Here is a 115343-nt window from a genome sequence, read left to right on the forward strand (position 1 = left end):
CTCGCCACTACCCGACCCGAAACCCCCACCACCACCGTCATCGACATCCTCGGCCGCCCGCCCCGCACCCTCGACGCCTTCCTGCACGAACACCACGCCTACTTCCGCCGATAGGACGCCGCCTCAAGCCTGGGCACGAAACTGCGAACCGTCACGCCGCACAAGGCGGATGATCAGTCATCGGCTCGACGGTGGGCGAACCAGGTGAATGTCCGCCCGGCCAGGCACACGTGAAGCGCCGACACACAGCTGGTGATCACACGGTCACCACTGGTTGGGTTCCGCGGAGAACTGGTGACAGTTGAATCCGAGAGCCACCAGTCTCGACCCCGGATGCGTACAGGTGATCAACCCGCGGCGTGATGTGCCGATGCCTGCCGGGCGGCACGATGGTGATCGTCGCTGAAGCCGGACGAGCAGGCCGCTCGCCCACCGGTCCGTAGGTGCCTCCCATGAGACAAGGGCCGCGGCACGCCACATCGGGTCGGCTACCGCTGGGCCATCACCGGCGACCCGCCTGCCAGCAAGGATCTGCCGCGGTGCGTGAGTTCGACGCCGATCGAGACCGTGGAAGAAGGCGACTTCACGGTCGTCCCGCTGGTCGCCAGACGCTAACCGCACTCCCCCATCGCCGCACCTACGCCCGCCCCGCGTAGCTCACCCACCCCGCGCACCTCACCCACCTCGGGCGCCCTGCGCGGCGGCCACCGCTTCGCGCACGGATCGCGACACGCGGTGGCCGCTCTCAACCGTTTCCGACCAGGTGGCCGTGTCGCCCACCGGTCGGCGGATTCCATGGGGCCGCGTTGCCCGCCGGTCGGCGGCTACGTAGGGGCGCCCGAGGTGAAGCGCCGAAGCAGGGGCGACAGGACCAGTACCGACTTGGTCCGCTCCACGAAGGGCTCGCCCGCGATGCGTTCGAGCACCCCCTCGAAATGCCGCATATCGGAGGCGAAGACCTGCACGATGGCGTCCGCGTCACCGGTGATGGTCGAGGCGGACACCACCTCGGGGTAGCGCGAGAGGCCGCGGCGGATGTCCTTCGGGGAGGTGTTCCGCCGGCAGTACAACTCGACGAAGCCCTCCGTCTCCCAGCCCAGCGCCACCGGGTCCACGCGTACCGTAAAGCCGGTGATCGCGCCCTCGGCGCGCAGCCGATCCACGCGGCGCTTCACGGCGGGCGCGGACAGCCCGACCTCGGCGCCGATGTCGGCGTACGAGCGGCGGGCGTCCTCGGCAAGAGCGTGCACGATGCGTTCGTCGAGTGGGTTCAGTCGCACTGCGGATGGTTCTTTTCTGTGCGGTAGCCGGCCAAAAGCAGCCGGTGGACGGATCTACGGATCAGGGCCATCGTCACACGAAACGCCCGGAACGGCCGTTGATCTTCGTACGCACCGCTCCGTGAACGGTGCGCCTGCGGCCCCACGCCCACGGGCGAGTCGCCTACGGGCGGGGACTGCCAGCCGGGCGCGGGCGCTTGCCGGCCGGGCCTCAGTGGGCGCCTACCGGCGGGTGCCTACCGGCGGGGGTGCGTACCAGCGGGGCCGTATCGGCCGATATGCCGGCAGGTGCGTGCCGGCGGATGCCGCTGGACTGGCTCGCCTCGCGCCGGCGCGTGCGCGCCGTTGCACGAGCCCCCACCGACCGCACCCCACACGCCACAACCCACACGCCATGCGGCGCTCAGCCGCGCGGCGCCTCAGCCGCGCGGTGCCGGTACGGCCCGTACCCAGCTATGGTCATCCGTCACATACGCGTCCAACGCGAGTCCGGCCGCCCCGAGTTCCGCCTCGAACGCCGCGTCGGGCAGTACCCGCGAGACGAAGGAGTGCGTCCACTCGGCGCCCTCGTACGCGTACTCCATCCGCACCGCCACCCGGTCCGTGCCCTGGTGTTCCACCGACGCCAACCGGATGCGCTGGCCGCCGCGCTCCCACTCGCGGGGCACTGTCGCCTCCTCGTGCCAGCGGTCGTTCTCGCGCTGCACCAGTACGCAGCCGTCGGGCTCGACGTGTCGCGCGCACGACCGCAGCAGCGCCGAACACAGCGCCTCATCCGCGGTATTCACCAAAAACGAGCCGAGAAGTACCACGTCGAATCGTTCCTTCAGGTCCAGCGTCTCGATCGGCGAGCACACCGTACGGGCGCCTTGGACGTAAGCCAGCATCTCCGGCGACTCATCGACGGCAACCACGTCGAAGCCGCGCTCGACCAGCGGTCTGGTCACCCGGCCCGCGCCGGAGCCGAGTTCGAGCAGTCGGGACCCGGCCGGGACCGTGGAAGCCACGATCTCCGGTTCATCGCCCGCGGGTAGCCTGGCGTACATCTCCACGGCGCAGCCATCCGGCGTGATGGCTCCCGGCCCCGTTCCCTGGTGTCCCTCGCGTGCCTTGGCGTCCATCCAGCCATCACAGCACGCACCCCCGCGCCGGGGACAGACCTCGTCAGGCGCTCCCTTTAGTGCCCCAGTGGGCCCGGCGGGGAGCCGGCCGTGGACCGTCAGGTGGCCGGGGTGATGACGTTGCGCTCGTCCGTGCCAGCGCCGCTCGGGGCAGGAGCCAGAGAACGAACGAGGTCGAGCATCTCCGCGCGGTAGAGCACCGCCGGATCGTTGCACACCGCACGCAAGTGACCGTGAATTTCGAGGGTCACTAGGCCGTGTAGCCGGCCCCAGACGCGCAACGCTCGGGACGCTACAGCGGGCGAGAGGTCCGGAACTTCGGCGCGCACTGTGGCCAGGTAGCCGGCCGGGAAGTCCGACCAGTCGGCTTCGGCCGCGGCCTCGGGCGAGTACGGAAGGGGCGAACAGGCAGCTGCCACCAACCGGTTGAGCCCACCGCAGATGCGCAGGGCGGCCTCTTCCACCGGCCCCTGCTCGGGCTGTTGGTAGCCGGGGATCGGATCGCCGTAGACGAGTTGGAAGCCTTGGGGGTTGGCCATGGCCCACACCCGAAGGGCCTGACCCCAAGCCAGCAGGCGGTTCTCGGGGTGGGCAGCCGGCACGGCATCGCGCGCCCGCTCCAGCGCGTCGGCGAGCGAGGAGCTGATGTGCCGGATCAGCGCGGTGATCAGGTCGTCGCGGGTGGCGAAGTAGCTGTAGATGGCCCGCGGAGTCATGCCCATCTCCCGGGCGATGCCACGCAGCGAGATCGCCCCGGGCCCCTCGGAAGCCATCTGGTGGAGAGCGATCTCCAGAATCTGCCGAGTCGCCTCGACCCGCAGTCGCTCTCGTCGGCTCATCGCCTTGTCTGGTGCCTCGCCCACTGGCCCATCCCGCCTCGTCCTCGTTGCGCTATCTTCGGTGTTCCATAAGTATACGGCGTGTCATGTTTCTTCGCCGCATACCCACGGCGACCGGACCGAACGGAGCTCCACATGACCGCTTACGTGCTGGTGGAAGCAGAGGTATTGGACAAGGAACGGGCCGACCGCTACCGGGAGTTGGCGGAGCCATCGATCTTCCGCTACGGCGGCCGGTACCTGATCCAAGGCACCGTCCCGCAGGCCGCGGAAGGCACCTGGCCATCGGCGCGCGTAACGACCGTTGTGGAATTTCCGAATATGGACCGGCTCAAGGAGTGGTACGCCTCGGCCGAGTACGCGCAGGCCAAAGCGGCGCGCGAGGGCGCCATAGAGGTGCGCCTGCTGTTCGCCGAGGGCAAGGCCGCGTAACGAGGCAAAGCCGCATAGCGGGGCAAAGCCGCATAGCGAAGCCACCGGGACGGCCGCCGAGTAGCCGAGGGGGGTCCCTCACCCCTCGGCTCTACCCCTCGGCCCTACCGAGCGCGCGCTTGAGGTCGCTTCAGTGGGCGTGCTGAAGCGACTTTCGGCCTGTCGGGAGTTGGTTCGCGCCGAGTGAGCCGGTGGAGCATGACGTCGGCCACTGCCCAGCGGATCATTGTCTCGGAGTGGGCCAGGTTGCGTTCGTACTCGCACGCTAGGCGGCGACGCATCGTAATCCAGCTGACCGTGCGCTTTGCCGCCCAACGCTTCGGCCGGACCGGGGACTTGGAACTGCCCAGTCGCATCTCCTGCCACCGGGCCAGCAGGAGACGGTTCGCCTGCATCGTCGAAGGGTTCACCGACTGCCACGGTCCGCTCCGAACTTCGAGGTCAGCAATGCTCCGAGCCAGCGCCTTTGGCGAACCCGCCCTTGCCGCCGTCAGGGACGGCCGGCAGCTGCATTACGTAACGGCCGGTCACGGCGACCCCCTCGTGGTCTTCGAGGCGGGTGGTAACGGTTCTCGGACGACATGGGGGCTCATCCAGGGTGAGGTCGCCCGGACGACCGCCACCCTCTCCTACGATCGGGCGGGTTTCGGCCGCAGTGAACCGGACAGCGCTCCGCGCACCTTCGACCGGATCGTTGATGATCTGGAGGACCTCATCAGTGCCGTGTCCGATGGCCCGTGCGTCCTCGTTGGCCACAGCCTGGGCGGTCCGATCTGTCGTTCCTTCGCCCGCCGCCACCCGGACCGGGTGGCGGGGCTGGTCCTGGTGGACCAGGCCGCGGAGGATTGCGGCTTCTACTACAAGAAGTCCTTCCAGCGCCTCGGCGCCGTCTCGAACCGGCTGTTCACCACACCGATGGCCCGGATCGGCGTACTCGGCGCCCTCATCAGGCGTCGGATGTACGCCGATTTCCCCGCCGAAATGCTCGCGGAGATCCGGTCGGAAGAGTTCTCCCCGGCGGCGCTGCGTGCCCATCGAGCGAAGATCCGGCAGCTGGCACCGGGGCTCGCCGCGATGCGTTCAGTGCGCGACGCGGACTCCCTGCCCGACGTGGCCGTCACCCTCATCTCGGCACGCCGCGGCTCCGGCGGCATGTGGTCCGAACTGTCCGCGAGCCACCAGCGGCTGGCCCAGGCGCTGCCGCGCGGCGAACATGTCTGGGCCGAGCGCAGTGGGCACATGGTGCCGATGGAGGAGCCGTCGGCCGTGGTCTGTGCCGTGCTCAAGCTCCTCGGCTGACCCGCGTCGGGACTCTGTCGCGAACCGGCACCATGCGCGGCGCCCAGCCGGGCGCCGACCAGCACAACGGAGGCACCGTGTGCGGGAGCCAGGCTGGGGCGCGCCGCGCTGACTACCAGCTCGCGTGCAGCGGCTTGCCCTCCGCGTAACCGGCGGCACTTTGCACCCCGACCACCGCGCGCTGGTGGAACTCCTCCAACGAGCTGGCGCCCGCGTAGGTGCAGGAGCTGCGTAGGCCCGCGATGATCGAATCGATCAGGTCCTCGACGCCGGGCCGTGCCGGGTCGATGAACATCCGCGAGGTGGAAATGCCCTCCTCGAACAGGCCCTTACGCGCCCGGTCGTAGGCCGAATCCTCGCTCGTACGGTTACGCACGGCGCGCGCGGAGGCCATGCCGAAGCTCTCCTTGTACAGCCGCCCATCGGCGCTCTGCTGAAGATCGCCAGGCGACTCGTACGTACCGGCGAACCACGAGCCGATCATGACGTTGGACGCGCCCGCCGCAAGCGCCATCGCCACATCGCGTGGGTGCCGCACGCCGCCATCGGCCCATACGTGCTTGCCGAACTTCCGCGCCTCAGTGGCACATTCGAGCACCGCGGAGAACTGCGGGCGGCCGACGCCGGTCATCATCCGGGTCGTGCACATGGCACCGGGTCCGACACCGACCTTGATGATGTCGGCACCCGCCTCGATGAGGTCGCGTACGCCCTCGGCGGCGACGACGTTGCCCGCGACGATCGGCACCCGCGGACCGAGCGCGCGAACCGCCTGCAAGGTGCTGATCATCGACTCCTGGTGGCCATGGGCGGTGTCCACGACCAGGGTGTCCACACCGGCGTCGAGCAGGGACTTGGAGCGCCCGATCGCATCGCCGTTGACGCCCACGGCGGCGGCGATCCGCAGGCCGCCGGCGGAGTCCGTCGCCGGCGTGTAGAGGGTGGCGCGCAGCGCGGCCTTGCGGGTCAGGATGCCGACCAGCTTGCCGTCCCGGTCCACGGCCGGGGCGAGCTTGCGGTGCGCGGCGTCGAGCTGGTTGAAGGCAACCCGGGGGTCGATGTCCGCGTCGAGAACCATCAGCTCCTTGGACATGACCTCGGACAACTGGGTGAAGCGGTCCACACCGGTCAGGTCGGACTCGGTGACGATGCCGACGGGGCGGCCATCGCACACCACGACGCCCGCGCCGTGCGCCCGCTTGGGCAGCAGGGACAGCGCATCCGCGACGGTCTGGCTTGGGGCCAACACGATGGGTGTGTCGAGCACCAGATGCCGGGTCTTGGTCCAGCCGATGACCTCGGTGACGACATCGATCGGAATGTCCTGTGGGATGACGACGAGGCCACCGCGGCGGGCCACCGTCTCGGCCATCCGGCGCCCGGCGATAGCGGTCATATTGGCGACCACCAGCGGAATGGTGGTTCCGGTTCCATCGGGCGAGCTGAGGTCCACGCTCTGCCGGGAGCCGACCGCGGAGCGGCTCGGCACCATGAACACATCGTCGTACGTCAGGTCATGGGACGGTTGCACGTCGTTCAGGAATCGCATACTAACTCTCTCACCTGCGGTTTTACGGAAGGGCGGGTGGGGAGTCAGCACCGGTCCAACGCCGCTTGGCGATGCGAACCGGACTGCGGCTCCTACGCCATCATCACCGATCGGGCACAGAAGTAGCGAACCACCATTCGTATCTATGGACCTTCCGCCGAGTCGCACGCACCCACTGTTGTAGCTTCACCCAAACGTTCAGGCGGCGCGGCACGGGGCGCAGCCGCCTACGCCGCCGCCTTCTCCCGGACCTCGTCCACGACCGAAGCGTCCAGCGCGGCGCGTACCAGGCCAGCGGCCAGGGCAGCGGTGTCCTCGCGGGCAACCAGCGGGGCGAGGTCGCCAGGCCGGTCCGGCAGCCCCAGGCGCTCCGCACCCTTGAGGGCCTTCGCATCCAGATACGGGGCGAACTCGGGCCACGCGAGCTGGGCCTCACGCACGAAGATGTCGGCCCCGGTCGGGCCGAGCCCCGGCACCTCCTGGAGCAGCGCGCGCAGCTTCTTCACGTCGCCGTCCGCCGCGTCCCGCATCCGGCGCAGATCGCCGCCGTAGCGGTCGCGCACCAACGCGGCGCCCTCGCCGAGCTGAGTGGCGGTGCGCTCGTCATAGCGGCGATAGCCGCCTTCACCAAGGGCGTCCACGCGCTGCTGCCAACTCGCCTCCGCCATCCGCCGCGGGTCGCGCATGCCCGCGTCGGCCAGCGCCCGGGCGGCAGCCACCGCCACGGATGCCCTGATGCGCGCGCTCAGCAGGTCGGCCAGTACGAGAAGCTGGTACAGCGGCTGCGGTGTGTCACGCAGCCGAATGCCGGCTTCCGCAGCGTAGGTCTGGCCATGGGCATCGAGCAGAGCGTGCACGGTGTCCTGCCGTCCGGACGCCTTGCCGGACCCAGACGCCTTGTCTGAAGTCTTGCCTGAGGTCTTGGCTGCGGACTTGTCTGCGGACTTGGCTGCGGACTCGCCGGGCGGCTGAGACACCTTGCCGTGCGGCTTCCTTTCCGAGGTTTTGCCGCGCGTCTTCGTCATGCTCTCGCCTTCTCTCGTGTCCGCCTCTCTGCTGTCTTGGTTTCCTACGCGGCCTCATCCGCGCCTCTGCCTCGTGCGCCGCAAGCGGCCCCCCACGCATCCGCAGCCTTCGCGCGCGCCCCCGCGCGGCGTATCGAAGCGCACAGCACTTCGGCGGCGCGCGGGAGCGCGGGGCGAGCAGCCGTTCTAGCGGCGGACGGCCTTCGCCAGTTGGTCCTTGTTCATCGACGAGCGGCCCTCGACGCCCTTGCGCTTGGCCTCTTCGTACAGCTGGTCGCGGGTGGGGCCGCCCGAGCCGCTGCCGGAACGCTGGCCGCCGCGACGGCTGGAGGACATGTCCTGGGTGGAGGTGCGGCTCGCCGTCTTGGACTCGCCAGCACGGGCACGTTCCTTGTTGACGGTCCTGGCGGCGATCTCCTTCGCCCGCTTGTTGCCGGTGCCGCGCTCCTCCTGGCTCTCCTTGATCTTCTCGTACTGCCGCTCACGCTTGTTGTTCGAACCTTGGGGCATGGTCGTACGTCTCCTCGGTAGCGGTGGGTGAGCCCATGTCCGGACTTTCCGTCACACCACCTCACTCTGGGGCAAACCGGCCAGTGGCGCGACATGGCTGTTATGGCCTCAGTTATGGCTTCAGCCGTGGCCTAGTTATGGACTAGTTATGGCCTCTGGCCGGCGTTTGTCTCCCGCTCGCGGCTCATCAACTGGGCGACCTGGCGGGCCTTCCCGGGGCGCCTTTGCTCCGGAGAGTGCCTCGCGATGCCCATGCGTACCGGCGCCGCCGCAACCACGCGTACCAAGCCATGGCCACGCATGTCGTTGCGACGCCGACGACGAGCCGCACCGCCGGTGCTGGCCCGGTACCCCGCATCCGCCTCAGAAAACCGGTGAGGGGCGCGGGTCAGCGGATTCGGGGCAGGTCCGCAAAGAGCCCGGGTGAGGCCCGCAGGCGGCCTGGAGGCTGATCGACGAGCCCAGCGTTCGGGCCCGAATCGGCCCCCGTATGCCCAGAGGTTTCCGCGTGCTGCGAGCGGCTACCCGGCCAGCGCACATCGAGGACGCCACCAGCGCGCTGGGAAAACGTGCAGGGCGTCGAGGCCGTCGAGGGCGTCAAGGAGGCCACATGACGAGATACGGATATTTCCTTGCCTGCGAAGAGCACGGGCCGCGAGAACTGGTCGAGCAGGCGCGAATGGCCGAGCAGGCCGGGTTTTCCGCGCTGTGGATCTCCGACCACTTCCACCCCTGGAACAGCGAGCAGGGGCAGAGTCCCTTCGTATGGTCAGTGATCGGAGCGCTCTCCGAGGCCACGTCCTTGCCGGTGGAGACGGCCGTGACCTGCCCAACGGTGCGGTTGCACCCGGCGGTCACGGCACAGGCCGCCGCTACCAGCGCCGTCCAACTCGGTGGCCGCTTCCGGCTGGGCGTCGGCAGCGGCGAGGCGCTCAACGAGCACATTCACGGCGACCGTTGGCCGCCGGCTCCCATCCGGTTGGAGATGCTGGAAGAGGCCGTGCAGGTGATGCGGCTGCTCTTCTCGGGCGATGAAATCAGCCACCACGGCAAGCACTACACGGTCGAGAACGCGCAGCTCTACACCGTTCCGGACGAGCCCGTGCCCATCGATGTGTCCGGCTTTGGCCCCACCGCGACCGAACTTGCGGGGCGCATCGGCGACGGCTACATCACGATGGCCCCCAGCGCCGACTCGGTGGCACGCTTTCGGCGCGCGGGCGGAACCACCAAGCCGGTACAGGGCGGGCTCAAGGCGTGCTGGGGGCCGGACCGCGAGGAGGCCATCCGCACGGCGCATCGGCTGTGGGCGACCGAGCAACTGCCGGGCGAACTCAACCAGGTGCTGCCCAGCCCGAGCCATTTCGAACAGGCGACGACCCAGGTGCCGCTGGAGAAAGTCGCGGAGAACGTGCCGTGCGGCGACGACGTGGACACGCATCTCAAGGCGATCACCGCATATGTGGACGCCGGGTTCGACACCGTATACGTCAACCAGATCGGCCAGGACCAGCGCGGGTTCTTCGACTTCTACCGAGCCAAGGTCCTGCCCCAACTGCCCGATTGAGCCCCGGCGCCGCTGCACCAGAACCGCCCACGCGCCCCGGTTACGCGCCCCCTATCCGCCGCACCATCCACCACTGCGCCCGTCCACTGCGCCCACCCGCCTCCGCACGTTTAGCGCTACTCAATGCACGCTCCCGAGCCGCCACGGCGGCCGGGCCCGAGGGGAGAGCCATGTCCACGAAGGTGTCCGACTACCTCCTGCGCCGTCTTCGGGAGTGGGAGGTGCAGCACGTCTTCGGCTATCCGGGCGACGGCATCAACGGCCTGCTCGCCGCCTGGGAACGGGCAGCCAACCAGCCCACGTTCATTCAGGCTCGGCACGAGGAGATGTCCGCGTTCCAGGCAGTGGGCTACGCCAAGTTTTCCGGCCGCGTAGGGGTGTGCGCGGCGACCTCGGGTCCCGGCGCGATTCATCTGCTCAACGGCCTGTACGACGCGAAGCTCGATCATGTGCCGCTGGTTGCGATCGTCGGGCAGACCAATCGCAGCGCCATGGGCGGCTCCTACCAACAGGAGGTCGATCTGCTGAGCCTGTACAAGGATGTGGCGTCGGACTTCTGCGAGATGGTGACCGTTCCCGAACAGCTTCCGAACGTCCTTGATCGAGCCATCCGCACGGCGTACGCCAGGCAGACGGTGACCGCCATCATTATTCCGGCCGATGTGCAGGAGTTGGACTACTCGCCGCCGAGCCACGCGTTCAAGATGGTCCCCTCCAGCCTGGGCCTGGCGGCCGGCGCCCCGGTCCCGGCCGAAGCGGAGGTCACGCGGGCGGCCGAGTTGCTCAACGCCGGCGAAAAACCGGCCATCTTGATCGGGCAGGGCGCGCGGGGTGCCCGCGCTCTGGTCTCGGAGGTTGCCGAGACGCTCGGCGCTGGCGTCGCCAAGGCGCTGCTGGGCAAGGATGTGCTGTCGGACGATCTGCCGTATGTGACCGGTTCCATCGGGCTGCTCGGTAGCAGGCCCTCATACGAGATGATGCGCGACTGCGACACGCTCTTGGTGATCGGATCGAGCTTCCCGTACACCCAATTTCTGCCCGAATACGACCAGGCCCGTGCGGTGCAGATCGATATCGACGCACACATGATCGGAATGCGCTATCCGTTTGAGGTGAATTTGGCAGGTGACGCCAGCGAGACCCTGAAGCGGCTACTGCCCCTGTTGCGGCGGAAGAAGCACGGCTCGTGGCGGCGCAAGATCGAGAAGGACGTCGTCCGCTGGGCCCAGGTGATGGAGCGGCGAGCCGAGGTGGAAGCCGACCCCATCAACCCGGAGTACGTGGTGCACGCCCTGGACCCGCTGCTGCCCGACAACGCGGTGATCACGGCCGACTCCGGCTCGGCGGCCAACTGGTACGCCAGGCATCTGCGGATGCGCGGCTCCATGCGCGGGTCGCTCTCGGGCACGCTGGCCACCATGGGCCCGGGAGTTCCGTATGCGATCGGTGCCAAGTTCGCGCACCCGGATCGGCCCGCGATCGCCTTGGTGGGCGATGGGGCGATGCAGATGAACGGGCTCGCCGAGATGATCACCGCGGGGAAGTATTGGCGGGAGTGGCAGGACCCCCGCCTGGTGGTCGGCGTCCTCAACAACCGGGACCTGAATCAGGTCACCTGGGAGATGCGCGCGATGTCCGGCTCCCCGCAGTTCGTGGCCTCGCAGGCCATCCCGGACGTGCCGTACGGGGACTTCGCCCGTTCGATCGGCCTGGGTGGCGCCCGTGTGGAGCATCCGGACGGAGTCACGGCGGCCTGGCGCCAGGCGCTGGAGGCGGATCGGCCCTTCGTCATCGACTTCCGTACCGACCCCTCGGTGCCGCCGATCCCGCCGCACGCGACCTTCGAGCAGATCGAGGCCGCCGCGTCCGCACTGGTGCACGGCGATGTCGAACGTGGCCCGGTCATCAAGCAGGGCATCAAGGCGAAGGTGCAGGAAATGCTGCCCGGTGGCCGCTCACACAAGGGCGGAACGTGACGGACCAGTGAGCACCCGACCAGCCAGCGGCGTCCCCCGTCATGAACGGCAGCCATGAACGGCAGTCATGAACGGCAGCCAAGGCCCCGAGCCCGCCGGCGCCGACCGCACCGGGCCGCTGGTGGACGGCGCGTACGCCGAGGCGTTCACCGCGCCCACCGACGCACCCGAGGCGGACGCCACCGTGGCATGGGACGCCACGCCGCTGATCCTGGTGCGGGTGCGCGCGGGAGCGACCACGGGCATGGACTACACCTACGGCGCACCCGCGACGGTGGCGGTGGCGGTGGCGGTCATCAATGAGCAGTTCGCCGACGTGATCACGGGGCGCTGCGGTTGGGATGTACCGGCCGCCAACGAGGCGATGAGCCGAGCAGTACGCAACACGGGCCGCCCGGGGCTTGTCGCGGCGCCATTTCGGCCGTTGACATCGCCCTGTGGGACCTCAAGGCGCGGCTGCTTGGCCTGCCCTTGGTGCGCTTACTCGGGGCCTGTCATCAGGAGGTCCCGGTGTACGGCAGCGGTGGCTTCACCACGTACGACGAACGCCGCCAAGACCAGCAGTTGCGCACCTGGTGCCAGGAGCAGGGCATCCCCCGCGTCAAGATCAAGGTCGGGGAGTCGTGGGGCACGGCCGAGGCCAGGGACCTGGACCGGGTGGCGCGGGCGCGGCGCAGCATCGGGGATGCGGCCGAGCTGTACGTGGACGCCAACGGCGGCTATGACCGCAAACAGGCCGTCCGGCTTGGCCCCGCGCTGGCGGCGCAGGGGGTGAGCTGGTTCGAGGAGCCCGTCTCATCCGTGACCGCGCCGGGCTGGCGCAGATCCGGGCCGCGCTGCCGATGGACATCGCGGCGGGCGAGTACGGCTACGCACTCCCCCACTTCCGCGACCTGCTCGATGCGGGCGCCGTGGACTGCCTCCAGGCGGACGCGACCCGCTGCGGCGGCATCACGGTGTGGCTGCGGGCCGCGGCGCTGGCCGAAGCCGCCGGGGTGCGGATCTCCAGCCGCTGCGCGCCGCATGTGCATGCCCAGGTAGCGGCGGCCGTTCCTCGGCTTCGGCACCTGGAGTGGTTCCACGACCACGTACGGCTGGAGGGCCTGCTCTTTGCGGGCGTGCGCAGTGGGCAGCCCTCGGCACCGTCGGGTCAGTCCGTAGGGACGATCCGGTTCCGTTTCGCCCTGGCAGGGCACCCGAGTGAGCAGGCGCCCAACACCGTGATCGCAAGGAGGCATCATGCATCTTTCGCTTCTTCGTCCGATCCTCCCCCACGGCGGCCCCTGGGCCTCCGTCTATGTCGATGCCTCCCACTCCACGGAGGACGCGGCCAAACAGCAGGAGCTGACGGCGCGGGCCGCGTCGCAGGAGCTGGCCGGCCTCGGCGCGCCCGCCGCGACGCGTGACGCAATCTATGAAGCGCTGTTCCACACTCCGGAAGCCGGCCCGATCGGGAGGCCAAGGACGTCGGGCAAGCGCGCGGGGCGCGCCCTGTTCGCCACGGACGGCGAGGTCGTCATCGACGTACCGCTACCGGGGCCGCCGGCCGCCCCACTGACCACCACCTGGACCGCGCTGCCGAGGATCACGCCACTGCTGCGGGCCGTCGGCGATTCCCCGCCCTGCTTGGTGGCGTACGTGGACCGCACCGGAGCCGACTTCGAGGTGCGTAACGACGCCGGTCAGCAAGAGACGGCTCAGGTCAGCGGCACCGACTGGCCGGTGCACAAGACCGCGTCCGCGAGCTGGTCGGAACGGCACTTCCAAACGGCGGTCGAAAACACCTGGGAGCACAACGCGGCCGAGATCGCCGATGCCGCACAGGAGATGTGGCAGCGCTGCGGCGCCGAGGTGATGCTGCTGGTCGGTGACTCCAGGGAGCGTAAGGCGGTACGCGACAAGCTGCCCGAGCCGCTGCGATCGGTGACGGCGGAGAGCGAGCACGGCGGGCGGTCCACCGGCGCCGGCAGCCCGCAGATCGAGCGCGACATCGCCCAGGTACGCGCCGCGCGGGAGACCGAGCACGTCGCCGAGGTACTGGACCGCTACCACGCAGGGCAGGACGACGATGGCGGCGCAAACGCTGTCGCCGGAGTGCCGGCGCTGGTCGAGGCCGCGCGCGAGCATCAAATCGATACGCTGCTGGTCGGGCCGGACGGGCAGGACACCGGCCGGGAGGTATGGGTCGGCCCGGAGAGCGACCAACTCGCCGTACGGAGCACGGAGCTTCAATATCTGGGCGAGGTGCACCCCACCGCGGCGCGGGCGGACGATGCGCTGCTGCGCTCGGCCATCGCCAGCGGCGCCGAGGCCATTGCCGTCAGCGATCCCACCATCGCCCCGGTGGGCGGCCTTGGCGCGCTCCTGCGCTGGCCCGCCGGCCCGCACTGAGGGCCCGCGGCCCGCACTGAGCCGAACCGCCCTAGCTGTTCTGTGCTGTTCTGTCCGCGGAGGCCCGGCCTCCGCGGTCCGGGTCCGCCCGGATCGGGCGCCCCGCCTCGGCGGGCCTGCCCATCGGGCAACGGGCTGCCCGCGCGAACGACCCACGCGGACAACAAGCTCAGCCCGTGCCGTCCGGGTCCATCCGATCGAGCGCGGGGCGCGGGCCCGGGCCGGTTTCCAACAGGAGGTGGTCGGCTGCGGCCGTGTCCGTGACGAGGCTGGTCACCAGGCCGGAGCGGAGCACCGCGCCGATCGCGTCCGCCTTACGCAGCCCGCCGGCGATGGCCACCACTTCCGGGATACGGCGCAGCCGATTGGCCTCCACGGTGATGCAGCGCTCGCCGAGGTCGCGGCCGATGCGGCGGCCATCGGAGTCGAAGAGGTGTGCGGACATCTCGGCTGCGGCGCCGAGCGACGCGTAGTGTGCCCGCTCCTCCTGCGTCAACATGTCGTAGACGGTGGAGATGCCCGGCGCCCAGGAGCCGATGGAGACGGCGGCCACGGTGACCTTGTCGAAGTAGTCGAAGGCACGGGCGATGCCGGGCTGGCGGCGCAACGCGTCGGCGGTCGCAGGGTCGGGCAACAGCATGGGCGCATAGATGGGGTGGGCCTCGCCGCCGGAGACGGCGGCGGCCCTGCGCACTGCCTCGACCGAGCCGCGCTCGGCCGTGCCCGCGTCGTACACACCGGTGAGCTGGACGACGGTGCACGGCGGCAGCCGGTGCAAGGCCGCGGCCATGTGAATCGTGGACCGGCCCCAGGCGAGGCCCAGCACATCGCCCTCGGCGACCAGTTCGCCCAGGAGGTCGGCGGCGACCTCGCCCAGGTTCTCCGGGTCGGTGGGGGCGCCGCCCGTGGAAGCGCCGCCCGTGGAGGCCGTCCCTTCGTCCAGGGTGTCCGCAGGGGCGGTCGCGGATTCGACGACGACCGCGTGCCGCAGTCCGTAGCGGGCGCGCAACGCGTCCGAGCGTTCGGCGTCGAGTTCCGCGGGGACCCGGATCTCGATGCGTACGAGATCGCGGTCGAGCGCGGTCTCCAGCACGCGAGCCACCTTGAAGCGGCTGACGCCGAACTCCTCGGCGATCTGGATCTTGGACTTGCCCTCCAGGTAGAAGCGGCGCGCCATGGCCGCCGCCTGCACCAGCTCAGCGGGTCCCATCCGCGTGGCTGAACGGCCCGTCGCCACCGCGTTCTCCTCACTGTTCACGTTCTGGACTCAACCGTCATCCTGTCAGAAACAGCGGTCCTTGGTTCGCCCTTTACCTTTGCGTTCATCGAGCCGTGGCTCAGTGTCCGCACGCCCATGGGGCGGCGGCCGTGGCCTGCTGCGCTTGGGCCCGCAACCGGCGTACCGCGTCGGCCGGGTCACCCGCGCCGTAGACCGCGGAACCAGCGACGAAAACATCGGCTCCGGCCTCAGCACAGCGTTCAATGGTCGAAGACGAAACCCCTCCGTCCACTTGCAGCCACATCTGTAGCCCGTGCCGGGAGATCAACTCCCGGGTACGGCGAATCTTCGGCAGCATGATGTCGAGGAACGCCTGCCCACCGAAGCCGGGTTCGACCGTCATCACGAGCAACATGTCGAGTTCCGGCAGCAGATCCTCGTACGGCTCGATGGGCGTCGCAGGCTTCAGCGCCATGGCGGCGCGCGCGCCCTTGGCCCGGATCTCGCGCGCCAGCCGCACCGGTGCGCGTGCCGCTTCCACATGAAAGGTCACCGAAGCGGCTCCGGCCTCCACGTACTGCGGGGCCCAGCGATCCGGTTCCTCGATCATCAAATGGCAGTCAAGCGGAACGCCCGTGGCCTTGCCGAGCGACTCCACGACCGGCACACCCAACGTCAGGTTCGGCACGAAGTGGTTGTCCATCACATCAACGTGCAACCAGTCGGCGCCCTCGGGACCTGACACGGCTTTGGCCTCCTCCGCCAGGCGGGCGAAGTCGGAGGAAAGGATACTGGGACTGATTTGAACGGCCATGGCGCCAAGACTGCCACGCTCCACCACGACGGACAGACCCGGGACCGCCGCATTCTCCGCCCAGTTGGTCTAAAAACCCCCATGAAACCCGCACGATCAGTCACCATGATGCGTACGTATTCAGCCACTCGATTGCAAGGGCCAGCCCCCAACCGGCCCTGTTGAAGAACACTCAGCGCAGGGCCGGCCGCCGCGTCACATGGCTCGGCGTCCATCGCGGGCGGGCGCCCCGCACGTTGATCATCATGGGGTACGTTCCTGGCCATGGGCGACGACTGGAGAACGGACCGCATCGGCAGCGCCCTGCGGGGCGAGAACCCCACCGTGCTGCGGCGTCTGAAGGCGGGTTTCGCCGTCATCGGCGATGTGCAGTTCCTCCCCGGATACGCGGTGCTGCTCAGCGATGAGCCCCAGGTGCAGCGGCTGTCCGAACTGCCGAAGGCCAAGCGGCTGGCGTTCCTGTCCGACCTGGACCTGCTGGGCGAGGCCGTTGAGCAGGCCTGCCACCGGCTGGACCCGGCGTTGCGCAGAGTGAACCTGGAGATCCTCGGAAACACCGACGGATTTCTCCATGCCCATGTGTGGCCGCGGTACGAGTGGGAGCCGGCTGACCTGGTAAAAATGCCGGTCTGGCGCTATCCGCGGGACAACTGGAGCGACAGCCGCTTCGCACTCGGACCCGACCATGCCGCGCTACGGGCCGCGCTCCGCGACGAACTTGACCGGCTGCGCACCGCGGATTGAGGCCGGTACGAGGCCGCCTGGTGGCCGCCCCGTACCGCTGCTGCCGCGATGTTGTGCGCTCGCCGCGGCCGGTTGGGGGCGGGCCGGCAGCGCGGCGGGGGCGACTGACTGCCGCCGCCCTGTGCTCAGGCCGTGCGGCGTAGCAGTGCCAGGTACATCGCGTCGGTGCCGTGCAGGTGCGGCCACAGTTGCACGTCAGGGCCCTCGCCCAGGCTGGTGATGTCGGGCAGCAGGGGGCGGGCGTCGATCCACTCGGCGGTTCCGGCGGCCTTCATGACGTCATCGACCACGGCCCGGGTCTCGGCCAGGTGCGGTGAGCAGGTCACGTAGGCGACTACGCCACCGACGCGCGCCGCCGCCAGCGCCTCGCGCAACAGCCCGCGCTGGAGCGGAGCGAACCTCGCCAAATCTTCGGGCCTGCGCCGCCAGCGCGCCTCGGGCCTGCGACGCAGGGCGCCGAGCCCCGTGCACGGCACGTCCACCAAAACCCGGTCGAAGGAGCCGGGGCGCCAGACCGGGCGGGTGCCATCAGCGGTGATCACCTGGTAGGGGCCGGGGTTGCCGGCCAGTGCCCGCGCGACCAGGCGCGCCCGGTGTGGCTGCTTCTCCGAGGCGAGCAGCGTGGCGCCGCGCTGTGCTGCCAGGGCGGCGAGCAGTGCGGCCTTGCCGCCGGGGCCCGCGCAATTGTCCAACCAGCGCGCGTCGGCACCCTCCACCGGGGCGTTCGCCAGCGCCAGGGCCACCAGTTGGCTGCCCTCGTCCTGCACGCCGGCGTGCCCCTCGCGGACCGCGTCCAGCGCCCCCGGCTCACCGCCTTCGACGAGCCGCACGGCATACGGCGACCAGCGGCCGGGCAGCGCCCGGTCCGCGCCGACCGCTGCCGTCAGTTCCTCCACCGTGGCCCGGCCCGGGCGGGCGACCAGGGTGACCTCCGGGCGTTCGTTGTCCGCCGCGAGCAGGTCCTCGATGCCGGCCCGGCCGCCGCCGAGCGCGTCCCACAGCGCGGACACCACCCAGCGGGGGTGGGCGTTCATGACGCCCAAGTGCGCCTCGGGGTCGGCGTCATAGGGGGGTGCCACGCGACGCAGCCAACCGTCGAGGTCCTCCGCGGCGATCTTTCTGAGTACCGCGTTGACGAACTTGGCCCGCCCGTCCCCCAGCACCACCCGCGCCAGCTCCACGGTGGCGCTGACCGCGGCGTGCGTGGGAATCCTGGTGCCGAGGAGTTGATGCGCGCCCAGGCTCAGCACGTCGAGCACCGGCGGGTCCACCTCGCGCAGCGGCCGATCCACGCACGCGGCGATGATCGCGTCGTAGGTACCCTGCCAGCGCAGCGTGCCGTAGACCAGTTCGGTGGCCAGGGCCGCGTCCCGTGCGTCGAAGGTGTCGCTCTCCCTGGCCTTGCGCAGCAGCGGTGGCAGCACGAGGTTCGCGTAGGCGTCCCGCTCGTCAACGGCCCGCAACGCCTCGAAGGCCAGTACCCGTACGGGGTCCTTCTTCGGTCGGCGGTACGGCTTGGCAGAAGGGCGGCGATCGTTCACGAAAGGTGCTCCGGAGCTGGGATTATGAGGGTTCCCAGCCTACGTGCCCTGACAGGTGCCCCGCCTGCGGTGGGTCCCGCCGCAGGTCACAGCAGTACGGGCATGATCTCGTCGTGGATCAACCGCAACTGCTCGGCCACGCTGGCGACCCCGGGCAGCTCCCGCCCGGTGAACACCTTCACCAAGGTCTCGTCGGTGATCGCGCAAATCACATGGTTGACACCGGCAGGCACCAGCTCCGTACGGATCTTTTGTGCGCACTCCTGCGGCGTGCCCGCGATCGACAGCCGGTCGGCCACCTCCGGGCTGGTGAGCTCGATGCCGCGGGCCAGGTCCCCGGCGCCGATGGCATCGATGACGGGCCGCAGCTCCAGCGGGTCCACTCCGTTGCGTAGCAGTTGCTCCGCGGGCATGGACGATGCGTAGATGCCGACCATGCGGCGCGCCGCCTCCTTGGCGAGCGCGGAGTCGGGCCCGGTGGCGAAGACGACCCAGGCGCCGATGTCCAAGCTCCGCCAGTCCCGTCCGGCCCGCTCGGCGCCCACGCGCAGATGCCGTACCGCGTACTCGTGCGCCTCGCGCGTGTAGCTGAGCGCGTGATGGCAGCCGTCCGACAACTCCCCCGCCGCCTCGAACGACTTGGGCCCGCGCATCGCGCCCAGCTTGAGGGGCACTCGCTGCTGCACCGGACGGGCGAAGGTGAACAGCCCGTCGTAGCGGAAGAATTCGCCCTGCCGCGTGATGGTCCCCTCATCGAGGAAGGTACGCATCACACCGAGCGCCTCCTTCACCCGAGACAGCGGGCGCCCCTTCGTCCAGTCGATGCCGTACTGCGCCAAGAGCCCGAAGTTGCCGCTGGAGAGCACCGCTTCGGCCCGGCCGTTGGAGAGCTCGTCCAGCGTGGCGAGCGCCTGGGCGATTAGCGTCGGCTCGCGGAGGGTGACCGGGGAGGCGCTTGGCCCGAGTCGGATGGTGCTTGTCTGCCCCGCGGCCACCGCGAACAGCAGCCATAGGTCCTTGTGCCAGGTCTCGTCGGCGGCGTAACAGGCGTAGAAGCCCAACTCGTCGGCGAGCCGGATGGAGGCGAGGGACTCATGGAGCGGGTAGTCGGGAAGCATGGCGTAGCTGAACCGCATGTGCGCCGCCTTTCTCAACGGAGCGGGACGTACGGGGCGGGAGCGGAGCGTACGGGGCAGGGGCGGACGAAACGGCGGAGGCGGGCAGGTGTAAGCGGGCAGGTGCAGGCGGAGCGGTCAACGGGTCGCTGCGCTACCGGTGTTGCGCGTTCGCCCGGCACCGGCCCGATCCGTCAGGCCCGTAAAAGTCTTGGCCTCGCAAGGCCGCTTGTCCAGAGCGCACAGCACCGCTACGACACGCCCCGCGGCCCTACCCGCCGCCGGCCCCCACCCACCCCCGGCACCCCGCCGAACGCAACGGTGCCGCCGCTCCAACGAACGGCACCCCAGGCGCCGCCCCTCGCGCGGCTACGCCTCGAAGCTCTCCTGTGCCGCGATCCGCACACCACGTGCCCAGTCGGCACCGGGCATCGGCTTCTTCCCCTGCGGCTGCACCCACAGCAGTTCCACGGCATGGCTGCCCGTGCCCACGTACACGGCGTTCTTCGTCGCGGCCAGCTCCGCCGGGGCGAGATCGGTGCGCTCGGTGACCAGGCGCACGGACATCACCTTCAGCCGCTCGCCGCGAAAGACGGTCCAGGCGCCGGGCGCAGGGGCGCAGCCGCGTACCACCCGATCCACGCGCAGGCCAGGCGCCGTCCAGTCCAGCCGGGCGTCCTCGACCGCGATCTTCGGTGCGAGCGAGACATCATCGGCCGACTGCGGTACGGGCCGCAGCGTGCCGTCCTCGATGCCGTCCATCGTCGCGGCCAACAGCCCCGAGCCGGCGAACGCGAGCCGGGTCAGCAGATCACCGCTGGTGTCGGTGGGGCGCACCTGCTCGGTCAGCACCCCGTACACCGGTCCCGAGTCAAGGCCCTCCTCGATCAGGAAGGTGGAGGCCCCGGTCATCTCGTCACCGGCGAGCACCGCGTGCTGCACAGGCGCTGCGCCGCGCCAGGAGGGAAGCAGCGAAAAGTGCAGATTGACCCAACCGTGGACCGGAATGTCCAGTGCGACCTTGGGTAGCAGCGCCCCGTAAGCGACTACCGGGCAGCAGTCGGGCCCGATCTCCCGCAGCCGGGCCAGGAAGTCCGCGTCGCGCGGCTTGACCGGCTTGAGCACCTCGATGCCCGCCTCCTCGGCGCGCTGCGCCACGGGGCTCGCGACCAGCCGGCGACCGCGCCCGGCGGGCGCGTCGGGCCGGGTGACGACGGCCACGACCTCGTGCCGGTCTGACGCAATCAGTGCGTCCAGGGCGGGTACGGCGACCTCGGGGGTACCGGCGAAGACGAGCCTCATAGCTGGCGAACTACCTCTCACACGCTGCGGAACGGCGCCCCAGTCTAGGCCGCCGCGCGCACGGCGATCCGGCGCCTTCGCCCGCCCGGGTCCAACCCGATCAGGGGGCGTACGCGAGCGGCCCCGCGCGCCCCGGACCGTGACCACCAGGGCGGCTGTCGCGTTGGTCAAGTCAGATTGACCGAATCGGGCCGCTCCAGCGGCCCGATCCTTTTCCTGTCGATTTCAACGCCGGTTCGAGAGGCTTGTTCATGGCCGACCACGCAACCCACGACGCCCAGGCCCGGGCCAGCCTCCATCTGCTGGTCCGGGACATCGAGCGGGTCCGGCGGCAGGTGGACGCACTGCGTACCCTCACTGCCCAACTCGGCAACGTCTACCGCCCGCGCCGCACCGGCCCCTCGGCGGGCTTCGTCGTTTACGGGCGTGCGCCCGCGCCGACGGTACGGCTGGCGCAGGAGCTGCGGGACAGCATCGAGACGCTGGTGACGGCCGCGGTGGACTTCGATCGTTCGCTCGGCTTCTCGTGGGATGCGGTGGGGTCGGCGCTCGGCGTCACCAAACAGGCGGTGCACCGCCGCTACGGCAGCAGGCGGGCCAGCACCGGCGGCGCCGACGTCGAGCCGCTGCGTACGGTCGAACGACCGGCGGACGGGGCGAGCGTGCCGATCGTCCCGGCCGCCCGTTCGGTCCCGACCGTGCCCGGCCCACCACCGACTGCCCCCCTGCGGGAGGACGCCCGCTCCGGCGCCCTCCCGGGCCCGCGCAACGGCTGATACCCGCGCATCCGGCTGAGAGCCTGTCGGGTGGCTGATCATGTGCGGAGTGTGTTGGTAGTGATCCGCTGTGCGGGCATGGTGACGGCCCCGGAACGATCACGTGGTGTGTGCCAGTGCGACAACTCCGAGGCCGTCAGCGGTCCATGCTATCCGTCCAGCCTGACCGATGAGATGTGGGAGATCATCCAGCCCCTTCTTCCCGTGCGTGACCTGCGCAAAGGCGGCGGAGTGCGCGAGTATGGGGACCGGCTGGTGCTCGACTCGGTCTTCTACGTGCTGCGCTCGGGCTGTCAGTGGCGGATGCTCCCGCTCGATCTGATGCCCTGGGACGCGGCCCACCGCTGGTTCACCACGTGGCGCCGGGACGGCACCTGGGACCGCGTCCACGGCGAGCTCCGCAGCTGGGTGCGGATCGCGGCCGGCCGCGATCGTGAGCCGTCGGCTGCCGTGATCGACGCCCAGTCGATCAAGACCAGTGAGGGCGGCGAGGCACGCGGCTTCGACGCAGGCAAACGAACGACGGGGCGAAAGCGACACGTGATCGTCGACACGATGGGCCTGCTGTTGGTCGTCGCCGTTACTTCCGCGTCCGTGCAGGACCGGGCCGGAGGCCGGATCGTCCTGACCCGGCTCGCCGCCGGCTTCCGCACCGTTGCTTGGGTGTGGGCCGACGGCGGATACGCCAACTCCGTTGATTCCACACTGCTTTCATGGGCCCGTGACGCGCTGAACCTGGCCGTGGAGATCGTGAAGCGCACTGACGATGTCAAGGGTTTCAAGGTCCTGCCTCGCCGCTGGGTGGTGGAGCGAAGTTTCGGCTGGCTGGTCCGCAACCGTCGGCTGGCCCGTGACTACGAACGCCTGTCCGCGACCTCTGAAGCCATGATCAAGGTCGCGATGATCCGCCTCATGCTCGTCCGACTCGCCGGGCAGCCATCACGGTGGAGCCATGACTCCCAACGCAAGGCCGCCCGATCCACGACCGTCGAGGACCTAATCACTGCGTAGTCAACCGGCCACCCGACAGGCTCTGAGACTTGCGCATCCGGCGGACGCCAGCGCCCCGCCCGTACGCGCCCTCTGCCTCAGCCGATGTCGGGCGGGTCCACCCGCACCCACACTGGTTCGCCTTCGCGGCGGGTCAGCCGTGTCGCCTGGGCCATCTTGAGGGCGCCTGCGAGCGCGGCCCCCTGCCCCGGTCGCACCCGGATCAGGGCACGCTCCCACCCGCCGGGGTCATCGGCCGACCCAAGCCGAGGTGCGGACGGCGGGTCGCCGCCGGTGCGGGCCCGGCCGGGCGGCGGGGCCTCGACTGGCACCGGTCCAAGGACTTCTGCCGTGCGGGGCAGTTCCGCTAGATCGAGCAGACCCGCGACCGCATCGGGCGGTCCAGATACCGACGCCATCCGGGAGACGGGCGGAAAACCAAGCTCAGCCCGCTCCGCCAGTTCCCGAGCCGCGTGCCCGGCCGGGTCCCAGCGCACCAGGGCCTGCACGGGGCGCAGCGTCGGCTCGGCCACGATCGTCACCACGCCCCCCGCCTCCTGCCCGCGGACCAGCGAAGCCGCCCCCAACCAGCGCCGCAGCGCCTCCTCGTCCGCACGAAGGTCGGGGCGCGAGAGCAACGCCCAGCCATCGAGCAGCAGCGCCGCCGCATACCCGGGGCCCTCGGCGACGGGTTCGGCACCCGGTGTGGAGACCACGAGCGCGGGGCGGTCGGGGACGGTGTCGCGGATGTGGTCACGCCCCGAAGCCAGCACCGGCACCTCGGGAAAGGCGCGACCCAACTCCTCCGCGGTGCGCTGGGCACCGACGATCTGGGCGCGCGCCCGCTGTCCGCCGCATTCGGCGCAGTGCCAGTCGGGCGCCTGCGTTCCGCACCAGCCGCAGCACAGTGCGGCGCCGGCGGCCAGCGCCTGCAACGGCCCCTGGCAGTGCCGGCAGCGCGCGGGCTCGCGACAGCGCTCGCAGGCGAGCCGAGGTACGTAGCCCCCGCGTGGAACCTGCACCAGGACCGGGCCATGCCGCAGCCCCTCGCGCGCGGTCTGCCAGGCAAGGCTGGGCAGCCGCGCGGAACGGGCGGCTACGTCTCGTCCCAACTGCTCGTCCCCCACGGTACGTACCAATGGGGCGATCTGACGGGCCACTTCTCGGTCGGCGGCCAGCGGCAGCGCCCATCGAGTCTCCACGAGTTGCGCGGCCTCGACCGTACGGCTGACACCGCCGAGAAGGAACGCGGTCCCCTCGTGCGCGCTGCGCAACAGCAGCACCTCGCGAGCATGCGGCTGAGGGGAATGCCGCTCGCTGTGGCTGGAGTCGCCGTCGTCCCAGATGGCGACGAGCCCCAGTTCGCGCACGGGGGCGAACATCGCGGCCCGGGTTCCGACGACGGCCCGTAGAGAGCCGCGATTGATCGCCAACCAGCGGCGGTAGCGCTCTTCGGGACCGCTGTCGGCGGTGAGCAGTACGTGCCGGTCTGGCCCGAGCAGCGCGCCGAGTGCGGCGTCCACCCGGGCAGCGCTGCGCCCATCAGGCATGACGGCGAGCGCACCGCGTCCGGAGGCGAGCGTGGCGGCCATCGCCGCGGCCAACTCCTGTGGCCAGGTGGGCCCGGGCAGCGCTGTCCACACGGCGCGCGGAGCGTCTCCCCGGGCCAGGGCACGCAGAAAACTCGGCCCGTGCGGATAGCGCTCCCAGCTTCCGGGCGCGGGTTCGCCCGGCGGTGGCAGCGGCGCGGGGGACGCCTTGGCCTCCACCCGGGCATGGCGGTGGGGCACGGCGAGCTGGAGCACATCGGCGAGCGAGCCCGCATACCGGTCGGCGACCATGCGGCACACCGTGAGCAGCCCGGGGCCCAGGGCCAGCTCGGGCGACAGGACCTGCGCGATGGCGGCGAGCGGCCCCCGGTAATCGGATTCCGCCACCCGCTCCAGGATGTAGCCGTCGAGAAGTCCACCGCCTTCTCGCCGACCGCCGCGCACCTGGCCGGTGCCCGCCCCGAACCGCACCCGCACCCGCACCCCGGGCTGCGCCTCGGCGTCCATCTCCGCCGGTACCGCGTAGTCCCAGAGCTTGTCCAGATGGACCGGCCCCTTGTCTACGAGCACCCGAGCGACGGGCAGCTCCTTAGCCAGCGGCGCCCCGCGCCAGGTGCGCGGCTTCGCCTTGGGCACCTTGGTCTTTCGCACGGTCTCGCGTATCAGCGCAAGCTGCTCCCCGGCCCCCGAGTCGCCCGAGCCCCGCTCGCGCCTGTGCTCCGGCTCCTCCCCCACGCCTCGCGCACCCCCCGCGCGCCGCGCACCCCCCGCCCGCGAGGCATCACCGGCGCGCTCCACCCGCCCCGGCTCCTGCCCCGGCCACTCGTTCTCGCTGCTCACAGCATCAGTCTTAGCAGACACCTCCGACACCGCAGGGCTCCGCGAGGGGCGAGGGAGGGGCGCCGGCCGCCGAACTGTCGCCTAGCTAACTGCCGCGGCCCCAGGCCCAACGGGGACGCTGTTGGTTGATTCGGGTGGGTGTCGATGTCGTGCGGCCGAGGGAGCCGGTGGTGATCCCGGGGAAGACGGTGCGGGTGGCGCGGGTCGTGTTTTTGAGGGGGGAGTCTGGCGATCCGGGTTCGGAACGAGCTGGGGGCGCTGTTTCGCGACGAGGAGTTCGTGGATCTGGTCCCCTTGCGGGGGAAGCCTGCCTGGTCGCCGGGGCGGTTGGCGCTGGTTTTGGTGTGGCAGTTAGCAGAGGGACTCACCGACCACCAGGCGGCGGGAGCAGTCCGCGCGAGGATCGACTTCACGCACGCCCTGGGCCTGAACCTCGATGACCCCGGGTTCGACTGCAGGGTGCTCTCGAAATTGCGGGACCGCTTGGTGGAGGCAGGGGCCGGGCGGCGGGGTGTTGGTCGGCATATTGACCGTGGCCAGGGAAAAGGGCCTGCTCAAGACGGCGGGCCGGGCCCGCACCGACTCCCCGCATGTCCTGTCGTCGGCGCGTGAGCTGCGCTGGCTGGAGATGGTGGCCAAGACGCTGCGAGCGGCGCTCAACGCGCTCGCCCAGGCGGTCCCCGACTGGCTGGTGAGCGTCGCGGAGCCGGACTGGTTCAAGCACTACGCCACCCGGGCCGAGGATTCCCAGTTTCCCGCAGCCCGCACCTGACGCGAGAAGGTGGGCTACGCGTTGGCGCGAACGGGATGCGGCTGTTTGAGGCGGACTTCGACCCGTCGGCACCGCACGGCCTGAATTCGCTGCCCGAGGTGCAGGTGCTGTGGCAGATGTGGGCCGAGCACTTCCAACGGGCAGGGGGCGCGGTCAGGCGCCGGGACCCAAAAGACCGGCCGCCGGACGCGAGGCGCCTGCTCACCCTCTACAACACCGACGCACGTGGCAGCGTGAAACGCGACACTATGTGGCACGGCTAAAAGGTCCACTTCACCGAGACCTGCAAACCGGGCGTTCCGAACCTGATCACGAACGTTGCCACTGCGATGACGAACGTTGCCACGACGGTCGCCACCGGCTGGGACTGGTCGATGACCGAGGCGATCCATGACCAGCTCGTCTGCGCAGATCCCGCTACCGCGGCCTGACGAAGACCGGCCTCCAGGACCAGCTCATCAGCGCCGCCATCAATCTCGTCCGCACCGACGCCCACCTCACCGGCACACCACGAGCCTTCACCCGCCACTACGCAGCACTTCGCCCCGCCGACCAAGTCGACGAGGCGAAGCAACAGGGCCCGAATCAACCCACAGCGTCCCCAACGGGTCTGGGGCCGCCGCACGGCGTACCTGATGACGTGCGGTCTCGCGGCGCGACGCCGCGAGACCGCACGTCGAACGGTTACTTACAGGCCCGCGGCCTTGCGCAGTGCTTCTACTCGGTCCGTGCGCTCCCAGGTGAAGTCCGGCAGCGGGCGGCCGAAGTGGCCGTACGCCGCGGTCTGGGCGTAGATCGGGCGGAGCAGGTCGAGGTCGCGGATGATCGCGGCCGGGCGAAGGTCGAAGACCTGGCTGATGGCCTGCTCGATGCGCTCGGCATCGACGGTGGCCGTGCCGAAGGTCTCCACGAAGAGGCCGACCGGTTCGGCCTTGCCGATCGCGTACGCGACCTGGACCTCGCAACGCGAGGCGAGGCCGGCGGCGACCACGTTCTTGGCGACCCAGCGCATCGCGTACGCGGCCGAGCGGTCCACCTTGGACGGGTCCTTGCCGGAAAAGGCGCCGCCGCCGTGGCGGGCCATGCCGCCGTAGGTGTCGATGATGATCTTGCGCCCGGTGAGTCCGGCGTCACCCATCGGGCCGCCGATCTCAAAGCGCCCGGTCGGGTTGACCAGCAGCCGGTAGCCCTCGGTCTCCAGCTTGATGCCGTCGTCCACCAGGGCCCTCAGCTCAGGCTCCACGACGAACTCGCGGATGTCAGGAGCGAGCAGCGAGTCCAGGTCGATATCGGACGCGTGCTGCGAGGAGACGACCACGGTGTCCAGCCGGACAGCCTTGTCACCGTCGTACTCGATGGTGACCTGCGTCTTGCCGTCCGGGCGCAGGTACGGGATGGTCCCGTTCTTACGCGTGTCCGACAGCCGGCGAGAGAGTCGGTGCGCGAGGTGAATCGGCAGCGGCATCAGGTCGGGGGTCTCGTCGCAGGCGTAGCCGAACATCAGCCCCTGGTCGCCTGCGCCCTGCTTGTCGAGCTCGTCTTCCTTGTCCGCGGCCGAGCCCTCGATGCGGGTCTCGTACGCGGTGTCAACGCCCTGCGCAATGTCGGGCGACTGTGCCCCGATGGATACGGAAACGCCACAGGAGGCTCCGTCGAAGCCCTTCTTGGACGAGTCGTAGCCGATCTCAAGGATCTTGTTGCGCACGAGGGAGGCGATCGGCGCGTACGCCTTCGTCGTCACCTCACCCGCCACGTGCACCAGACCGGTAGTGATCAAGGTCTCGACGGCGACCCGAGAGTGCGGGTCTTCCTTCAAGAGGGCGTCGAGGATGGTGTCGCTGATCTGGTCAGCGATCTTGTCAGGGTGGCCCTCGGTAACAGATTCCGAGGTGAACAGGCGGCGGGACACATCGCTCCCTGGGGTTGCAGCGGCTGCTGGCTAAGCATGGGCGGAGACGCACGGGAGCTGCGCCCGACGCGAATCCGAGGTCAGTTTATCGGTCGTTCTCGCTGATTGGGCAGCGTGTCTCGCAACACGGGCACAGGGTGACTTGTCCCACACACTTGTCTGGGGTGAATCGTGTGTTCGGCGATGGACTGGGGGGTTATTTCCCGCCGAACTCCGGCCGATTAAGGGGCGGGCTCGGCATGCCTCGGACCGGCTCGGCTCTGGCCCGGGGGTGCCGGCGGAGCACCGCGTGCGCAGCGAGGGTCCGCGGTGCCCCGTATCGCCCGTTTCGCGGCTGGGCCGTGCGTCAGCCGTCCACCCGCGTCCGCCCGCAGCCTTCAGGTGTTGGTGGACTGATCGAGCACGCGGGAGATGAGGTCCCACACCGTCTCGGCCAGGGCTTCCTTCGGGCCGTACGGAATGGGCGTCTCGCTGCCGTCCGCGCCGAGCACAACGGCCTCGTTCTCCTCCGTACCGAATGTCTTGCGCTCCCCCACCTCATTGACAACCAGCAGGTCACAGCCCTTGCGGGCGAGTTTGGCCCGGCCGTTGGCCAGCACGTCGTCAGTCTCGGCCGCGAAGCCGACAACCACCTGGCCGAGCCGGGCACGGTCGGCCGACAACTCGGCAAGGATGTCCGGATTACGCACCAGAACTATGGGTTCCGGTTCCTGCCCGTCCCGCTTTTTGATCTTGCCTGACGCGTACACCGCAGGCCGGAAGTCCGCGACGGCCGCGGCCATCACCACCGCGTCCGCGTCCGCCGCGGCCTTCAGCATCGCCTCACGCAACTGCACGGCCGTACCCACGCGCACCACGTCGGCCCCGGCCGGATCGGGGAGCGCACTGTTCGCGGACACCAGGGTGACTTTGGCACCGCGCGCCACAGCGGCGCGGGCCAGCGCGTAGCCCTGCTTGCCCGAGGATCGGTTGCCGAGGAAGCGCACCGGGTCTAGCGGCTCCCTGGTGCCCCCGGCGCTGACCACCACATGACGGCCCGCGAGTTCATCCGGGGCGGCGCCGCCCCGGCCCGTGGCCAGTACGCGGCGGCACACCTCGAAGATCTCGCCAGGGTCCGGCAGCCGCCCCTTGCCGGTGTCCACGCCGGTCAACCGGCCGACCGCGGGCTCGATGACCAGCGCGCCGCGGCGCCGCAGGGTCGCCACGTTCTCCTGGGTGGCCGGGTGCTCCCACATCTCGGTATGCATGGCGGGCGCGAAGACGACCGGGCAGCGTGCGGTGAGCAACGTGTTGGTCAGCAGGTCATTGGCGAGCCCGTGCGCGGCCCTGGCCAGCGTGTCCGCGGTGGCGGGCGCAACCACGACCAGATCGGCCGTCTGTCCAATCCGTACATGCGGGACCTCGTGCACATCCGACCACACCTCGGTCGCGACGGTATTACCCGACAGCGCCGACCAGGTCGCCTCGCCGACGAAGTGCAGCGCGGACGCGGTCGGCACCACCCGTACGTCATGGCCCGACTCGGTCAGCCGCCGCAGCAGCTCACACGCCTTGTACGCGGCGATGCCACCGCTCACGCCCAGCACGACGGATGGCCTGCGGGGCGCGGACGACGCCTGCCCGGCCTGCGCTCGGGGCCCCGCCGTCGCGTGCGCGGCCGGCTCCCCTGCGCCAACCGCCCGCTCGATGTGGCGCCCGGTTCCGGCTGCCGTCTGGGGCTCCGTCTGGTCTGAAGGCTTGTCCATCGCTCGCTTCTCCCCACGCTCTCGCATTGGCCCATGACACACCACGGGCCCGGCAGCCGCTCTCCCGGCCAAATGGCCGAAAGGTACCCGCTGCCGGGCCCGTGGTGAACAACAACGTACCGATGTGCGCGACTACTGCGGCGGGCCCTCGATGGCCTCGGAGGTCAGCAGGCCCGCGTTGATCTCGCGGAGCGCGATGGACAGCGGCTTCTCGTGGACGTGAGTGTCCACCAGCGGGCCGACGTACTCCAGGAGGCCCTCACCGAGCTGCGAGTAGTACGCGTTGATCTGGCGGGCTCGCTTGGCGGCGTAGATCACCAGGCTGTACTTCGAGTCGGTGGCCTCAAGCAGCTCATCAATCGGCGGGTTGATGATGCCCTCGGGCGCGGTGATGGAAGAGGACACTTCTGCCTTCCGATCGGGTTCAGCGATATCGAAGACGCTATCCGTGACAGCGTCGGTGGCTGTAATACCAGTGGTTACCAGCAGTTACGAGTAGTTACCGGTAGCCGTTTTATCAAGTCAGCGACTGTCAATCACTGTCATTGGCGGTCACTGGCAGTCATTGACAGTTACTGACAAGAGGCCAAAGAGACCACAAAAAGATCAGACCACTCGCATCAAGGCTAGCAGCTCAGCGCTGACGTCCTCGACGGAGGTGTTGATCAGGGTCGTATCGAACTCGGACTCGGCAGCCAGCTCGATCCTCGCCGCCGCCAGTCTGCGCTCGATAACCTCCGGCGACTCGGTGCCCCGACCGGTCAGGCGGCGCACCAGTTCCTCCCAGCTCGGTGGAGCCAAGAAGACCAACTGGGCCTCCGGCATCGAGGTGCGGACCAGCCGCGCGCCCTGTAGGTCGATCTCCAGCAATACCGGCTCCCCCGCCTCCAGCCGATCGAGCACCGCGCGCCGCGGGGTGCCATAGCGGTTGCCCGCGAACTCGGCCCATTCCAGCAACTCACCGTTGGCGATGAGCTTGTCGAACTCCTCGTCCTCGACGAAGAAATACTGGACGCCGTGCCGCTCGCCGGGACGCGGCTTGCGGGTGGTGGCGGAGACCGAGAGCCATACCTCGGGATGAGCCTTGCGCAAATGCGCGACGACCGTGCTCTTACCGACCCCGGAGGGGCCGGAGAGCACGGTCAGCCGCGGACGTGCGTCCGGAGGTACGGGGGATACCGCCTGCGAAGCGAGGGGGCTGGTCGCCCCCTGGGGGTGTGCTGCCATGCGGCGATTATCCAGGTTCCCGGGACCACCTGAAAACGTCAGGCAGGACCACTGCCGAACTCGCGCTCCAAAGAGGCGATCTGGTTGGAGCCAAGACCACGCACCCGGCGGCTCTCGGAGATGCCGAGCCGCTCCATGATCTGCTTGGCACGGACCTTGCCCACGCCGGGGAGGGATTCAAGGAGGGCGGAGACCTTCATCTTGCCGATGACGTCGTTCTCCTGGCCCTGCTTGATGACCTCGTGCAGCGAGGCGCCGGAGTGCTTGAGCCGATTCTTGACCTCGGCGCGCTCCCGGCGAGCCGCGGCGGCCTTTTCGAGCGCGGCTGCGCGCTGTTCAGGGGTAAGGGGCGGAAGAGCCACGCCTACGTCACCTCGGATATCGAACTGTCGGATAGGGACCGGTGAGGAACCTAGTCGCCCCTCACCTGGGGAGCAACGTGCAACGCGCTCGCGCGTTCTCCCCCACTGCCTTGAGAGCGCGGGAGGTGCCCCCACTCGTCGGAGACTAGCGGCCACGGCCGCTCCAGTCAGCGAGAACAGATGAAAAGTCCTGGTCAGACTCGCTCGACCAGGACTTTTCAGGGCAAAACCACCGGGTTCTGCGGTACTTATTTCGCGGCTGTCCATACTTCTTCGGCGATCTGGGCCGCCGCGGCACGCAATGCAGCGGTGTCAGGGCCGTGCCGCAGCACTCCCCGGCTCACGCTGGGCACCACGTTGCCCACCGCGTCGCCGAACACCGCCGGAAGATCGGCGGGAGTGGCGCCCTGGGCGCCGATGCCGGGTGCCAGGAGCGGCCCGTCGATGGCTAGCGAGCCGCCCGCCGCGGCGAGCGAGTCGCCCAGCGTCGCCCCGACGACCGCGCCAAAGGAGCCGAGCGCAGCGCCGTTGCCGCGCCAGTTCTTCCGCTCCGCCCCGTTTTGTTCGGCGAGATGGCCGAGCATGGTGGCGGCGACGCTGCGGCCATCGGCCCGTACCGCGTGCTGCACCTCGGCGCCCTCCGGATTGGAGGTGAGGGCCAGGACGAACAGACCGCTTCCACTCGCGCGGGCCAACGCGATCGCTGGGTCCAGCGAGCCGAAGCCCAGATAGGGGCTGACGGTGAGCGCGTCGCAGAACAACGGCGAGGCCGGGTCCAGGTACGCGGCGGCGTACGCGGCCATGGTCGAGCCGATGTCGCCCCGCTTGGCGTCCATCAGCACCAGGGCCCCAGCGTCCCGCGCATCGGCAACGGTGCGCTCCAAGACGGCGACGCCGCGCGATCCGAACCGCTCGAAGAAGGCGGACTGCGGCTTGAGGACGGCAACCCGATCAGCGAGGGCCTCCACCACGGTGCGCGAGAACCGCTCCAGTCCCGCGACGTCATCGCCAAGGCCCCAGTCGGCGAGCAGCGAGGCGTGCGGGTCGATGCCGACGCACAGCGGCCCGCGGGTGTCCATGGCACGCCGCAGCCGGGCGCCGAAGGGCTCGGTGACGCTCATGTCAGCTTCTCCCCTGGTTCGTTGGTCTTTTCCTGGTTTGTTTCGGTGGCCTTTCCCTGCGTCTTGTCGTGGGCCTTGTGCTGGGCCTCGCCGTGGAGATCGCCGCGGGCCGCGCCCTGGAAGTCGCTTTGGGTTGCGGCACCGACCGCTTCGGCGAGGGTGGCGTACGGGCTGGCGGCCAGTCGCTCGGCCAGCCCCTTGTGGAGGGTGCGGCACCACAACGGGCCGCGGTAAATGAAGGCGCTGTAGCCCTGGATGAGGGTGGCACCCGCCAAAATGCGCTCCCAGGCGTCGTCCGCGCTCTCGATGCCACCGACCCCCACCAGGGTGACCCGATCGCCGACACGGGCGTACAGGCGGCGCAGCACTGCGAGCGAGCGGGCTTTGACCGGAGCGCCGGAGAGCCCGCCGGTCTGCGCCACCAGCGAGACATCGCTGGTCAGGCCGAGGCCCTCGCGGGCGATGGTGGTGTTGGTGGCGATGATGCCGTCCAGGCCGAGTTCGACGGCGAGGTCGGCGACGGCGTCGATGTCCTCGTCGGCCAGGTCGGGGGCGATCTTCACCAGGAGGGGGACGCGGCGGATGGTGACCGCCCGGTCGGCGGCCTCGCGTACGGCGGTCAACAGCGGGCGCAGGTGCTCTACGGCTTGCAGGTTGCGCAGTCCCGGCGTGTTGGGCGAGGAGACGTTGACGACGAGATAGTCCGCGTGGGCGGCCAGCCGTTCGGTGGAGGTGACGTAGTCGGCGATGGCCTCCGCCTCCGGAACCACCTTGGTCTTGCCGATGTTGACGCCAACGGTGGTACGGAAAACCGGCCTGCGGGCGGCGAGGCGGGCGGCGACGGCGGCGGAGCCCTCGTTGTTGAAACCCATCCGGTTGATCAACGCGCGGTCGCCGACGAGACGAAAGAGGCGCTTACGGGGGTTGCCCGGCTGGGCGTGCCCGGTAACGGTGCCGACCTCGATGTGGTCGAAGCCCAGCATGGTCATGCCGTCGATGGCCAGCGCGTTCTTGTCGAAGCCGGCGGCGAGGCCGAACGGGCCGTGCATCCGCAGGCCGAGTGCCTCGGTACGCAGCGCCCGGTGGCGGGGGGCGAGCACGGCCGCGATGACGGTGCGCAGAACGGGGATGCGGGCGGCGAGCCTGATCCAGGAAAAGGCCAGGTGGTGGGCCCGCTCGGGGTCCACCCGCTGGAAGAAGAGCCGGAAGAAGAGGGAGTACATGCGGGCTGCGTACTTTCGGTAGGCCGACACGAAGTAACACGAAGTAACACGGAGCAATGCTGAGTAGCGTTGAGTAATGCTGAGAACCACAAAAAGAGGCGCGGGCGGCCGGAGCCGTCGGCTCCGGCCGCCGCTCTCCGTTACCTCAGCTCGCGGGCCGCGGTGAGCTGCTTCGCATGCTCCTGGAGGGAGCGGACGCCCACATCGCCCCTGGTCAGCGCCTCGATGCCCTGGACGGCCGCGGCGAGGGCCTGGACCGTGGTGAGGCAGGGCACGCCGCGGGCGACGGCCGCGGTGCGGATGTCGTAGCCGTCGAGTCGGCCACCGGTGCCGTACGGGGTGTTGACGATGAGGTCGATCTGCCCGTCGTGAATGAGCTGGACGATGGTCTTCTCGCCGGCCGGGCCCTCGCCCTCGCTTTGCTTGCGTACGACGGTGGCGTTGATCCCGTTGCGGCGCAGCACCTCGGCGGTGCCGGAGGTCGCGAGCAACTCAAAGCCGTGCGCCACCAGTTCGCGGGCCGGGAAGATCATCGAGCGCTTGTCGCGGTTGGCGACGGAGACGAAGGCCCGGCCACTGGTGGGCAGCGCCCCGTACGCCGCGGCCTGCGACTTGGCGTACGCGGTGCCGAAGACCGAGTCGATGCCCATGACCTCGCCGGTGGAGCGCATCTCCGGGCCGAGGATGGTATCCACGCCGCGTCCGGAGGCGTCCCGGAACCGGCTCCAAGGCAGCACGGCCTCCTTGACGGAGATCGGCGAGTCCAGCGGCAGGGTGCCGCCGTCGCCATGGGCAGGCAGCAGGCCCTCGGCGCGCAGTTCGGCGACGGTGGCGCCGAGCGAGATACGGGCGGCGGCCTTGGCCAGTGGTACGGCGGTGGCCTTGGAGGTGAAGGGGACGGTGCGCGAGGCGCGCGGGTTGGCCTCCAGGACGTAGAGGATGTCCCCGGCCATGGCGAACTGGATGTTGATCAGGCCCAGGACTCCGACGCCCTTGGCGATCGCCTCGGTGGAGGCTCGCAGTCGCTTGATGTCGAAGCCGCCGAGGGTGATCGGGGGCAGCGCGCAGGCGGAGTCGCCGGAGTGGATGCCGGCTTCCTCGATGTGCTCCATGACGCCACCGAGGTAGAGCTCGTGCCCGTCGTAGAGGGCGTCCACGTCGATCTCGATGGCATCGTCGAGGAAGCGGTCGATGAGGACCGGGTGCTCGGAGATCAGGCCCGCGTGCCGGGTGAGGTACTCGGCGAGAGAGGGCTCGTCGTAGACGATCTCCATGCCGCGCCCGCCCAGCACGTAGGAGGGGCGGACCATGACCGGGTAGCCGATCTCGGCGGCGATGCCCTGGGCGTCCTCGAAGGAGAAGGCGGTGCCGTACTTGGGGGCGGGCAGTCCGGCCTCGGTGAGGACCTGGCCGAAGGCGCCGCGCTCCTCCGCGAGGTTGATCGCCTCGGGTGAGGTGCCGACGATGGGCACGCCGTTGTCCTTGAGCGCCTGGGCGAGGCCGAGCGGGGTCTGGCCGCCGAGTTGCACGATGACGCCCGCGAGGGGGCCCGCTTGCCGCTCGACGTGCACGATCTCCAGCACGTCTTCCAAGGTGAGCGGCTCGAAGTAGAGCCGGTCTGAGGTGTCGTAGTCGGTGGAGACGGTCTCGGGGTTGCAGTTGACCATGACGGTCTCGTAGCCCGCCTCGCTGAGCGCGAAGGAGGCGTGGACGCACGAGTAGTCGAACTCGATGCCCTGGCCGATGCGGTTGGGCCCGGAGCCCAGGATGATCACTGCGGGCTTCTCGCGCGGTGCGACCTCGTTCTCCTCATCGTAAGAGGAGTAGAAGTACGGGGTGCGCGCGGCGAACTCGGCGGCGCAGGTGTCCACCGTCTTGTAGACGGGGCGGATGCCGAGCGCGTGGCGTACCTCGCGAACCACGTCGTCGCCGAGGTCGCGGATGGCGGCGATCTGCATGTCGGAGAAGCCGTGCCGCTTGGCCTCCCGCAGGATGTCGGGCGCGAGCTTGTCCGCGGCGGCGATCTCGTCGGCGATCTCCTTGATCAAGAAGAGTTGGTCCACGAACCAGGGGTCGATCCGGGTGGCGTCGAAAACCTCTTCTTGGGTGGCGCCGGCGCGGATCGCCTCCATCACCGTGTTGATCCGGCCATCCGTGGGCACGCCGGCACGCTCAAGGAGTGCGGCCTTGTCCCCTGGCGGGGTGACGAAGTCGAACTGTGAACCCTTCTTCTCCAGCGAGCGCAGCGCCTTGTTGAGCGCCTCGGTGAAGTTACGGCCGATCGCCATGGCCTCGCCGACCGACTTCATGGTGGTGGTGAGGGTGGCGTCGGCGGCGGGGAACTTCTCGAACGCGAACCGCGGCACCTTGACCACGACGTAGTCGAGGGTGGGCTCGAAGGACGCCGGGGTCTGCTCGGTGATGTCGTTGGGGATCTCATCGAGCGTGTAGCCAACGGCGAGCCGGGCGGCGATCTTGGCGATCGGGAAGCCGGTGGCCTTGGAGGCCAGCGCGGAGGAACGCGAGACGCGGGGGTTCATCTCGATGACGATGACCCGGCCGTCCGCGGGATCGACGGCGAACTGGATGTTGCAGCCGCCGGTGTCCACGCCGACCTCGCGGATGACGGCGATGCCGATGTCGCGCAGGGTCTGGTACTCGCGATCGGTGAGGGTCATCGCCGGGGCGACGGTGATCGAATCACCGGTGTGCACGCCCATCGGGTCGAAGTTCTCGATGGAGCAGACGACGACGACGTTGTCGTTCTTGTCGCGCATCAACTCCAGCTCGTACTCCTTCCAGCCAAGGATGGACTCCTCCAGGAGTACCTCGGTGGTCGGCGAGAGCGTGAGGCCCTGGCCCGCGATGCGGCGCAGTTCCTCCTCGTTGTGTGCGAAGCCGGAGCCGGCGCCGCCCATGGTGAAGGAGGGGCGGACGACGACCGGATAGCCGCCGAGCTTTTCGACGCCGTCCATGATGTCGTCCATGGAGTGGCAGATGACCGAGCGGGCGGACTCGCCGTAGCCGATCTTGGCCTTGACTGCCGCCACGACCTCCTTGAACTGCTCGCGGTCCTCGCCCTTGTTGATCGCCTCGACGTTGGCGCCGATCAACTCGACGCCGTACTTGGCCAGCGAGCCCGATGCGTGCAAGGCGATGGCCGTGTTGAGCGCGGTCTGACCGCCGAGGGTGGGCAGCAGCGCGTCGGGGCGCTCCTTGGCGATGATCTTCTCGACGAATTCGGGGGTGATCGGTTCGACATAGGTGGCGTCGGCGATCTCCGGGTCGGTCATGATCGTGGCCGGGTTGGAGTTGACCAAGATGACCCGTAGGCCCTCGGCCTTCAGCACGCGGCATGCCTGGGTGCCGGAGTAGTCGAACTCGGCGGCCTGCCCGATGACGATCGGGCCCGAGCCGATGACCAGGACGGACTGGATATCGGTGCGCTTAGGCACGGGGGCCCTCCATCAGGGATACGAACCGGTCGAACAGGTAAGCGGCGTCATGCGGTCCGGCGGCGGCTTCGGGGTGGTATTGAACGCTGAACGCGGGGAGGTCCAGGCATTCGAGGCCCTCCACGACATCGTCGTTGAGCCCCACATGCGCGACCTGGGCCCGGCCGTAGGGGGTGTCCACGACGGTGTCCAGGGGCGCGTCCACGGCGAAGCCGTGGTTTTGCGCGGTGATCTCGACCTTGCCGGTGGTGCGGTCCTGTACCGGCTGGTTGATGCCGCGGTGCCCGTACTTGAGCTTGTACGTGCCAAAGCCGAGCGCTCTGCCGAGGACCTGGTTGCCGAAGCAGATGCCGAACAGCGGGGTGCGGCGGTCGAGCACGCCGCGCGCCAGCTCCATCGGATGGTCGGCGGTGGCGGGGTCGCCTGGCCCGTTGGAGAAGAACACGCCATCGGGCTCGATGGCGTAGATCTCCTCCAGGCTCGCGGTCGCGGGGAAGACATGGACCTCTATGCCGCGCTCGGCCATCCGGCGCGGGGTCATCGTCTTGATACCGAGGTCGATCGCGGCGACGGTGAACTTCTTTTCACCGACCGCGGGGACGACATAGGTCTCCTTGGTGGTGACCTCGCGCCACAGGTCGGCGCCCTTCATCTCCGGAGCGCTGCGCACCCGCTCCACCAGCGCCGCTTCCTCGGTGAGCGCGGCCCCGGAGAAGATGCCGACGCGCATGGCGCCACGCTCGCGCAGATGCCGGGTGAGGGCGCGGGTGTCCACGCCGCTGATGCCGACGACGCCCTGGGCCGCCAGTTCCTCGTCCAGGGTGCGTTGGGTGCGCCAGTTGGACGGCTTGCGGGCGGGGTCGCGTACGACGTAGCCGCAGACCCAGATCCGCGCGGACTCCTGGTCCTCGTCGTTGACACCGGTGTTGCCGATGTGCGGAGCGGTCATGACGACCACCTGCCGGTGGTACGAGGGGTCGGTCAGGGTCTCCTGGTATCCGGTCATGCCGGTGGAGAACACCGCCTCGCCGAAGGTCTCCCCCACCGCCCCGTAGGCCCGGCCACGGAAGGTGCGACCGTCCTCCAGGACGAGTACGGCGGGGACCCTGGCCCCCTGGGTGGAGAGCGTCATCATGTGCCTTTCTCGGGGGTCGCGGGGGTCGCCCCCCGCAATGTCACAGCCTCGGGGGTCTCGGGGGTCGCCCCCCGGGATGTCACAGCCTCGGGGGTCGCGGGGGTCGCCCCCCGCAGTGCTACAGCCTCGGGGGTCGCGGCACCGTCACGCTGGGTGGCGACCGCGTCGCTGGGGCCGCCGGTGAGGTCGTTGATCGCCGCGACCCAGGCCGTGTGCTCCGCGGCGTGGTGGGAGCGGAAGCCGGAGTCGATCAGTTGCTCGCCGAGCTGCCAGGTGATCACCAGCAGGCCGCCCTCGGTGAGGACCTTGCCCGCGATGCCCTTGTCGAGCCGGGCGCCGCGAAGTGCGTCGGTGGGTACGAAGAAGTCCCGTGCGCCGGGGCGCCGCACGTCCAGGCCCGCGTCGGTGAGGGTGACGTCGGCGCGGCTGCGGGCGCCGAGGCCGTGCGCGACGATGCGCTCCAGCCACTGCCCGGCCTTGGTGGAGCCGTGGTAGCGCCCGGCCATGACCAGCACGGGTTCCCCCGGCTGCTCGGGTGCGTCTGCCAGGCCCGGCAGGTCGGACTGAAGCAACCCGCGCCACTTCCAGCCCTCGCGCATCAGCCAGTACAGCAGCACCACGATCAGCAGCAGTCCCACAACCCAGCCGGTGCGCGCGGCCCAGTCGCTCGTGCCCTCGTCCGCCGCCAGAAATGTCATAGGTGTCACGTCAGCTTCCCGTCCACGACCGTTGCCCGGCCCCGCAGGAAGGTGTGCGTCACCCGGCCCGGCAGCTCGCGCCCCTCGAAGGGCGTGTTGCGACTGCGGGAGGCGAAGCCCGCGGGGCTCACCACACCACGGTATGTCGGGTCGAGCAGGGTCAGGTTCGCGGGCTCCCCCGCCGCGATGGGGCGACCGTGCCCCGTCAGCCGGCCGATCGCAGCGGGGCGGAAGGCCATCCGGTCGGCCACGCCCGCCCAGTCGAGGAGTCCGGTGTCCACCATCGTGTGCTGGACGACCGAGAGCGCGGTCTCCAGGCCGACCATGCCCATGGCAGCGGCCCCCCACTCGCAGTCCTTGTCCTCGTGGGGGTGCGGAGCGTGGTCGGTGGCGACGCAGTCGATGGTGCCGTCGGCCAGCGCCTCACGCAGCGCCATCACATCGGCTTCGGTACGCAGCGGCGGGTTCACCTTGTACACGGGGTTGTAGGACCGTACGAGCTCGTCGGTGAGCAGCAGGTGGTGCGGGGTGACCTCGGCAGTGACGTTCCAGCCCTTGGACTTGGCCCAGCGCACGATTTCGACCGAGCCCGCGGTGGACAGGTGGCAGATGTGTACCCGGGAGTCCACGTGCGCGGCGAGCAGCACATCGCGGGCGATGATCGATTCCTCGGCGACGGCGGGCCAGCCGCCGAGACCGAGCTCCGCGGAGACGACGCCCTCGTTCATCTGGGCGCCCTCGGTGAGCCGCGGCTCCTGCGCGTGCTGGGCCACGACGCCGTCGAACGCCTTCACGTACTCCAAGGCCCGGCGCATGATCACCGCATCATCCACACACTTGCCGTCGTCGGAGAAGACAACGACGCTCGCGGCCGAGTCGTGCATGGCGCCGAGTTCGGCGAGCTTCTTGCCTTCCAGGCCCACGGTGACGGCACCGATCGGCTGTACGTCGCAGTAGCCGGACTCGCGGCCAAGCCGCCAGACCTGCTCGACGACGCCGGCGGTGTCGGCGACGGGAAAGGTGTTGGCCATGGCGTGCACGGCGGTATAGCCGCCTACGGCCGCGGCCTGGGTGCCGGTCAGCACCGTCTCGGAGTCCTCACGGCCCGGCTCGCGCAGATGGGTGTGCAGGTCAACAAGGCCTGGCAGGAGGATCTGTCCGGCCGCGTCGATGACGGTGGCGCCCTCGGCCGTCAGGCCCTGGCCCACGGCGGCGATGGTTGCGCCGTCGATGAGGACGTCGGCGCTCTCGCCGCCGATCACGCGCGCGCCGCGGAGCAGGGTCTTGGTCGTCTCACTCATGGCTTACGGGTCTCCTCGGTGCGGGCTTCGGCCGGGGTGGCGGGCGTCGGGGCGATGGCGGGCTCATTGCCGCCGAGCAGCAGGTACAAGGTGGCCATCCGGATGCTCACGCCGTTGGTGACCTGCTCGACGGCGGTGCAGCGGCGCGAGTCGGCGACCTCGGCGGTGATTTCCATACCCCGGTTCATGGGCCCCGGGTGCATGACGATGGCGTGTTCCGGCATTCGGGCCATGCGGTGGCCGTCCAGGCCGTAACGGCGGGCGTACTCGCGCTCGGTGGGGAAGAAGGCCGCGTTCATGCGTTCGCGCTGCACCCGCAGCATCATCACCGCATCGGAGGCGGCCAGCACTGCGTCCAGGTCGTAGCTGACCTCGCACGGCCAGCGCTCGACGCCGATGGGCACCAGCGTGGGCGGTGCGACCAGGGTGACTTCGGCGCCGAGGGTGGTGAGCAGGTGGACGTTGGAGCGGGCGACCCGGCTGTGCAGGATATCGCCGACGATGGTGACCTTGCGTCCCGCCAGGTCGCGCCCGGTGCCGTCGCCAGGGCCGCGGTGGTGGGTGGAGCCGCCGTCGGGGGCGCCGGCGAGGTGGCGGCGCATGGTGAAGGCGTCGAGGAGGGCCTGGGTGGGGTGCTCGTGGGTGCCGTCTCCGGCGTTGACGACCGAGCCCTTGATCCACCCGGAGGTTGCCAGGCGGTGCGGGGCGCCGGATGAGTGGTGCCGGATGACGACCGCGTCCGCGCCCATCGCCTCCAGGGTCAGTGCGGTGTCCTTCAGTGACTCGCCCTTGGAGACGGATGAGCCCTTGGCCGAGAAGTTGATGACGTCGGCGGACAGCCGCTTGGCGGCGGCCTCGAAGGAGATACGGGTCCGTGTCGAGTCCTCGAAGAACAAGTTGACGACGGTACGTCCACGCAGCGTGGGCAGCTTCTTGATCGGCCGGTCCGCGACCCGGGCCATCTCCTCGGCGGTGTCGAGGATGAGGACGGCGTCGTCGCGGGTGAGATCGGCGGCCGAGATGAGGTGACGCTTCATCTGAGGGCTCCGTGAGTGAGGAGTGGTGAGGGCGTGCGGGCAGGCGCCAGCGCGGCCCGGTGCAGGCCCGGGGCGCGTACGGGGACCGCGCGGGGCGCTACTGTCCGGCGTCTGCGCGCTCTTGGTCGGCCCCGCCGCGGGTGGGCGCAGGGCGGACGCCAAGGAGCACACTGTCCCGGCCGTCCAACTCGGTGAGTTGCACCTTCACCGTCTCGCGCAGTGAGGTCGGGAGGTTCTTGCCGACGTAGTCGGCGCGGATCGGCAGCTCGCGATGGCCGCGGTCCACGAGGACCGCGAGCTGTACGGCGCGCGGTCGCCCGATGTCGTTCAGGGCGTCGAGCGCGGCCCGGATCGTGCGGCCCGAGAAGAGCACGTCGTCCACGAGGACCACCACCCGGCCCTCGATCCCGTCCGCCGGAATCTCGGTGCGGGCGAGCGTGCGCGCTGGGCCTAGCCGCAGGTCATCGCGGTACATGGTGATGTCGAGCGAGCCGACCGGAATGGCGCGGCCGGTGATCTCCTCAAGCTTGGCGGCGAGCCGCCTGGCGAGGAACACTCCGCGCGTCGGGATGCCGAGCAACACCACATCATGGGCGCCCTTGGCGCGTTCCACGATCTCATGGGCGATGCGGGTCAAGACCCGAGCGATGTCCGGGGCCTCAAGCACCGGGCGGGCCGGTGCGGGGGTTTCTTCGGGAGAAGTCTCGCTGGATGTTTGGCCAGAACTCTTGCTCGAAGCGTGGCCAGCAGACTGATCGGGTGCGTCCATAAAGGAACGGACCTCCTTCTCCGCCTCACGGGACGGACGTTAAAGGACGTCGGATTTACGGTATTGACGTTACCAGGATCGAAAACGTGCGAAGTCAGCACCCCACGGCACTTCACAGCACCGCACGGCACCCCTCGGCACCCGCCCCGAGCACGCGTACGCAACATTCAGCTTGACGAAGCCAGATTACGCTGCGTAACCTCACAGTGAGTTACCAGTCTTCGTCCGGGGAGCTTTATGTCCAGCGAATACGCTAAACAGCTCGGAGCCAAGCTCCGCGCCATCCGCACCCAGCAGGGGCTCTCCCTTCATGGTGTCGAAGAGAAGTCTCAGGGCCGCTGGAAGGCCGTGGTGGTCGGCTCGTACGAGCGCGGCGACCGGGCCGTGACGGTACAGCGGCTAGCCGAGCTGGCCGACTTCTACGGGGTTCCCGTGCAGGAACTCCTGCCTGGCACGACGCCGGGCGGTGCCGCCGAGCCGCCGCCGAAGCTGGTGCTCGACCTGGAGCGGCTGGCACATGTCCCAGCCGAAAAGGCGGGCCCCTTGCAGCGGTACGCGGCCACCATCCAGAGCCAGCGCGGGGACTACAACGGCAAGGTGCTGTCGATCCGCCAGGACGACCTGCGCACCCTCGCGGTGATTTACGACCAGTCGCCCTCTGTGCTGACCGAGCAGCTCATCGGCTGGGGCGTGCTCGACGCGGACGCGCGTCGCGCCGTACAGCACGAGGATCTGTGACCGGCTGCCGGTGATCCCGGCGCCCGGCGTGCCGGACTCCCGGCGCACCGGCGCCTGGGGAGTCCTGCGCCTGGACGCCCTGCACGCCCTTGCGGCTTGGGCGACGTAGCCCGCTGCCGTGTGCCACCTATGCCGCTGCCCCTGACCGACCTGAAGAGGTCGCCAGGGGCAGCGGCATGTAGCGCGCGGCCTCAGCCGTCGCGGCGCAAGCTGGGCTTGAGGTCCTTGAGCCGGCCCAGGAGGCCGTTGACGAAGGCCGGGGAGTCATCCGTGGAGAACTCCTTGGCGAGCTGCACTGCCTCGTCAATGGCCACGGCGTCCGGGGTCTCGTCCTCCCAGATCAGCTCAAAGGCGCTCAGCCGCAGGATGTTGCGGTCCACGACCGGCATCCGATCCAGCGTCCAACCAACCGCATAGGTGGCGATCAGCTCGTCGATGCGGTCCGCGTGCTCCGCGTACCCCTCGGCGAGCTGCATCGTGTACTCGTTGACCGGCGGCTGCCGGTCATCGGTCCGCGCGAGCCTGATCCAGTCCGCGAGGACCGTCGATACGGCGACGCCGCGCTGATCGGCCTCGAAGAGGATCTGGAAGGCGCGCTTGCGGGCCTTGTTGCGGGCAGCCACGGTTAGCTGTTCACCCGACCGAGGTACTCACCGGAGCGGGTGTCAACCTTGATCTTCTCACCGGTGGTGATGAAGAGCGGGACCTGGATCTCGTAGCCGGTCTCCAGCGTCGCGGGCTTGGAGCCGCCGGTGGAGCGGTCGCCCTGAACGCCGGGTTCGGTGTACTCGATGACCAGCTCGACGGAGGTAGGCAGCTCGATGTAGAGGAACGCGCCCTCGTACATCGCGACAACAGCCTCGTTGCCCTCCAGCAGGTAGTTGGCGGCGTCGCCAACGGTCTCCGGAGCGACGGTCATCTGCTCGAAGGTCTCCGTGTCCATGAACACGAAGTCGCTGCCGTCCTTGTACGAGAACTGCATGCCGCGCTTGTCGACAGTCGCCGTCTCGACCTTCACACCGGCGTTAAAGGTCTTGTCAACGACCTTGCCGGACAGCACATGCTTCAGCTTGGTGCGGACGAAGGCGGGGCCCTTGCCGGGCTTGACGTGCTGGAACTCGACTACGGACCAGAGCTGGCCCCCGTCGAGCTTGAGCACCAGGCCGTTCTTGAGGTCGTTCGTGGATGCCACGGTTGCGGAATCTCCTGGACTGAAGCTGGTGGAACCAGGGGTGCACGCTAGAGCGCGAGCAGCTCCTTGGTCGTGATGGTGAGTAGCTCGGGGCCGCCGTCCGCCTCGGGGCGAACGACGAGCGTGTCATCGATCCGGACACCGCCCCGGCCCGGGAGGTGGACCCCCGGTTCGACGGTGACCGGCACACAAGCGTCCAGTTTACCCATGGCTCCCGGTGCGAGCCGAGGGTCCTCGTCGTTTTCCAGGCCCACACCGTGCCCGACGCGGGCTCCCAGCGTCTCCTCGCGGCCTGCGGCGGCCAGCACCTGCCGCGTCACCCGGTCCACCTCGCAGTACGCGGTGCCCGGCGTCAGCGCCTCGCGGCCCGCCCGCTGCGCGGCGAAGACCAGGTCGTACAGCTCGATCTGCCAGTCGGCAGGCGAGGTGCCGATGACGAAGGTGCGGCCCACCTCACAGCGGTAGCCGCGGTAGCCGGCGCCCAGGCAGACGGTGAGGAAGTCGCCCTCCTCCACCCTGCGGTCGGTGGGCACGTGCCCACTGCGGCCCGAGTGCGGCCCGGCGCCAACGGAGGTGGCGAACGCCGGCCCGTCCGCTCCGTGGTCCACCAAACGGCGCTCCAGCTCCAGCGCGAGGTGCCGCTCGGTGCGGCCCACCAAAATCGATTCGAGAAGCTCGCCAAGCGCCTGGTCGGCGATTTCCGCGGCGATGCGTAGCGCGGAGATCTCATCGTCGTCCTTGACGATCCGCTGCTGCTCAACGGCGCCTGCGAGGTCGGTCAGTTCGAGGCGGGGTGCGATTGAGCGCAGCGCCCGGTGCCGGGCGACGGTCAGATGGTGCTCCTCGACGGCAAGCCGCCCGGCGCCCGCCGTAGCGGCAAGGTCGGCCGCGGCGACGGCCGCATCGCCGTGCGGCGCGCCCAGCTCCTGTACCCGCAGGTCATCGATGGGTGCCCCGACCATGGGATCGGCCGCGGTGGCCGGGGGGCGCACCAGCACATCGTCGGTCGGCCCGAGCAGCAGTGCGGCCCCGGTCGGTGAGCCGCCGCACAGATAGCGAACGTTGGCGGGGTGGGAGACGAGCACTGCTGTACTCCCGACGGCCGCGCACTGCTCGCGCAGCCGGGTGCGTCGGGCCGCGAACACCTCGGACATAGTACGAGCCTAGGCGTGCGGCGCGGCGCTGGCCGGTCAGACGCGTCCGAGTGGGCGTAGGCCGGTGCGCGGGGGCGCTGTCGAGCGCGCCGGCGCGCAGCGGCGGGCGCGCAGCGGCGGGGATGCAGCGGCGGGGATGCAGCCGCGGGGATGCACGCAGCGTCGGGTGCTCGGGCCGTCTGCCGGTGGCAGCGGGTGTGCAGGGGGCCGCCCGACCGCGTGGGCAATGAGTGATGGGCAAGGTGGCGAAAGGTTCCGGCACGGGTGCGTGCGTCAGGTCCTTACCAATTGGGCGGGCTGGCGATGCTCCGGGCGACGACCTCGTCGAGCACCTGGGCCGTCTGCGCCACGTCGTACGTCGAGTTGTCGATGATTGGCAGCCCCGATCCGTACCACCCGGCCATCCGACCATGGATGCGCGCGACCTCCTCGTCGCTGAGTCTGCGGTTGCCTGAACGTGCGGCGTTGCGCTCCAGGACGATCTCCAGGCCCGGCAGCAGCACCACGGGCAGCAGCCCGGGGCCGACGTGGCGCTTCCAACCACCGAGCCCGACGACCGGGCGGTCGGGGAAGACCGCGTCGTCGAGGATGCAGGAGATGCCGTTGGCGAGGAAGTTACGGGCGGCGAAGCCGCAGGTGCGGCGGGCGAGCCGGTACTGCGCCTCGGAGTTCTCGTTCCAGCCTGACTGCGGGTTGGCGAAGCCGGACCTGACCCATTCGCGTACGTCGTCGAGGCTGATGTGCGCGGTGGGCACCCGGCGGTTGTCCGCCCACAGTCGGGCCACCGTCGTCTTACCCGCCCCGGCAGGGCCGATCAGGAGCACGGCGACCGCGGCCTGAGAGGCGTCGATCACGGGCTGGTCCGGGTGCGCATCGTGCAGCGGGACAGGAGCGCCCGGCGGCAGCGTCACCGGTCCGGTGGCGCCATCTGCCGCGGTCGGGGACGGCCTCGATGGCGAAGGTGGCCCCGATGGCGCAGCCAGCGGCGGTGCCGGGGGCTGCGGCGCGGGATGCGGCACAGCGGCGGGCGCAGGATGCGGCGGCGCGGCAGGCGCGGGATGCGGCGGCGCCGGATGTGGCGGCGCGGCGGGCGCCGGATGCGGGCCGGGGCCGTTCCAGCCGGGGGCGGGGGGCGAAGCAGGCCCCGGCGCCGGGTGGTTGCCTCCGGCCACGGGCGGCTGTCCTGGCGGGACAGGATGACCCCCGTGCTGGGCGATGCCCGTCCCCGGCCCCTGGTCCGGCCCGTGGGATGGGGGCAGCGGTGCTTCCACTGCGTGCTGCATCCGGTGGCTCTCCGTCTCGTGCGGGCGGCTGACGTGTGACGACCTGGCCGTTCACGGTACGCGGGCCGGGTGCGCTACCGAACGGTACTCCCCCAGCCCGCGCCGGGGGCGCCCCCACCCCGGCTACCGCTGGAGATATCTCACCCCAACTGCCGCCGGGGATGCCCACGTCCCACCTGCCGCCGAAAAGAGCACACCGCCCCCGGCGGAGGCCGGCAGATGGCCCCGACCGCCACCGCCGGCCGACGTGCCCGCCCGGGCAGGCACGCACTCCGACCGCCCGGGCTGACGCACGCCCCGACACTCGCCCAGCAAAAGTCAACTACCCGCTGCTGTAGGGCAGTTGGCGCGATTCGGCTGCCCTTGGGCGGCACCCGCTCCCGGGCGATCGAGACGGCCGGCGACCGTCCGCACAGCATGGAAAGCCGTCAGGCGGAGAGCTCTCCCGCCAGGGCCTGCAACGCAAGGCGGTACGAGCCGATGCCGAACCCCGCGATGGTGCCGCTGGCTACGGCGGCGATGACAGAGTTGTGACGAAATTCCTCCCGCGCATGCGGGTTGGAAATGTGCACCTCGATCAATGGGGCGGTGCGCTGCGCCGCCGCGTCCCGCATCCCGTACGAGTAGTGCGTGAAGGCGCCCGGATTGATCACGACGGGAATGGCGCCGTCCGCGGCCTCATGGAGCCAACGGATCATCTCCCCCTCGTCGTTGGTCTCACGCACCTCGGCCTCGAAGCCAAGTTCCCTGCCGAGCGCCGTGCATTGCTCGACGAGTCCGGCATACGTGGTCGCCCCGTACACATCGGGCTCCCGGCTGCCGAGACGGCCCAAGTTGGGGCCGTTGAGCACGAGAACCCGGCGCACCGCCGTCACGCGGACACCTCGCCGTACGCCGCCAACAGCACCGCGGGGTCCGGGCCCTCCAAGACGGTGGGCTTGCCGAGCGTGTCCAAGACGATGAACCGCAGCAGGTCACCGCGGGACTTCTTGTCCACGCGCATCGTCTCCAACAGCTTGGGCCACTGGTCACCTCGGTAGCTGAGCGGCAACCCCACGGCCTCAAGGATGGTGCGGTGCCGGTCGGCCGTGGCGTCGTCCAGCCGCCCGGCCAGTCGGCCGAGTTCGGCGGCGAAGATCATGCCGACGGACACGGCCGCGCCGTGCCGCCAGTTATAGCGCTCGTTCTTCTCGATGGCGTGCGCCAGTGTGTGCCCGTAGTTGAGGATCTCGCGCAGGCCCGACTCCTTCAGGTCCGACGAGACGACCTCGGCCTTGACGCGGATGGAGCGCTCCAGCAACTCGGCGGTGTGCGGGCCCTGGGGGCTGCGGGCCGCGGCCGGGTCGGACTCGATCAGGTCCAAGATCACCGGGTCGGAGATAAAGCCCGCCTTGATCACCTCGGCGAGGCCGCTGACGTAGTCGTGGACCGACAGCGTCTCAAGGGCCGCGAGGTCGCAGAGCACGCCGGCCGGCGGGTGGAAGGCGCCGACGAGGTTCTTGCCCTCGGCGGTGTTGATGCCGGTCTTGCCGCCAACGGCCGCGTCCACCATGCCAAGCACCGTGGTGGGCACCGCGATCCAGCGCACCCCGCGCAGCCAGGTGGCCGCCACGAAACCCGCCAGGTCGGTGGTGGCCCCGCCGCCTACCCCCACGATCACATCGGAACGGGTGAATCCGGTCTGCCCAAGCGCCTTCCAGCAATAGGCCGCGACCTCGACGGTCTTGGACTCCTCCGCGTTCGGCAACTGAATCGCGACGGCCTCGTACCCCTGGGCGGCAAGGTCATCACGCAGCGCCTCACCGGTGGCGGACAGGGCCTCGGGATGCAGCACCGCGACGCGCTTGACCCTGGGACCAATGAGTCCGGGCAGCTCGCCGAGCAACTGGCGGCCGATGAGCACCTCGTACGACGCGGTCCCCGCGCTGCCCGCGACCTGGATACGGGTCGGCGGCGCGGGCACCTCGGACGCGGCAGGCCCGGCCGCGGCAGGCCCGGTCACGGAGAACTCAGGCGCGGAAGACTCGGCGGCGGAAGACGCTGCGGCCTGGGACGGGTCAGTCATGCGTTCCTCACTGCGGGATGCGGCTTTTGCGGGATGCGGATCACACCATCACTTCTCAAGCTCCAACGCCTCGGCGACCGCGAGTGCCACGTCCTGCGGAGCGCGGTCGTCGGTGCTCACCACGGCGCGAGACACCTGCGTGTACAACGGACGCCGTGCCTCCATCAACTCCCGCCAGCGCTGGCGGGGGTTGATCGCCAGGAGCGGGCGCGGAGCGTCGAGGCCGACTCGGCGCACGGCGGAGGCGAGCCCCACATCGAGGAAGACCACCGGCAGCCCGCGCAGCAGCGCCCGGGTTGCCTCGTCCAACACCGCGCCGCCGCCGAGCGAGAGCACGCCGCAGTGTTCAGCTACGGCGTTACGCACCGCCTGCTGCTCCAGCGCGCGAAAGTGCGGCTCGCCGTGCTCGAAGAAGATGTCGGGGATCGGCTGGCCAGCCATCCGCTCGATGTCGGCGTCCGTGTCGCGGTACGTGGTGCCAAGGCGCTCGGCGAGCAGCGCGCCCACGGTGGACTTGCCGGCGCCCGGCGGCCCCACCAGGACCACGGCGGGTCCGCCGCGGCCCTCGGCATCGGCGGCCCCGGCGGCATCGGCGGTGGCGGTACGGGGCTGCCCGGCGTCCTGATGCGCGCCGGTCACCGGATCGTCAGGTGGTCAAGGAAACCGCGGACGTTGCGACGGGTCTCGGGGACACTGTCGCCGCCGAACTTCTCGGCCACCGCGTCGGCGAGCACCAGCGCCACCATCGCCTCGGCGACGATTCCGGCGGCCGGCACGGCACACACATCGGACCGCTGGTGGTGGGCCTGGGTGACCTCGCCGGTGGCTACATCGACGGTGGCCAGCGCCCGGGGCACGGTCGCGATCGGCTTCATCGCGGCCCGCACGCGCAGCAGTTCGCCGGTGGTCAGCCCGCCCTCGGTGCCGCCGGAGCGGCCCGTCGCCCGCTTGAGCCCGTCCTTCGACGGCACGATCTCGTCGTGCGCCTTGGAGCCCGGCACGCGGGCCAGTTCGAAGCCGTCACCGACCTCGACGCCCTTGATGGCCTGGATGCCCATCAGCGCCCCCGCCAGCCGTGCGTCAAGCCGCCGGTCCCAGTGCACATGCGAACCGAGGCCCACCGGCACGCCGTACGCCAGCACCTCCACCACGCCACCGAGGGTGTCGCCGTCCTTGTGCGCCTGGTCGATCTTGGCCACCATCGCCTCGCTGGCGTCGGGGTCCAGGCAGCGCACCGGGTCGGCGTCCAAACGCTCGACGTCATCGGGGGCCGGGTAGACGCCGTACGGAGCCTTCGCCGCCGCGAGCTCCACCACATGCGAGACGATCTCGATCCCGGCCGTCTCCTTCAGGTACGACCTGGCGACGGCCCCGAGGGCCACCCGGGCCGCTGTCTCCCGCGCGGAGGCCCGCTCCAGGATCGGTCGGGCCTCGTCGAAGCCGTACTTCTGCATGCCGGCCAGATCCGCGTGGCCTGGCCGGGGGCGGGTCAGCGGTGCGTTCCTGGCCAGTTCGGCCAGCACCTGTGGATCGACCGGGTCGGCCGCCATGACCTCTTTCCACTTGGGCCACTCGGTGTTGCCGACCATGATCGCCACCGGGCCACCCATGGTCAGGCCGTGGCGTACGCCGCCGATGAAGGTGACCTCGTCGCGCTCGAACTTCATCCGGGCGCCGCGTCCATAGCCGAGCCGCCGCCGAGCGAGAGCGTCCGCCACCATGTCGGTCGTGATCGGTACCCCGGCGGGCAGCCCCTCCAGGGTCGCCACCAGTGCGGGGCCGTGCGACTCCCCCGCCGTCAGCCAACGCAACCTGCTCAACGGTGCTCCTTAAACCTCGCGCCCGTGCGACTTCTCAGCCCCGATCCTCCCATGAGCTGCGAGGGAGCCCGTTCCCTCGTCCACGTTACGGACGGGGGAAGGCGCTTGTGCGCTATGGGGCAGCGCACACGCCCGCCACCCCAGGCGGCGTACGCACGGCGCGCAGGAAGGAGACAAGCCACTGGGCTACTGGGCCGTCAGCCGCCGGATGGCCGCTGCCGCGCCGTGAGCGCCGCCTCGCCCGCCTCCCGCATGGTGGCCAGCGGCGCGCCGGCGCAACCAGTCATCCGCTCCACCTGAAGCACCGCCTGGTGCACCAGCAGATCAAGCCCACCCACGACCGCGCCACCACGCGCGGCCCACCGGGTGGCCAACTGCGTCGGCCAGGGGTCGTAGAGCACGTCGAAGAGCGCTCCGGGCCGCTCGGGCACCGCGCCGGCCAGCGCGTCCGTGCTGCCGGCTGGCGTGGTGGCGAACACCAGCGGAGCGCTCATCGCCTCGGCGGCATCGGCCCAGTCAGCGGTGCGCACACTCACCCCGAGCCGCTCTCCCCACTGCCGCATCTCGGTGGCACGGGCCTGCCCTCGTACGTAGGCGGTGACCTCGCCGACGTGGATGCGCGCGAGCGCGGCCAGCGCCGAGGACGCCGTGGCCCCAGCGCCCAGCACCGCCGCCCGCTCCACGCGCTCCACGCCGCGCTCCCGCATGGCCGCGATCATGCCGGGAATATCGGTGTTCTCCCCGACCCGGCGGCCCTCCGCGGTGAAGAGCACCGTGTTCACGGCCTCGACCGAAGCGGCGGTCTCGCTGAGCTCGTCGAGGAGTGGGATGATCGCCCGTTTGAGCGGCATCGTGAGAGAGAGTCCGGCCCAGTCCCGGTCGATTCCCTGCAAGAAGGCCGGCAGCGCGGCCTCGTCCACATCGAATCGGTCGTAGCGCCAGCCGGTCAGCCCCAACTTGTCGTACGCGGCCCGGTGCAGCACCGGCGAAAGCGAGTGCGCGATGGGCGATCCAAGGACCGCCGCCCTGCGGTCATTCGGCATCCGTCTTTCCCCGCCCCCTGTGTCAGTTACCGCCGCCGCGCGTCTTGTTGAACTCCTCGACCAGCTTTTTGTGCTCGGCGTAGGTCTTGGTGAACTTCGTCGTCTTTTGGTCGATGGAGATGAAGTAGTACCACCCGCCCCGCTCCGGCTGGAGTGTCGCCCTGAGCGCTTCGTGCCCCGGGTTTCCGATCGGCCCCGGAGGCAGCCCCTCGTCGTGGTACGTGTTGTAGGGGTTGTCGTAATTGCGCAGTTCCTCGATCGTCAAGTCAATCTTGCTCTGGTTCTTGACGTAGTTGTACGTCGAGTCGAACTCAAGCAGGCCATTGGTCTGTACGTTATCCGGCTTAAGCCGGTTATAGACGACGTCGGCCATCTTGCGGAAGTCGTCGTGGGTCATGCCTTCGGCGTTGACGAGGCTGGCGACGGTGACGATGTCCCGCGGCGAGGACAGCCCCAAGCTCTCGGCCTTCGCGTCGTCAAGGCCGAGCTTGGCGTATTCCTTGTTCGCCTGCGCAACCATCTTCCGCAGCACGTCGGCGGGCTTGGCGTCCTTGCCGACGCTGTAGCGGGAGGGAAAGAGGAATCCTTCCAGCGGGTCCTTGACTGCGGTGCTGCCCTGCGACCAGGCGGGCAGCCCGAAATTGCGGTACTCCTTCTCGGCGACCTTCTTGGTGGTGCCGGCCGCGGCGCCGATCTTCTTGTCGATCGCCGTGTAGACCGCGCTGTTGCGCATGCCCTCGCTGACGATGAGAGAGTTCAACGCCGCCGGGTCCGTCATCATCTTGACGGCCGCATCCCCCGACATCTCCTTGTTGAGGGTGTACGACCCGGCCTGGATGCGGTCGCCCTTCGGGCTCGCGTTGGCAGCGTCGACAAACGCCCGGCTGCTCTTGACGACGCCTTTGCCTTTGAGAATGTCGCCCATGGCGGCGACGCCGGTGCCATCGGGGATCTCGACCTGCACCTGCTCATCGGTGCCCTCGCCCGCGTAGTCCGGCGCGGACCCGAAATGGCTCTGCCAGAACTGATAGCCGAAGTACCCCACACCGCCCACGGCGCCACCGAGCACCACTGTGACGACCAGACACGCGACGCCACTGCGGCGCTTGGTCTTCTTGTTCCGACGTTCCCGACCGCGCCGACGCGTCTCGCGCGGGTTCGGCTCGTCGCCGTACGCATCGTCGTATGCGTCGTCGCCACCGTCACCACGGCCACCGTCGTCATACCCGGTGGCGCTGCCGTCCCGACCGTCGTCGTCATCGAAGAAGGATTTCTTCTCTTCCGCGAAGAACGGGTGCTCAGGCTCGCGCTCTCGCCGGTCCGGCGCGGGTTCGGCCCGCCAGTCGTCCACCGGCTCATCGGGGGCGTGACCCATCGGCCCCTGATCCTGCACCGGATGCTGGTGGCCCTCCCCCGTGGGCTGGTACCCCTGCTGGTACGCCTGCTGAGGGTGCTGGCCCTGCTGTTCGAATTGCTGAGGATGCGGGGGCTGCTGAGGGTGCTGGGGTTCCTGCGGGTGCTGCGGGTGCTGCGGGTGCTGGGGATACTGCTGCTGCTGGTACTGCTGGTACTGCTGGTCGTGCGGGGGTGATCCCTGCCCGCGGTGCGGATCGTGCGGCTCGGGTTGCGGGTAGCCGTCCGGCGTCCCGTAGTAGTCGGCCTGTTGACCGCCGTACGGGTCACCTGGCTGGCCCGGTGCATACTCGCCCACCTGGCCCGGCTGCTGACCCTGACCGTACGGATCGCCCAGGTCACCGCCGTAGGGCGGCTCCGAGCCCTGTGAGCCGTCCCAGCCGTATGGCTGCTGCGCGAGAGGTTCCTGCTGCTGCGCATAGGTCTGGGCCTGGTCACCGTAGGGGCTCTGACCATCTGCGGCCTGCTGCCCATGCCACCCTGGGTCCCCGTACAAGGGGTCCTCGGGGTCCCACGGTTGGGAGCCAGAGCTCCGGCCATACTCAGTCATCAATCCCCTAGTGCCGCGCTGCGGCAGCCGGTACGCGCCCGGAGCGCGGGGTTCGCTCCGCCGGGCTATCACCTCGCCCGGCATTCGAACGGCTGCCATGCCGCGCGGAACGTTACCGTACCGCGATCAGATGACCACTTCGACGGCGTCACCCGGGGGACGGCCCGAGGCGCGCTCGATCTCCAGCGCGTTCTGCAAGATGATGACGGCGGCGGCCTGATCTACGACGGACCGCCCCTTCTTACTGTTCACTCCCGCGGCTCGTAGCCCCTGAGCAGCGGTAACCGTGCTCATGCGCTCATCGACGAGCCGCACCGGCACGGGGGCGACAAGGCGGGCTAGTCCCCCGGTGAAGCCCCGAACCTTGGTCGCCGCCGGGCCCTCCTTGCCACTGAGCGACCTGGGCAGGCCGACGACGACCTCGATCGGCTCATACTCCGCGACAATCGCCGCCAGTCTGCGCCGCGCCGCCGCGACGTCCCGGCCAGGCACGGTCTCCACCGGCGTGGCCAGGACCCCATCGGGGTCGCACGAGGCGACCCCGATCCGGGCATCTCCGACATCGATGGCGATCCGCCGCCCACGTCGCATGGGCCGTTCCTCGCTCACGCCACCTCACCCTTACTCATGCCTGATCACCTGTGACCGGCCGTTTCACACGCCTCATCGGTCATCGTTCACGCCTGATCGGTGACGAGACGCTCCACAGCGGCGATCGCATCGTTGATGGCGTCCGGATTCTGCCCACCGCCTTGGGCGACGTCCGGCTTGCCACCGCCGCCACCGCCCAGGGTCTTGGCGGCCGTACGCACCAAGTCCCCGGCCTTCAGACCGCGCTCGCGAGCCGCCTCGTTGGTAGCGACCACCGTGAGCGGACGCTCCCCAGCGACGGTGAACAGCGCCACCACGACCGGCCGCCCACCCTGGATGCGCCCGCGCACATCGAGGACCAGCTTGCGCAGGTCATCGGCCCCGGTGCCGTCCGGCACCCGGCCCGTCACCAGCGCCACGCCCCGCACGTCCTTGGCGCCCTCGGCCAGACCGGCGGCAGCCTGCAAAACCTTCTCCGCGCGAAAGCGCTCGATCTCCTTCTCGGCGTCCTTGAGCTTGGCGAGCATCCCCGAGATCCGCTCCGGCAACTCCTCGGGGCGGCCCTTGACCAGGTCGGTGAGCTGCGAGACCACCGTGTGCTCACGAGCGAGGAACTGATACGCATCGACGCCGACCAGGGCCTCCACCCGGCGCACGCCGGAGCCGATCGACGATTCGCCCAGTAGCTTCACCAGGCCGAGCTGAGCCGTGTTGTGCACATGCGTGCCACCGCACAGTTCCTTGGAGAAGTCGCCGATGGTCACCACCCGCACCCGGTCGCCGTACTTCTCGCCGAACTCGGCGATGGCGCCCTGCTTCTTGGCGTCGTCCATGCTCATCACCTCGGCGGTGACGTCGAGTTCACGGGAGAGCACGTCGTTGATCTTCTGCTCGACGTCCGTGAGCACCGTGCTGGGCACGGCGGCGGGCGAACCGAAGTCGAAGCGGAAGCGGCCGGGCGAATTCTCCGAACCGGCCTGCGCGGCAGTCGGGCCCAGCGCGTCCCGCAGCGCCTGGTGGGTCAGGTGGGTGGCGCTGTGGGCACGGGCGATGGCGCGCCGCCGCTTGATGTCGATCTGGGCGTACGCCCCAGCGCCCACGGTGACCTCACCGACCTGCACCACGCCCTTGTGCACGCTGACACCGGGCACCGGCTGCTGCACGTCGCGGATCTCGACCACGGCGCCGGAGTCCAGCCTGATCCGCCCGGTGTCGGCGAGCTGGCCGCCGCCCTCGGCGTAGAAGGGGGTGCGATCCAAAACGACCTCAACCTCGTCGCCCTCGTGCGCGGCGGGCGAGGAAACCCCGTCCACCAGGAGACCGACCACGCTGGACTCGCCCTCAATGTTCGCGTAACCGGTGAAGACCGTGGCACCGGAAGCGTCGGCGACCGCGCGGTAGGCCGACAGGTCGGCGTGGCCCTGCTTCTTGGCCCTGGCGTCCGCCTTGGCCCGCTCCCGCTGCTCCTTCATCAAACGACGGAAGCCGTCCTGGTCTACGCTCAGCCCCTGTTCGGCGGCCATTTCCAGGGTGAGGTCAATGGGGAAGCCCCAGGTGTCGTGGAGCAAGAACGCCTTGTCGCCGGCGAGCGTGCCGGACCCGGCGGCCTTGGTCTCACTGACGGCCGTGTCCAAGATGTTGGTGCCGGCCTTGAGGGTCTTGAGGAAAGCACCCTCCTCGGCCAGGGCAACCGTCTCGATGCGCTTGCGGTCCTCACGAAGCTCTGGGTACTGCTCGCCCATCGTCTTCAGTACGACATCCACGAGCGCGCCGACGACCGGGCCGCTCGCACCGAGCAGGCGCATGTTGCGGATGGCGCGGCGCATGATGCGGCGCAGTACGTAACCACGGCCCTCGTTGCCCGGGGTGACGCCATCGCCGATGAGCATCACGGAGGTACGGATGTGGTCGCCGACCACGCGCAGCGCGACGTCGGACTCCTGGGCGGCGCCGTAGGCGACCCCGGTCAGGGCGGTGGCCTGGTCCATGACGACGCGCAGGGTGTCGGTCTCGTACATGTTGTGCACGCCTTGCAGGATCATCGCGAGGCGTTCGAGGCCGAGGCCGGTGTCGATGTTCTTGCTCGGCAGTTCCCCAAGGATCGGGAAGTCTTCCTTGCCGGTGCCCGGGCCGCGCTCATACTGCATGAAGACCAGGTTCCAGATCTCCACATACCGCTCGTCGTTGACGGCGGGACCGCCCTCGGGGCCGAACTCGGGGCCACGGTCGTAGTTGATCTCGGAGCAGGGGCCGCACGGGCCTGGCACGCCCATGGACCAGTAGTTGGGGCCCATGCCAAGCCGCTGAATGCGCTCGGACGGTACGCCAACGACCTCACGCCAGATGCGCTCGGCCTCATCATCGTGCTCATAGACGGTGATCCACAGCTTCTCCGGCTCCAGGCCGTAACCACCGTCAGCCTGCGAGCTGGTCAGCAGCTCCCAGGCGAGCTTGATGGCGCCTTCCTTGAAGTAGTCGCCGAAGGAGAAGTTGCCGCACATCTGGAAGAACGTGCCGTGCCGGGTGGTCCTGCCGACCTCTTCGATGTCGGGGGTGCGCACGCACTTTTGCACGCTGGTGGCGCGGTCGAACGGCGGCTTGACCTCACCGAGGAAGTACGGCTTGAAGGGCACCATGCCCGCGGGGACCAGCAACAGCGTCGGGTCGTCCGCGATCAGCGACGCCGACGGCACGACGGTGTGCCCCCGCTCCTCGAAGAAGCGTAGCCAGCGGCGGCGGATTTCGGCCGACTCCATCAGTAGTCCTCTTTCCGGTGATTGTTCCGGTGATTGTTCCGGTCGTTGTTCCGGTCGTTCCGATCGTGGCTGCGGTGGTCGTCCCGGTCGCCCTGTGCGGTCAGGCCCGCGGGGCGATGGGTCTTCGACTTCAGCACCTGCGCGCGCTGCGCGGGCAGTTCCCTGACGTCGAGGACGTCGGACCCCGCGCCGAGTCCCAGCGCATCGTTCAACGCCGCTTCGCGGTCTGCCATTCCGACCCGTACGTCCAAGGCGAACTGCTTCAGCCGATGGCCGGTCTCCACCGCCTTGTCCGCGGCCTGTGCGGCCAGACTCTCGGGAGTCAACTGGCGCAGCTTGCGGTTGACCTTGGTGGTGGCCCACACCCCGGCTGCGGCGCCGGTCGTGAACCAAAATGCGCGGCGGAACATCGCGATCAGTCCTTCTTGCTCCGGTTATTGCTCCGGTCTTCGCTCCGGCTGCGGCGGCCACCGCGCCTGGCAGCTGGCACGGTCTTGCCCACGACAACGGTTGCAGGGCCCTCGCCCTTACGCCCGATCGCCCTGCGCACCCCGTACCCGAAGGCGGCCACCTTGACCAGCGGGCCGCCGAAGGCCGACGAGACGGTCGAGGACAGCGCCGAGGCGTTGGAGGTGACCTCCTGCACATCGGCCGCGATCGAGTCAACGCGGGCGAGTTGGCTGTTCGCCGAGCGCACCGTCGCTGACGCCTCGCTGAGTAGCGGAACGGCCTGGTCAGTGACGTCGGCCACCAGCTTGGTGGCCGCCTTGAGCGCCTGCGCGAGCCTCACCAGAGCGAGGGCGAGGAATGACACCAGGATCGCCCAGAAGACGGCCACGAGAATCCCGGCCACTTCTCCACCGGACACGTCGCACCGCTCCCTGCTGATCTTCGACTGCGCAATGGCTGGTCGATGGCTGGTCTTGGTCGTCACAGCCGCCACTTGCGGGCGGTGAGGCATCGCGGGCGCGGGCGGCAGGTACCGACCTTATCGCGCCGCGGCTCATCGGCCGTACCGCATTGTTCCGCACCGCAGACGGCCGCTCACGGGGGCGCCGAGGTGGCCGAGTGGCGCGCGGTGGGATTGTACGGCCCGCTTACCGCCCCGTACGCTCCGTGGTTTATGCGACATGCTCCGCGCCACGGATCAGCACGGCCCGGCCCCTCCGCTCAGCCGGCCAAAAATGACGATCTTCCCGCCGAACTCAGCCGGTTCATCGGCCGGTCAGGGGAGCTGGCCGAGCTCAGGCGGCTACTCTCCCGGACTCGGCTGGTGACCGTCACCGGTGCCGGCGGTATCGGTAAGTCACGGCTCGCACTGCGGGCCGCCAGGCGGATGCGGAATCGCTTCTGCGACGGCATATGGCTGGTTAACCTGGCCGAAGCGCCCACAACCGGAGCCCCCGAGGAGGCGCTGCTCGCGGCGCTCGGGCTGACGGCGGGCGTCGGGCAGCTGCCGCGCGATGTGCTGGCACGACGCCTCGCACGCGGTGAGACGCTGCTGGTGCTCGACGGATGTGAGCAGCTGACCGAGCGGTGCGCCGAGCTGGTGGCCGAGTTGCTGCGGCGTGCCCCCGGGCTGCGCGTGCTCGTAGCCAGCAGGCGCCCGCTGGACATCATCGGGGAACGGCTGCTGCCCCTTGGCCCGCTGCGCCTGCACCCCGACGCCGTGGATCTGTTCGCCGACCGGGCGTCGGCGGTGCTGCCCGGCTTCACCCCGGCCACCGGGCGCGAGGCGGTGAGCGAGGTGTGCCGGCGCCTTGACGGCATGCCGCTGGCCATCGAACTGGCTGCGGCACGGCTACGGACGCTCTCGCTTGAGCAGGTGCTGCACCGCCTCGATGATCCGCTGAAGCTGCTGACCAGCAACGGCCACAGCACGCCTGACCGGCACCGGTCGCTGTCCACGGCCATCGGCTGGAGCCACGAGCTGTGCAGCTCTGGTGAACGTTTGCTGTGGTCGCGGTTGTCGGTGTTCGACGGGAACTTTGACTTAGACGCCGTCGAGTACGTGTGCTCGGGCGCCAGCCTGCCGGCCGACGAGGTGCTCGCCGCGCTCTCGGGGCTGATCACGCAATCCGTCGTGACCCGCGACGACCCGCCCGGGTGCACCGGCCAGGCCCGCTACCGGATGCTGCACCCGGTTCGCGCGTACGGTGCCAGATGGTTGGCGGAGCTGGGTGAGACCGACCGGCTGCGCAAGCGGCACCGCGACTGGTACTTGGGGTTGGCCACCTGGTGTGAGCTGGACTGGTTCAGCCTGCGACAGATCGAGGTGGCGCAGCGGATCGCCGCGGAGCTGCCGAATCTACGGCTCGCGCTGGAGTACAGCCTGGAGAGCCCGGACGACGCCCATATCGGCCAGTATCTGACCGGCTCACTGTGGTTCTACTGGGTTGGCTGCGGTCAACTCGCCGAGGGACAGCGCTGGCTGGATCGCGCGCTCGCGCTGGAGAGCGACCAGCCGGAGCCGCGCGCGAAGGCGCTGTGGGTGGCGGGCCTGACGGCCGCGGCGCGCGGTGAGTCGGTAGCGGCGCTCACCGCGCTGCACGAATGCCGGGAGCTGGCGGAAGGTTGCGGCGATGAGAGCACGGCGGCGCTAGCCACTCAGATGCTCGGCGTGACCGCGCTCATCAACGACGACCTGCCGGGCGCGGTGGCCCTGCTGCGCGAGTGCCTTGAGCGCTACCGCGCCCGAGGCGAGCTCAACGCACTGGTCCTCCTCGCCCAGGTACTGCTCGCGCAGGCGCTGGCACTGGTGGGCGACGTGGAGGCGGCCCTGGCACTGGCCGAGGACGCCCGACAGGTGGCGGCCGACAGCGGGGAGAGCTGGGTGCGCTCGTACGCCCTGTACGCGCTGGCCTCCGCACACGCCGAGCGCGGTGATGACCAACGCGCCCGGGAACTGCTCGTGTCCTGCCTGGAGATCAAGCAGGAGTTCGGCGATGTGCTCGGCATGACGCTTGCCCTGGAACGACTGGCTCCGCTGGTGGTGCTCGACGCACCGGAGTGGGCGGCCCGATTGCAGGGTGCCGCCGCCACCGGGTGGGGCGAGCTGGGAGGTGAACCGTTCCGCTCACGCCATCTGCGGGACCAACACGAGCGGTGCGCTGCACGGGCCCAGGGCATGCTCGGCGACGCGGGTTATGAGGCGGCGCGACGCGACGGACGGTGCGGTGGCCTGGATGCGGCGGTGGCGCAGGTGCTTGAACGGGGCCGCGGAAGGCCTGCCAGCCTGGTCGGGCAGGCGGGCGGGGTCGCCGGGCGGCCCTGGCCGCAGGAGGACCGGGCCAGCGAGAGCCGGGCCGCGGAGGAGTGGGCCGCGGGCGCGGCGGCGGCGCTGCGACGCAAACAGCCCGCGGGCCCCCCACCGGCCAAAGCCGACGAGGAGCCCGCGGACTGAGCGCGTACCTCCGCTGCGTGCACACGACGTGGTGTGCGGCGCACGGTGCCCCGCCTCGACGGGCGGGACGTGCCTACTGAGCTGGGCTTAGCGGGCGTAGTACTCGACGACGAGCTGCTCGTCGCAGATGACCGGAATTTCCTTGCGGTTCGGGTCCCGGTCGAGGCGGAACGCGAGCGCCTTGAGGTTGACCTCAAGGTAGCGCGGCGTCTCACCGTCGGTGTCGTAACCACCCTCGCGGGCGACCTGGAAGGGGTGCTTCTCGCGGCTGCGCTCGCGAACCATCACCACGTCGCCCGGGCGGACGCAGAAGGACGGCTTATCGACCTTGCGGCCGTTGACCTCGATGTGACCGTGCACAACCATCTGCCGCGACTGGTAGACGGTCCGGGCGATGCCCGACCGAAGGACGAGCGCGTCCAGGCGGCGCTCAAGCTCGATGATCAGGGCCTCGCCCGTCTTGCCATCGACCTTCCGAGCGCGGTCGTAGGCACGGGCCATCTGACGCTCGCTGATGTCGTACTGCGCGCGCAGACGCTGCTTCTCAAGAAGTCGGACCTTGTAGTCGCTGTTCTGCTTGCGGCCACGGCCGTGCTCGCCTGGCGGGTAGGGGCGAGCTTCGAAGTACTTGACGGCCTTGGGGGTCAGCGCGATGCCGAGCGCACGCGACTTCTTGACCTTGGGACGCGACTGGTTCACGTGGAACGAACCTCCGTGTAAGTTAGGTGAGGCTTACCTTAGCGGAGGAGAACGCATGTTTCGACCTGGGAGCCCCATGCCCAGCCCTGCGCAGACCGCGGAGTCAGACGACTCCGGGCCCAACGGAACTGAGGTGGGTCAGCCGCGCCCCGCGGAAGACGCCCGGCAGCCCATGGCAGCCGAGCGCGTACGAACCCTCGTAGAGGGCAAGGCTACGGCTTCTCTCGCGATTCCTGGAATCGACGAGTCCGAGGAGTTCGACGCGGGCGCCCCGACCGCACGCACTGTTACCCCCGATGGAGACGTGCTACTGCTGGTCCCTGGCGGCTCTCCGGCCGCCAGAGCCGCCATGTACGCCCAGGACGACGACCTCGCCTGCGTGATGGAAATCACAGACGTGGCACCTGTCTCGGTGCCCTATCGCGTGCGCGGGCGCGCCTGGATCGCGGGCTGGCTGACTCCGGTACGCAACGAAGAGCGGGCCGCCTGCGCGATGCTACTCGCCGAACGGCATCCGGTCGGCGAGATCCTTGGCATGGACGACGCGCTACGCCCCGCCACGGTGGAGCAGCCAGCCGGCCGGCCCGCGTGGGCACTGTTGCGCCTTGAGGTCGGCGAGGCGTGTGTGGACGATTTGTGGGGCGCCGAGGGCGTCGAGCCGGACGCGTTTGCCGAGGCGTCTGCCGATCCGCTGGTGGCCCATGAGGCCGATCTCCTCCAACACTTGCATTCCGCGCACAGCGAGCAGGTACATGCCCTGTGCGCTCTGCTCGGTGAGCGCGCCAGCGGCCGTTGTGGTGCGGCGCGCGAGCCGGGTGGGCAACCGTCGGGCGAGGGCTGTGCGGCGCCCGGACGCGCCGTGCGCGCCGTCCCCGTCTCCCTCACCCGCTTCGGTCTGCGCGTTCGCTTCACCGATACCGCCGACCGCTCCTTCGACGCGCGCTTCGACTTCCCGGAACCGGTGAGCGACGTGGTGGAACTACGACGTGCGATGCACGGCCTCTTCGAGGCGGCGGCCGAGTAGACGCTGCGGCGGCAGTCGAGCAGGCACTGCGGCAGCAGCCGAGTAACCCGCCTCCCGCAGGCCGGTTGCACGCTTTCGGGTGGTCCTGCTCGCCACCGTTGACGCCGGCTCCGACGCCTTAAACCGTCCGGCCGGGGCCCCGATCCTCAACTACCCGACCCATCACGGGAGTTGGGCCAGCAAAGCACCATGAGGCTCGCGTCCTACGGAAGTCGGCACCGATGCCCCATCCCGTTTCGCCTCGACTCGGCTAGCTCTGGTCGCCGCTCTTGTGCGACTCTCCGTCCCCGCTGTACCCGCCGTCCCGCGGCGCCTGCGGTGGCGGGTCGCCGCGCAGCCGGGCTCGGACACGTTCCACGACATCCGCGTAGCGTGCCTCCGCCCCGTATCGCGTCGGCTCGTAGTACCGCTTGCCGTGCACCGCGTCAGGCGCGTACTGCTGGGCGGCGATCCCGCCTGGCAGGTCGTGCGGGTAGAGGTAACCCTGGGCGTGGCCGAGCTTTTGCGCTCCCTTGTAGTGCCCGTCTCGCAGGTGGGGCGGCACCGGGCCGGCGAGCCCGGCCCGGACGTCCGCGAGCGCCGCGTCGATGGCCAGGTATGCGGCGTTGGACTTGGGTGCCAGCGCCAGCGCCACCGCGACCTGGCCGAGCACGATGCGGGCCTCGGGATAGCCGATCAGGGCGACCGCCTGCGCGGCGGCCACCGCCGTCTGGAGCGCCGTTGGGTCGGCCATGCCGATGTCCTCGCTGGCCGAGATCATCAACCGCCTGGCGATGAACCTCGGGTCCTCGCCCGCTTCGATCATGCGGGCCAGGTAGTGCAGGGTCGCGTCTACGTCGGAGCCGCGGATGGACTTGATGAGCGCGCTGGCAATGTCGTAGTGCTGGTCACCGTTGCGGTCGTACGTCACCGCCGCCCGGTCCACCGCTTCTTCCAGCGTCCCCAGGGTGATCTCCGGTTCGCCCTTGGCTATCGCGGAGCCCGCGCCCGCTTCCAGCGCCGTGAGCGCCCGTCTGGCGTCGCCGCCGGCGATCCGCAGCAGATGTGCCTCGGTATCGGCGGGCAGTTGCACGGCGTTGCCGAGTCCCCGCTCGGCGGTCAGCGCGCGGTGGAGCAGGGCCCGTAGGTCATCCTCGGCGAGCGGCTCCAGGGTGAGGAGCAGCGAGCGGGACAGCAGGGGAGAGATGATCGAGAAATACGGGTTCTCCGTGGTGGCCGCGATCAGGGTGACCCAGCGGTTCTCCACGGCGGGCAGCAGTGAGTCCTGCTGGGCCTTGCTGAAGCGGTGGATCTCGTCCAGGAAGAGCACGGTCTCGCGGGCGTACGCACCCGAGGTGCGGCGGGCGCCTTCAATGACGGCGCGCACCTCTTTGACCCCGGCGGTGATCGCCGACAACTCGACGAAGCGCTTTTGGGTGGCCTGGCTCACCACGTAGGCCAGCGTGGTCTTTCCGGTGCCGGGCGGGCCCCACAAGATGACGGAGGACGGCCCGGCCGGGCCGCCGCTGCCCTCGCCGACGAGCCTGCGCAGGGGTGAACCGGGACGCAGCACATGTTGCTGCCCCACGACTTCATCCAGGGTGCGCGGGCGCATTCGGACGGCCAGCGGGCTGCTGGCCGGGTCCTTCTGCTGGCGCTCATCGGCCGCGGCGGTGAACAGGTCTGGCTCCACGCAGAAAGCCTATGCCACCGCACTGACAACGACTGCGGATCGCGCCGGCGGCCGGCTCGCGCCCGCCGGCGCCCTAGTGATCGGACGCAAAGCCTCGCCCGATGGTGCTCAGCGCCGAGCCGGTCAAGGTCAGGCCCAGAGCTGGCTCTTCCACTTGGTGAGGATCAGCATGGCGATGGCGCCCATCCACAGCACCGGAACCACCCAGTGAAATTCCAGGAGTCCGCGCTTGAGGCCATCGGGGGCAGGCAGGAAACCATGCTTGAGGTTGAAGCCGGTGACGTAGCAGAACATCACGATGGTGGCGGCCCAGGCCAGGCAGCACCACAGGCACAACGCGCCGATGTCGTACAGCGACTGGTACTGCAACCAGGTGCAGAACACGACGCCGAACAGACAGCCCGCATTGAACGTGAGCCAGTACCAGCGCGGAAAGCGGGCACCGGCTAGGAGGGACACGCCTACGCAGATGACGATGCCGTAGGCAATCAGGCCGAGCATGGGGTTCGGGAACCCGAACGCCTCGGCCTGATCGCTCTCCATGATGCTGCCGCAGGAGACGATCGGGTTGATGCTACAGCCCGGGCTGTAGACCTTCCCCTCGGCCTTGTACTCCAGGATGTGGTTCTTGTCGAGGGTGATGATCCAGGCGGCCAGCAGCCCCGCGGCGCCGGTGAGGATGAGCAACCAGGCGAAGATCCGGCCGCCGCCAACGGCGCCGCCGGTGGAGGTGTGCTCCGCGTCCCCGTCTGTATCAGAACGGTGAAGTGCCGAAGTCGTCATAGCGCCATTCGTCTCGTCAGTTGGACATAGCCCGGTCATTGTGCACCAGGCTCCTGTGAATCAACTCCGCTGAGCGCTGAGTTCGTCCACAACGGCGTCCAGGGCCACGGATTTTTGCTCCCCGCTCTCCAGGTCCTTTACCTGCACGACGCCATCGGCGAGGTCCCGTTCCCCGGCGAGTAGGGCGAACCTGGCACCGGAGCGGTTGGCTGACTTCATCGCGTTCTTCAAGCCCTTGCCGCCGAAGGCGAAATCGGTACCGACCCCGGCCCGGCGCAACGCCGTGACCAGGCCAAAGAGTACGCCTCTGGCCTCCTCGCCAAGAGGCACCGCGTACACCTCGGTGGCGGCGGGCAGCGCCAGTTCGACGCCTTCGGCCCGCAGCGCGAGCACCGTACGGTCCACGCCGAGCGCCCAGCCGACCGAGGGCAGCGCGGGCCCGCCGATCATCTCGGACAGTCCGTCGTAGCGCCCGCCGCCACCCACCGCGGACTGCGAGCCGAGCCCGTCGTGAACGAACTCGAAAGTGGTACGCGTGTAGTAGTCAAGGCCACGCACCAGCCGCTCGTCGTCCTCGAACTCGATGCCCGCCGCGGTGAGCAGCACCCGCACCCGCTCGTGGTACTCCTTGCACGCCTCGCACAGGTGGTCACGGAGCAGGGGGGCCCCCGTGAGCTGCTTCTGCACGGCTTCCCGCTTGTCGTCGAGCACCCGCAGCGGGTTGATCTCGATTCGGCGCCGGGTCTCGTCGTCAAGGTCGAGTGCGCGCAGGAAGTCCTGGAGCGCCGCGCGGTAGGCGGGGCGGCACTCCTTGTCACCCAGCGAGTTCAACAGGATGCGGAACTCCCGCAGCCCTAGCGACCGGTAGGCGTCCACGGCCAAAATGATCAGCTCGGCGTCGAGCGCCGGGTCCTCGGCGCCGATCGCCTCGGCGCCGATCTGCGAGAAGTGCCGGTACCGACCCGCCTGCGGACGCTCGTACCGGTAGTACGAACCCGAATACCAGAGCTTGACCGGCAGGTTCCCGGCCTTGTGGAGGTTGCGCTCCAGTGCGGCGCGAAGCACGGATGCGGTGCCCTCGGGGCGCAGCGCGAGTTCCGTACCGCCCTTGGTGGTGAGGGTGTACATCTCCTTGGACACGATGTCGGTGGACTCGCCGACGCCGCGGGAGAAGAGTTCGACGTGCTCGAAGCCGGGAGTCTCGATGTAGCCGTAGCCGGCGCGGCGCAGTGGGGCGGCGAGTGCCTCGCGGACCGCGAGGAATGTCGCGGAGTCCGGCGGGGTCAGGTCGTACGTGCCCTTGGGGGCAGCGAAAGCGTTCACGGGGTAAATCGTCACATTCCTCGTCGCGGGGCGGAACTGCCGCCTCCGAGGCCAGCGGCCACCTGCCGCAGATACGGGTTGGTGGCGCGTTCTTGGCCGATGCTGGTCTGGGGGCCGTGGCCGGACAGCACCACGGTCGAGTCGTTGAGCGGCAGGCACACGCGGGCCAGCGACTCAAGGATCTCGGCGTGATCGCCGCCGGGTAGGTCGGTGCGTCCGATGGAGCCGGCGAAGAGCAGATCGCCCGAGAAGAACACCGGCGGGATGTCGGCGCTCTCGGGCAGCCCGAAGGTCACCGACCCCTTGGTATGCCCAGGGGCGTGCGCGACGGAAAGCTCCAGCCCGGCGAGGTTCAGTCGCGCGCCGTCCGTGAGCTCCTTGACGTCGTCGGGCTCCCCGACGGTCAGCTCCCCCATCAGCGGCATCCCAATCGAGCGGCCGATGGCCTTCTCCGGGTCGCTCATCATGTAGCGGTCCGCCGGATGAATCCAGGCGGGCACATCGTGCGCGCCACACACGGGAACCACCGAGGCAACATGGTCGATGTGGCCATGCGTAAGGATGACGGCCACGGGCTTGAGCCGATGCTTGGCGATGGCCTCTTCGACGCCCTGGGTGGCCTGGTGGCCCGGGTCGATGATCACGCACTCCTCGCCGGCGGCGGGGGCGACCAGGTAGCAGTTGGTCCCCCAGGCCCCGGCAGGGAACCCAGCAATGAGCACGATCGTCCTTCAGGTGGTCCGGCGGTCGGCACGGTGGCCGCGGGCGCCGGGGCGGAAAGTCGGCGTGCGCAGAGCCTACCGGCGACGTACCGGACACAGGTAACGCATATACGGTACGGCCATGCGTCGGCGAAAAAGCCGTCCGCCCGGGCGGCCCGTAGCGCCGGGCAGCAATTGCGCACGAGGCCGCCCCGGGGCGCGCACCGGCGTCGCTGCCCAGGCAGCGACGCTTTTGCTCGGGCATGGCGCACCATTCAGACGCTGCACGGCAATAGCGCAGCGTGACACGTACCGCACAGCGTGACATGTGAGGAGAAGACCCGGTGGTCAGTCAGGATCAGCGGCGGCGGCAGCTCGCCCGCGAGAAGTTGGAGCGGCAGCAGCAGCGCAGGACCACTGCCCAGACGAGGGGCAGGCGGCGCAACATCGTGATCGCCAGCTCCCTGGCCCTCGTGCTCGCTGCGGGTGTCGTGGCGTACGCGGCGACCAGCCTCGGCGGCGACTCCGACGACAAGTCGGACAGGGTGAGCGAGGCAGACAAGGGGAAGGACTCGGCCAAGAGCAAGGCCGACGAGAAGGCGAAGGCAGCCAAAGCCGACCCGTGCGGCAAGCCCGCTCCCGGCGCCCCCGCGAAGCTGAGCTGGAAGAAGGAGCCAAAGCTCACCATCGACACGTCGGCTGACTACACCATGAATTTGGGCACCACCTGCGGCGACATCACCATCGATTTGGACGCCAAGAACGCCCCGCACACCGTGAACTCTTTCAACTTCCTCGCCGGCAAGGGCTACTTCAACCACACCAGGTGCCACCGGCTGACCAACCAGGGCATCTACGTGCTGCAATGCGGCGACCCCAACGGTAATGGCACCGGCAGCCCGGGCTACACCATCCCGGACGAGAACTTGAAGGACCCCAAGCTCAAGGGAAATGTGTACCCGGCCGGGACGATCGCGATGGCCAACCGCTACAACCCGAAGCCTGCCAAGGGCGAGAGCAAGAACGAGAACAGCGGCGGCAGCCAGTTCTTCGTCGTCTACCAGGACAGCGAGCTGCCCCCGTACTACACGCCGTTCGGCACGCTCAAGGGCAACAAGAATGCCTTGAAGAAGATCACAGACGCCGGTGCGATGAGCCCCGACCCGCAGACGGGCAACACCGCGCCGAAGGCCACCGTGGTGATCAACAAGGCGACCGTCAAGCAGTCTTGAGAGGTAACCTCGCGCGCCACAGCCGCCATCCCCGCCCGCGCTGACGGCGCGCCGCACGATGGCGAGGGCACGTACTCACGCGCGTACTGCGAAATTTCGGTCGCGCTGGATACGGACAGCCGGGCCACCAGTCGCCTATGTTTACGTTGTGTAGGGTGCCTGTTCCGACGGCTGCCGCCCTGCCGGATCGGTACCCCAGCAGCTCGTCGGACCGGCTCGGGGCTGCCCGGCCGGGAGTAAACCGTGGACGATGCCCGTGGGCCGCGCGCCCGCGCCGGCATCATGTGGAGGAGGCGCTGTGAGCAGCGACCCATGGGGCCGCGTCGATGAGACGGGGACCGTGTACGTGCGTACGGCCGATGGCGAGAAAGTCGTCGGCTCCTGGCAGGCAGGCTCCCCCGAGGAAGCACTGGCCTACTTTGAGCGCAAGTACGAGGGCATGGTTGTCGAAATCGGCCTCCTCGAACGCCGGGTCAAGACCACCGACCTGTCGGCGAAGGACGCGACGGCCGCCATCGACCATTTGCGCCAGCAGGTGGACGAGCACCACGCCGTTGGTGATCTCGACGCGCTGCGGCAGCGTCTTGACCAGCTCGTCGAGACGGTTGAGGCGCGTCGCGAGGAGCGCAAGGCGGCCAAGGCCAAACAGTCCGACGAGGCCCGCAAGTCCAAGGAGACGCTGGTCGCCGAGGCCGAGGAATTGGCCGTGAGCGAGCAGTGGCGGGCGGCGGGCGAACGGCTGCGCGCGCTGGTGGACACCTGGAAGAACCTGCCGCGCCTCGACCGTAAGACGGATGACGAGCTGTGGCACCGCTTCTCGCATGCCCGCTCGGCGTTCTCCAAGCGGCGCAAGGCTCACTTCGCCTCGCTCGACGCGCAGCGCGAGGAGGCCCGCAAGGCCAAGGAGAAGCTGGTCGCCGAGGCCGAGGCGCTGTCCGCGTCCACCGACTGGGGCCCCACCGCGGCCCGGTACCGCGACCTGATGGCGGACTGGAAGGCGGCCGGCCGCGCGCAGCGGGAGGCCGAGGACGATCTGTGGAATCGGTTCCGGGGCGCGCAGGACGTCTTCTTCCAGGCGCGCGGCGAGGTGTTCGCGGAGCGCGACACCGAGCAGCGGGAGAACTTGACGCGCAAGGAAGAGCTCGCCATCGAGGCGGAGAAGCTGCTGCCGGTCACCGATTTGAAGGCGGCTCGGGCAGCCTTCCGTTCGATCAACGAGCGCTGGGAGGCCATCGGTCACGTGCCGCGCGATGTCCGGCCGAAGATCGAGGGCCGGATGCACACGGTCGAGCGGGCCATCCAGGACAGCGAGGAGAACGAGTGGCGGCGCAGCAACCCGGAGGCACGGGCGCGCGCCGCGGGCCTGACCGGCCAACTCCAGGCTGCCGTGGACAAGCTCCAGGGCCAGGTGGACAAGGCCAGGGCAGCGGGCAACAACGCCAAGGCGGACAAGCTCGCCAGGGAGCTTGAGGGCCGTCAGGCGCTGCTGGAGCAGGCCCTGAAGGGCCTCCAGGAGTTCGGCGGCTGACAGCCTCGGGCCCATGCCGGCCACAGACGGCGACCCCGGTACGCGACGGCGTACCGGGGTCGTTGACGTGCCGGGGTCGTTGACGTGCCGGGGTCGTTGACGTGCCGGGGTCGTTGGTACGTCGAGCCGCTGTCATGCCGAGTGGCTGGTACGCCGGGCCGCTGGCTGCCCGCGGGGCATCGGGGCAGGCCACGGGGCTACCGGCTTACGTCGCCCGCTCGCTAGGGTCGGCGGGCCGACGTCACCCGGTAGACGTCGTAGACGCCCTCGACGCCACGGACCGCCTTGAGCACATGGCCCAGGTGCTTGGGGTCGCCCATCTCAAAGGTGAAGCGCGAGGTGGCGACTCGGTCCCTGGAGGTCTGCACGGCGGCGGAGAGGATATTGACGTGCTGGTCGGAGAGGACTCGCGTCACATCCGAGAGCAGTCGGGACCGATCCAGCGCCTCGACCTGGATGGCGACCAGGAAGACGGAGGACTGGGTGGGCGCCCACTCCACTTCGAGGATGCGCTCCGGCTGCTGCGAGAGCGAGTCCACGTTGACGCAGTCGGCGCGGTGCACCGATACGCCGCTGCCGCGGGTGACGAAGCCGATGATGGGGTCGCCCGGCACCGGCGTACAGCAGCGGGCGAGCTTGACCCACACGTCCGCCACGCCCTTGACGACCACACCGGGATCGGTGCTGGAGCGCCGCTTGGTGCGGGTGCGTAGCGGGGTGGACTCCGCTATATCCTCGGTGGCCGCGTCCTCGCCGCCGAGCGCCTGCACCAGCTTTTGCACGATGTTCTGCGCAGTGACATGTCCCTCGCCGATGGCGGCGTACAGCGAGGAGATGTCGGAGTAGCGCAGTTCGTGCGCGAGGGTCACCAGCGAGTCGCCGGTGAGAATCCGCTGGATCGGCATGTTCTGCTTGCGCATCGCGCGGGCGATGGCGTCCTTGCCCTGCTCGATGGCCTCATCGCGGCGCTCCTTGGAGAACCAGCCGCGGATCTTGTTGCGGGCCCGGGGTGACTTGACGAAGCCGAGCCAGTCACGCGAGGGGCCGGCGCCGGGTGCCTTGGAGGTGAAGACCTCCACCAGGTCGCCGTTGTCCAGGGTCGATTCGAGGGGCACCAGCCGGCCGTTGACGCGAGCGCCTATCGTGCGGTGGCCGACCTCCGTATGGACCGCGTAGGCGAAGTCCACGGGCGTCGCGCCGGCGGGAAGCGCTATGACATCGCCCTTGGGTGTGAAGACGAAGACCTCGTTACGCGAGAGATCGAAGCGCAACGACTCCAGGAACTCGCTCGGGTCCTCGGTCTCCTTTTGCCAGTCGAGCAGTTGCCGCAGCCACGCCATGTCATTGACGGTGTCCTGCCGGTCACCCTTGCCCCTGGGGACATCGGTACGCACCTTCGAAGCGCCCGCGACGGCCTCCTGCTTGTACTTCCAGTGCGCGGCGATGCCGTATTCGGCGCGGCGGTGCATGTCGAAGGTGCGGATCTGCAACTCGACCGGCTTGCCGCTGGGCCCGATGACCGTCGTGTGCAGCGACTGGTACATGTTGAACTTGGGCATCGCGATGTAGTCCTTGAACCGCCCCGGCACCGGGTTCCACCGTGCGTGAATGGTCCCCAGCGCCGCATAGCAGTCGCGGACGGTGTCCACCAGGACCCGGATGCCCACCAGGTCGTAGATCTCCGCGAAGTCCCGGCCGCGGACGATCATCTTTTGGTACACGGAGTAGTAGTGCTTGGGCCGGCCGGTGACGGTCGCCTTGATCCGGGCCGCCCGCAGATCGCCCTGGACCTGGTCGGTGACGATGGCCAGGTACTCGTCCCGCTTAGGAGCCCGTTCGGCGACCAGGCGCACGATCTCGTCGTACATCTTGGGGTAGAGGATCGCGAAGGCGAGGTCCTCCAGCTCCCATTTGATGGTGTTCATGCCGAGCCGGTGCGCCAGCGGGGCGTAGATCTCCAGCGTCTCGCGGGCCTTCTTCTCCTGCTTCTCCCGCTTGAGGTAGCGCATCGTGCGCATGTTGTGCAGCCGGTCGGCCAGCTTGATGACCAGCACCCGGGGGTCCTTGGCCATGGCGACGACCATCTTGCGCACGGTTTCGGCCTGCGCCGCCTCGCCGAACTTGACCTTGTCGAGCTTGGTCACCCCGTCCACGAGGAGCGCGACCTGGTCGCCGAAGTCGCGGCGCAGGGTGTCGAGGCCGTACTCGGTGTCCTCGACCGTGTCGTGCAGCAGGCCGGCCATCAGCGTCGCCGGGTCCATGCCGAGCTCGGCGAGGATGGTGGTGACGGCGAGCGGATGCGTGATGTACGGGTCGCCGCTCTTGCGCTTTTGGCCGCGGTGCCAGCGCTCGGCGACCTGATAGGCGCGCTCGATCTGGCGCAGCGTGGCGGTGTCGGCCTTCGGGTCGTTGCCGCGCACGATGCGCAGCAGGGGTTCCAGGACCGGGTTGTACGGGCTGGAGCGCTGCACACCGAGCCGCGCGAGCCGGGCGCGCACTCGGTTCGACGAACCTTGCCGGGGGGTGGGCCCTGGCGGCTGAGGGCGGGCCGGGACGCTGGTGTTCGGCCCCCCCGCTGGCAGCCCCACCGGGGGCTTGGGCCCCGGTTTCGGGCCGGGGGCGGACGCGCCACCGCCGCTGTCCTTGGGCGCATGGTCGGCCGTCCTGGCACCCGCGGCGTTCGGCTCGTCGGCGTGCGCGGCGGTCAGCGGCTTGGCCTCGTCTGGCAAGAGCACTCCTCTAGCGGGGCCGGTCCGTAAAGGGGGTCGGACGGCCATGGTATCGATCCCGCCACACCCATTGTCCCGCTGCACCCGCCGCCCCGGCACGCCGAGGGCGGGCACCCGGGTCCTCCCTGGTGCCCGCCTCATACGGGTATGCGCTGGTCAGACTGCGGTCAGCGCCTCCAGTGGAGTATCGCCCAGGCTGGCTTGAAGTCGCTGTCGGCCACCGAGGAATCCCAGCTCAAGGAGAACGGCGACGCCCACGACCTCGGCTCCGGCCCGCCGAAGGAGGTGCAGGGACGCCTCGGCGGTGCCACCGGTGGCCAAAACGTCGTCGATGACCAGGACTCGTTCACCGGGTCGTACGGCGTCGGAGTGTATCTCGATCTCGGCCGTGCCGTACTCCAGGTCGTACGTCTGCCGCAGGGTCGCTCCCGGCAGCTTGCCCGCCTTGCGTACCGGTACGAAGCCAACCCCCGCGCTCACCGCGACCGGAGCGGCCAAAATGAAGCCGCGGGCCTCCAGACCGACCACCTTGTCGGCCCGGTGGGTGCGGCATAGCGCCGCGAGGGCCTCGGTGAGCGCGCCAAAGGCCACCGGGTCGGCCAGCAGCGGGGTGATGTCCTTGAACATCACCCCGGGCTTCGGGTAGTCGGGGACGTCGTGGATGCGGCTGAGCAGCAGCGCGCGCAGTGCGTCGCCGGTCGGCGCGGCGGCGGCCGGGCGCAGGTCGCCCGGCTCAAGGCCGGCGGTCTCGATGCCGCTCATCGGCGCTTGCCCGACGGACGGCCGCGGCCACGGTTGCGGCTGGGCTGGTTACGGGCGGCCTGGTCGCGTGCGGCCCCGGTGCTGCGCGGGCCAACAACCCCAGCGGGGGTCGCGTCCTCGGGCTCCAGGTCCTCGTCTGCGTCCTCCTCCGCATCCGCCGTGCCCCGTGCGTCTTCGGACGCCTCGCTCTCGGCGGAGGACTCGCCCCTGGCCGCTACCGCGGCACGCTTGGCGCGCACCCGCTTGGCCAGGGCCTTCATCTGCGGGTCGCGCTCCTTGAGGTCGGCGACCAGCGGGGTGGCGATGAAGATCGAAGAGTACGCACCGGCCGCCAGGCCGACGAACAGCGCCAGCGAGATGTCGTTGAGCATGCCAGCGCCCAGCAGACCGCCACCGATGAACAGCAGCGCACCGACCGGGAGCAACGCCACCACGGTGGTGTTGATGGAACGCACCAGCGTGGAGTTGAGGCTGCGGTTGGCGATCTCGCTGTAGGTGTAGCGGGTTTGTTTGGTGAGGTCCTTGGAGCCTTCTCGGAGTCCGTCGAAGACGACGACGGTGTCGTACAAGGAATATCCAAGAATGGTCAACAGACCGATCACCGTGCCCGGTGTGACCTCGAAGCCGACGAGCGCATAGACACCGACCGTGATCGTCAGGTCGTGGATCAATGCGATCAAAGCCGCTAGCGCCATGCGCCATTCGAAGGCGATAGCGAGATAGATCACCACCAAGATCATGAAGATCGCTAGGCCCTGCCATGCCTTCTTGGCGATCTCCTCACCCCAACTCGGGCCGACGAGCTGCGTGTTGATCTTCGAGCTCTGTACGCCCAGGTCCTTGGCGAGGGCCTCTTGGACCGGCTGCGCAGCCGCGGTGTCCAGATCGCTGATCTGAATGCGCAGGCCGCCGCCGCCAAGCTTTTGGGCGATGGCGGTGTGGCCCTCCGCTGCGCTCTCCGCCTTCTCCCGCGCTTCATCGGCCGACACGCTGGTCGTGGGCGTGGTGAAGACCGCTCCGCCGGAGAACTCAATACCCATGTGCAGACCACGCACCGCCAGGCCCACAATGGCCGTGATGGTGATCAGGATGGAGATGCCGTACCAGATCTTCCGCTTGGCGACGAAGTCGTAGCCGACTTCACCGCGGTAGAGCCTGGCGCCAAGGCTGCCGAGTCGCGACATCTCACGCCTCCTTCGTGTCGGCGGGGGCGATGGGGCGCCGGCGGGACCGCAGCGGAGGCTTCGCGCCAAGCCGCTTCGGGTCCAGGCCGGACCAGGGGTGCCCACTCGCGAAGAACGGGCGGGTGGCGAGGATCGTCATCAACGGCTTGGTGAAGAAGAAGACCACCACGACGTCAAGCAGTGTCGTCAGGCCAAGCGTGAATGCGAAGCCCTGCACCTTGCCGACCGTGACGATGAAGAGCACGGCGGCGGCGAGGAACGACACGAAGTCGGAGACCAGGATGGTGCGCCGGGCCCGGGGCCAGCCGCGCTGCACGGCCGGCCGCAGCGTGCGGCCCTCGCGGATCTCGTCTCGGACGCGTTCGAAGTACACGATGAACGAGTCCGCGGTGATACCGATGGCTACGATCGCGCCGCAGACAGCTGGCAGGTTCAGCGCGAACTGGATGGCCTCACCGAGGAGCACCATCAGCGAGTACGTCAGGATGGCGGAGACCCCGAGGCTGGCGATGGCCACCAGGGCCAGACCCCGGTAGTAGATGCCCATGTACAGGATGACCAGGACGAGACCGATGCCACCGGCGATCAGACCGGCGTTCAACTGCTCCTCGCCGAGCGCGGAGGAGACGGTGGTCTCATCAACGATGTCGAAGGTCAGCGGAAGCGAGCCGTAGGACAGGATGTTGGCCAGGTCGTCGGCCTCCTGCTGCTCGAAGCTGCCGGAGATTTCCGCCTTGCCGCCCTTGATGGCGAAGCTGACCTCGGCGTTGGAGGCGACCTCACCGTCGAGGACGATGCCGAACTGGTTCTGCGGGGGCTGCTGCTTGGCGAGCTCGCCGGTGATCTTCCCGAACTGCTTGCCGCCCTTGCCGTCGAAGTCCAGCTGCACGATCCAGCCGGAGCCGCCCTGGGTGCTGTACACCGCGGACGCGTCCTCTACGTGCTTACCCTCAAGCTGGACCGGAGCCAGGATGAACTTGGCCTCGCCCTTGCGGTCGCACGCCACGATCGGCTCGGTGTTCGGCCGGGTGGCGGCCTGCTGGCTCGCCGCCGCACGGGCCTTGGGCGTGGTGCAGTCCAGCGCCGCGAACTGCTTCTGCAACTCTTCGGCCTTTTTGACCTGGTCGGCCTGTTCCTTCGATGGCTTCGTAGGCGCATCGCCCGTGGGAGAAGGCTTCGGGGTCGGCGCCTTCAGCGCGCTGGGCAGCGCGCGACCCTGGGTGGTCGAGGAGGCCGTGGGCGTCGGGGACGTGGGCTCGTCACCCTTGGGCTGGTCCTTGTTGTCGCCCTTGTCCGCACCCTTGGTCGGGGTTGGCTTGGGCTTGGGCTTGTCGGCCCCTGGGTCCTTGGTGGGCTTGCCGTCGCCGATGGACAGCACCGGACGGAATCCGAGCTTGGCCGTGGTGCCGACCTGCTTACGGGCCTGCTTCGCATCCGTCCCCTTGGGGATGTTCACGATGATGTGCTTACGGCCCTGGGTCTGAACCTCGGCCTCGGACACACCAAGCCCATTGACACGCCGCTCCATGATGTTGACGGCGGTGTCCATGTTGGCTTTGTTGATCGCGTTGGGCTTGCCCGGCTCGTTCTTGGCCTCCAGCGTGAAGCTGGTGCCGCCCGCAAGGTCGATGCCCAGCCGCGGGGTGGTGTTGCCGGAGAGGAACATTCCTCCGACCAGCGCCACCATGGCGACCAAGATGCCGACGAGGGCACGACCGGGCCTGCCCTGGGCCCCGGGGGACCTACGGCCCTTCTTCGGTGCTGCCACCTTTTCGTTTCTCCCTGTCCAACCGCCAGGCAACGGGTGCGCGCCGAGCGGCCACGAAGTGTTGTGGGGACGTGCCCCCGGCGGAGCCTAGACCGTCTCTTAGCCACGGTGCACCGAGCGGCGGCGCTCCGAGCGTTCGGAGCTCGGCTACTTCGCGTCGCTGTCGCCGGACCGCTTGCTGTCTTCCGGCTTGGCGTCCTTTGGCTCCGTCGCGTCGGCATCCGCGGCGTCGGCCGGTTCGGCGGCACCTGCCTGGTCGGCAGCGTCCGTCTTCTCGACCTCGTCCGACGCGTCGCCCTTGGTCATGTCAACCCGCCGGTCGTTGTCCCCCTCGGCCTCGGTCAGGGAAGAGGCGTCGTCGGGAACGACAGGGGCATCGTCCTCCTGCTCGGCCTCGATGCCGTGCACGATGCGGTTGTACTCGGCGTCGTCCAGGACAGCACCCACGGAGTTCCTCGCGAAGATGGCGTGTACGCCCGGCGCGACCTCAAGCAGCATCGTGTCGTCGTGGACCTCCTTGACCGTGGCGTACATGCCGCCGATCGTCCGCACGCCGGTGCCCGGCTGGATCTGGTCACGCATCTGCGCCGCCTGGCGCTGCTTGTTCTTGGCCGATCGAGTCATCAGGAACATGGCCCCGATGAGCACGACGAACGGCAGGAGAGTCACGATATTCACGGGACGGGATTTCCTTCGCACGACCGCGAGTGCACGGCCTGGTATACGGGGGTGGGTGCGCCGTACTGAACGGACGGCATCGGCGGAGTCTAAGCGAGCCCGCGCCTCAGGAACAACGCCCAGCATGGCACCGGGGTTCCTGACCCGACCAGTCCCCGCGCCGTCATCCGTTGAACAGCCCCGCCTGCGGGCCGCTGCGCTGGCCCTGCGGTGGGGTCAGCCCCAGGTGGGCCCAGGCCGCCGGGGTGCCGACCCGGCCCCTGGGCGTGCGGGCCAGCAAACCCTCTCGTACGAGGAAGGGTTCGGCCACTTCCTCGACCGTCTCGCGCTCCTCCCCTACCGCGACCGCCAGCGTGGACAGGCCCACCGGGCCGCCGCCGAACAGCTTGAGCAGCGCCGTCAGCACCGCCCGGTCGAGTCGGTCCAGGCCACGGGCGTCCACGTCGTACACCGCAAGCGCCCGCGACGCGATGTCCTTGGTGATCACGCCGTCGGCCTTGACCTGCGCATAGTCACGGACTCGGCGCAGCAGGCGGTTGGCGATGCGCGGCGTGCCCCGGGAGCGGCCGGCGATCTCGGTGGCCCCCGGGGCCTCGATCTCGACGTCGAGCAACCGCGCCGAGCGGTGGATGACGCGCTCCAACTCGGACGCGGCGTAGAACTCCATGTGCCCGGTGAAGCCGAAGCGGTCGCGCAGCGGCGGCGGCAAGAGCCCGGCCCTGGTAGTGGCTCCCACCAGGGTGAAAGGCGGAAGCTCCAGCGGGATGGCGGTGGCGCCAGGCCCCTTGCCGACGATCACGTCAACGCGGAAGTCCTCCATCGCCATGTACAGCATCTCCTCGGCGGGCCGGGACATCCGGTGAATCTCATCGAGGAAGAGCACCTCGCCCTCGGCGAGGGAGGAGAGGATCGCTGCGAGATCTCCGGCGTGCTGGATGGCCGGCCCGGAGGTGATCCGGATGGGGGCGGCCATCTCGGCCGCAATAATCAGCGAAAGAGTGGTTTTGCCCAGGCCCGGCGCTCCGGAGAGTAGGACGTGATCGGCGGTACCGCCGCGCTGGCGTGCGGCGCGCAATACCAGGTCAAGCTGCTCGCGGACGCGCTCCTGGCCGACGAATTCGCCCAGGTCCTTCGGCCGCAGAGCGGCCTCGATGGCCTGCTCCTCGCCATCGACCTCGGCGCCCACCAGCCGATCGGCGGTGCCCTGGCCGGCGAGTTCCGGCGCCAGCCCGGTCAGTTCCGCCGCCTGCTCGCCGTGGGAGTCGTCCCAGTTCATGACGTCCTTTCTGGTACGCGCGGTGCCGTGCTGCCGGCTGTCAGCGGGCCCGGTTGAGGGTCTGGAGAGCGGCCCGCAACAGTGTCGCTACCTGCGGTTCGGCGCCCTGTGCCAGCGCCTGCTCGGCCTGCGGTGTGACGACGGCCACCGCCTCGTCGGCCTCCCGGGTGGCGTAGCCGAGGCCGATCAGCGCACCGTGCAACTGATCGCGCCAGCCCGCGGTGACCGCGCTACCCACACCCACGGCGCCGGACGCGCCGATGGGGTCGCCAAGCCGGTCCTTCAATTCGAGCAGCAGCCGCTGAGCGCCCTTCTTGCCGATGCCGGTCACGGCGGTCAGGGCCTTCTCGTCGCCGGTGGCAACCGCGCGCCGTAGCGTGTCAGGGGCATGCACGGCGAGCATGGCCTGCGCGAGCCGGGGGCCAACGCCGCTTGCGGTCTGCAACAGCTCGAAGACTTGGCGTTCGTCGTCGTCGGCGAAGCCGTAAAGGGTCAGCGAGTCCTCGCGGACGACCAGGGAGGTGGCGAGCCTGGCCGGCTGACCCATGCGCAGCCCGGCCACCGTGCCGGGGGTGCACTGCACGGCCATGCCGACGCCGCCGACCTCGATAACGGCGCGGTCGGGCGCGAGGGCGACGACCTGCCCTGAGACGAACGCGATCATACGGGGCCCTTTCGGGTGCGGGCGGCGGGCGCCGTCGCGCGCGGGGCGGACGGGTCAGCAGGGGGTTGAGAGCTGGCCGGCGCTGCGGATGCGGGTGGTGCTGGCGAGGCGGGGGATGCAGGGGTCGCGGCTGCGGGGGCCCGCCGGCCGGCCGGCGTGCGGCGCGGGGTGGGCGTGCGGGCTTGCCGATGGGCGGCCACGGCTTGCTGGAGCCGGTTGGTGGCGGGCGCCCGCCAGATGTGGCAGATGGCCAAGGCCAGGGCGTCGGCGGCGTCGGCGGGCTTGGGCGGTGCGTCCAGCCGCAGCAGCCGCGTCACCATGGCGCCGACCTGCGCCTTGTCGGCCCGGCCCGAGCCGGTGACGGCGGCCTTGACCTCGCTGGGGGTGTGCAGCGCGACCGGTAGGCCACGGCGGGCGGCGCAGAGCATGGCAACGGCGCTCGCTTGGGCCGTGCCCATCACGGTCTGCACGTTGTGCTGGCTGAACACCCGCTCAACTGCGACCAGTTCGGGCTGGTGCGCGTCCAACCACTGCTCTATGCCGCGCTCGATGAGCACGAGCCGGTCGCCCGTGTCGGCGTCCGCTGCCGTGCGGATGACGCCGACGTCCACCATGCGCAGGGGGCGGCCCGCGACACCATCGACGACGCCGATGCCGCAGCGGGTCAGCCCTGGGTCTACTCCAAGTACCCGCATCGCACGCCTTCCCCCCTCGCTCATGTGCCGCAGTCACTGGTTGGCCTGATCGGGGCTCTCCCCCTGAACAGGCACAGTATCCGCTGCCTGTGACAACGCGACGGGCCGACGGGTGTCCCGTCGGCCCGATGGCACGTACGCCTCATGACCCGGTCGGCGCGGGCGGCCGTGAGCCGCGGCACGGCGCAGCACATCCCTGTACAGCACGGCGCTGCACAGCATGCCGTCGTACAGCACAGCACAGCAACACCGCACAGCACAGCACGACACAGCCTGCGGGCGTTGGCCTAGCCCCGCGGCCCAGCGCACATCGGCCGCGTGCTACGCGTCAACCTTTTCCATGACCTCGTCGGACACATCGAAGTTCGCGAAGACGTTCTGTACGTCGTCGCTGTCCTCCAGCGCGTCGATGAGCTTGAAGATCTTGCGAGCGCCTTCCTCGTCCAACTCAACGTGCATGGTGGGCACGAAGTTGGCGTCGGCCGAGTCGTAGTCGATGCTCTCCTGCTGGAGCGCGGTGCGAACGGCGACGAGGTCGGTGGCCTCGCTGATGACCTCGAATGTCTCGCCGAGGTCATTGACCTCCTCGGCGCCCGCGTCGAGCACGGCGCCCAGCACGTCGTCTTCGGCCAGCTCACCCTTGGGGACGATCACCACGCCCTTGCGGTGGAACAGGTAGGAGACCGAGCCCGGGTCGGCCATCGAGCCGCCGTTTCGGGTCATGGCCACGCGTACATCGGAGGCCGCGCGATTGCGGTTGTCGGTCAGGCACTCGATGAGCACCGCGACGCCGTTCGGGCCGTAGCCCTCGTACATGATCGTCTCGTAGTCGGCGCCACCCGCTTCAAGACCAGCGCCTCGCTTGACGGCGCTGTCGATGTTCTTGTTGGGAACTGAGCTCTTCTTCGCCTTCTGGATGGCGTCGAAGAGGGTCGGGTTGCCGTCCACGTCGGCCCCGCCGGTTCGCGCAGCGACCTCGATGTTCTTGATCAGCTTCGCGAAGAGCTTGCCGCGCTTGGCGTCGATCACGGCCTTCTTGTGCTTTGTCGTAGCCCATTTAGAGTGGCCGGACATCCGCCTGTCTCCTTCGCGTAACCAAATTCCCTACCAACGCCTGAGATCCTACCGGGATCGCGCGGCCCACCCGCGCCCGGACTCCGAGCGGGATTCTCGGGAACGGCCGGCGGGTCAGACGGAGCTTCCCAGATCAACTACCTATCCGAGCAGGCGAAGGAGCGAACGCAATGAACCCGATCGTTCGATACGGCGACGTGATCACCGTCGCGGCCGGTGGCGCGACGCTCGCCGCAGCGACCGCGGCCAGCGAGGTCGCCCCGGTTTGGTGGATCTTGTGGGCAGTGTCCGCAGCCACCGTGGCTGGCGCCCGGAGCTACCGCAGCCGACTCGTCCGGCAGCCACTGGCCTGCCCTGCCAAGGGTGGAGGTTGAGGAAGGGCGGCCCGCCCTGTTGGTCGAGGAACCTGACGATGGCAGCAACCTCCACCGTGGCCGACCAGCACCCCGCCCCCGCGCTTCGTGCGTTTGCGCTGGTCACGTTCCAAGCGTTTTAGCCACGCTGTCTACGAACAGCGCGTGCATCCGATGGTCGCCGGTCAACTCCGGGTGGAAGGACGTGGCGAGTACGTTGCCCTGTCGGACGGCGACGGTGTGGCCGTCGTGCACGGCGAGCACATCGACGGCGCCGCCAACGGACTCGACCCAAGGCGCACGGATGAACACGCCTTCAACGGGCCCGTCGTTGATGCCCTTGACGTCCACGGCCGCCTCGAAGGACTCGTTTTGCCGACCGAAAGCGTTACGGCGCACGATCATGTCGATGCCGCCGACAGTCTCCTGATCATCCCGGCCGTCCAGGATCTTGTTCGCCAGCATGATCATGCCCGCGCACGTGCCGTACACCGGCATACCCTCGCGAATCCGCTCGCGCAGCGGCTCAAGGAGGCCGAAGATGACCGCGAGCTTGGACATCGTGGTGGACTCCCCGCCAGGGATCACCAGGGCATCGACGTCGGCGAGTTCCTCGGGGCGTCGGACGGGGCGGGCCACGGCGTCGGCGGCGGCCAGGGCTATCAGGTGCTCGCGGACGTCGCCCTGGAGGGCGAGGACGCCGATGGTGGGAGTTCCGGAGGTGCGGGACACGGGGTGAGACCTCTCAGGGAGAGTGTGGCCGGGTACGGGGGCGCGGCCTGGCTGGCGGGGCCATGAGCGGCCCGCACCCTTGCGCGGGCCGCTGGTGTGCGAGCCGTCCGCGGACCGGTGCGCCGGCCCGCGAGCTGGCGGGGCCAAGGCCGGCGACAGTCGGCTACGCCGCAGGTGGGCGGCCCTACGCTGCCATGAGCCGCCCGCCCGCCTGGCCGAGCCCGGTTTACCAGCCGCGGTTGGCGTAGCGCTCGGACTCGGGAAGGGTGTCGCAGTTGATGCCGACCATGGCCTCGCCCAGGTCGCGGGAGGCATCCGCGATGACCTTGGGGTCGTCGAAGAAGGTGGTGGCCTTCACGATCGCGGCGGCGCGCTTGGCCGGGTCGCCGGACTTGAAGATGCCAGAACCCACGAAGACGCCCTCGGCACCGAGCTGGCGCATCAGCGCGGCGTCGGCGGGGGTGGCCACGCCGCCGGCGGAGAACAGCACGACCGGCAGCTTGCCGAGCTCGGCGATCTCCTTGACCAGCTCGTACGGGGCACGCAGCTCCTTGGCTGCGGCGAACAGCTCGTTGTGGTCGAGCGAGCGCAGACGGCCGATCTCACCCTTGATCTGGCGCAGGTGACGTACCGCCTCGACGACGTTTCCGGTGCCGGCCTCGCCCTTGGAGCGGATCATGGCCGCGCCCTCGGCGATGCGGCGCAGGGCCTCGCCGAGGTTGGTGGCACCGCAGACGAAGGGCGTAGTGAACGCCCACTTGTCGCTGTGGTTGACCTCGTCGGCCGGGGTCAGGACCTCGGACTCGTCGATGTAGTCCACACCGAGTGCCTGGAGCACCTGGGCCTCGACGATGTGACCGATGCGGGACTTGGCCATGACAGGGATGGAGACCGCGTTGATGATCCCGTCGATCATGTCCGGGTCGGACATCCGGGCCACGCCGCCATCCTTGCGGATGTCGGCCGGCACGCGCTCAAGGGCCATGACCGCGACGGCGCCCGCGTCCTCAGCGATCTTCGCTTCCTCCGGCGTGACGACATCCATGATCACGCCGCCCTTGAGCTGCTCGGCCATGCCGCGCTTGACGCGAGCGGTGCCGGTCTCGGGGTGCTGGGAGGTGTTTTCAGACGTGCTGGGGGGCGTGCTCGACACGGTGTGACCTCACTCGATAACGAATAGCGCGATGGACCTATCGTAAGCCCGTTCGACGTGGTATCCGGAATGGCCTTCCGGGCCAGGTGCGGGCCGATACTGCTGCACCTCTGACAAAACCCGCTAGTGGCCTCGTGCGGCAAGGGCCAATTTTCGGCAGGTGGCTCCTTGGGTGGCCGGTCCCCGCCGAGGGCGTACGCTCACCGCGCTCCGCCCGGCGCTCTTTCGCCCGCTGCCCGCTGCCCTTTCGCCGCCCCAGCCAGCCTCTTCGACCCGCTCCTAGGCCACCCGGTCCGCCAGCGCTGCCGGGAACTCGTCGTCCATCTCGAAGGCCAGCGGAAACGGCGCATGGCCCGCGAGCCGGAACCAGCGCACCTTGCGGTGTCTGCGCAGCGCCCTAGCAGCCCGTACCGCGTCGTTATGGAACCGTCTGGCCATCGGCACCCGGCGTACCGCCGCCACCAACTCCCCCACCGCCGCCTCACCGCCTGGCGCCTGCTGCACCGCCTCGACCTGCGCTGATTCGGAGAACACCGCCCGCAGCGCCTGGCTCAACTCGCTCTCGGCCACCTCCCGATGTTCCTCTTCGGCCTGCCGTGCGGCCTGGGCGGCCTGGTAAAGCACGATCGAGGCGGCCGGATCGAGCAGGCTGGATGTGGCCAGTTCCTGGGCGACCGAGGCACGCCGTAGCAGTTGCGCGTCGAGGGCCGCGCGGGCCGCGTCCAGCCGAGTGTGCAGCCGGTCAAGGCGCTCGGCGGTCCACAGCAAATATCCGGCGATGGCCAGGAGAACAACCGCGATCCAGATCAAAGTGGTCACGCCGGGTCACGGTACCGGCTTCCGGCCGCCCGCCGAGCGCGCGGCGGGACCGGCCGGTTCAGCGGGGCGTACGGCTACTCGCGGCCAAGGCCGAACCAGAACCGGGGCGTGGAGCGCTCGTCCGTGGCCACCGAGGTCGCACCTGCGGTCACCGTCTCGTACACGGCCAAAATGTCCGCCCCGACCGTGGACCAGTCAAAGCGCCGCACGTGCCGAGCCCCACGGTCTCGCAACGCCGCGCGCCGCTGCGGGTCGGCCAGCAGCCGCAGCGCCGCCGACGCGAGTGCGTCCGCGTCCTCGTTGCGGAACAGCTCGCCCGCCTCCCCCTGGTCCAGCACCTGAGCGAACGCGTCCAGGTCGCTCGCCAGCACCGGGGCGCCCGCGGACATCGCCTCGACCAGGATGATCCCGAAGCTCTCACCGCCCGTATTGGGCGCGACGTAGAGATCGACGCTCCGCAGCAACCTGGCCTTGTCCTCATCGCTGACCATGCCGAGAAACTCCACCCGGCTCCGCATTGCCGCTGGCAGGTCGGCCACCGCTTCCTCCTCGTCACCGCGCCCGGCGACCAAGAGCCGGGTGAGCGGGCGCGCGGCGAGGATCTGCGGCAGCGCCCGCATCAGCACGGGCAGCCCCTTGCGCGGTTCGTCGATGCGACCGATGAACCCGATGGTGCTGCCGCCCTTGCCCGCCTCGGGCGCCCCGCCGCACCACTCGGCCTTGGGCTCGGCCCGCGCGAAGAAGTCAACGTCAACGCCGTTGGGGATGACCACGGCGTCGCCTCCCAGATGCTCGACGAGGGTGCGTCGCGCGTACTCACTGACCGCGATCCGCGCGCTGATCTTCTCCAAAGCGGCCTGCAAGATCGGGTACGCGGCGATCATCGCCCGGGAGCGCGGGTTGGAGGTATGGAAGGTGGCCACGATGGGCCCCTGCGCCGCCCAGCAGGCCAGCAGGCCGAGCGAGGGCGAGGTTGGTTCGTGGATGTGGATGACATCGAAGTCACCCTCGTGCAGCCAGCGACGGACCCGTGCAGCGGACAGAAAGCCGAAGTTGAGCCTGGCAACCGAACCGTTGTACGGAACGGGTATGGCCCGACCTGCGGAGATGGCGTACGCCGGCAGCGGTGTCTCGTCGTCGGCGGGAGCGAGCACGGATACCTCGTGCCCGACACGGATGAGGTGCTCCGCCAGATCACGGATGTGAAATTGGACGCCCCCGGGGACATCCCACGAGTACGGGCAGACGATCCCGATTCTCAAGTTTTCTCCGTTCCGGGGTTTCCGGAGCTGTCATCGGGGCGGGGTGGAAGGTCGCTGAGCCACAGTGGTTGCAGCATGTGCCAGTGGTGCGGGTGGTCCGCGATGCCGGCGGCGAAGGCGTCGGCCAGGCGCTGGGTCATGACGGCGGCCTGCTCCGCCCGGGTGCCGGCCTGCGGAACCTCGATCGGTGGGTGCATCCGCCCGCGCATGACCGGTGATTCGTCGTACCACAGGGTGACCGGCAGCAGCAGGGCTCCGGTGCGTACGGCGAGCGACGCGGGCCCGCCCGGCATCTTGGCCGCCTCGCCGAAGAACGTCACTTCTACCCCGGAAGCCGACAGATCACGGTCGGCGACCAGGCACACCAAGCCCCCGGCACGCAGCCGCCGTGCGAGTGCGCCGAACGCGCTGCCGCCCGTGTGCGGCAGCACCTCCATGCCCAGGCCCTCGCGGTAGGCCACAAACCGGTCATAAAGCGTCTCGGGCTTCAGCCGCTCCATCACGGTGGTGAACGGCACCCCGAGCTTGGTCGTGACCCAGGCGCCCGCCAAGTCGTAGTTGGCCATGTGCGGCAGCGCGACGATCACGCCCCGGCCGCTGGCCAGGCCGTCTACCAGGTGGTGCGCATCGGCGGGTACGAAGCCGCTTCGTATGCGGTCCTTGCTCCAGGTCGGCAGCCGAAAGGACTCCAGCCAGTAGCGCGCGTACGAGCGCATGCCGAGCCGGGACAATTCGGCCAGGCGGCGTGGGGATGCATCGGGCACCACCCGCGCCAGGTTGGCCTCAAGTCGCAGCACCCCGGCGCCACGACGGCGCCACAGAGTGTCGGCAATGCGCTGGCCGAGGCGTACGACGACGGGTTCCGGCAGCTTCTTCAGCGCGCTCCAGCCCAACCCATACAACGCATCGGTCAGGCGCTCCCTCACCCCCGCTCGCCTCCCCGTCGAACCGAAGCGCCCGCTCCGGCCGTGGCGTCCGATGCCTCGGCTGTGTCGCCAGCGTTCCCGGCATCGGCTGCGTCCGCCGCATCGGCTGCGTCGGCTGCGTCCGCTGTGCGCGCTGCGTCGGCTGCATCCGCATCGTCTGCCTCCCGCCGCACGGTCACCATGCGTTGCACGAGGGTGACCAGGCTGCCCACGGCGACCGCCCACAGCGCGACCGGCAGCAGAATATCGATGTATGGCACACCGAACTTGTGCAGTCCCGACAAGCCGCACGCGACGAGCGAAATGACCAGCCGCTCGGCGCGCTCGACGAGACCGTTGACGTTGACCGGCAGCCCGATGCTCTCGCCGCGCGCCTTGGTGTACGAGACGACCTGGCCACTGGCGAGACAGAAAATGGTCACCGCGCACAGCGTGATGCTGTCGCCCCCACCGGCGTACCACAGCACGAGCCCAGCGAAGACCGCTCCGTCGGCGACCCGGTCCAGCGTGGAGTCAAGGAAAGCGCCCCAACGGCTGGAGCGGCCAAGTTGCCGCGCCATGTTGCCGTCAACCAGGTCGGAGAAGACGAACAGGGTGATGACCACCGTGCCCCAGAAGAACTCCCCCTGGGGGTAGAAGACCAACGCGCCGGCCATGACTCCACCGGTTCCGATGAGAGTCACCGCGTCAGGGCTGACCCCGAGCCGGATGAGCAGGGCGGCGAACGGCGTGAGAACACGCGTGAAGAACGCACGCGCGTACTTGTTCAGCATGGCCTTCCCGAAGGGTCGAAACGGGCCGCGTGGTCAACAGGCCACCGGCTGGCCCATCGTAGCCACGGGTCACGGTGTGCTGCGCACGCGCGGCAGCGCCAAGCACGGCAGCACACCACGACGAGGCGGGCGGGCGGCGCGCACGGGCCGCACCGCGCCCGGTGAGCGGGCGGCCCGGCACGGGGCTGGGCGTGTGGGACGACACAGGAGCCCGGTGCGTACGGGAGGGGCCTGCCAGGCCCAGGCCAGGCTTTAGGTACGGGCTCAGGTACGGGCTCAGGTGTGGGGCACGGGCCCGCAGTGCCGCTCCCGCCCCGGCCAGGTCGCCACGCCTTACCCCGGCCGCGGCCCTCCCGCTCGCGTGACCGACCGCAGCAGTGGCCTGCTCAAGGCGCTGGCCCCGACGAGGCCGGCGAAGCCAAGGCCAAGGCAGCAGGCGAGCAGGGCCGCTCCCCTGGCGTCGAGCGACGCGGAGCCGCCCGCGAGCGTCAGCGGTGCTGCGCAGAAGATCCCGGTAAGCACCGCCCCGCCACCCAGCACTGCCACGGGCAGCACCGTTTCAATGCGCCGCGCCCGGTCCAAGACGCGCAGCGGCGTACCGGCGAGGTGCAGCAGGCCGTAGGTGCGGCGGCGGTCCAAGACGGCGGATGCCGCGGTGATCCCGGCCGACGAGATGGCCACGACGAAGGTGGCGCCGAGCACCGCGAGGATCGCGCGGCGGAAGTCCTTCGCGAACACGGTGCCCGACCAGTCAACGTCGGCTCCGGTGACCGGGTGCTGGCCCGGTACGAGGCCGGTCAGGGCGGTCCTGGCCCGGTCCAGTTCCGCCGCTCCGCCGGACACATCGGCGGTGACCTGGCGGCTTCGGTCACCCTTGGTGGCGATCCAGGCGTCGTCGGTGCCCACGGTGGCCCGTACGCCCGCGTGCGCAAGGCGCTGCTCGGCCTCGGCCCGTACGACCGTGACGCGATCCTCGGGCACGGCGAGCGCGAGGCGGTTGGCCGGGCCCCAGCTCGCGTCGGCGCCGACCGTCATCAGCGCGAAGAACCCGGCCACGAATCCCGCCAGCGTCAGCCCCGACACCGCGCGCCACGCCGACTTCGGGTCATCGATCAGCCGCCGCCCGGCCAGCAGCGTCGCGGGGCGGCGGGCGCGCCGGGCGACGATCCGGCCGAGCAAGCCGACCACCCATGGCCCGACCACCGACAGCGTGAGAAAGACGGCCGCGATGAAGTAGACGATGCTGCCGATGCTGGTCTCCTTGTCCTTGGTCAGCTGCCAGTACAAGGCGAGGGCGCCGACGAAGACCACGGCCCGTACCGCCTTCATACGCGGCGGCTTGGCGCGGCGCGCGACGCCGAGCGGGCCGATCACCACCTGCCGCAAGCCGGCCAACGCGCTGCCGACCACCATCAGCACCACGGCGGCCAGCACTCCGAGCAGCGTCGGTGTGCCCACCCACAGATCGGCCGTGTACCAGTGCCCGCCCGCGACCGGCACCGCGGCGGCCAGCGGTAGCAGTGCCGCGTATCCGGCGGCGCCGAACAGTGCGCCCACCGCACCGGTGACCGCCGCTTCGGCGGTCGTCACGCCGGCGATGCGCGACGGGGTGGCGCCGATCAGGCGCAGCGCGGCCAACCGCTGGTCACGGCGGGAGACCGAGAGCCGGGCCGCGGAGGCGCCGAGCACCAGCAGGGGCACGATCACCAGCACGGTGGCGACCTTGGCAAGCGCCGTGTACTGCCCGCCGGCACTCCACTTTTCGGCCCGTCCGTCGAAGTCCGCGATGGGTGTCGGGGGCACGATGTCGCCCGGGCGACGCGGGTCGGCCTCGCGGGGCGCGGTCATCGCCGGGTCGCGGGGCCCATGGCCCACGACGGCGACCAGCTCTCCTGGCCTGGTCAGGGCCGCACGGCCCAAGGTGCCCGCGCGCTCGCCACCGCCCGGGGCGAGGGCGGGGCCACGGCCGCGCGGAAGGTGGTCGATGAGGGCGCCGAGTGCGGGCGATGTCCATACCTCGCCGGGCTCGGGGAAACGCGGCATGCCTGGCGGCGCCGGCACCTTGGCGGCGCCCAACCGGGCGAGGTCCACGACGGTGACCGGGCGTGCGTTGGTGAAGGCGGTGCTGACGGCCTGCATCGCGACGGGGTGTGCGGACGCCACTGGGCCGCGCCAGTCGGTACGGGCGGCGCGGTCCTGGAAGCCGGCGTTGATGGCCACACAGAGCAGCAGCAGCGCCGTGCACAGGGCCGCGGCGGCGACGGCAAGACCCGTACCGAGCGCTCCCACGCGCCCGCCGCCGCGCAGCAGCCGCCAGCTCAACGTCCAGGTCGTGCGGTCGAGCGCCCTCATGAGCCACTCCCACCGGGAGCGACCGGCCCACCGGGCACGGCTGGGCCTGCTGCGCCGATGGCATCTGCTGCGTTCGCTACAACGGCCGCATTCGCCACGTCGGCTACATCGGTCGCGGCGGCTGCATCGGTCGCGGCGGCTGCATCGGTCGCGGCGGTCTGCGCGGTGCGTATGCGCCCGTCGCAGACCTCGATCGTACGGTCGCACCAGCGCGCCACCTGCGGGTCGTGGGTGACCACGACCAGCGCCGCCCCCTGCCGCCTGGTGACGTCCACCAGCAGGCGGATCACTTCCTGACCGGTGGCTTGATCGAGGGCGCCGGTCGGCTCGTCGGCGAAGACCACCCGGGCGCCGCCCACCAGCGCCCGCGCGATCGCCACCCGCTGCGCCTGGCCGCCGGAGAGCTGGCCTGGCCGCCGGTTGGCAAGCGAGGCCAGGCCCAGCGGGGCGAACCACTCCCGGGCCTGCCGCACCGCCTGGGCGCGCGGGACGCCACCGAGCATCAGGGGCAGGGCGACATTCTCGTCGGCGGGCAGTTCCGGTAGGAGCTGCCCGAACTGGAAGACGAAGCCGAACCTGGTGCGCCGCAGCTCACTGCGGTCCGGCTCGGGCAACTGGTCCACCCGCTCCCCGTCCAGCAGCACCTGCCCGGCGTCGGGGCGCTCGATGCCCGCCAGGCAGTGCAGCAACGTTGATTTCCCGGAGCCAGACGGCCCCATGACAGCGAGCGATTCACCCGCCCCTACAAAGACGTCCACGCCATCCAGGGCACGGGTCGCACCGAAGCTCTTGGCCAGCCCGTGGCCGGCCAGCACGGGGGCGCTCATCGGGCCGTCCCCGTACGGTGCCGGGCGCCACCGTGGCCGACGCGCGCAGCACCGTACGGATCGGCGCAGCCAGGCCCGTACGAGTCGGCGCGGGCAGCCCCGTACGAGTCGGCGTGCGGCGGGGCGTGGGAGGTCCCGTACGCCATGGCGTACGGATCGAAGTGCGCCATGGCGTACGGATCGAAGTGCGCGAAGGCGCCCAGGTTCGCAGGCGTAAAGAAGTTCATGCCTCGACCGTCGCGCGCGACCCGCCTCGGGCGCCTCGGCCACTTGGCCGGTCCCTCGCGGGTCACTCGGCCATTCGGCCGAGATGCCGCCGAGCGCGGTGTCCCTAGCCTTCGAAGAGTGAACGACAGCGACAGCCATCGACAAGCGGATGGGCATACTCCGCTATCCCACCGGGCCCGGCGGTTCGCCTCCTGCGCGCTCTACATCGGGCTCGGCCTGCCCTGGCTGGTCGATCTGGCCAGCCTGGAGGCCGCGCGGCGGCCGGGCGGCGCCAACCCGTGGCTACCTGTGGTCACCGGCCCGCTGGCGGCCGTGTTGCTGGCCTCGCCCTGGCGATGGCTGACCGTGACCCGTCGCGCCGCGCTCGCCGGGCTCGGTTCCTTGGCGGTGACCTGCGTACTGCTCCTGCCAGGTCAGGGCGTCGAGGTCAGCTGGGGGCTACTGGAAACCTCCTGTCTGCTGCTCCTGCTGATCCGTACCGCCCGCGAGGCCGCCTCCCCCAGCGCCACCGTGGTGTGGTGCGCGGTGCTGGGGGGCGCGGTCGTCACCATGCCGCTGCGGATGCACTACAACGGGGGCGACCTGACCTTTGTGTTTGTGCTGACGCTCGCCGCAGGAGGCGCCATCGGGCTCGGCAGCTATCTGCGGGGGCTCGATGGGCGACGTACCCGCGCCGTTGCCGCGGTGCGCCAGGGCGAGCGGCTCGAACTCGCCCGCGATCTGCACGACTTCGTCGCCCACCATGTCACCGGCATCGTGGTGCAGGCACAGGCAGGACGCGCCATCCGGGAGAGCGCCCCGGAGAAGGTCGGCCCGATCTTGGACAGCATCGAACGGGCCGGCGTGGAGACGCTGGACTCCATGCGCCGCCTGGTGCGGGTGCTGCGCGAGGAGGAGGGCCGGATGGTGCGGCCGGGCGAGGTGTTCGCCGAACTCGCCGAGTTGGTGGCCGAGTTCTCGCGCGATGCCCGGCAGTCGGCGGCGACGCTCCAGGTGTCGGCCGCCGCCCGGCAGGCCAAGCTCGCTCCCGAGGTCGAGACCTCCGTACACCGTGTCGTCCAGGAGTCCCTCACCAACGTCCGCCGGCACGCGCCCGGCGCCCCCAAGGTCACCGTGACGGTGCGGGCCGACCCGTCTCCACAGCAGCCACCAGCCGAGCGGCTGGAGGAGTTGGCAGGCCCCGGGCGGTCATCGATCGGTGACCGTGAGCGGAAGATGACCGTGGAGGTACGCAACGAACCACCCACCGAGCGCGCCGCCGCCCCACCCGGTGGACGAGGCGGGTTCGGGCTGCTCGGGCTGCGGGAACGGGTCGAGGCGGTCGGCGGCGAGCTGACGACCGGTGTGACGGCCGAGGGCGGTTGGCGGGTGGCCGCCACCTTCCCCGTGCTGCCGCCGGCGCCCGGCATGGCAGGATCGAGCGGGTGAGCAGCCCGACGACCCGCGTCCTGATCGCCGATGACCAGGAGATGGTCCGTACCGGATTCCGGCTGATTCTTGAGGCGAGGGCCGGTATCGAGGTCGTTGGCGAGGCCGCGGACGGCGCGGAGTGCGTGGCCATGGCCCGGGCGTTGCGGCCCGATGTGTGCCTGGTGGACATCCGGATGCCCAAGTTGGACGGCCTGGAGGTGACCCGGCTGCTGGCTGGACCCGGCGCCGTCGATCCGCTGCGCGTGGTCGTCATCACCACCTTCGACCAGGACGATTACGTGTACGGGGCGTTGCGTGGCGGCGCCTGTGGCTTTCTTCTGAAGGACGCGGGACCGGAGCTGCTGGTCGAGGCGGTACGTGCCGCCGCGCGCGGCGACGCGCTGGTCTCACCCGCGGTGACGGTGCGGCTGTTGGAGCGGCTGGGTGAGGAGCTACCGCGGCCCGCGGGACATGATGTCCAGGGCCCGCTGACGCAGCGGGAACTGGAGGTGGCGCGGCTGGTGGCGCGCGGCCGGACCAATCAGGAGATGTGCGCGGAGCTGTACCTTTCGCTGTCCACGGTCAAGACCCATCTGGCCAGCATCCAGGCCAAGCTACAGCTGCGGAATCGGGTGGAGATCGCGGCGTGGGCCTGGGAGACGGGAACGGTCACCCGCCGCTGACCGGGCCCGGCCGCCGCGCTCCGCAGCCACTTCGTCCTCCCGGGGCTGCCCCCGCCCTCAGTTGTTCCGCTTCTCCCGCCAGCACGAGCACCCGCGGCGCCCTGACCGCGCCACCGCCCCGCGCCACCGCCCCGCCTCGCCGGCCCCCGCCCCGCGCCCCGCACCGCTCCCCGGCGGCCGAAAGTACGGGCACGCACGCCCTACGGCGTTACGGCTCCGTGTGCGACGTATGGACGCACCGTGACAGCGGTGGAAAGCTCGAAGGACGCGGGTGTCAACCGGGAGGTCGAGACACATGGGCGGGAAGACGGGTACGCATCCAGGGGCTGCCGGCAGGGCGGCGACGGCCGACCACCCCAGTTCGATTCGGAACGTGGTGCTGGTCGGCCATAGCGGAGCAGGCAAGACAACGCTGGTAGAGGCGCTGGCGCTGGCCTCGGGGGCGGTCAATCGGGCCGGCCGCGTCGAGGACGGCGGGTGCCTTTCGGACTACGACGAGATAGAGCACCGGCAGCATCGGTCGGTTCAGCTCTCCCTGGTCCCCATCGAATGGGGCGGAATAAAGATCAATCTGCTGGACACACCAGGCTACGCCGACTTCGTCGGGGAGCTGAGGGCCGGTCTGCGAGCCGCGGACGCGGCCCTCTTCGTTGTGTCGGCCGCGGACGGCGTGGACGGCTCGACACGCATGGTGTGGCAGGAGTGCGCCAGCGTGGGCATGCCACGGGCCATCGTCATCACCCATTTGGAGGCAGCTCGCGCCGACTTCGATGACATGACCGAGACCTGCCGCACCATCTTCGGCGGTGACAACCCCGACGCCGTACTGCCGCTGTACTTGCCGCTGTACGGCGCCGCCGGCGTCGATGGACAGCGTCCCGTCGCGGGGCTCATCGGGCTGCTGTCGGAGCAGGTGTACGACTACGCGTCCGGTGAGCGCACGCAGCGCACGCCCGACGGGAGCGAGCTGCCGCTGGTTACGGAGGCCCGTAACCGGCTCATCGAGGGCATCATCGCCGAGAGCGAGGACGAGACCCTCATGAACCGCTACCTCAGCGGTGAGGAGATCGACGTCAAAACGCTCATCGAGGACCTGGAGAAGGCCGTCGCGCGAGGCTCTTTCCACCCGGTGCTCGCCGCCGCCCCAGCCGCCGATGGCTCCCGGCACGGCCTGGGCACCACCGAACTTTTTGAGCTCATCACCGGCGGCTTCCCCACCCCGCTGGAGCGCGTCGCACCGGCCGTGTCAACGCCGCAGGGCCAGCCGAGACCAGCCCTTGAGTGCGACCCGGCCGGCCCGCTGGCCGCCGAGGTCGTCAAGACCTCGTCCGACCCGTACGTCGGCCGGATCTCCCTGGTGCGGATCTTCTCCGGCATGCTCCGCCCGGACGAGACCGTGCACGTGTCAGGGCACGGCCTCGAAGACCGGGGCCATGAGGACCACGACGTGGACGAGCGGATCGGCGCGCTCTCCGCGCCCTTCGGCAAGCAGCAGCACAGTCTGCCCCAGGCGATCGCGGGCGACCTGGCGTGCGTGGCCAAGCTGGGCCGGGCCGAGACCGGCGACACCCTCTCCGCCAAGGACGACCCGCTGCTGATGGAGCCGTGGGTGATGCCCGATCCGCTGCTGCCCGTCGCCATCCAGGCGCACAGCAAGGCCGATGAGGACAAGCTCTCGCAGGGGCTGTCCCGGCTGGTCGCCGAGGACCCGACGATGCGTCTGGAGCACAACCCGAACACCCATCAGGTCGTCCTGTGGTGCCTGGGCGAGGCACACCGGGACGTGGCCCTGGAGCGGCTGCGCGCCCGCTACGGGGTACGGGTGGACTGCGTACCGCACAAGGTGTCGTTGCGCGAGACCTTCGGTGCCAAGGCGGGCGGTCGAGGTCGGCACGTCAAGCAGTCGGGCGGCCACGGCCAGTACGCCATCTGCGAGATCGAGGTGGAGCCGCTGCCCGCCGGGTCCGGCATCGAGTTCGTGGACAAGGTCGTCGGTGGAGCCGTGCCGCGGCAGTTCATCCCGTCCGTGGAGAAGGGCATACGCACCCAGGCAGCGCGCGGTATTGCCGCCGGATATCCGCTGGTGGATGTGCGGATCACGTTGCTCGACGGCAAGGCACACTCGGTGGACTCCTCCGATGCCGCCTTCCAGACCGCGGGCGCCCTCGCCCTGCGCGAGGCCGCCGCCGACTGCCGCATCGATCTGCTGGAGCCGGTGTGCGAACTGGGTGTGAGTGTCCTCGACGAATACGTCGGCTCGGTCATGAGCGACCTGTCCGGGCGCCGTGGCCGCGTCGTGGGGACCGAGCAGACCAGCTCCGGCGTCACCCTCATACGGGCCGAGGTGCCCGAGATCGAAACCAGCCGCTACGCCGTAGACCTGCGCTCCCTCTCGCATGGCACGGGCCGCTTCAGCCGCTCGTACGCACGCCATGAGCCGATGCCCACACAACTCGCCGAGCGACTGCGCGAATCCATAGAAAACTAGGCATAACACAAGCACCGCACCTCCCAACGCGCTTGCTGGTGACGGCTTTCCGGGCTGCCTTCCGGAATGCTTTCTCGGCCGCTTTCCAGGCTGTGGGGACAGGCGGTGCCTGCCACGGATACGCTGAAGGGCGGCTCACCGGCGAGCCGCAGCAGCACAAAACGTGTGCCGGGTACGGCAGTCGGGAATGGGCCGCAGCAAAGCACGCGGGTGGCATTGGGGGCGGTAGTGACGGCGGATGGATTCGACTTCAGTCCCGGAGCGCAGGTTCCGCTCTCCGGCGCGGCAGGGCAGACAGCGGCGACCCAGGCGCTCGCCTCGGCCGCCTACCGCGACACCGAGGTCAGCAAGCTACTCGACGCCAACTCCGAGTGGACCGTATCGGAGGTCAAGCCGCCACGTTTCTCCCTGTTCGAGCCCAACCTCGGCGAGGCGTTCTCCCGTGCCGTGCAGGTCCGTATGCTCGGCGGCGCCCGCAAGCAGCTCATCCAGTCCTTCGGCACCGAGCCGCAGACAGTCGTGGAGCACTGCCTGGCGGCCAACCGCATCCGCAAGTCCCGCGACGCACGGCTAACCGTCGTCATGGTCGTCTTCGGGCTGCTGTTTCTACCGGGCGTGCTGCTGTGGCTCGCCGCGTTCCAGATACGGCGCACCATGGCCGGCTCGCAGAACAAGGGCGCCGGTGCGCTGGGTATCTTCTTGGCCATCGTGGTGGGCGGCCTCGTCGCGTTGGGGATGTGGAAGGCGCCAACGGACAACTTCTGGTGGCTCTACGCGCGGGTCATGCTGGTGGCGCCGATCGTCGGCTGGGCGATAGCGAAGTACATCAGCGAGAAGACCGCCAAGGACCTGCGCGCGCGCTGGACGGCGCTCCTCACCGGCGGCGGCCTGGGCGCCAAGGTGCCCGAGGCCGTGCCTCGCAACCCCGGCGAGACGGCCGCTGAGCAGTTGCGCAAGGGCCTGGAGAAGCTCACCGCCGAGCAGCGCAGCAACATCGTCTTCTACGCGGGACCCAAGGGAATACTGGGCATGGGCACCCGCTGGGGCAGTTGGCAGCTCGCCGAGGACCTGATCCCGATCGAGGCCGAGAAGGAGATCAACCCCTTTCGCAGCTGGGACGTCATAAAGTCCATCCACGATCAGCTGCGACTTTTGGAGCGTGGCCCGCTGCACACCGGCGGCTTTCCCACCCCCTCCGTACGCCACTGGGTGGTCTCCCCCATCGGCGAGGGCGCTACGGAGGTGGCCCGCGGTGGCAGCACCGAGGAAGAGGGCTTCCAGATAAAGGGCGTCGAGCTGCAACGCATCTGCAACGACCAGCAGTTCGACAGCGGCGACCGGCACTACCTCGGCGTTCAGTTCGTGCTCTGGGATGGCCAGCTCGTCATCACCATGCTCATCACCGTGACCGTGCTGCACAAAACGCTGCGTATCGAGATCACCGGCCATGCCCTGGGCCCGGTCCATCCGCTGTTCACGACCAAGCCCAAGCCGAAGACCAAGACGGTCAACAAGACCATCAGGTTCTGGGAGACCAAGGACATTCCGCAGCCGCTGGTGGAGACCAAGGAAGTCGTCCGGCTCGCCGCCCGCGCCCCCTTCACCTGGTACCCGCCGCTCCTGGACTACCTGGGCGGCAAGCTCAATCTGCCCGAGCCCTTCGGCCTGCGCCACGCCTGGGCCGACCGGCCGTGGCGGCACCGCTTCATGGCGGATGACGCGCTGCGCGCCGCCACCCCGGTGCTCCGCGTGGTGCACGACGCCGCGCTGCGCGTGTTGAAGGAGAACGGCGTGGACACCGAGCGCTTCGGCAACCGCTCCTCGGTCCTCAGCGGCGCGGTCCAGGACGCGGCGCCGCGCAAGGCAGACCTGTACGACGCCTGACGCCCAGGCCCGCCTGGCCGGCGCAGGCCGGTTCAGGCGGGCAGGCCCAGGCCGTTCAGACGGGCAGGCTCAGGAGAGCGGCCAGACGTCGGCGAGCAACTGCCGGGTGTCGGCGAGCAGTTGAGGCAGTACGCGCGTGGTCGCGACGACGGGCATGAAGTTGGTGTCGCCGCCCCAGCGGGGCACCACGTGCTGATGGAGATGCGCGGCGATCCCCGCCCCCGCCACGCTGCCCTGGTTCATGCCGATATTGAAGCCGTGCGCCCCGGACGCGGCACGCAGTGCGACCATGGCCGCCTTGGTGAACTCGGCGAGCTCGGCCGTCTCGGCGGCGCCCAGCTCGGTGTAGTCGGCGACATGCCGAAACGGCACCGACATCAGGTGACCGGACGTGTACGGATACAGGTTCAGCACCGCGTACACATGCTGCCCCCGCGCGATGATCAGGCCATCCTCATCGCTCTTTTCGGGGATGGTGCAAAAAGGACAGCCGTCGTCAGCGCCCGGACCGGTCGGCTTATTCTCGCCTTGGATGTATGCCATCCGATGCGGCGTCCACAGTCGCTGAAAGGCGTCCTGTGTGCCGACTCCGATCTGCTGCTCCGGCTCACTCGTCATGAGCGCCAGCATATTCCCCGGTGGGAACGCGATGCGGGGCGACCCGGACCGGCCGCCCGCACGGGCGGGGGCGCCCAGCCGCCCCCGCCCGTGCGGGCCGCGCGTCACACCTGGATACGGCGCTCCACCGCGTCCACGATCTCCGCGATGGCGTCCGCCCGCGGGATGCCGTTCTTCTGCGAACCATCGCGATAGCGGAAGCTCACCGCGTCGGCCGCAACGTCCTCATCGCCCGCGATCACCATGAACGGAATCTTGACCTTCTGCGCGTTACGGATCTTCTTCTGCATCCGGTCCGACGAGGAGTCCACCTCGACCCGCAGCCCCTTGGCCTTCGCCTCGGCCGCGAACTGCGCCAGGTAGGGCACGTGCGCGTCACCGATCGGGATGCCGACCGCCTGTACGGGCGCGAGCCAGGCCGGGAAGGCGCCCGCGTAGTGCTCAAGGAGGACCGCGAAGAACCGCTCGATGGAGCCGAAGAGCGCCCGGTGGATCATCACCGGCTGCTGTCGCGACCCGTCGGCGGCCGTGTACTCCAGGTTGAACCGCTTGGGCTGCTGAAAGTCCACCTGAATGGTGCTCATCTGCCACGAGCGCCCGATCGCGTCCTTGGCCTGCACGGAGATCTTCGGCCCGTAGTACGCCGCGCCACCCGGGTCGGGCACCAGCGGCAGGCCCTGCTTCTCGGCCGCCACCTGCAACGCCTCGGTGGCCTCCGCCCACTCCGCGTCCTCACCGATGAACTTGTCGGAGGCGGGGTCGCGCGTGGACAGTTCCAGCTCGAAGTCGTTCAGGCCGTAGTCGCGCAGCAGGTTCAGCACGAAGGTGAGCAGGCTGTCCAGCTCCTGCGGCATCTGCTCCTTCGTGCAGTAGATGTGCGAGTCGTCCTGAGTGAAGCCACGCGCCCGGGTCAGGCCGTGCACCACGCCGGACTTCTCGTACCGATAGACCGTGCCGAACTCGAAGAACCGCAGCGGCAGTTCGCGGTAGGACCGCCCACGCGCCTTGAAGATCAAGTTGTGCATGGGGCAGTTCATGGCCTTGAGGCGGTAGTTCTGCCCATCGAACTCCAGGGGCGGGAACATCGCCTCGGCGTAGTTCGGCAGATGCCCGGAGGTCTCGAACAGCTTCTCCTTCGAGATGTGCGGGGTGTTGACGAACTCGTAGTCCGACTCCTCGTGCCGCCTGCGCGAGTAGTCCTCCATGACCTTGCGCACCACCCCACCCTTGGGATGGAAGACCGCAAGTCCGGAGCCCAGTTCCTCCGGAATGGAGAACAGATCGAGCTCGGCGCCCAGCTTGCGGTGGTCGCGCTTCTCGGCCTCGGCGAGGAACTCCAGGTGCGCCTTGAGCTCGTCCCTGGTCGGCCACGCGGTGCCGTAGATCCGCTGGAGCTGGGGGTTCTTCTCGCTGCCACGCCAGTAGGCGGCGGCCGAGCGCATCAGCTTGAAGGCCGGGATGGCGCGCGTGGACGGCAGGTGCGGGCCGCGGCACAGGTCCTTCCAGCACAGCTCGCCACTCTTGGCGTCGATGTTGTCGTAGATGGTCAGTTGGCCCGCGCCGACCTCGGCGGACGCGCCCTCGGCGGCGTCGGCAGCGGAGCCCTTGAGACCGATGAGCTCCAACTTGTAGGGCTCATCCGCCAACTCCGCGCGCGCGGCCTCGTCGCTGATCGCCCGACGGGAGAACCGCTGACCCTGCTTCTGGATCTCCTGCATCTTCTTCTCGATGCGCTTGAGATCATCCGGGTGGAACGGCTTCTCGACATCGAAGTCGTAGTAGAAGCCGTCCCTGATGGGCGGGCCGATGCCCAGCTTGGCCTCGGGGAACAGTTCCTGCACGGCCTGCGCCATGACATGCGCGGCGGAGTGCCGCAGGATGTCCAGGCCGTCAGCGGAGGTGATCTCGACGGGCTCGACCTCGTCGCCATCGGCAATCTCGTACGCCAGGTCCTTCAGCTCGCCGGCAACCCGAGCGGCGACGATGGAACGGTCACCCTCGAAGAGCGCGGCGGCCGTTGTGCCCGTCGTGACCACGCGTTCTTCCCGCTCGGAATCGCGTTGGATGATCACACGGACGTCTGACACCGGTCTCTCCTGACGTTGGGGTCGCGCAGCAGTGAGCGCTACGCAGCCGAATCGTACCGAGCCGGATGGCCGGCTAGCGAAACGGTGCGCCACGCCCCACCCCACACGGCCCCCGCGGCGGCGCCAGCCCCGGCCTCGATCCCGCCTCGATCCCGGCTGCAAACGCCGGCCACAAACGCCGGCGACCGACTCCGACAGCCCCTGCCCGGGACCGATCGCCACAGCTCCCGACCGGGCACGCGCAACGGCCCTCCCGCAGCGGCCGACGCCCACAAGAACGGCGGCGGCCGAGCCTGGGCGAGGGTCACGGTCGAGCGAAGGCGCCACTCAGCCTCCGCCGCACGCCTCATCAAAGAGGTCCGCGTTTTCGTGCAGCGACGTCAGCAGCCCCTCCCGCTCGGTGTCATCCACGCGTACGGGCGTAACTCCACGGGCCCCCCTGATCCGCCGGAAGCCGCCACCGCTCTCCAGTCGCCCGCTGACCCGCACCGGCAGCCCGAGCAGGTGGGCTTGCCCGGCGATGCGGTAGTCGTCCTCCTCCAGCGCGGCCCGCACCTGGGTGACCTCCGCCCCGGCCAGCACGCGCAGTCGTACGGAGCCAGGGCCGCTGGGCGCCGCGCGCCGCAGCCGGACCACCGTGCCGGTGATCCGCACCGGCACGGACGGCTCAGCACGTACGTACCGCGCCCCGGCCTGCCGCGGAGCCGGCAGGTCGCCCGCAGTGAACTCGACGGGCTCAGGGCGTGCAGTGCAGCCGGCCGGCGGCCCGGCCCCCGGCGACCATCGCAGGGCCACCCGGGTTCCCGCGGAGCCGGCGACGAGATCGACAAGAGACTCGGTCAGTTCATGGCAAACGCCCACTTCGACGGCGGCGTCGAACGCCTCCATTCCGCCGGTGGCCCGCTGGTAGTCGGCCGCGTCACGGGCGGCGTGCAGCGCACACAGCAGCGTGGTGACCAGTTCCCTGCCCTCGGCCACCGGGACATAAGCGGTGAGCTCCCGCCCGCCCGGGGGCGGCACCAACCCACACCCGCTCCACACCCTGCTCAGCGTCGCGGCGGTGCCGTGCACCGTAATACCCGGCCCGCCCGTGGGTGGCCAGCGCACCGGCGACAAGCATGGCCCGGGCGGCGGAGCGCAACTGCTCCCGCGCACCCCAGGCAGCGACCTTCGAGCCGTCATCCGGGCCCTGCGGCACATCGCGCCACCAGCGAATCTCATCACTGGGCACGGCAAGGCCGACCAACACCGCGCGAGCGGAGGGCACCGCGCTGCGCGACAGTGCCAAGAGCGCCTGGCCCAGCAGGTCAGCACTGTCGAAGAAGGCACGGTTCTCGGGTACGAGCAGGTTGGTGCCGCCACCGGCGTCCCCTGGCGAAGTCCAGCGCGCATAGTGACCGGCGGCTCCGCCACGCCGCCGCCAACCGTGCCGGGCGAGCAGGGCAGTCAGTACGGTCGGATCGACGGTCTCGGGGTCCGGGAGCTGTGTTCCCCACGCCATGGCGTCGTTGACGGGTGCGCCGCCCGGCCGGTGCATCATGGTTTCCCTCCCGCCCGGGCCCGAGCCATGCTCTCGTGCAAGGCGCGGTTGCCGAACGCGCGTGGTGCATGTCCGCACGGTGGTATTGCCCCGGCCTGTCACCGGGTGGCTCGGGCAGGGGGCAGTGAGCCGACGTGACCGGGCCGGGCTGCGCGAGCGTCATCGCAGAAGCGCCTTCGAACACTGCCCAGCAGTGCCGACCTCTTCGAGCCCGGCGGCCCGTACATCTGTTTTGTCTCCGTCTCAACTCCCCCGCAAACAGCAGCCGTTCGGCCCTGCGCCCAACCGAGCTTCACCAGTTCGGCGGTGACAGACGCCACTAGGCCGTGTTTGAGATGTTGGCGTGCGGTTCCAACCACCTGTTAAGGCACATCTAGTCAGAGGGCGATTTCGCTGCGCAGGGAGCTGACCTGCAGATCATCTCGGACGGCGTTGCGCAGTACCTGGAGGTGGAGGTTGTAGCTCGACAGATCGGCCTCGTACTCCGGGGAGCCCATGCCCTGGCCATGAGCGATGCGGTCGCGTAGCACGCGCAGACTTTGGAATGCAGCATCTGCTGCCCGGACGACCCTTTCTGGGGCGGTGAGCACAAGATGCTCCCGGGTTTCGACCAGCCCCGCATCGCGCATGGCCGCCCTGGCGGCCAAATTTCGCGGGACATCTTCCGAGTGGTCGCCCAGCGAGACCGCGCGCAAGGACTGGCTAGCACGATGCAAAGCGCTCAGGTAGGCAACGTAGATCTCCCTCTGCACGCTGAGCCGGCGGTCGTTGCGTTCTCGCTTCCAGCGCAAGCCGTCCGACAGCAGGGCTGAGCCCAGGCCAACCATGGCTCCGACAACGGTGGACAGCAACGCGATCCATGTCATGGCCCGAGAGCGTAGGCCGAGCCTTGACCCATGGTCATAGGGACTGCCGTATCAGGGCAAGCAAGACGGTTGCCTCGTAGCGAACGGCGAGCTTGTCATACTTCGTGGCGACGCCCCGTGCCTGTTTCAGCAGTCCGATTCGGCACTCGATTTTGTGACGACGCTTGTAGCGCTCGCGATCGAAGCCAGGCGGCCTGCCACCTGCGGAGCCGCGCCGCAAGCGGTGTCCGGCCTGGTCTCGTTTCTCCGGGATGGTGTGCGGAATTTGCCGTCGGCGCAGGTAGACACGGATCTTCCGGGAGGAGTAGGCACGGTCCGCGAGGACGTGGTCGGGCCTCGTGCGCGGATGTCCGGCGGTGACCACGGCCGCAAGCACGTGCATGGGGGAGTCGAGACCGCAAGACGGATCTTCGTGGTCAGGCCGCCCCGCGAGCGACCCAGGGCGTGGTCATCCGGCTCGCCCGCCAAGCCGTCCTCATCTGTCCGGCACGGATCGTGAGCCCCCTTTTCTTGGCCCCCGCAGCGTGTTGGTGGGCCCGGCAGACGGTGGAGTCCACCGAGACCTCCCACTCGATGATGCCGTCCGAGTCAGCCTTGACCTGCAGTCTCTTCAGGACGCTGGCCCAGGTGCCGTCGATCTGCCAGCGCCGGAAGACTGAATATGCCGTCTCCCAGGGGCCGTATCGCTCGGGCACGTCCCGCCACGGCGAGCCGGTCCGAGCCCGCCACCAGATCCCGTCGAAGACCTGACGGCGATCCCGGGGCCGCCGTCCCATCTTCGGTATCGGCGGCAGCAGCAGTTCCAACCGTCCCCATTGTTCGTCAGTCAGGTTCCCACGAGCCATTCGGAGATCGTCCACGGCCTTGATCAAGATTTCAAACACGGCCTAGGCAGCCGAGCACGGCAAGTCAGGGCATGTCGCACTGGTCCGAGGGGCCACTTGCTGCCTGCGACACCGCCATCAGCGGGCCGCGCTTTCGGCCTATCCGCCCGCCCCGTCGCCGTACCTCATGGACCCCGGGACATCGACGAGCATCTCGACCGCTACCGCAAGGGCCGCCGCACGTTGGCCGACCTGTGCGCGCACGATGACGTCAAGTTGGTGGGCGCGCACGATGCCGCGGCCGACGCGGCTGCGGCGCTTGAGGTGGTACGGGCCATGGGCCGCCGATTCGCCACCCGTCTCGGCCCACTGAGTCCCGCCCAGTTACGCGCCAGGCAGGCCTTATGGTGCGCGACGCGGGCCCGGAACCTGGAGGCATGGTTCGCCCGCAACGGCTCTTCGGACCCCTGCGATCTGAAGTGGCCGCTGCGGCTGTGCTTCTTGTGGCCGTGGCTGTCCAGGGCCACGTGAGCAAGTCGGGTCAGCGGTCGGCACGGCGCATCGCGAACAGCCCTACGGCTGCGGCGAGCGCGCAGATGCCGGTCAGCACGCTCAACACGGTTTCCGTGCCACCTTCGTCGAGCACCACGCTCAGCATCACATTGAGCCCCAGGCACAGCCCCAACATGAGCCACAGCAAGGATTTGGTCGCACTGGTCATCTCTGTCGTCCTCCATCGCTCACCTTGGCGTTCGCACGGCTCACATTAGGTAGGCGAGGGCCATCTCGGCATGGAGCACTCCCCCGGATCGTGGTGTAGCCAGCTACACCATCGAGGCCGGAAAGAACGGACAAAGACACCCCATCCATGCGCGTCCACCACAACGCAAAGCGCCGCACTCCCTACGGAGCACGGCGCCTTATCAATACGGGGTGGGCGATACTGGGTTCGAACCAGTGACCTCTTCGGTGTGAACGAAGCGCTCTCCCACTGAGCTAATCGCCCCGATTGTCCGGCGAATTTCCCTTGAGGTAATCCCGCGAACGACCTGAACAATACATGTCGTGGCGACCGTTGTTCAAACCGCGTTATGCGGCGGCACCCCGGCAGCGAGCACAGCACGCAGCCCGCGCTGCCCACCACGCATCATCAGCGCGTGATTGAGCACCAGAAACGGCCGGCAGAGCAGCGCGATCCGACGTAGCAGCGGCTTACACAGCTCAACTTCCTGCTCAAAAAACGCCTGGCTGCCACTGCCCTCCCCGGCCACCGTGTGGGGCTCTACCGTCCACCGCGCCCAGCCTTCGAGGTCGCCGGTCATGGCCATCTCCAGCACTCGGGCGGCAGGGTCGCGGCGGGTCTCGTGGGCGGAGACGACGAGGTCGTACGGGAGGACAGAGCGAAACCGAGCAGTGCCGCTGCCCTCATCGCGCGGATGCGCCTCGCGCACCTGCGGCCACCAGGCGGGGTACTCCTCGGCCCGCTCCAACACCGCGTACACGGCGTCGGGCGGCGCGGTAAGCGTCCAGGAACTGCGGAATCGATAGTGATGCCAGCCACCAGCCATGCCCGCCAGTGTGCCGGACGGCCCCGAAGGCGAAGCCAAGCAGCCCCACCCCTCGCCGCGGGCCACCCCCGAAGGCGAAGCCGAGCGGCCCCACCCACACCACAGGCCCACCCCCGAAGGCGAAGCCAAGCAGCCCGTGCACCCCGAAGGCGGAGCCAAGCGACCCAGGCACCGAAGGCGAAGCCGAGCGGCTCTACCCCACGCCACGGACCCACACCCACCCCGGAAGGCAAAGCCGAGCAGCCCCACCCCAGCATCACGGGCCCACCCCCGAAGGCGAAGCCGAGCAGCCCAGGCACCGAAGGCGAAGCCGAGCACCCCCACCCCACGCCGCGGCCCCACCACCCCGGCCCAAGGGGGTGCGGGTGGCGAAGCCCCCGCCACGCGAGGCGAAGCCGAGCAAAACGACGAAGGCGACCCCGTCCGCGCTTTCCGCGGACATGGGTCGCCCATCGCCTTCGTGGGCGATACTGGGTTCGAACCAGTGACCTCTTCGGTGTGAACGAAGCGCTCTTCCACTGAGCTAATCGCCCTCGGCTCGGCCAACATTACCGCATGTCAGGCCGTGCTTTTGCCTCGCTGCGGGTCACTCGTCGATCTTCCATGGCATGACGATGCCGAACTTCCAGACGTACACGGTGACGGCTGCCGCGATGATCACGAGGCCGATGGTGGTCAGGATGATGTTGCGGCGGCGCACCGCGGGGTCGAGGGCGCGCTGAGTTGCCTCGGTCACTTTGCGTTTGGTCCAGCGCAGGACGAGTTGGGCCCAGACGAATTCGGTGGCCCAGATGCCGATGCCGCCGAAGATGACCAGCCAGCCTGGTCCGGGCAGCGGCAGCATGATGATGCCCGCGATGACTACCGCGAGCCCGACGATGAAGACGCCGACCTGCCAGCTCACGTGGAGGGCTCTGGACCGCTTGATGAAGTGTGGCGCCCGTGAGCCGAGCACCGGCTCTTTTCTTATGCCGTCCCCCGTATCGGGCGGCACGATGGGGGCTACTGCGCCCATCGGTCGTCCGTCACTCTCCGCGCTCATGGTGGCCAACCTACCGGATCGCGCACCTTCACTGGAATGGCGGTTTAAAGCGAACACGGGATCGGCCAGGCGAGCGACCCGAAGACCCGCAAAACGGGCAGAGGGGTTTACAACGGCACCGTAGGTGGCATGTCGATTTCGCCGACGTGCGAATCCCCGAGCGCACACTGAGCGAAAGGCCCTGGCGCTTATGAACACCACGGTCAGCTGCGAGCTGCACCTGCGCCTCGTTGTATCGAGCGAGTCCTCACTGCCTGTACCCGCGGGCCTGCGGTATGACACGGCCGATCCCTATGCCGTGCACGCCACCTTCCACACCGGAGCCGAAGAGACGGTCGAGTGGGTCTTCGCCCGCGACCTTCTCGCCGAGGGCCTGCACCGGCCCACGGGCACCGGCGACGTCCGTGTTTGGCCGTCCCGCAGCCACGGTCAGGGCGTCGTCTGTATCGCGCTGAGCTCTCCGGAAGGTGAGGCACTACTCGAAGCCCCGGCGCGGGCCCTGGAGTCCTTCCTGAAGCGGACAGACGCCGCTGTGCCGCCAGGCACCGAGCATCGGCACTTCGACCTGGATACGGAGTTGTCGCACATCCTGGCCGAGAGCTGAGATCTCGTACGAGCTGATGCGTATCGCGGTCTGGTGCCGCGACCGCTTCGCTCCCGCCCGCGTGGGCCGTCCAACTCGGGGAGACGGCCCGGTACACCGCTGGCACACACCCATCGCAGACCGCATACGACACACGGCAGACAACGGTGCCGTCGCCCGGCCAAGGCCGCGGTGACGGCGCCGTCGTCACTCCCGGCCCGATAGAGTCACCGAAATCGAAGGGCAGCCGCCGACCCAGTCCGGCCAGGGAGCGAATCGTGCTGATCAACCACGACACCCGGTGTGCGCTCGATGCGGTCGTTGACCTGGTGAACACGGCTCCGGACGGCGAGGAGCCCGACCGGCTGCCCGATGTGGCGGCGCTGAGCGACTTTGTCTCGCGCAATGCCATCAGCGATGTGGGTGCCCTTGGTAAGCGCGAGCTGGCGGCCGTGCTGGCGACCCGAAGCCGGTTCGTCGAGGTCTTCGCGGCTACCGATACGCCGAGTGCGGCGGAGTTGCTGAACGCGATGGTGGCCGCGGCGGGCACAACTCCCCAGCTCACCGATCACGACGGCTACGACTGGCATGTGCATTACTTCGCGCCGGGTGCGTCGATCGCGGATCACCTGGCCGCCGACGGCGGCATGGCGCTGGCGTTCTTGCTGGTGGCCGGCGAACGGGAGCGGCTACGGCGGTGTGAGGCACCGGACTGTCGGCGGGCCTTCGTCGATCTGTCCCGAAACCGCTCACGCCGCTACTGCGACAGCCGCACCTGCGGCAACCGGCTACACGTGGCCGCCTACCGCGCCAGGCGGCGGGAGGCCGGGGGCCTGGGCAGCGGCGACGGTCTCCAACGGCAGGGGCCGCAAGTACAGCCGTCCGACGCGTAGCCACCCGGTGCATAAGGGCCCGCTGCGTGGGGGCTCGCGATGCACGGGAACCCGGTGCACACGGGGGACGCTGCGTGGGCCAGCGACTCACCAGGGGTAGAGATCATGGACGGCCGCGAGCAGGAGCAGGCTGGCGATCACGCTGAGGAAGAGCATGAGCGGCGGCTGGGAGAGCGCAAAGAGGCAACCGCGGGATTCTTCGTGGCCTGGGGCGGGGCTGCGTTCCCCGGGTGAGTGCGACATCGCTGCCCGATGATCCCTGAGCCGGGAAGCCAGCGCTCACCAACGCCCCTCCCTCGGGGGATAGTTCGTCAGATCCCGTGCTTCTTCAAGATCGCCTCGATATCGGCGAACTCCTCACCGCTGCCGTTGGCCTTGGTCTTGCGCTTGGGCTGCCGATCTGGAACCCGGCTGGCTCCCAGCGAGGGCGCCGACGCCTCCGGAGCCAGCGCCGCACGTTGTGCCGCCGCCGCGGCCTTACGCTCCTTGCGGGTGCCGCCTTCGGAGCGGGTTTCGACGGCTCGGACCACCACGAACAGCAGCGCCGAGACGGCGAGGACACCGAAGCCCAGCCACACGGTGGGCTTGAATACCAGGTCGGTGATCCAGTCCGCGATCCCGGTCATGGCGAGCCCCAGGGGAAGGAGCGAGTACGCGGCAATCCGGGTCGCCGCCAGAAATCGCTTGCGGTACGCCGTCATGGCGGCGATGCCCAGACCCGCCGCCGACAGTGCGGCGCATAGCGTCGAGGTCAGCATCCGGTCCTCCTGCCAGTGGGGCGTTGTCTCTTCCATCGTGCACTGTTCAGCGTGCGATCAGCCACGCTCGGACGTCGTATTCGTGCGATATCCGGGACATCTCCGGGGAGAGTGTCCTCCGCAGGTGCCAGTACGCGGCCGTACGCGGAGCTGAAAGACTGCCCCCCATGAGTCCGACTGACCCCTCCGGTTCCGCTGGTTCCCCCGCCCCTGCCCGAACCGCCGCTGCCCGAACCGCCCCTTGCGCCGTGCTCGATGTTTGGTGTGAGCTCCAGTGCCCAGACTGCCGTACGGCCCTCGCCGACCTGCAAACACTGCGGGCCCGTTATGGCGACGCCTTGGACATTCGGCTGCGGCACTTTCCGCTGCCGAAGCACCAGCACGCGTACGCGGCGGCACAGGCGGCGGAGGAGGCCGCGGCCCAGGGACAGGGCTGGCCGTACGCCGAGGCCGTTTTGGCGCGGGTGGGCGAGTTGAGCGAGCGAGGGACCGCGCTACTCCTTGAGGTCGCGGGGGAACTCGGCCTGGACATCGATGAGTTGGACACTGCGCTGATCGACGGCCGACATTTGCTGGCGGTGGACGCCGACCACGCCGAAGGGCAGGCGATCGGGGTCACCGGCACCCCCACGTACACGATCGGCGGCGAACTCCTGGACGGCAGCAAGAGCCAGCAGGGGCTGCGGGAGCGGATCGCGGCGATCGCTGACCGACTACTCAGCGAGAGCGAGAGCAAGAGCGAAAGCGAGAACGAGAACGAGAACGAGAACGACGGCGCCGCACGCTGAGCGTCATGCCGGCCCCGGCAGGCGGCACCCCGAAGCAACGCCCCGAGCAGCGGTCAGAGCAGCGGTCACAGCGCCTTGAACAGATGTGTGCGGGTGTACCGGTAGTTCAGGGACTCGTACAGCCCCATCGCCGGAGTGTTGTCCGCGAAGACATGCAGGCCGATACTGCGGGCGCCGGCGGCCAGGCTCTCCTGCTCCGCGATCAGCAGCAGGCTCCGGCCATGGCCCTGGCCGCGGTGTTCCGGCGCGACCTCAACGGAGAAGACGTACGCTCCCACGTCCTCGCCGTAGGCATCGCCGAGAGAGATCCAGATGTCGCCTCGGTCGGCGCCCTCGTGGGTGAGGACCCGTAGCCGGACGGAGGGCGTAGCGGGCCCGTTGGGCAGGTACGCGGTGAAGTCGGCATCCGCCTTCGCAGCTGCCTGCTCCTCGGTGCTACCGCGCTCCACCCAACTGCGCGTATAGCCGGCCCGCTCGCGGGCGAGCCAGCTCGGGAACTCCGTCTCCGTCATGGCCCTGGAGACGCTCGCCGGCGGCAGGACCGGGGGCACGGTGAGGTCCTTGACCATGTTGTGGCCCCGCGTGGTGTAGCCCAGGTCGCCTGCGAGGGTGAGTGCGGCCCGCGCTTCGATCGGAACGGTGATCCGTACCTGGACGCAGCCCCATCCGCGTAGCACTTCCTCAGCGGCAAGCGCGGCCACCGTGGCCCGCCCCCGACGCCGGTCGGGCTCGTCGATGTCAAGGCGCTGGATCTGCCCGTGACTGGCGCCGAACTTGGCGTCGGTGCTCAGTTCCAGGACGCCCACGGGTCGGCTGTTGACGCAGACCTCGTAGGTGCACCTACGCTCGCCGTCGTCGGTGGTCTTCAGGGGTGCGGTCGGCCGCAGCGTGGTGGTCACGTTGGTGTTGTACCCGGTGGGCGAGCCCGCGTCATCGGGTTTTTGCCATCAGATGGGCGTACGCATCGAGTGGGGCCTCCTGCGGCCCCGCCCGCCGGTGTGGCTCAGCGCGCGGCCCGCGCCCAGGTCAGCGTGGGTCCGAGTCGGCCGCCGAGCGCTGTGTGAAGATCCGCGCGGCCTCCCGGGTGACCGTCCCCGGCGCCTGGGAGAAGGTCCGCCCCGCGCCCTCGGGGCCGATCCGGTGCACGGCTTGGACATCGCGAGTAGTCGAGGTCAAGAAGACCTCATCGGCCTCGTCGAGCGCCTCCAGCGGCAGGTCGGTCTCCTTGGCCCCTGCCCACTCCACGACCAGGGCCCGGGTGACGCCTGCGAGGCAACCGGAGGTGAGGGGCGGGGTGTGCAGTTCGCCGTCCAGTACGAGAAAGACATTGGAGCCGGTTCCCTCGCAGAGCTGGCCCACGGTGTTGGCGAGCAGCGCCTCCGATGCGCCCTGGCGGCGAGCGGCGGTCAGCGCGACGACGTTTTCCGCGTAGGACGTGCTCTTCAGTCCCACGAGCGCGCCGCGTTCGTTGCGGGTCCATGGGACGGTGACCACGGCCGTGCTCTCAGGCAGGGGGGCGATCGGCACGAGAGCGACGACGAGCGTGGGGCCCGTCTCGCCGCGGTCCGAGCCGAGCGGTGACAGGCCACCGGTGTAGGTGATCCGCAGCCGCCCAAGGGGCGTCGGGTTGTCCGCGAGTACGGCGGCGCAGGCCTTGCGTACCTCGTCCAGGTCGGGCTCGGGCAGCCCTAGACCGCGGGCGGACGCGGTGAGCCTGTGAAGGTGGCGGGTAAGCGCGAAGGGGGTGCCATCGACGGCCTTGAGCGTCTCGAAGATGCCGTCGCCAACCGTCAGCCCGTGATCGAAGACGGACACGTGCGCGTCGCTCTCACTGCGCAGCGCCCCGTCGAGCCAGATCGTCACCGTATCGCCCCTCCTGTCGCCTGCTGTGCCCCCGACGCTACCGCGAGCAGTCGCGACGCCTTCAGCTCGGTCTCCCGCCACTCCTGCTCCGGGTCGGAACCCCAGGTGATTCCGGCGCCGGTGCCAAAACGCAGCAGTGGCCCGTGGGGCGCTGTGGGCAGCGTGTCCTTGGGCGTACGGTCCACCCAGAAGGTGCGGATGCCCACGGCCAGTTCGCCGGTGCCGCGGTCGGCGTCCACCCAGCCGACGCCGCCGCAGTACGGTCCGCGCGGCGCCGTCTCCAGCGCGTCGATGATCCGTAGCGCGCTGGACTTGGGCGCCCCGGTCACTGAGCCCGGCGGAAAGGTGGCGGCAAGAAGCTGCGCCCAGCCCGCGTCGGCGGGGAGCTCACCGCGCACCGTGGAGACCAGGTGCACCAGGCCCGGGTGCGGCTCGACGGCACACAGCGCGGGCACGCTCACCGAGCCGGTGGCGCACACCCGGCCCAGGTCATTACGGACCAGGTCCACGATCATCACGTTCTCGGCGTAGTCCTTCTCCCGCAGGTCGGCCACGACCCGCCCGGTCCCCTTGATGGGCCCGGACTCGATCACCCGGCCGGTGCGGCGCAGGAACAGTTCGGGCGAAGCGGTGGCCACCTCCACACCATGGGCGGGCAACCGGACCGTACCGGCGTACGGGGCGGGGTTGCCCCGAGCCAGTAGCGCGGTCAGCGCGTCCACGTCGGCGGGGCCACCGCAGGCAGCCGTGGGCAGCGGCGCGGACAGCACCCGGCACAGGTTGGCCTGGTAGACCTCACCCGCCGCGATATGGCGCCGTATGCGCCGTACGCCCGACAGATAGGCGGCCCGATCCAGGGATGAGGTCCAGTCGCCCGAGGCGGGGCCGCGCCAGGCGCCCGGCATCGGCTCGGGCACCGGCGCCGCGCGCACATCGCCAAAGCGCGCGCAGGTCAGCCGCCCTTCGAAGTCGGCGACCACCGCCCAAAAGCCCGCCGAGTCGAGGGCGGCCGGATCGCTGGTGACATCGCGCAGGTCGGTGGCGAGGAGGCCGCCGAAGCGGGCCAGGGGCGACAGGTCGTACACGGTTGCGAGTCTATGGCGGCCCCCCGACCACCGCTGCGGGGCGGTACGCACCGCAGCACGCTGCGGAAACGGAATTTGAGCTGGCTCAGGAATCCGCTAGAGTTCAACACGTCGCCAGGACACGGAAGTGTTCTGGACCACGACAACTGCGGACGTAGCTCAGTTGGTAGAGCATCACCTTGCCAAGGTGAGGGTCGCGAGTTCGAATCTCGTCGTCCGCTCGATGTGAAGGATATGATCTTTCACGCCTGGTGGAGTGGCCGAGAGGCGAGGCAACGGCCTGCAAAGCCGTCTACACGGGTTCAAATCCCGTCTCCACCTCGGACGATTAGCTCAGCGGGAGAGCGCTTCCCTGACACGGAAGAGGTCACTGGTTCAATCCCAGTATCGTCCACTGGGTCTTCGGACCCCGTACTACCTGGTACGCCCCGCCGCCCTCTGGGCCTGGCGGACCCGCGCGATTAGCTCAGCGGGAGAGCGCTTCCCTGACACGGAAGAGGTCACTGGTTCAATCCCAGTATCGCGCACACAGTAGGACCCACCATCCCGGACGATTAGCTCAGCGGGAGAGCGCTTCCCTGACACGGAAGAGGTCACTGGTTCAATCCCAGTATCGTCCACTTGATGCGGCCGGGGGCCGGAGCCTTGTTGCTCCGGCCCCCGGCCGTTTGGTGTGTGGCAGGGCTGGCGCCGTGAGCGCGGCGACGGCCCTGGGGCCGGGCCCGCTCGGCACGCGGCCAGATGTGGCTCAGGATGAGAAGAGCATGTGCCCAAAGCCGCGTCGTTGCTGGTGGTGGCCGTGGTGGCCGTGGCTTTGATGACCCTGGTGGCCCTGGTGACTCTGGTGGCTTTGGTGGCCACTTCCCCAGGCCGGGGCCGCGGGGTACGCCTGTGGGGCCGGGCCCGGGGCGGGCGGGGGCGGCGGTGCCTGGTGGGTCCACTGCGACTCAAGCTGGGTCAGCGACTCAAGCTCCCCGTAGTCCAAAAAGATCCCCCGGCAGCCACTGCACTGCTCGATCTGCACGCCGTTGCGGTTGTACGTGTGCATTGGGGCGTGACACTTGGGACACTGCATGGTCCGCTCAACTCCTCAGCCATCGGGCATCCGCACCGCCGGAACACGTGCCCGGCGGCGATGAGTTCACCCTACGGCGTGCGCCCGCGGCCCGTGCCGTGGGCTCCGATGACGGCTCTGGGCCCACGGGTTGCGGGCTTTCGCACCGCCTAACCCGGTGTGGAATGGGGCGCTTCATCGGCCTGGGCCGGGCGGCGGCCGGCAGGCCGTTCGGGATGACGGCTCAGACCACTCGGGTCTACGCGGATGCCGGCCGGCCCATACCGGCCGCGGTCGGGAGTCCCGCCATCCGCGCACAGGCGGCGACCATGGCCTCCTCCGCCTCATCGAGCTCCCGCACCGCTGCCACCGCCTTGAGGAGCCCAAGTGCCGCGCTCTGCACGGTCAGTGCCCGGGCGGGAATGTCAAGATGTGGCCATGGGTCGCCCGCAACTCCGGCTGCGGGGCCGCCCGCCGCACGGTAGGCGGTCAGCAGTCGAGTCCACTCGGCCGCATCGAGCAGCCCGGTCGCGAACCAGGCGGCGGGGCGCGCCAGGTCCCAGGCCGGATCACCGAGCCCGAGGTCATCGACGTCTATCAGCAACCAGCGCGCGTCAGCCGACGCCGCGGAGGCCGAGTCCGACGACGTGCACAGGCTCACCAGTTGGCCCAGGTGCAGATCACCGTGGCACAGCTGGTCGGCGCGGGGCGCGGGGGCGGCGCCGCGGGCCCAGTCGGGCAGCAGCCGCGCGGCGGCGTGTACGGCGCGCGCTGCGGGCGAGGCAGCGACGGTGCTGGGCGCGGCGTGCAGCCTCTCCAGTGCCCTGGCCACCTTGGCCGGGCCGCGCATCGGCGGCACCGGGCCCGGTAGTTCGCCGACCGGCACCTGGTGCAGCCGCGCAAGCAGTCCGCCCAGCGCCTCCCAGGGCACGGCCTCCCGGTCGTCCGGCGCGATGGGCGCCCCGTACGGCCACAGGCTTGCCAGCCGACCACCGTGCACCGGCGCAAGCAGGGCGGGGGCCAGGCTCGGATCGGCGGCGAAGCCGCCCGGGCGCGCGGCGGGTGGTGAGGCGCTACCGGGCCCGCCAGCTGGTGGGCTGGTTACCTCGGGCCCGCTGCGTGGCCTGCGGGCCCCCGGTGGCGTACGGCGCCGTGACGAGGCGGTCGCCAGGGGCGCGAGCAAGATGGTGTCCAGGTTCGGATGGGCGGCGATCGCGAGCCGGATCGTCAGCTCGGCCTGGTCCGCGTCGGCAGCGTGCGCCTTGCAAACGGTCGAGCCCAGCCGTACGACGGTTCCGTCCGGACGGTCGGCCAGCACCTGGGGTGAAGAGATGTCGCCGCAGGGACCGCCGGGTAGCTGGCGGGCGTGGGCGGCCAGCCGATCCGTAAGGGCCGCGCGGATGCGGGCGGCGGGCGGGCGCGGCCCCGTGGATTGCGTTATGGCGGGGGGCTGCGTGGCCGCCGCCGGGGCGGCCCGGGGCCCGGCTCCAGCGACTTCGATGGCCTCGGTTGCAGCTCTCGCAGTTGCGGTGGCAGCTCCGGCGGCTATGGCGGCCGAGTGGGTGGTTTCGGTGTTCACGGGGCCCCCGAGTGGATCAGTGCCGGATCGCGGCACATGGACCCGAAGCTGTGCTCGGATCGTACGCCGCTGGGGCTGACGGCTCGCAGCGGTCAGCCTCGAAGCGCATGCCCTGGCCCGGTTCAGGACACACGTGATGCAGCGGGTCGAGCGACTACTCGGCCGGGTCCACCACCATGAACTGGTCATCGATACGGATGAGACCGTCCTTGTCGAGGATGGTGTACTCCGTGCCCACGGCCGCGACGGGGCCGCCACCGGCGGGAACCATGTGCCAGGTAATCCGCACAGCGTCGTGGTTGTCCGCATACTCGTGCACGGTGAAGGCGAAGCCCTTGGCGATGAAGTCTTCGTACGCCTCGTCGATGGCATCGACGATCTTCTCGTGCCCGAGGAATTCCTGGCTCACGTTGGCGTAATGGCCGTCGCTCGCCCAAAGTTCGCCGACGGCCTGCCGGCGGCGGTCGGCAGCCGGCTCGTTCCATAGGTGGGTTTGACTTCCGCTCCCCGGGCTAAAGCCCGGGGATTCCTACCACGGTCGGCTGACCGTCTCGGTGGGTTCCTGCGTAGCGGTCTACGAAATCGGCGACTGTGCTCAAGGTGTCGTCCTCCCAGGAAAGAATCCGTGTCGAAACCCCGACGCCGGCCTTCGCTGAGGGGTACCGGCGCGTCCGGAACGGTTCTCCAGCTGGCAGCGGGTGCGCGGGCAGGCGGTTACCGCTGAGTTGATGCTGCTCGCTACGGGCCGGCTCCCGGGGCCGCCGACAGCGGGCCCGCACCGCGCCTTTACGCACGAGAGCCCTGGTTGTCTCGATCCCCACCGAGACAACCAGGGCTCTTTCTCTGCCCAGTGGCTAGTCGTGGCGAGTGTTACCGCCACAGCTCCCCAGCCGTCCGGGCTGCGTGCCGTCCGCCGCACCCCCGTCCCCACGGGGTTGATGACCGGAAGTCCCCGGCCCGGGCCGCTCTCCCGGGCCCGGAGCGACTAGCGCTCCAGCATTCCGGCCACGGACGACGCTTGTGTGACGACGGCTTCCCAGCCGCCGAATACGACCGCGAGGAGGGCGGCGATCGGCAGTACCATGACCGCCGCCACCAGCGGATGGCGTGTCCCGGACTGCCGGGCGCCAAACGTGGTGGAGACTCGCTGCCGCCGCGCTTGGTGGACTGTGCGACCTGCGATGACCGCCATCGTCCCTCCTCTGTCTGTCTGGGGCGGCGAGCGTCTGACCTCGGGGGACGAGTGCTGCGCCCGCCGCTTGACCTCAACATTAGGTCCGCACCGAGTCCCCCGGCGTCATGCCCTCGTATCGATTCCCGGGCCTCCCGGAGGATGAGCCGGGGTATGCGCTGTACTCCCCTGGTTGGAGAGCTTGCGGCGGGCCTTGGGGTCTTCCCTGACAGTGGTCCTCATCTCGGGGGATGAGAGCCCAGCGGGCACCGTCGATGGAGCGGCCCGCCGGCTCGTCCGGCGCACGATCGGCCCGGCTCATGGCGCGGCCTCACGCGCGCCGAGGGTCGCCGCGCCATCGGCGCCCGGCACGCCCCGAGAGCGCCCACTATGGGTGACATCGCTCACGTCAACCGCCCCCTCGTACGGCCCCGGGCTGCCCCCGCGGCTCATCGGAGCTGCGGTGACCGCGCAGCCGTGCGTCCTGTCCCTCGCGTTGAGTGAGATCTCCGTGCGGCCTGCGGCCACGGGCCCAATCCCCCGCTGCCGCTGGCACCTTGAGAAAGCGCATCTGGCCGGGCTACGTCTGCCCGCCGTTCTTGGCCCGCGGTTCCAGCGGCCCGGCAGGCGCTGACAATCCGTCCGCCGACGCATGCGCGGCCTCTCAGCACGTCGCCCCGTCAATCCGTAAGCTGTGGCTCGTCAGACGGGCAGCGGAGTGGGGCCTCCCCACCGGAGGTAGGGGACGGACATGGCGATGATGCGGCTCCGGCGCGAGGACCCGCGTGTCGTCGGCTCGTTCCGGCTCCACCGCCGGCTCGGCGCGGGTGGCATGGGCGTGGTCTACCTGGGTTCCGATCGGCGCGGCCAGCGGGTCGCGCTGAAGGTGATCCGCCCTGACCTGGCCGAAGACCAGGAGTTCCGGTCGCGTTTCGCCCGTGAGGTGTCGGCTGCCCGGCGGATTCGGGGCGGCTGTACGGCGCGGTTGGTAGCCGCCGATCTGGAGGCGGACCGGCCCTGGTTCGCGACCCAATACGTGCCCGGCCCCTCGCTGCACGACAAGGTGGGAGACGAAGGGCCGTTGCCCGCCTCGCAGGTCGCTTCCATCGGGGCCGCGCTCGCCGAGGGCCTGCTGGCGGTGCATGACGCGGGCGTGGTGCACCGGGATCTGAAGCCGTCGAACATTTTGCTGTCCCCCAAAGGGCCGCGCATCATCGACTTCGGCATCGCGTGGGCGACCGGGGCGAGCACACTCACCCATGTCGGCACGGCGGTTGGCTCCCCTGGCTTCCTCGCACCCGAGCAGGTGCGGGGCGCGGCCGTGACTCCGGCGACGGATGTCTTCGCGCTGGGCGCGACGCTGGCCTACTCATCGACCGCGGACTCCCCCTTCGGGCAGGGCAGTTCGGAAGTGATGCTCTACCGCGTGGTGCACGAGGAGCCGCAGCTCATCGGCGTACCCGACGCGCTCGCGCCGCTTTTGCACGCCTGCTTGGCGAAGGACCCCGAGGACCGGCCGAGCACGCTGCAACTGTCGTTGCGGCTCAAGGAGATCGCCGCACGTGAGGCCCACGGCCTGCCTTCCGGTCGCCGTGGCGATCCATCGGAGATGGTACGGCCGCGCGGTGAGCGACCGAGTGGCCGGTTGGCCGAGGAGTACGCGCAGCAGCACACGGAGCGGCGCCCAGATGGCTCTGCCC

Annotated in this window: 98 protein-coding genes, 7 tRNA genes and 7 pseudogenes (2 of these 112 only partly in view); 31 read left to right on the top strand and 81 right to left on the bottom strand. The window is 69.6% G+C overall.

What is annotated here, in order from left to right:
- A protein-coding gene (locus FHS42_RS12465) for an NmrA family NAD(P)-binding protein (protein WP_184572092.1) crosses the window boundary here: on the top strand, positions 1 to 114 show its 3' portion. Its footprint begins 753 nt before the window's first position; only the last 114 of its 867 coding nucleotides appear in the window; its start codon lies beyond the left edge, outside the window; the stop codon is at positions 112 to 114.
- Positions 115 to 824: 710 nt separating this feature from the next.
- Here FHS42_RS12465 and FHS42_RS12470 read toward each other — a convergent pair.
- The 3 genes from FHS42_RS12470 to FHS42_RS12480 form a co-directional block, all read right to left on the bottom strand.
- Positions 825 to 1280 carry an Lrp/AsnC family transcriptional regulator gene (locus FHS42_RS12470; RefSeq protein ID WP_184572094.1) on the bottom strand — a complete coding sequence of 152 codons (456 nt, stop codon included), beginning with the start codon at positions 1278 to 1280 and terminating at the stop codon, positions 825 to 827.
- Between the two features lie 419 nt (positions 1281 to 1699).
- Positions 1700 to 2401 carry a class I SAM-dependent methyltransferase gene (locus FHS42_RS12475; RefSeq protein WP_184572096.1) on the bottom strand — a complete coding sequence of 234 codons (702 nt, stop codon included), beginning with the start codon at positions 2399 to 2401 and terminating at the stop codon, positions 1700 to 1702.
- Between the two features lie 98 nt (positions 2402 to 2499).
- Complete coding sequence (locus FHS42_RS12480; RefSeq protein WP_312866849.1) at positions 2500 to 3264, bottom strand: TetR/AcrR family transcriptional regulator; 765 nt, start codon at positions 3262 to 3264, stop codon at positions 2500 to 2502.
- Positions 3265 to 3375: 111 nt separating this feature from the next.
- Here FHS42_RS12480 and FHS42_RS12485 point away from each other — a divergent pair, with 111 nt between their 5' ends.
- Together FHS42_RS12485 and FHS42_RS12490 are read left to right on the top strand one after the other, a co-directional pair.
- Positions 3376 to 3672 (top strand): DUF1330 domain-containing protein, encoded by a 297-nt coding sequence (locus FHS42_RS12485; RefSeq protein ID WP_184572098.1) that lies wholly within the window; start codon positions 3376 to 3378, stop codon positions 3670 to 3672.
- 447 nt (positions 3673 to 4119) lie between these two features.
- The gene (locus tag FHS42_RS12490; RefSeq protein WP_184572100.1) at positions 4120 to 4971 is read left to right on the top strand and encodes an alpha/beta fold hydrolase; all 852 of its coding nucleotides are present in this window, start codon (positions 4120 to 4122) and stop codon (positions 4969 to 4971) included.
- Between the two features lie 112 nt (positions 4972 to 5083).
- On the opposite strand, the gene FHS42_RS12495 is transcribed toward FHS42_RS12490, so the two are convergent.
- From FHS42_RS12495 to FHS42_RS12505, 3 genes are all read right to left on the bottom strand, one after another.
- Positions 5084 to 6520 carry a GuaB1 family IMP dehydrogenase-related protein gene (locus FHS42_RS12495; RefSeq protein ID WP_184572102.1) on the bottom strand — a complete coding sequence of 479 codons (1437 nt, stop codon included), beginning with the start codon at positions 6518 to 6520 and terminating at the stop codon, positions 5084 to 5086.
- A gap of 227 nt (positions 6521 to 6747) precedes the next feature.
- Positions 6748 to 7545 (bottom strand): endonuclease, encoded by a 798-nt coding sequence (locus FHS42_RS12500; protein ID WP_246494599.1) that lies wholly within the window; start codon positions 7543 to 7545, stop codon positions 6748 to 6750.
- Between the two features lie 186 nt (positions 7546 to 7731).
- Entirely contained in the window at positions 7732 to 8055 is a 324-nt protein-coding gene (locus FHS42_RS12505; RefSeq protein ID WP_184572104.1) for a plasmid stabilization protein, read from the bottom strand.
- A 610-nt stretch (positions 8056 to 8665) separates the two neighbouring features.
- Here FHS42_RS12505 and FHS42_RS12510 point away from each other — a divergent pair.
- The 4 genes and pseudogenes from FHS42_RS12510 (at position 8666) to FHS42_RS12525 (ending at position 13989) form a co-directional block, all read left to right on the top strand.
- Positions 8666 to 9622, top strand: coding sequence for an LLM class F420-dependent oxidoreductase (locus FHS42_RS12510; RefSeq protein WP_184572106.1), 957 nt, complete (start codon positions 8666 to 8668; stop codon positions 9620 to 9622).
- Positions 9623 to 9792: 170 nt separating this feature from the next.
- Positions 9793 to 11598 carry a thiamine pyrophosphate-requiring protein gene (locus FHS42_RS12515; protein WP_184572108.1) on the top strand — a complete coding sequence of 602 codons (1806 nt, stop codon included), beginning with the start codon at positions 9793 to 9795 and terminating at the stop codon, positions 11596 to 11598.
- 67 nt (positions 11599 to 11665) lie between these two features.
- Positions 11666 to 12761 (top strand): annotated as a pseudogene (locus FHS42_RS38195) (enolase C-terminal domain-like protein); the annotation flags it as partial.
- 76 nt (positions 12762 to 12837) lie between these two features.
- Complete coding sequence (locus tag FHS42_RS12525) at positions 12838 to 13989, top strand: baeRF2 domain-containing protein (protein WP_184572110.1); 1152 nt, start codon at positions 12838 to 12840, stop codon at positions 13987 to 13989.
- Positions 13990 to 14158: 169 nt separating this feature from the next.
- Here FHS42_RS12525 and FHS42_RS12530 read toward each other — a convergent pair whose 3' ends face one another.
- A complete protein-coding gene (locus FHS42_RS12530; RefSeq protein WP_184572383.1) occupies positions 14159 to 15199 on the bottom strand; it encodes a sugar-binding transcriptional regulator in 1041 nt (346 codons plus the stop codon).
- Between the two features lie 127 nt (positions 15200 to 15326).
- Complete coding sequence (rpe, locus tag FHS42_RS12535) at positions 15327 to 16022, bottom strand: ribulose-phosphate 3-epimerase (protein WP_184572112.1); 696 nt, start codon at positions 16020 to 16022, stop codon at positions 15327 to 15329.
- Between the two features lie 264 nt (positions 16023 to 16286).
- Between rpe and FHS42_RS12540 the strand changes: the two genes are divergently transcribed.
- Positions 16287 to 16766, top strand: coding sequence for an HIT family protein (locus FHS42_RS12540; protein WP_184572114.1), 480 nt, complete (start codon positions 16287 to 16289; stop codon positions 16764 to 16766).
- Positions 16767 to 16891: 125 nt separating this feature from the next.
- On the opposite strand, the gene FHS42_RS12545 is transcribed toward FHS42_RS12540, so the two are convergent.
- The 3 genes from FHS42_RS12545 to fmt form a co-directional block, all read right to left on the bottom strand.
- Entirely contained in the window at positions 16892 to 18307 is a 1416-nt protein-coding gene (locus tag FHS42_RS12545; RefSeq protein WP_184572116.1) for an RsmB/NOP family class I SAM-dependent RNA methyltransferase, read from the bottom strand.
- Between the two features lie 86 nt (positions 18308 to 18393).
- Entirely contained in the window at positions 18394 to 19443 is a 1050-nt protein-coding gene (locus tag FHS42_RS12550; protein WP_184572118.1) for an LLM class flavin-dependent oxidoreductase, read from the bottom strand.
- Positions 19444 to 19791: 348 nt separating this feature from the next.
- Positions 19792 to 20724 carry a methionyl-tRNA formyltransferase gene (gene fmt, locus FHS42_RS12555; RefSeq protein WP_184572120.1) on the bottom strand — a complete coding sequence of 311 codons (933 nt, stop codon included), beginning with the start codon at positions 20722 to 20724 and terminating at the stop codon, positions 19792 to 19794.
- Positions 20725 to 20975: 251 nt separating this feature from the next.
- Here fmt and FHS42_RS12560 point away from each other — a divergent pair, with 251 nt between their 5' ends.
- Both FHS42_RS12560 and FHS42_RS12565 read left to right on the top strand, forming a co-directional pair.
- Entirely contained in the window at positions 20976 to 21500 is a 525-nt protein-coding gene (locus tag FHS42_RS12560; RefSeq protein ID WP_184572122.1) for a hypothetical protein, read from the top strand.
- Positions 21501 to 21578: 78 nt separating this feature from the next.
- On the top strand, positions 21579 to 22511 hold the full coding sequence (locus tag FHS42_RS12565) for an IS5 family transposase (RefSeq protein ID WP_312866850.1): 933 nt from the start codon (positions 21579 to 21581) through the stop codon (positions 22509 to 22511).
- A gap of 77 nt (positions 22512 to 22588) precedes the next feature.
- Here the strand turns inward: FHS42_RS12565 and FHS42_RS12570 are convergent, their stop codons facing one another.
- Positions 22589 to 24775 (bottom strand): primosomal protein N', encoded by a 2187-nt coding sequence (locus FHS42_RS12570; RefSeq protein ID WP_184572385.1) that lies wholly within the window; start codon positions 24773 to 24775, stop codon positions 22589 to 22591.
- Positions 24776 to 25029: 254 nt separating this feature from the next.
- Here FHS42_RS12570 and FHS42_RS12575 point away from each other — a divergent pair.
- Positions 25030 to 26065 (top strand): annotated as a pseudogene (locus tag FHS42_RS12575) (transposase); the annotation flags it as partial.
- A 275-nt stretch (positions 26066 to 26340) separates the two neighbouring features.
- Here FHS42_RS12575 and metK read toward each other — a convergent pair.
- From metK to pyrR, 13 genes and pseudogenes are all read right to left on the bottom strand, one after another.
- On the bottom strand, positions 26341 to 27561 hold the full coding sequence (gene metK / locus FHS42_RS12580) for a methionine adenosyltransferase (RefSeq protein ID WP_184572124.1): 1221 nt from the start codon (positions 27559 to 27561) through the stop codon (positions 26341 to 26343).
- Between the two features lie 377 nt (positions 27562 to 27938).
- Positions 27939 to 29306 carry a bifunctional phosphopantothenoylcysteine decarboxylase/phosphopantothenate--cysteine ligase CoaBC gene (gene coaBC, locus FHS42_RS12585; RefSeq protein ID WP_246494604.1) on the bottom strand — a complete coding sequence of 456 codons (1368 nt, stop codon included), beginning with the start codon at positions 29304 to 29306 and terminating at the stop codon, positions 27939 to 27941.
- A 132-nt stretch (positions 29307 to 29438) separates the two neighbouring features.
- On the bottom strand, positions 29439 to 29711 hold the full coding sequence (rpoZ, locus tag FHS42_RS12590; RefSeq protein ID WP_184572126.1) for a DNA-directed RNA polymerase subunit omega: 273 nt from the start codon (positions 29709 to 29711) through the stop codon (positions 29439 to 29441).
- Between the two features lie 201 nt (positions 29712 to 29912).
- Positions 29913 to 30533, bottom strand: coding sequence for a guanylate kinase (gmk, locus tag FHS42_RS12595; RefSeq protein WP_184572128.1), 621 nt, complete (start codon positions 30531 to 30533; stop codon positions 29913 to 29915).
- 38 nt (positions 30534 to 30571) lie between these two features.
- Positions 30572 to 30895: an integration host factor gene (locus FHS42_RS12600; protein ID WP_184572130.1), complete on the bottom strand. Its 324-nt coding sequence runs from the start codon at positions 30893 to 30895 to the stop codon at positions 30572 to 30574.
- 248 nt (positions 30896 to 31143) lie between these two features.
- Positions 31144 to 32016, bottom strand: a complete 873-nt coding sequence (pyrF, locus tag FHS42_RS12605) for an orotidine-5'-phosphate decarboxylase (RefSeq protein ID WP_184572131.1) — start codon at positions 32014 to 32016, stop codon at positions 31144 to 31146.
- A complete protein-coding gene (locus FHS42_RS12610; RefSeq protein WP_184572387.1) occupies positions 32013 to 33239 on the bottom strand; it encodes a quinone-dependent dihydroorotate dehydrogenase in 1227 nt (408 codons plus the stop codon). Before FHS42_RS12610 ends, pyrF begins: the two co-directional genes overlap by 4 nt.
- Before the next feature lie 140 nt (positions 33240 to 33379).
- Positions 33380 to 36694 (bottom strand): carbamoyl-phosphate synthase large subunit, encoded by a 3315-nt coding sequence (carB, locus tag FHS42_RS12615; RefSeq protein WP_184572140.1) that lies wholly within the window; start codon positions 36692 to 36694, stop codon positions 33380 to 33382.
- Positions 36687 to 37826, bottom strand: a complete 1140-nt coding sequence (gene carA / locus FHS42_RS12620) for a glutamine-hydrolyzing carbamoyl-phosphate synthase small subunit (protein ID WP_184572388.1) — start codon at positions 37824 to 37826, stop codon at positions 36687 to 36689. The genes carB and carA overlap by 8 nt, the downstream gene beginning before the upstream one ends.
- A gap of 185 nt (positions 37827 to 38011) precedes the next feature.
- Positions 38012 to 38536: pseudogene (locus FHS42_RS12625) on the bottom strand (PH-like domain-containing protein); the annotation flags it as partial.
- Entirely contained in the window at positions 38533 to 39828 is a 1296-nt protein-coding gene (locus tag FHS42_RS12630) for a dihydroorotase (RefSeq protein WP_184572142.1), read from the bottom strand. The gene FHS42_RS12630 and the pseudogene FHS42_RS12625, both read right to left, overlap by 4 nt.
- On the bottom strand, positions 39825 to 40865 hold the full coding sequence (locus FHS42_RS12635) for an aspartate carbamoyltransferase catalytic subunit (RefSeq protein WP_184572145.1): 1041 nt from the start codon (positions 40863 to 40865) through the stop codon (positions 39825 to 39827). Before FHS42_RS12635 ends, FHS42_RS12630 begins: the two co-directional genes overlap by 4 nt.
- A gap of 97 nt (positions 40866 to 40962) precedes the next feature.
- Positions 40963 to 41634, bottom strand: coding sequence for a bifunctional pyr operon transcriptional regulator/uracil phosphoribosyltransferase PyrR (gene pyrR / locus FHS42_RS12640; protein ID WP_184572147.1), 672 nt, complete (start codon positions 41632 to 41634; stop codon positions 40963 to 40965).
- Between the two features lie 237 nt (positions 41635 to 41871).
- Between pyrR and bldD the strand changes: the two genes are divergently transcribed.
- Positions 41872 to 42372, top strand: a complete 501-nt coding sequence (bldD, locus tag FHS42_RS12645) for a transcriptional regulator BldD (protein WP_176165013.1) — start codon at positions 41872 to 41874, stop codon at positions 42370 to 42372.
- 191 nt (positions 42373 to 42563) lie between these two features.
- On the opposite strand, the gene nusB is transcribed toward bldD, so the two are convergent.
- The 14 genes from nusB to FHS42_RS12710 all read right to left on the bottom strand — a co-directional run bounded on the left by nusB (position 42564) and on the right by FHS42_RS12710 (position 57107).
- Complete coding sequence (nusB, locus tag FHS42_RS12650; RefSeq protein ID WP_184572149.1) at positions 42564 to 42995, bottom strand: transcription antitermination factor NusB; 432 nt, start codon at positions 42993 to 42995, stop codon at positions 42564 to 42566.
- Between the two features lie 2 nt (positions 42996 to 42997).
- Complete coding sequence (gene efp, locus FHS42_RS12655) at positions 42998 to 43564, bottom strand: elongation factor P (protein ID WP_184572151.1); 567 nt, start codon at positions 43562 to 43564, stop codon at positions 42998 to 43000.
- Positions 43565 to 43611: 47 nt separating this feature from the next.
- A complete protein-coding gene (locus FHS42_RS12660; RefSeq protein WP_184572153.1) occupies positions 43612 to 44718 on the bottom strand; it encodes an aminopeptidase P family protein in 1107 nt (368 codons plus the stop codon).
- Positions 44719 to 44999: 281 nt separating this feature from the next.
- Entirely contained in the window at positions 45000 to 46001 is a 1002-nt protein-coding gene (locus FHS42_RS12665) for an AAA family ATPase (RefSeq protein WP_184572155.1), read from the bottom strand.
- 428 nt (positions 46002 to 46429) lie between these two features.
- Positions 46430 to 46867 carry a type II 3-dehydroquinate dehydratase gene (aroQ, locus tag FHS42_RS12670; protein ID WP_184572389.1) on the bottom strand — a complete coding sequence of 146 codons (438 nt, stop codon included), beginning with the start codon at positions 46865 to 46867 and terminating at the stop codon, positions 46430 to 46432.
- Positions 46868 to 46872: 5 nt separating this feature from the next.
- Positions 46873 to 48066, bottom strand: coding sequence for a 3-dehydroquinate synthase (gene aroB, locus FHS42_RS12675; RefSeq protein ID WP_246494606.1), 1194 nt, complete (start codon positions 48064 to 48066; stop codon positions 46873 to 46875).
- A 48-nt stretch (positions 48067 to 48114) separates the two neighbouring features.
- Positions 48115 to 48612: a shikimate kinase gene (locus FHS42_RS36970; protein ID WP_312866857.1), complete on the bottom strand. Its 498-nt coding sequence runs from the start codon at positions 48610 to 48612 to the stop codon at positions 48115 to 48117.
- An 89-nt stretch (positions 48613 to 48701) separates the two neighbouring features.
- Positions 48702 to 49886, bottom strand: a complete 1185-nt coding sequence (gene aroC / locus FHS42_RS12680; protein ID WP_184572157.1) for a chorismate synthase — start codon at positions 49884 to 49886, stop codon at positions 48702 to 48704.
- Positions 49887 to 50083: 197 nt separating this feature from the next.
- The gene (locus tag FHS42_RS12685; protein WP_184572159.1) at positions 50084 to 50929 is read right to left on the bottom strand and encodes a shikimate dehydrogenase; all 846 of its coding nucleotides are present in this window, start codon (positions 50927 to 50929) and stop codon (positions 50084 to 50086) included.
- Between the two features lie 22 nt (positions 50930 to 50951).
- Positions 50952 to 52892 (bottom strand): endolytic transglycosylase MltG, encoded by a 1941-nt coding sequence (gene mltG / locus FHS42_RS12690; protein WP_184572161.1) that lies wholly within the window; start codon positions 52890 to 52892, stop codon positions 50952 to 50954.
- A 126-nt stretch (positions 52893 to 53018) separates the two neighbouring features.
- Positions 53019 to 53483, bottom strand: coding sequence for a Holliday junction resolvase RuvX (ruvX, locus tag FHS42_RS12695; RefSeq protein ID WP_184572163.1), 465 nt, complete (start codon positions 53481 to 53483; stop codon positions 53019 to 53021).
- An 86-nt stretch (positions 53484 to 53569) separates the two neighbouring features.
- Positions 53570 to 56239: an alanine--tRNA ligase gene (gene alaS / locus FHS42_RS12700; protein ID WP_184572165.1), complete on the bottom strand. Its 2670-nt coding sequence runs from the start codon at positions 56237 to 56239 to the stop codon at positions 53570 to 53572.
- Positions 56239 to 56649, bottom strand: coding sequence for a hypothetical protein (locus FHS42_RS12705; RefSeq protein ID WP_184572167.1), 411 nt, complete (start codon positions 56647 to 56649; stop codon positions 56239 to 56241). The genes alaS and FHS42_RS12705 overlap by 1 nt, the downstream gene beginning before the upstream one ends.
- A gap of 5 nt (positions 56650 to 56654) precedes the next feature.
- On the bottom strand, positions 56655 to 57107 hold the full coding sequence (locus FHS42_RS12710; protein ID WP_184572168.1) for a DUF948 domain-containing protein: 453 nt from the start codon (positions 57105 to 57107) through the stop codon (positions 56655 to 56657).
- Positions 57108 to 57362: 255 nt separating this feature from the next.
- On the opposite strand from FHS42_RS12710, the gene FHS42_RS12715 reads away from it, so the two are divergent.
- Positions 57363 to 59642: an ATP-binding protein gene (locus tag FHS42_RS12715; RefSeq protein ID WP_376772575.1), complete on the top strand. Its 2280-nt coding sequence runs from the start codon at positions 57363 to 57365 to the stop codon at positions 59640 to 59642.
- Between the two features lie 87 nt (positions 59643 to 59729).
- Here the strand turns inward: FHS42_RS12715 and rpsD are convergent, their stop codons facing one another.
- A complete protein-coding gene (rpsD, locus tag FHS42_RS12720; protein ID WP_184572177.1) occupies positions 59730 to 60341 on the bottom strand; it encodes a 30S ribosomal protein S4 in 612 nt (203 codons plus the stop codon).
- A 55-nt stretch (positions 60342 to 60396) separates the two neighbouring features.
- On the opposite strand from rpsD, the gene FHS42_RS12725 reads away from it, so the two are divergent.
- Positions 60397 to 61365 (top strand): DUF2470 domain-containing protein, encoded by a 969-nt coding sequence (locus FHS42_RS12725; protein ID WP_246494608.1) that lies wholly within the window; start codon positions 60397 to 60399, stop codon positions 61363 to 61365.
- 250 nt (positions 61366 to 61615) lie between these two features.
- On the opposite strand, the gene FHS42_RS12730 is transcribed toward FHS42_RS12725, so the two are convergent.
- The 4 genes from FHS42_RS12730 to FHS42_RS12745 form a co-directional block, all read right to left on the bottom strand.
- Entirely contained in the window at positions 61616 to 63037 is a 1422-nt protein-coding gene (locus FHS42_RS12730; RefSeq protein WP_184572179.1) for a replication-associated recombination protein A, read from the bottom strand.
- Between the two features lie 129 nt (positions 63038 to 63166).
- On the bottom strand, positions 63167 to 63820 hold the full coding sequence (locus FHS42_RS12735; protein WP_184572181.1) for a vitamin K epoxide reductase family protein: 654 nt from the start codon (positions 63818 to 63820) through the stop codon (positions 63167 to 63169).
- A 60-nt stretch (positions 63821 to 63880) separates the two neighbouring features.
- On the bottom strand, positions 63881 to 65143 hold the full coding sequence (hisS, locus tag FHS42_RS12740; RefSeq protein WP_184572183.1) for a histidine--tRNA ligase: 1263 nt from the start codon (positions 65141 to 65143) through the stop codon (positions 63881 to 63883).
- Positions 65144 to 65154: 11 nt separating this feature from the next.
- Positions 65155 to 65865 (bottom strand): MBL fold metallo-hydrolase, encoded by a 711-nt coding sequence (locus FHS42_RS12745; protein ID WP_184572185.1) that lies wholly within the window; start codon positions 65863 to 65865, stop codon positions 65155 to 65157.
- A gap of 323 nt (positions 65866 to 66188) precedes the next feature.
- Between FHS42_RS12745 and FHS42_RS12750 the strand changes: the two genes are divergently transcribed.
- Both FHS42_RS12750 and FHS42_RS12755 read left to right on the top strand, forming a co-directional pair.
- Complete coding sequence (locus FHS42_RS12750) at positions 66189 to 67076, top strand: peptidylprolyl isomerase (RefSeq protein WP_184572187.1); 888 nt, start codon at positions 66189 to 66191, stop codon at positions 67074 to 67076.
- 298 nt (positions 67077 to 67374) lie between these two features.
- Positions 67375 to 68604 (top strand): DUF349 domain-containing protein, encoded by a 1230-nt coding sequence (locus FHS42_RS12755; RefSeq protein WP_184572189.1) that lies wholly within the window; start codon positions 67375 to 67377, stop codon positions 68602 to 68604.
- A gap of 221 nt (positions 68605 to 68825) precedes the next feature.
- Here FHS42_RS12755 and FHS42_RS12760 read toward each other — a convergent pair whose 3' ends face one another.
- The 9 genes from FHS42_RS12760 to FHS42_RS12800 all read right to left on the bottom strand — a co-directional run bounded on the left by FHS42_RS12760 (position 68826) and on the right by FHS42_RS12800 (position 79434).
- Positions 68826 to 71333, bottom strand: a complete 2508-nt coding sequence (locus FHS42_RS12760; RefSeq protein WP_184572191.1) for a RelA/SpoT family protein — start codon at positions 71331 to 71333, stop codon at positions 68826 to 68828.
- A 156-nt stretch (positions 71334 to 71489) separates the two neighbouring features.
- The gene (locus FHS42_RS12765; protein ID WP_184572193.1) at positions 71490 to 72095 is read right to left on the bottom strand and encodes an adenine phosphoribosyltransferase; all 606 of its coding nucleotides are present in this window, start codon (positions 72093 to 72095) and stop codon (positions 71490 to 71492) included.
- A complete protein-coding gene (gene secF, locus FHS42_RS12770; RefSeq protein ID WP_184572195.1) occupies positions 72092 to 73279 on the bottom strand; it encodes a protein translocase subunit SecF in 1188 nt (395 codons plus the stop codon). The genes FHS42_RS12765 and secF overlap by 4 nt, the downstream gene beginning before the upstream one ends.
- Before the next feature lies 1 nt (position 73280).
- Positions 73281 to 75047 (bottom strand): protein translocase subunit SecD, encoded by a 1767-nt coding sequence (gene secD, locus FHS42_RS12775; protein WP_184572197.1) that lies wholly within the window; start codon positions 75045 to 75047, stop codon positions 73281 to 73283.
- 147 nt (positions 75048 to 75194) lie between these two features.
- Entirely contained in the window at positions 75195 to 75725 is a 531-nt protein-coding gene (gene yajC / locus FHS42_RS12780) for a preprotein translocase subunit YajC (protein WP_184572200.1), read from the bottom strand.
- A gap of 163 nt (positions 75726 to 75888) precedes the next feature.
- Positions 75889 to 77001 (bottom strand): Holliday junction branch migration DNA helicase RuvB, encoded by a 1113-nt coding sequence (ruvB, locus tag FHS42_RS12785; protein WP_246494610.1) that lies wholly within the window; start codon positions 76999 to 77001, stop codon positions 75889 to 75891.
- A gap of 40 nt (positions 77002 to 77041) precedes the next feature.
- Positions 77042 to 77665 carry a Holliday junction branch migration protein RuvA gene (ruvA, locus tag FHS42_RS12790; protein WP_184572202.1) on the bottom strand — a complete coding sequence of 208 codons (624 nt, stop codon included), beginning with the start codon at positions 77663 to 77665 and terminating at the stop codon, positions 77042 to 77044.
- Complete coding sequence (gene ruvC / locus FHS42_RS12795) at positions 77662 to 78360, bottom strand: crossover junction endodeoxyribonuclease RuvC (RefSeq protein ID WP_246494611.1); 699 nt, start codon at positions 78358 to 78360, stop codon at positions 77662 to 77664. Before ruvC ends, ruvA begins: the two co-directional genes overlap by 4 nt.
- Before the next feature lie 321 nt (positions 78361 to 78681).
- Positions 78682 to 79434, bottom strand: coding sequence for a YebC/PmpR family DNA-binding transcriptional regulator (locus tag FHS42_RS12800; protein WP_184572204.1), 753 nt, complete (start codon positions 79432 to 79434; stop codon positions 78682 to 78684).
- 170 nt (positions 79435 to 79604) lie between these two features.
- On the opposite strand from FHS42_RS12800, the gene FHS42_RS12805 reads away from it, so the two are divergent.
- Positions 79605 to 79808, top strand: coding sequence for a hypothetical protein (locus tag FHS42_RS12805; RefSeq protein ID WP_184572206.1), 204 nt, complete (start codon positions 79605 to 79607; stop codon positions 79806 to 79808).
- A gap of 102 nt (positions 79809 to 79910) precedes the next feature.
- Here the strand turns inward: FHS42_RS12805 and pdxT are convergent, their stop codons facing one another.
- From pdxT to FHS42_RS12850, 9 genes and pseudogenes are all read right to left on the bottom strand, one after another.
- Positions 79911 to 80519: a pyridoxal 5'-phosphate synthase glutaminase subunit PdxT gene (pdxT, locus tag FHS42_RS12810; protein ID WP_184572208.1), complete on the bottom strand. Its 609-nt coding sequence runs from the start codon at positions 80517 to 80519 to the stop codon at positions 79911 to 79913.
- 226 nt (positions 80520 to 80745) lie between these two features.
- Positions 80746 to 81672: a pyridoxal 5'-phosphate synthase lyase subunit PdxS gene (gene pdxS / locus FHS42_RS12815; protein ID WP_184572210.1), complete on the bottom strand. Its 927-nt coding sequence runs from the start codon at positions 81670 to 81672 to the stop codon at positions 80746 to 80748.
- 279 nt (positions 81673 to 81951) lie between these two features.
- Positions 81952 to 82491: a hypothetical protein gene (locus tag FHS42_RS12820; protein WP_184572212.1), complete on the bottom strand. Its 540-nt coding sequence runs from the start codon at positions 82489 to 82491 to the stop codon at positions 81952 to 81954.
- Positions 82492 to 82565: 74 nt separating this feature from the next.
- Positions 82566 to 83753: a glycosyltransferase family 4 protein gene (locus tag FHS42_RS12825; RefSeq protein WP_184572213.1), complete on the bottom strand. Its 1188-nt coding sequence runs from the start codon at positions 83751 to 83753 to the stop codon at positions 82566 to 82568.
- A complete protein-coding gene (locus tag FHS42_RS12830; RefSeq protein WP_184572215.1) occupies positions 83750 to 84679 on the bottom strand; it encodes a phosphatidylinositol mannoside acyltransferase in 930 nt (309 codons plus the stop codon). Before FHS42_RS12830 ends, FHS42_RS12825 begins: the two co-directional genes overlap by 4 nt.
- Positions 84676 to 85452, bottom strand: coding sequence for a phosphatidylinositol phosphate synthase (pgsA, locus tag FHS42_RS12835; RefSeq protein ID WP_184572217.1), 777 nt, complete (start codon positions 85450 to 85452; stop codon positions 84676 to 84678). Before pgsA ends, FHS42_RS12830 begins: the two co-directional genes overlap by 4 nt.
- 333 nt (positions 85453 to 85785) lie before the next feature.
- Entirely contained in the window at positions 85786 to 87804 is a 2019-nt protein-coding gene (locus FHS42_RS12840; protein WP_184572219.1) for an FtsX-like permease family protein, read from the bottom strand.
- Between the two features lie 170 nt (positions 87805 to 87974).
- Positions 87975 to 88631, bottom strand: a pseudogene (locus FHS42_RS12845) (ABC transporter ATP-binding protein); the annotation flags it as partial.
- Positions 88628 to 88858 (bottom strand): hypothetical protein, encoded by a 231-nt coding sequence (locus FHS42_RS12850; RefSeq protein WP_184572223.1) that lies wholly within the window; start codon positions 88856 to 88858, stop codon positions 88628 to 88630. The pseudogene FHS42_RS12845 and the gene FHS42_RS12850, both read right to left, overlap by 4 nt.
- A gap of 118 nt (positions 88859 to 88976) precedes the next feature.
- Between FHS42_RS12850 and FHS42_RS36975 the strand changes: the two genes are divergently transcribed.
- From FHS42_RS36975 to FHS42_RS12870, 4 genes are all read left to right on the top strand, one after another.
- On the top strand, positions 88977 to 90287 hold the full coding sequence (locus tag FHS42_RS36975; RefSeq protein WP_312866851.1) for a sensor histidine kinase: 1311 nt from the start codon (positions 88977 to 88979) through the stop codon (positions 90285 to 90287).
- Positions 90284 to 90952 carry a response regulator gene (locus tag FHS42_RS12860; RefSeq protein WP_312866852.1) on the top strand — a complete coding sequence of 223 codons (669 nt, stop codon included), beginning with the start codon at positions 90284 to 90286 and terminating at the stop codon, positions 90950 to 90952. The genes FHS42_RS36975 and FHS42_RS12860 overlap by 4 nt, the downstream gene beginning before the upstream one ends.
- A gap of 295 nt (positions 90953 to 91247) precedes the next feature.
- The gene (locus FHS42_RS12865) at positions 91248 to 93440 is read left to right on the top strand and encodes an elongation factor G-like protein EF-G2 (RefSeq protein WP_184572227.1); all 2193 of its coding nucleotides are present in this window, start codon (positions 91248 to 91250) and stop codon (positions 93438 to 93440) included.
- A 228-nt stretch (positions 93441 to 93668) separates the two neighbouring features.
- The gene (locus FHS42_RS12870) at positions 93669 to 95324 is read left to right on the top strand and encodes an AbeC-like domain-containing protein (protein ID WP_184572229.1); all 1656 of its coding nucleotides are present in this window, start codon (positions 93669 to 93671) and stop codon (positions 95322 to 95324) included.
- A gap of 69 nt (positions 95325 to 95393) precedes the next feature.
- On the opposite strand, the gene FHS42_RS12875 is transcribed toward FHS42_RS12870, so the two are convergent.
- The 5 genes and pseudogenes from FHS42_RS12875 to FHS42_RS12895 form a co-directional block, all read right to left on the bottom strand.
- A complete protein-coding gene (locus tag FHS42_RS12875; RefSeq protein ID WP_184572230.1) occupies positions 95394 to 95954 on the bottom strand; it encodes an HIT family protein in 561 nt (186 codons plus the stop codon).
- A 92-nt stretch (positions 95955 to 96046) separates the two neighbouring features.
- Positions 96047 to 98029, bottom strand: coding sequence for a threonine--tRNA ligase (thrS, locus tag FHS42_RS12880; RefSeq protein ID WP_184572232.1), 1983 nt, complete (start codon positions 98027 to 98029; stop codon positions 96047 to 96049).
- Positions 98030 to 98356: 327 nt separating this feature from the next.
- Positions 98357 to 99569, bottom strand: a pseudogene (locus FHS42_RS12885) (hypothetical protein).
- 377 nt (positions 99570 to 99946) lie between these two features.
- The gene (locus tag FHS42_RS12890; protein ID WP_184572233.1) at positions 99947 to 100435 is read right to left on the bottom strand and encodes a hypothetical protein; all 489 of its coding nucleotides are present in this window, start codon (positions 100433 to 100435) and stop codon (positions 99947 to 99949) included.
- A 34-nt stretch (positions 100436 to 100469) separates the two neighbouring features.
- Positions 100470 to 101280: pseudogene (locus FHS42_RS12895) on the bottom strand (IS5 family transposase).
- Positions 101281 to 101376: 96 nt separating this feature from the next.
- Here FHS42_RS12895 and FHS42_RS12900 point away from each other — a divergent pair.
- Positions 101377 to 101790, top strand: a complete 414-nt coding sequence (locus tag FHS42_RS12900; RefSeq protein ID WP_184572235.1) for a 3'-5' exonuclease family protein — start codon at positions 101377 to 101379, stop codon at positions 101788 to 101790.
- Between the two features lie 10 nt (positions 101791 to 101800).
- On the opposite strand, the gene FHS42_RS12905 is transcribed toward FHS42_RS12900, so the two are convergent.
- The 5 genes from FHS42_RS12905 to FHS42_RS12925 all read right to left on the bottom strand — a co-directional run bounded on the left by FHS42_RS12905 (position 101801) and on the right by FHS42_RS12925 (position 103869).
- Positions 101801 to 101980 (bottom strand): hypothetical protein, encoded by a 180-nt coding sequence (locus FHS42_RS12905; protein ID WP_184572237.1) that lies wholly within the window; start codon positions 101978 to 101980, stop codon positions 101801 to 101803.
- Between the two features lie 213 nt (positions 101981 to 102193).
- Positions 102194 to 102265 (bottom strand) — tRNA-Val (locus FHS42_RS12910).
- A gap of 73 nt (positions 102266 to 102338) precedes the next feature.
- Positions 102339 to 102827, bottom strand: a complete 489-nt coding sequence (locus FHS42_RS12915) for an SRPBCC family protein (protein WP_184572239.1) — start codon at positions 102825 to 102827, stop codon at positions 102339 to 102341.
- 461 nt (positions 102828 to 103288) lie between these two features.
- Positions 103289 to 103360, bottom strand: a tRNA-Val gene (locus tag FHS42_RS12920).
- Between the two features lie 53 nt (positions 103361 to 103413).
- Positions 103414 to 103869, bottom strand: a complete 456-nt coding sequence (locus FHS42_RS12925; protein ID WP_184572241.1) for a TIGR02611 family protein — start codon at positions 103867 to 103869, stop codon at positions 103414 to 103416.
- 190 nt (positions 103870 to 104059) lie between these two features.
- On the opposite strand from FHS42_RS12925, the gene FHS42_RS12930 reads away from it, so the two are divergent.
- Positions 104060 to 104473 (top strand): SsgA family sporulation/cell division regulator, encoded by a 414-nt coding sequence (locus tag FHS42_RS12930; RefSeq protein WP_003959770.1) that lies wholly within the window; start codon positions 104060 to 104062, stop codon positions 104471 to 104473.
- Between the two features lie 257 nt (positions 104474 to 104730).
- The gene (locus FHS42_RS12935) at positions 104731 to 105345 is read left to right on the top strand and encodes a CGNR zinc finger domain-containing protein (RefSeq protein WP_184572243.1); all 615 of its coding nucleotides are present in this window, start codon (positions 104731 to 104733) and stop codon (positions 105343 to 105345) included.
- Between the two features lie 87 nt (positions 105346 to 105432).
- Here the strand turns inward: FHS42_RS12935 and FHS42_RS12940 are convergent, their stop codons facing one another.
- Positions 105433 to 105588, bottom strand: a complete 156-nt coding sequence (locus tag FHS42_RS12940; RefSeq protein WP_184572245.1) for a hypothetical protein — start codon at positions 105586 to 105588, stop codon at positions 105433 to 105435.
- A 68-nt stretch (positions 105589 to 105656) separates the two neighbouring features.
- On the bottom strand, positions 105657 to 106103 hold the full coding sequence (locus FHS42_RS12945; protein ID WP_184572393.1) for a hypothetical protein: 447 nt from the start codon (positions 106101 to 106103) through the stop codon (positions 105657 to 105659).
- Between the two features lie 167 nt (positions 106104 to 106270).
- On the opposite strand from FHS42_RS12945, the gene FHS42_RS12950 reads away from it, so the two are divergent.
- Positions 106271 to 106891, top strand: a complete 621-nt coding sequence (locus FHS42_RS12950) for a DsbA family protein (protein ID WP_184572252.1) — start codon at positions 106271 to 106273, stop codon at positions 106889 to 106891.
- 65 nt (positions 106892 to 106956) lie between these two features.
- Here the strand turns inward: FHS42_RS12950 and FHS42_RS12955 are convergent, their stop codons facing one another.
- The 3 genes from FHS42_RS12955 to FHS42_RS12965 form a co-directional block, all read right to left on the bottom strand.
- Positions 106957 to 107790 carry a GNAT family N-acetyltransferase gene (locus FHS42_RS12955; protein WP_184572254.1) on the bottom strand — a complete coding sequence of 278 codons (834 nt, stop codon included), beginning with the start codon at positions 107788 to 107790 and terminating at the stop codon, positions 106957 to 106959.
- Between the two features lie 127 nt (positions 107791 to 107917).
- Positions 107918 to 108754, bottom strand: coding sequence for an aminotransferase class IV (locus FHS42_RS12960; RefSeq protein WP_184572256.1), 837 nt, complete (start codon positions 108752 to 108754; stop codon positions 107918 to 107920).
- Positions 108751 to 109839, bottom strand: coding sequence for a chorismate-binding protein (locus FHS42_RS12965; RefSeq protein WP_184572258.1), 1089 nt, complete (start codon positions 109837 to 109839; stop codon positions 108751 to 108753). Before FHS42_RS12965 ends, FHS42_RS12960 begins: the two co-directional genes overlap by 4 nt.
- A 148-nt stretch (positions 109840 to 109987) precedes the next feature.
- On the opposite strand from FHS42_RS12965, the gene FHS42_RS12970 reads away from it, so the two are divergent.
- From FHS42_RS12970 to FHS42_RS12990, 5 genes are all read left to right on the top strand, one after another.
- Positions 109988 to 110060, top strand: a tRNA-Gly gene (locus tag FHS42_RS12970).
- A gap of 29 nt (positions 110061 to 110089) precedes the next feature.
- Positions 110090 to 110160 (top strand) — tRNA-Cys (locus tag FHS42_RS12975).
- Position 110161: 1 nt separating this feature from the next.
- A tRNA-Val gene (locus FHS42_RS12980) sits at positions 110162 to 110233 on the top strand.
- Positions 110234 to 110294: 61 nt separating this feature from the next.
- Positions 110295 to 110366 (top strand) — tRNA-Val (locus tag FHS42_RS12985).
- Between the two features lie 21 nt (positions 110367 to 110387).
- Positions 110388 to 110459, top strand: a tRNA-Val gene (locus FHS42_RS12990).
- A 128-nt stretch (positions 110460 to 110587) separates the two neighbouring features.
- Here the strand turns inward: FHS42_RS12990 and FHS42_RS12995 are convergent.
- From FHS42_RS12995 to FHS42_RS13010, 4 genes and pseudogenes are all read right to left on the bottom strand, one after another.
- Positions 110588 to 110914: a TFIIB-type zinc ribbon-containing protein gene (locus FHS42_RS12995; protein WP_184572260.1), complete on the bottom strand. Its 327-nt coding sequence runs from the start codon at positions 110912 to 110914 to the stop codon at positions 110588 to 110590.
- Positions 110915 to 111152: 238 nt separating this feature from the next.
- Positions 111153 to 112295 carry a phosphotransferase gene (locus FHS42_RS13000; RefSeq protein WP_376772581.1) on the bottom strand — a complete coding sequence of 381 codons (1143 nt, stop codon included), beginning with the start codon at positions 112293 to 112295 and terminating at the stop codon, positions 111153 to 111155.
- Positions 112296 to 112626: 331 nt separating this feature from the next.
- Positions 112627 to 112926 (bottom strand): annotated as a pseudogene (locus FHS42_RS13005) (nuclear transport factor 2 family protein); the annotation flags it as partial.
- Positions 112927 to 113457: 531 nt separating this feature from the next.
- Entirely contained in the window at positions 113458 to 113664 is a 207-nt protein-coding gene (locus FHS42_RS13010) for a hypothetical protein (protein ID WP_184572262.1), read from the bottom strand.
- Positions 113665 to 114394: 730 nt separating this feature from the next.
- Between FHS42_RS13010 and FHS42_RS13015 the strand changes: the two genes are divergently transcribed.
- A protein-coding gene (locus FHS42_RS13015) for a serine/threonine protein kinase (protein WP_184572264.1) crosses the window boundary here: on the top strand, positions 114395 to 115343 show its 5' portion. It continues 689 nt past the right edge of the window; only the first 949 of its 1638 coding nucleotides appear in the window; it begins with the start codon at positions 114395 to 114397; its stop codon lies off the right edge, out of view.

Source organism: Streptomyces zagrosensis, assembly GCF_014203645.1.
Taxonomy (GTDB): domain Bacteria; phylum Actinomycetota; class Actinomycetes; order Streptomycetales; family Streptomycetaceae; genus Streptomyces; species Streptomyces zagrosensis.

What these genes read in the sequence shown, in the direction of transcription:
- FHS42_RS12475 (WP_184572096.1), bottom strand. Translation starts at nt 2,401, where the DNA reads ATGGACGCCAAGGCACGCGAGGGACACCAGGGAACGGGGCCGGGAGCC.
- FHS42_RS12485 (WP_184572098.1), top strand. Translation starts at nt 3,376, where the DNA reads ATGACCGCTTACGTGCTGGTGGAAGCAGAGGTATTGGACAAGGAACGG.
- FHS42_RS12490 (WP_184572100.1), top strand. Translation starts at nt 4,120, where the DNA reads ATGCTCCGAGCCAGCGCCTTTGGCGAACCCGCCCTTGCCGCCGTCAGG.
- FHS42_RS12495 (WP_184572102.1), bottom strand. Translation starts at nt 6,520, where the DNA reads ATGCGATTCCTGAACGACGTGCAACCGTCCCATGACCTGACGTACGAC.
- FHS42_RS12500 (WP_246494599.1), bottom strand. Translation starts at nt 7,545, where the DNA reads ATGACGAAGACGCGCGGCAAAACCTCGGAAAGGAAGCCGCACGGCAAG.
- FHS42_RS12505 (WP_184572104.1), bottom strand. Translation starts at nt 8,055, where the DNA reads ATGCCCCAAGGTTCGAACAACAAGCGTGAGCGGCAGTACGAGAAGATC.
- FHS42_RS12510 (WP_184572106.1), top strand. Translation starts at nt 8,666, where the DNA reads ATGACGAGATACGGATATTTCCTTGCCTGCGAAGAGCACGGGCCGCGA.
- FHS42_RS12515 (WP_184572108.1), top strand. Translation starts at nt 9,793, where the DNA reads ATGTCCACGAAGGTGTCCGACTACCTCCTGCGCCGTCTTCGGGAGTGG.
- FHS42_RS12525 (WP_184572110.1), top strand. Translation starts at nt 12,838, where the DNA reads ATGCATCTTTCGCTTCTTCGTCCGATCCTCCCCCACGGCGGCCCCTGG.
- FHS42_RS12530 (WP_184572383.1), bottom strand. Translation starts at nt 15,199, where the DNA reads ATGGGACCCGCTGAGCTGGTGCAGGCGGCGGCCATGGCGCGCCGCTTC.
- rpe (WP_184572112.1), bottom strand. Translation starts at nt 16,022, where the DNA reads ATGGCCGTTCAAATCAGTCCCAGTATCCTTTCCTCCGACTTCGCCCGC.
- FHS42_RS12540 (WP_184572114.1), top strand. Translation starts at nt 16,287, where the DNA reads ATGGGCGACGACTGGAGAACGGACCGCATCGGCAGCGCCCTGCGGGGC.
- FHS42_RS12550 (WP_184572118.1), bottom strand. Translation starts at nt 19,443, where the DNA reads ATGCGGTTCAGCTACGCCATGCTTCCCGACTACCCGCTCCATGAGTCC.
- fmt (WP_184572120.1), bottom strand. Translation starts at nt 20,724, where the DNA reads ATGAGGCTCGTCTTCGCCGGTACCCCCGAGGTCGCCGTACCCGCCCTG.
- FHS42_RS12560 (WP_184572122.1), top strand. Translation starts at nt 20,976, where the DNA reads ATGGCCGACCACGCAACCCACGACGCCCAGGCCCGGGCCAGCCTCCAT.
- FHS42_RS12565 (WP_312866850.1), top strand. Translation starts at nt 21,579, where the DNA reads ATGGTGACGGCCCCGGAACGATCACGTGGTGTGTGCCAGTGCGACAAC.
- coaBC (WP_246494604.1), bottom strand. Translation starts at nt 29,306, where the DNA reads ATGGACAAGCCTTCAGACCAGACGGAGCCCCAGACGGCAGCCGGAACC.
- gmk (WP_184572128.1), bottom strand. Translation starts at nt 30,533, where the DNA reads ATGGCAGCACACCCCCAGGGGGCGACCAGCCCCCTCGCTTCGCAGGCG.
- pyrF (WP_184572131.1), bottom strand. Translation starts at nt 32,016, where the DNA reads ATGAGCGTCACCGAGCCCTTCGGCGCCCGGCTGCGGCGTGCCATGGAC.
- FHS42_RS12610 (WP_184572387.1), bottom strand. Translation starts at nt 33,239, where the DNA reads ATGTACTCCCTCTTCTTCCGGCTCTTCTTCCAGCGGGTGGACCCCGAG.
- carA (WP_184572388.1), bottom strand. Translation starts at nt 37,826, where the DNA reads ATGACGCTCTCCACCCAGGGGGCCAGGGTCCCCGCCGTACTCGTCCTG.
- FHS42_RS12630 (WP_184572142.1), bottom strand. Translation starts at nt 39,828, where the DNA reads ATGAGTGAGACGACCAAGACCCTGCTCCGCGGCGCGCGCGTGATCGGC.
- FHS42_RS12635 (WP_184572145.1), bottom strand. Translation starts at nt 40,865, where the DNA reads ATGAAGCGTCACCTCATCTCGGCCGCCGATCTCACCCGCGACGACGCC.
- pyrR (WP_184572147.1), bottom strand. Translation starts at nt 41,634, where the DNA reads ATGGACGCACCCGATCAGTCTGCTGGCCACGCTTCGAGCAAGAGTTCT.
- bldD (WP_176165013.1), top strand. Translation starts at nt 41,872, where the DNA reads ATGTCCAGCGAATACGCTAAACAGCTCGGAGCCAAGCTCCGCGCCATC.
- FHS42_RS12660 (WP_184572153.1), bottom strand. Translation starts at nt 44,718, where the DNA reads ATGTCCGAGGTGTTCGCGGCCCGACGCACCCGGCTGCGCGAGCAGTGC.
- FHS42_RS12665 (WP_184572155.1), bottom strand. Translation starts at nt 46,001, where the DNA reads ATGCAGCACGCAGTGGAAGCACCGCTGCCCCCATCCCACGGGCCGGAC.
- aroB (WP_246494606.1), bottom strand. Translation starts at nt 48,066, where the DNA reads ATGACTGACCCGTCCCAGGCCGCAGCGTCTTCCGCCGCCGAGTCTTCC.
- FHS42_RS12685 (WP_184572159.1), bottom strand. Translation starts at nt 50,929, where the DNA reads ATGCCGAATGACCGCAGGGCGGCGGTCCTTGGATCGCCCATCGCGCAC.
- mltG (WP_184572161.1), bottom strand. Translation starts at nt 52,892, where the DNA reads ATGACTGAGTATGGCCGGAGCTCTGGCTCCCAACCGTGGGACCCCGAG.
- ruvX (WP_184572163.1), bottom strand. Translation starts at nt 53,483, where the DNA reads ATGCGACGTGGGCGGCGGATCGCCATCGATGTCGGAGATGCCCGGATC.
- alaS (WP_184572165.1), bottom strand. Translation starts at nt 56,239, where the DNA reads ATGGAGTCGGCCGAAATCCGCCGCCGCTGGCTACGCTTCTTCGAGGAG.
- FHS42_RS12705 (WP_184572167.1), bottom strand. Translation starts at nt 56,649, where the DNA reads ATGTTCCGCCGCGCATTTTGGTTCACGACCGGCGCCGCAGCCGGGGTG.
- FHS42_RS12715 (WP_376772575.1), top strand. Translation starts at nt 57,363, where the DNA reads ATGCGACATGCTCCGCGCCACGGATCAGCACGGCCCGGCCCCTCCGCT.
- FHS42_RS12725 (WP_246494608.1), top strand. Translation starts at nt 60,397, where the DNA reads ATGTTTCGACCTGGGAGCCCCATGCCCAGCCCTGCGCAGACCGCGGAG.
- FHS42_RS12735 (WP_184572181.1), bottom strand. Translation starts at nt 63,820, where the DNA reads ATGACGACTTCGGCACTTCACCGTTCTGATACAGACGGGGACGCGGAG.
- FHS42_RS12765 (WP_184572193.1), bottom strand. Translation starts at nt 72,095, where the DNA reads ATGAGCGGCATCGAGACCGCCGGCCTTGAGCCGGGCGACCTGCGCCCG.
- secF (WP_184572195.1), bottom strand. Translation starts at nt 73,279, where the DNA reads ATGTCGCGACTCGGCAGCCTTGGCGCCAGGCTCTACCGCGGTGAAGTC.
- ruvB (WP_246494610.1), bottom strand. Translation starts at nt 77,001, where the DNA reads ATGAACTGGGACGACTCCCACGGCGAGCAGGCGGCGGAACTGACCGGG.
- ruvA (WP_184572202.1), bottom strand. Translation starts at nt 77,665, where the DNA reads ATGATCGCGTTCGTCTCAGGGCAGGTCGTCGCCCTCGCGCCCGACCGC.
- ruvC (WP_246494611.1), bottom strand. Translation starts at nt 78,360, where the DNA reads ATGCGGGTACTTGGAGTAGACCCAGGGCTGACCCGCTGCGGCATCGGC.
- FHS42_RS12800 (WP_184572204.1), bottom strand. Translation starts at nt 79,434, where the DNA reads ATGTCCGGCCACTCTAAATGGGCTACGACAAAGCACAAGAAGGCCGTG.
- FHS42_RS12805 (WP_184572206.1), top strand. Translation starts at nt 79,605, where the DNA reads ATGAACCCGATCGTTCGATACGGCGACGTGATCACCGTCGCGGCCGGT.
- pgsA (WP_184572217.1), bottom strand. Translation starts at nt 85,452, where the DNA reads ATGCTGAACAAGTACGCGCGTGCGTTCTTCACGCGTGTTCTCACGCCG.
- FHS42_RS12840 (WP_184572219.1), bottom strand. Translation starts at nt 87,804, where the DNA reads ATGAGGGCGCTCGACCGCACGACCTGGACGTTGAGCTGGCGGCTGCTG.
- FHS42_RS12850 (WP_184572223.1), bottom strand. Translation starts at nt 88,858, where the DNA reads ATGAACTTCTTTACGCCTGCGAACCTGGGCGCCTTCGCGCACTTCGAT.
- FHS42_RS12865 (WP_184572227.1), top strand. Translation starts at nt 91,248, where the DNA reads ATGGGCGGGAAGACGGGTACGCATCCAGGGGCTGCCGGCAGGGCGGCG.
- FHS42_RS12875 (WP_184572230.1), bottom strand. Translation starts at nt 95,954, where the DNA reads ATGCTGGCGCTCATGACGAGTGAGCCGGAGCAGCAGATCGGAGTCGGC.
- FHS42_RS12890 (WP_184572233.1), bottom strand. Translation starts at nt 100,435, where the DNA reads ATGACATGGATCGCGTTGCTGTCCACCGTTGTCGGAGCCATGGTTGGC.
- FHS42_RS12905 (WP_184572237.1), bottom strand. Translation starts at nt 101,980, where the DNA reads ATGACCAGTGCGACCAAATCCTTGCTGTGGCTCATGTTGGGGCTGTGC.
- FHS42_RS12915 (WP_184572239.1), bottom strand. Translation starts at nt 102,827, where the DNA reads ATGGCTGGTGGCTGGCATCACTATCGATTCCGCAGTTCCTGGACGCTT.
- FHS42_RS12925 (WP_184572241.1), bottom strand. Translation starts at nt 103,869, where the DNA reads ATGAGCGCGGAGAGTGACGGACGACCGATGGGCGCAGTAGCCCCCATC.
- FHS42_RS12930 (WP_003959770.1), top strand. Translation starts at nt 104,060, where the DNA reads ATGAACACCACGGTCAGCTGCGAGCTGCACCTGCGCCTCGTTGTATCG.
- FHS42_RS12940 (WP_184572245.1), bottom strand. Translation starts at nt 105,588, where the DNA reads ATGTCGCACTCACCCGGGGAACGCAGCCCCGCCCCAGGCCACGAAGAA.
- FHS42_RS12945 (WP_184572393.1), bottom strand. Translation starts at nt 106,103, where the DNA reads ATGCTGACCTCGACGCTATGCGCCGCACTGTCGGCGGCGGGTCTGGGC.
- FHS42_RS12950 (WP_184572252.1), top strand. Translation starts at nt 106,271, where the DNA reads ATGAGTCCGACTGACCCCTCCGGTTCCGCTGGTTCCCCCGCCCCTGCC.
- FHS42_RS12995 (WP_184572260.1), bottom strand. Translation starts at nt 110,914, where the DNA reads ATGCAGTGTCCCAAGTGTCACGCCCCAATGCACACGTACAACCGCAAC.
- FHS42_RS13010 (WP_184572262.1), bottom strand. Translation starts at nt 113,664, where the DNA reads ATGGCGGTCATCGCAGGTCGCACAGTCCACCAAGCGCGGCGGCAGCGA.